This window comes from Caloramator sp. CAR-1 (assembly GCF_030546345.1).
Classification (GTDB): domain Bacteria; phylum Bacillota; class Clostridia; order Clostridiales; family Caloramatoraceae; genus Caloramator; species Caloramator australicus.
The window spans coordinates 57,672-162,582 of record NZ_JAUONW010000008.1; the positions used below are offsets into that span (position 1 = coordinate 57,672).

A 104,911-nucleotide genomic window follows, 5' to 3' on the forward strand; every position below is an offset into this window, starting at 1 on the left:
CAGAACAAGTGTAACAACAAAGAATGGGATAATAAACTATCAATATGATGAATTAAATCAGCTGATACAGGAAACCCTTCTTGATGGAACAACAATTTCCTATGAATATGATGCAGTAGGAAATAGAACAAAGAAGACAGTAACAAATGGAAGCACAACAATAACAAATTATGCCTATAACGATGGTAATGAACTTGTGTCAGTCAATGGTCAGGTATACACCTATGATGCTAATGGGAACCTCACAAGCAATGGCAATAAGACATTTATCTACGATGTAGAAAACAGGCTAATAGAGGTAAAGAATTCCTCAAATCAAACCATAGCGTCATTCACTTATGACCATGAAGGTAAGAGAACAAGTATGACCACAGCCAGTGGAACAACTTATTTCCACTACAGCAGGGACAAAGTGGTCTATGAAACAGATGAAAACAACAATATTATTGCCGAATACACCTATGATGCACAAGGCAATCCAGCAACAATTATAAAGAATGGGGTAACTTATTATTACCATGTAAACGGTCATGGAGATGTTATGGCTTTAACTGATGAAAGTGGTAATGTTGTTGCAGAGTATAATTATGATGCTTATGGAAATATTGTATCTCAATCAGGCGCAATGGCATCAGCTAACCCATTAAGATATGCAGGATACAGGTATGATGAAGCAACAGGACTTTACTACTTGATGGCAAGATACTACGATGCAAATGTTGGAAGGTTTATAACAAGGGATACTTTCCATGGGTTTGAAGATGAGCCAAAGAGTTTGAACCAATATAATTATTCTCATAGTAATCCTGTTATATATTTCGATCCTAGTGGACATGCTTCTATTTTAGTACGTCCTAATTTTAAAACAGGAACTGATATTACTACAGATTTTATAAACTATATGAAATTAAATGCTGAGTATGCAAGAAATATGGCAAAAAAATTAAGCTATGGGGAAAGATTATCATGGTTCAAAAACTTAGTAGCAAATAAACAACCATGGGATTTAAAACAAACTTTAAAAGGGCATTATAAATTTATGGGTAAAATAGTAACTGGTGCAGATTTAGGTAATATTCATTATGGTTTTGTAGGAACAGCTGTTGGTTTTAGTGAAACGGTGTTACTATTAGGAGCTGGATATGCTCAACTTAGAGCGGGGACATCTAGTTGGAAATTTGTGTTTTCAAACTTTGATGACCCATGGGATCAAAAAATGATTTCTTGTGGAATTAAACTTTATAATCCAATAATGAATCATTCTATTAAAGCCATATAAAAAAATTATTTATTGATAATGGAGGTTTCTTAATGGTAATCCACGAAATATTATTACCTTTTGCATTTGCTGAATTATTAACAAGTTATTTGAGAAATATTATTTTAGTAGATACCATAGAGATGTCAAATTACATTGAATTAATCTTGATAATTTTTGAATTTATAATGATAGTATTTGGAATATATCCTAAATTTATTAGTGTAAGATTAAATAGGCATATTGGTGCATTAATTTTTTATTTGACTATAAATATTATTTCTAATATGTTGCTAATAATTGCGTTTGGTAGTGGATTGGGAGTTTAAAAAGCAGTTTAATATTTTTTACTTTTCATTGTTATTAGGGGGTACATCAAGGCAAGAGAACAAGTATGACCACAGCCAGTGGAACAATTTATTTCCACTACAGCGGGGACAAAGTAGTCTATGAAACAGATGAAAACAACAATATTATTGCCGAATACACCTATGATGCACAAGGCAATCCAGCAACAATTATAAAGAATGGGGTAACTTATTATTACCATGTAAACGGTCATGGAGATGTTATGGCTTTAACTGATGAAAGTGGTAATGTTGTTGCAGAGTATAATTATGATGCTTATGGAAATATTGTATCTCAATCAGGCGCAATGGCATCAGCTAACCCATTAAGATATGCAGGATACAGGTATGATGAAGCAACAGGACTTTACTACTTGATGGCAAGATACTACGATGCAAATGTTGGAAGGTTTATAACAAGGGATACTTTCCATGGGTTTGAAGATGAGCCAAGAAGTTTAAATCAGTATGCTTACACAAATAACAATCCTGTAATGTTTGTAGATCCAAGTGGGCATCTTGCATGGTGGGTTGGTGCAGCTTTATGGGGAGCGGCAGGTTCACTTGTAGATTACTGGTGGACTCACAGAAATCTACCATTTAGTCAGTGGAATAAAGAAGAATTAGCTTGGTCAATGGTTAGGGGAGCTGTCATAGGAATAGGTCTTGGTTGGGCACAAAGTGCTTTTTTACCAGTAATGAGGCAATATATTTCTTATGTATTTGATTATTATAAGTTCAGTGCAAGAGTGAGCATAACTCAATTAATAAATTTAGCTAGAAAAAAGGGCATAGAACTTTCGCTGTACTATATAATTAAAAGATATAAATAAAAACTAGATACTATAGTAATAAAGAAGATTTAATATCTTCTTTATTACTTAATTTAAAGGAGAAAGTCTACTATGAATAATTTAATTAAACTTTTTATAGAAAACAAAGTATACAATGTTATTATAGGAATACTCTTTCTAGTTTTAGGTATATATACACATGAGCTTTCATTTGTATATAAAAGCATATTGCTTAGTCGTATTTTGCCAGTTATTTTCTTTTCTATTGGAATAAGCTTATTTAAGTTAGTTTTACTATCTCAAACTGACATTAATTTAACAACAATGTTTTTAAAATCATTGATTTTTGTGTGTGGAATTATTTTAATAAGCAAAATTTTAGATATAGTAAAAGTTTCTGCAAATCCATTGTTGCGTAGTATATTACTTATTAGCACTATTTTTTTGCTATCCAATATATTCAAAAATAAAAAATAGGAATTAGCAGAGTAAACGTCAAAAATTAAGTACCTAGATATCCCATGCTCCCATTGATAGAATAAAAGCAAATACTATCGATGGGAGGTAATTTATGGATAAAAGATTATACATTACTATCTAGTAATAAAAAGGCACGGTCAAAAATGACCAGGGTGGTTATTGGCTAAAATTAATATACTGTGGAAATGAATATGACCTGTTCGAATGTATTTGAACTTTTTATAAATATAAGATTAAGTAGTCATGATAATAAAGAATAAAAGTTTAGTACTTAGGTATCAAATTCACCAATGGGGTTGTAATTCATGTATTAATTTTTTTTGCTATTTAATGATGAAGAGGTATGGCTAAAAATCACTTAGGATTATTTAAAATTAAGATTTAAAATAAAAAGATGAAGGCTATTATTGAAGAGATATTAGGTAAATAATTTACAGAAGTGACTGTGTCACGAATGAAAAATCTTAAAGTTGATGAAAGGAAATTATAAGGTATATATATGGCTAAATTAGGAACAAAACAAAAACCAGCAGTTGTAAGAGTTAAAACACAAGAAAAGGCAAGTTATATTTTAGAAATTTGCAATCAAAATGGTTGGCAGGTTATTATTGGAGTTGAACCTAATAAAACTGAAGATATTTCTGATATAGAAAAATTACTAGGACATGAAACTAAAAATAATAGAACTGTTATTATAGGAGAAAAAGTTGGAAGAAATGATCTATGCCCTTGTGGTAGTGGAAAAAAGTATAAAAAGTGTTGTGGAAAATAAAAAGTCTCTTTGTCAATAGTTGGGGCGGGTATTCGATTAGAATGCCTGTCCTATTATGATTTTTTAAAAAAATTGAAGGAAAATAAACTTTAATGTAGAAATATTAAAATATTGAAAGAATTAGTTTAAGGAGGCAGGAAAATGTCAACAGCAAATGTAGGTTTTGAAGAACAGCTTTGGAAAGCGGCAGATATATTAAGAGGTAGTATGGATGCAGCAGAATATAAGCATGTAGTTTTAGGACTGTTGTTTTTAAAATATATATCTGACAGATTTGAACAGAAGTATAATCAGCTTCTTGAAGAAGGCGAAGGTTTTGAAGAGGATAGAGATGAATACGAAGCAGAAAATATATTCTGGGTTCCAAAAGAAGCAAGATGGGAAAATATAAAGAACTCAGCTAAAGATCCAAAGATAGGACAAATAATAGATGATGCTATGCTTTTAATAGAAAAGGAAAATCCAAGCTTAAAAGGTGTATTAGATAAAAGATATGCAAGACCAGAACTTGATAAAAGAAGGCTTGGAGAATTAATAGATGTTATTTCAAATATTAAGCTTTATCAAGATGGACAAAAGGATATTTTAGGAAGAGTATATGAATATTTCTTAAAGAAGTTTGCAGAAAAGGAAGGTAAAGGTGGCGGAGAATTCTATACTCCTTCTAGTGTTGTTAAAACTTTAGTTGAAATGATTGAGCCATATAAAGGGAGAATATACGATCCATGCTGTGGCAGTGGTGGTATGTTTATTCAAAGTGAAAGGTTTGTAGAAGAACATCAAGGTAAGATTGATGACATATCAATTTATGGTCAAGAGCTTAATCCTACAACATGGAAGCTTTGTAGAATGAATCTTGCCATACATGGATTAGATGGTGATTTAGGTCCATATAATGCTGATACATTCCACAATGATTTACATAAAAACCTGAAGGCTGATTATATTTTGGCAAACCCTCCATTTAACATAAGCGAGTGGGGGCAAGAAAAGCTTTTAGAAGATGCACGATGGAAATATGGTATACCTCCTGCAGGCAATGCAAACTATGGATGGCTTCAACATATTATTTATCATTTAGCACCAAATGGTGTTGCGGGAGTGGTGCTTGCTAATGGTTCATTAAGCTCAAATACTTCGAATGAAGGCGAAATAAGAAAGAATTTAATTGAAGAAGACCTTGTTGATTGTATAGTAGCACTGCCTGATAAATTATTTTATACAACAATGATTCCAGCATGCCTTTGGATATTAAACAGAAACAAAGGAAACAACCCCAAATACAGAAGCAGGAAGCATGAATTCTTGTTTATTGATGCAAGAAAGCTAGGTCAACTTGTAGATAGAAGGCATAGAGAATTTTCAGATGAAGATATAAAAAAGATAGCCCAGACATATCATAATTGGCGAAATATAAATGGCAATTATGAAGATATAAAAGGATTTTGCAAGTCTGTTAAAATAGAGGAGATACGTGAGCATGAATATATCCTAACTCCAGGAAGATATGTTGGCATAGAGGAAGCAGTAGATGATGGAGTGGACTTTGAAGAAAAGATGGAAAACCTAACAAGCGAGTTAGCAGAACTATTTGCCAAATCAAGACATCTTGAGGAAGAGATTAAGAAGAACTTGAGGGGGTTAGGGTATGAGTTGTAATAATTCTTTTCAAACCAATTATTTATTTAGTCCTATTTATTATGCTGATGATTGGAAATGTAAAATATTATATGATTTAGCAACATGGAAGAATGGGCTAGCTTTTAAAAATAAGGATTTTAGCAAGGCGGGAAGACCAATAATTAAGATTGCTGAGCTTAAAAATGGTATTACGCCACAAACAAAATATACAAATAAGTTTTTTGATGAAGCAGCTTTACTGAAAAAAGGGGATTTGCTTTTTTCTTGGTCTGGAAATCCAGATACATCAATAGATGTGTTTTGGTTTGATTTACCAGAAGGATGGTTAAATCAGCATATATTTAAAATAACAGTTGATGAAAGAATAGCTGATAAAAAATATTTTTATTATTTACTTAAATACCTAAAACCGAATTTTAAAGCTATTGCTTCAAATAAACAAACTACAGGATTAGGTCATGTGACTATAAGTGATTTAAAAAATATAATTATTAAACTCCCTCCCCTCCATGAACAAAAAGCTATAGCTAAAATCTTATCCGACCTTGATGAAAAGATAGAAATAAACAACAGAATAAACAAAGTATTAGAAGAAATAGCCCAAACTATATTTAAACGATGGTTTATAGACTTTGAATTTCCAAATGAAAACGGAGAGCCATATAAATCAAGTGGCGGAGAAATGGTTGATAGTGAATTAGGACCTATTCCAAAGGGGTGGGAGGTTGGGAGGTTAGGAGAATATATATCTTTTGTAAAAGGCAAGAAACCTAAAAATATTATTGAGAATAAAATAGATGGATATGTAGAGTATTTAACAATTGACGTTTTAAGTAATAATAGTAGGCTATTTGCGGATCCTGAAAAAATGGTTATAGTAGAGAACAAAAACAACATGATGGTAATGGATGGAGCAAGTTCTGGAACTATATATTTTGGATTTAAAGGTATAGTTGCATCTACTTTAGCTAAAATTGAAGTAATTAATAACAAACTTAATGATGACATTTTATACTTTATTCTAAAGTATTATGAAAATGATATAAAAAATCATACAACAGGATCAGCTATACCTCATGCTGATAAAGAATATATTAAAAGATTATCAATTGCTTTTCCGCAAGATAATGAGTTAATAAATCAATATTTTAGATTAAGTAAAAATATTAGAAACCAAATATATATTATAATAATGGAAAACCAAAACCTTTCCCAACTCCGTGACGCCCTTCTACCAAAGCTTATGTCAGGTGAAATAAGAGTTGACTTAAATAATGACCAAATAGTATTGAAAAATGAAGACTAAATATACAATTTCAATAAATCTAAAGGTGGGGGATTCAATGGATTTATTAATTGATTTTACAGAACAGCAGCTTGAAGAGGCTACAATAGAAATTCTAAAGGAGCTTGATTATGATTATGCTTTTGGTCCAGATATAGCACCAGATAGTGATAATCCTGAAAGAGAAGATTATAGAGAAGTAATATTAAAAAATAGAGTATTAGATGCACTAAGAAGACTTAATCCTACTTTGCCAGAGGATGCAATAGAAGAGGCATATAGAAAGATAATAACCTTCAACAGTCCAATACTTGAAGAAAACAACAGATACTTTCATAAACTTATGGTTGAAGGAATAGATGTTACATTTAAAAAACAAGGGATAATAAAAACAGAAAAGGCATATATAATTGACTTTAAAGACATAGGCAACAACGAATTCTTAGTGGTAAATCAATTTAGAATTGAAGAAATAGAAAAAAGAAGGCCAGATGTAATAATATTTGTAAATGGTATTCCACTTGTTGTAATGGAACTAAAATCATCAACAGATGAAAATGTGGGAATAGAGAATGCATACAATCAAATACAAACATATAAAAGAGATATACCCACCTTGTTTTACTACAATGCTTTTATAGTTATCACAGATGGTATAAATGCAAAAGCAGGGACAATAACAGCAAACTTTGAAAGGTTCATGAACTGGAGAAGTATAGATGGCATAAATGTAGAGCCTCTTAGTATCCCTCAATATGAAATCCTATTAAGAGGTATGTTAAGAAAGGATAGGCTTCTTGATATAGTAGAAAACTTTTTAACATACCAAGAAACAAGTGCAGCAGACTATGATTCAAAGGGAAGAAAGATTGGGGAAAAAATAAAACTAAATAAAATACTTGCTGCATACCACCAATATTTTGCTGTAAAAAAAGCAGTAGAAAAGACAGAGATGTCAATAAATTCGTCAAATAAGAATAATAAAAAGATCGGCGTTGTATGGCACACACAAGGATCAGGTAAAAGCTTTACAATGGTATTCTATGCAGCACAGCTTATAAAAAGATTCAACAACCCAACAATAGTAGTTGTAACCGATAGAAACGATCTAGATGATCAGCTTTATTCAACATTTTGTGGGGCAAAGGACATATTAAGACAAGATCCTATCCAGGCTGATGTAAGAAAACTATCAGATGAGCAAAAGGAAAATAACAAAAAAGAAAATACAAAAATTATCTATGGATTATTTGACCTTTTAAATGAAAGAGAAGCTGGAGGGATAATATTTACTACCATTCAAAAATTTAAGCCAGAAAAAGGTGAAATGCCAGCACTGACAGATAGACACAATGTAATAGTAATTGCAGATGAAGCACATAGAAGCCATTATGGTTTTGATGCAAAAACAGATATGGAAACTGGAGATGTAAGATACGGCTATGCTAAATATATAAGAGATGCACTACCTAATGCTTCGTTTATTGGCTTCACAGGGACACCTATAGGAATAGAAGGAGAAGAGGGTGAAAAGTCAACTAAGGATGTGTTTGGGGATTATATAGATATATATGACATGACAAGAGCAGTTGAAGATGGAGCAACAGTAAAAATATATTATGAAAACAGAATAATAAAGCTTGAGGCAGACGAAGAAGAACTAAAGAAAATAGATGAAGAATTTGAAGAACTTATGGAAGGGCAAGAGGACGAAATAAAGGAAAAATATAAAGGGCAATGGTCAAGATTAGAGGCAATAGTAGGCTCACCAAACAGATTAAAACAGCTTGCACAAGACATTGTAAACCACTTTGAAGAAAGATTAAAGGTTATAGATGGGAAAGCAATGATTGTATGTATGAGTAGAAAAATTTGCGCAGATCTTTATGATGAAATAATTAAGCTAAGGCCAGAATGGCATAGTGATGATTTAACTAAAGGAAAGATTAAAGTTGTAATAACTGGTGATGCATCAGATGAAGAAAAACTTCAAAAGCATCTAACAGGTGGTTCTCAAAGAAAGGAAATACTAGCAAAAAGAATGAAGGATGTAAATGATGAACTTAAAATTGCTATTGTAAGGGATATGTGGTTAACAGGATTTGATGTCCCGTCAATGCACACAATGTATATAGACAAGCCAATGAAGGGACACAACCTAATGCAGGCAATAGCAAGAGTAAACAGAGTATTTAAGGATAAGCCGGGTGGAGTAATAGTTGACTATATAGGAATATTTGAAAGCCTAAAGAAGGCACTTAAGGTTTATACAGAAAGTGATAAAAAGACAACAGGAATTGATACTTCCGTTGCAGTATCTGTAATGGTAGAAAAACTTGAAATACTTAGAGATATGTTCTATAAATTTGATTATTCAGGATATATAAAAGGAACTCAAGCGGAAAGAATAAGAGCTATAACAGCAGGAATGGATTTTGTTCTTGGAATGGATGAAAAGGACCAAAAGGAATTTAAAAATACAGTTGTAGAACTTGCTAAAGCTCATTCACTTTGTGCATCTACGCAGGAAGGAAGAGATGCAGCACTTGAGGTAAGCTACTTTAAAGCTGTAAAGGCAAGCCTCGTAAAACTTGAGAATAAGTCAACAAATAGGCTTTCAAAAAGAGAGATAGAGCATAGAATAAATCAGCTTCTTCAAAAGACAATAATATCAGAGGAAGTAATAGATGTGTTTGATACATTAGGACTTGAAAGACCTAATATATCAATATTGTCAGATGAATTTTTAGAAGAAGTAAGAACTATAAAATATAAGAACCTTGCTGTTGAAATGCTAAAGAAGCTTTTAGAAGGCAAGATAAAAGCAATAGAAAAAAGAAACATAGTAAAGTCTGAAAAGTTTTCAGAGAAGCTGGATAAGACATTAAATAAATACAAGAATCAAGCAATAACAAATGTAGAAGTAATTGAAGAACTTATAAACCTTGCAAAGGAAATACAAAAGGCAAGGGAGGAAGATATGAACCTTGGCCTTTCAGAAGATGAAATAGCCTTTTATGATGCCTTAACAGCAGATGATGCAGTAAAGTTATTTATGAGTGATGAGGTTCTAAAACAAATAGCACATGAATTAACAGAAGCTATAAGAAGCAACATAACGGTTGACTGGAGCAAAAGAACAATGGCAAGGGCAAAGATGAGGACGATTATAAAAAGGCTACTTAAAAAGTACAACTACCCACCAAAGCAGGCAGAAAAGGCAATGGATATAGTAATGAAGCAGGTTGAAAAGATGTGTGAAAATGAAGTAGATGAATTGGAGGAAGATGATTACATAACAACAGAATTAGTAGCTGAAGGTAGAGATGAGTATAAAATTTGAAGTATTTAGTTTTTAAATATAAGTTAAAAAGTGCAGGTGATAATTTTGGAGTTTAAAAGAAAAAAGCAAGATGAATTCTTAGTTATTGAGAGTTCAAGTAATAGGAAAAAGATAGGAAGAAATGATTTGTGCTATTGTGGTAGTGGTAAAAAATATAAAAATTGCTGTATGAGAAAAGATGATGAGATAGAAATACTTAGGAATCGATTTGAACAAATAGAAGAAATAACAGATAAGTATTTTAGTGTAAATGAATATATAGAGCATTCAGGATATCCAGTAAATAATATAGATTATTTTTTAATTGAAGTATTAAATATAATGGGGTCGTTATTGTATAAATTTGATATAATAAATAGTAAACAACAAAAGGAAATATTATTTGTAATGTTTAATAAGGCTAAGGAATTTATGAAAACATGTGAAACTTGCGAAAATGAATGTATAAAAAATCCTATGAAAGAAATTAGTTTTAAATGGATGATAGAAAGAGGACTCGAACTAAATAATTTGCCAAAAAGGCTACAAAAACAAACGGCACTAAACTTTTTCTACATAGAATTTACCAATTATATGGCGAATGCTATGTTTACAGAATTAAAAAATATTATAGATGAAGAAATGGCAGAATTAATATCATCATATTTCTATGGTTCATTTTTAGATTATATAAATGAAAATTGCTATGAGGAATGTAATAATGAGTGTATATGTGAAAATAATAGAAATGCTTATTGTAAATTTTGTATGTTAGGTGAAAAAAGATTACCCTGTCCTAAAAAAGAAGAAATTGAATATGAAGCAATTAAAGCAACACCAGATGATATGGAACATTAAAATATCAAGCCATAGCCTAATCGAATTAAGGTTATGGCTTTCTTATCATCCAAAACTCATAACAAAATCAGAAAACCTTTCTTTAAATAAAGATTCAACCTTAGAATACATACCTAAATGCCCATATTTTTTAATATTATCAAAAATATAAATAGAAGCATCTTCAGAAACATTGCACATGGCTTGAATCATAGCAGGGCTTAGACAATGAATATTTTTAAGTAGAGCAATTGGTGCTAAAAGCTCTGCAGCAAATGCATTAATTATATTATTGTTTATATTATCTGTTACGATGCAAATTATTTCATCTCAAAAAAGTCAAATTAATTTAACCTAAAAAACATTTAAAAATTGCTAAAAACGCAAGGATGAAATAATTTGCACCACAAAAAAACAACAAAAAAGTCAAAATATTTAATCCTGAATGGACATAAAAAATGAGGGATAACCCCTCATGGTTAAGCCGAAATATTAACCTCAGTCTGAGCTTCATAAATAACCTCACTATCAATGACCCTTGTGTGTTTGTTTGCTCCAGCAATCAAACTCATTCTTGCAATCGCATTTAACGGTCTTAAAAGGCCATTAGAGCTTGAATATAAAAGTTCCAGTGCATCATCAGTGAATATTGGCTCACTACAACCAGCAATTTTAAGCATATAGGGAATATACAGCTTTACTTCATCTAAGGTTAATCCTTTTAAAGAGTAATTAACAACGATTCTTTGTTTTAATGCTTCATGGGGCTGCCTTTGAATTTGAGATATAAATTGGGTTTGACCAGAAAGAATAAGAACAGCACAATCTTTAGAATCCATCTGAAAATTAAAAATTATCCTTAAATCATCAAGTATTGAATTTTTAAGGAATTGAGCTTCATCCAATATAATGACAGGGGTTATGCTTTTGCTGTGGTAGTATGTGTATATCGATTCTTGTATCTGCTTAAACATAGAAACCTTTTTAAATGATGGAATAATACCAAGGCCATCACAAAGGGCCCTGTAAAAATCCATAACAGTTAGAGTAGATAGAGGAATATATACACATTTAAAAAGATTAGGATTTAGAGAATTAACAAAATATCTTAAAAGAGAAGACTTTCCAGAGCCAGGCTCTCCAGTTAAAAGCCCAAAACCCTTAACATTTTTTAAAAAATCAAGTCTTGAAAGGGCTTGATTAAAGTCATTTGATTTAAAGAAAAATTTATTATCAATATCCTTTTGAAAAGGGTCGAAGGAAAGGCCATAAAAAGCAGTAAACATAATTAAACCTCCTTTGGATTTGTAGAAAAACTTGAAAAATCAATAGGTTTAATGTTTTTTTGCCTTTTAACTTTAGAATTGTCGATTTTGTTAACTGGGTAAATAGTATCCAAAATACGATTGTCATCAGAAAAAATATAGGCTTTATCTAAAGATGAAGGGTCATAACGAACATTAATTCTTTCACCAACATACTTAAAAGGAACTTCAAAGGATAAGTTGAGTATTTGGATGGTGCAGTCATTTCTAACCTTGCGAGTAACGCGATAAAGAAACATATAGTCAATTTCCTGTTTTGAAGGGATAAATTTTATCTTTTCAATATGCTTCATATATTTTTCAATAGGCTTTTGCTTTATTGATGAATGATAACTGACATTGTAGACACCTTCAACATATTCTTGCAAGGACTCATTTAATTCCTCAAGGGAAGAAAATTTAGAATAATCAATACTACTAAGCCACTGTTCCTGCAGAGTTTTAAACCACCTTTCAATCTTGCCTTTTGATTGAGGAGAATATGGTCTTGCAAAACAAAGGATAGTTCCTAAAGAAGCACAGATAAACTCCATTTGTTCAGACTTGTAAACCTTGCCGTTATCAACGAATATTTTCTTAGGAATACCTCTTTTAGATACAGCATCTTTAAAGACTGATAACAAAGATACAAAATTATCCTCAAAGAAAGCTTTGCAACTAACGACTAATCTTGAAGCATCATCTAAAAAAGCAACGATATATGTTTTGTGTTTTTTACCATCGATAGTTAAGTATGGACCAGAAGAAATATCCGATTGCCAGCAGTCGTTAGGATATTCAAATTCAAAGGCCCTTCTTTCGGAAGATTTATTTTCTAAGGGCAAAGAATTTTTGCTTAAAAATCTTTGAACGGTTGACAGAGAAATTTCACCTATAGAAAAATAGCCACGAGCAATTAATTCAAAATAAATGGACTTAGCAGAGCGAGAAGGGAATTCAGCCTTACAGGATAAGATAAATTCTTTAGCTTCATCGGATAATTTTCTGAAATTACCCTTATCCTTTCTAAACTTAGGATAAAGACCATTAATACCATACTTTCTATACAAGCGAAGCCAATCCTTAACAGTAGAAGGAGCGAATTCTTTTTTCCCAGTGGGAGTATCATACTGTTTAGCACAAATTTCTTGAAAATATTCTTTTACTGAAGATTGAGTATATGTATTGGTGATGACTGGTGCAATGAGAGAATAACGAAAAAGAGCAATCTTTTGCCTTAAGTCTTGATCCATAGTAAAACCTCCTTTTTAAGTTATACTAAAATTATGGACAAATTCTAAGGAACATATCCTTATCAAATTATGTTGGATGAATTGGATGAGAGTAAAATGGAAATACATGGGCAAAATGGAAATGAAACAATATGAAGCGGGACATAAAAGGAACAAAAAATGCTTAAATAAATTGCAAAAGGAATCAAAAAAAGCAAAAAAGGGATACTCTCCTTAATAGTATTACTCCTAACTAAGAAGAAAAGAAATATGAAGGCATTGAATCAAAGTATGAAGTATTGAAAGATATATTTTTTCTTTCATAAGAAAGTATGTATTTAATCAAAATGCCTAAATTATTTAAATCAACCTCAGGATAAATATTGGTAGAATTAGCAAAGAACGATTTGATTTCATTAAATTTAGAGATAAATCTATTATGGAATCTACTCAAAGATGAAGGATTAAGAGAACATAGGGATTTATATTTCTCAATCTTAGATAGAACTTCACTATATGAAAAACCAAGAACAAGATTAAGAAATAGAAGAAAAAGAATAGAATAAAAAGAGTATTGAAAATATGGGACAAGAAAGTGAGGTAAAAGGGCATGAGTTTTTTTACAAGATGGGCATTTAACACGTAGAACTTTGATTTTGTAAGTTCCAAAGACGGTAATGACGTTGCGATAATAGTATCCATGCCTATGGAGCTTACCCATATAGCCACAATTTTTACAGCCATATTGAGTTGGATAAAAAGAAGCTTCCCCTAAAGACAAATATGGATGAATAAAGTTAGAAAATTTGGATATAATCATAATTAAAGAACAACAAAATTTCAGATTTAGGGGAAAAGCTTATGTGAATGTAGAGGGCTTTTCCCCTATTCTTTTGTTGTTCGGTTTAATATGATTATTTGTAAAAAAATAAAAAATTATGCATCGACAAAGACGGAGAAATTTGACTTAAAAGAATGCAAGTTATTTCATCCCATAGAAATATACGAGGTTAAAATAATTTGAATTTTTGACCTGATTTTTGGATGGAATAATATGCTGTTTAACAATAGATATAAATATTTAATAGATAGTTTATTTCTATTAAATGATCCTTTTGCTAATATGTATATTCCTGGTGACAATGGAGAATTATATTCTTTACTAATTATAAATGAAAACGGTGAAAGAATTATTAATACTGAAGAGTATAATGTGCATATTAAACAATATAATATTTGCGATAGAATTACCGAAGGTGTTTGTGAAAGCAATAAAAAATCATTTAACCAAACCGACGAAAAAATTGTTTGTAGATTGGAATTTACAAACGTAACAGGTATACATTCAACAAGTATGTTATGGTATAAACCAAATAATGAATTTTATTATATTACAGAAAATGTTTTATATGCTTCTGATGATGAAAATAACAAACCAATTATACAATGGTTTTGGATTGATATAAAAGATGGTATGCCACCAGGTAAATGGAAAGTAAAGTTTTATATTGATGGGGCATTTATCTTTGAAGATTATTTTATTATAAAACCAAGAGGATATGTATTTAATAATGGAAGGGTTTCATTTAAATGATGAAATTTAAAAGTAGAAAATTTTAAGGGTATTAAAAATTAAATTTGAATTGTAATGATATAGGGATGGAAAAATTTAATTTTTAGGTTCATAAATTTTCAAACTTTGTATCAACATCATCGTCCAAAGACATATTTGAACAACATATTATAGAAGCCTTGAGAAATCAGGGCTTTTTTGTTTTGTAGTGTAAATATACTTGGAGGCGATGGGAATTGGATAAAAAAATTATCACAAAAAGAAGGGAAGTAAGTGGAAATGAAGAATAAATTAAATAAGACATAATTTTATCTCTCCTTCAGAGGTATTATGTTTTTCCTATATATAAGATAACTTAAAGTGGAGATGAAATTCCAATATCATATAACTTGACAAAACTAAATGTTATAACAGGAGGAATTACGATGTTAAGTAAAAGAATTCATACTACAATGTGGATAGCTTTAATATTAATTATTTTATTATATGTTATACCAATACCAATAAATAAGACATTTGATGCTATAGAGATAAAACTTGACGATCCTTCCTATATTGTTCCTTGTAAAATTAAAGTTTATGGAAAATATTATAAGAATTTATTTACCGATGATTTTTTCAATTTCAATGGTCATATTATTGTTTCTAATTATAAGCTTACAAATGAAAAAATGCGAAAAGTATATTTTTTAAAAGATGGTTGTCCTCTTGAATATTACTATGATACAGGACGATATGATAGTTATGGAAACAAAATTTATGAAGAATATATTCTTGGGCATTTATATTCGAAGACTTGGTTTCGTAGTATGATTATAGGTGTTTTTAGAAACAATGCATTAAATAAAGAAGTGAATGGAAAAGTTAATAGTGATTGGGGAGGATGGAGTACTATAGATGGATACTGCATTGTTACAAATGCAACTACCAGAGAAGAGGCCATAAATATATTATTGAAAAATAAAGTTATTCCGTAAATAAATTAATCATCTTAATTATCAAAAATTAAGTGAATATATAGCCGTCCTCTTTGGTAAGATTAGGGAAATAACTTGATTATTGGGTAATATTTGAAAAATACATAATGCTATATATGAGGAATGTTTAAATAAAGTTCGAATCATATAATTACCTAAAATAGTAATGCCAGTATCGTACCAACATCATCGTCCAAAGACACATTGAACAACACAATGATACAATAGATAGAAGCCTTGAGAAATCAGGGCTTTTTTTGCTTTTTTGATGCAAACATATCACATATATAGTTTGCCATATAAAAATTTTTAGAAAACAAAGTTCCAACACCAGCAGGTAAAGGGGTATGGCATCAAAGCACAGTATTAAGTATTCTTCAAAATGAAAAATATAAAGGTGATGCAGTGCTGCAAAAGAAGTTTACAGTAGATTTTCTTACAAAGAAGATAAAGAGAAATGAAGGTGAGGTTCCACAGTATTATGTCCAAAACAGCCACCCTGCGATTATTTCACCTGAAGTTTTTGATTTAGTGCAGATGGAGTTAAAAAATAGGAAAAGGAGAAAGGGGTATAAGACAGGGAAAAACTACTTTTCAGGTAAGATTATATGCGGCGACTGCGGAAGTTTCTACGGCAGAAAGGTTTGGCATTCTAATGATAAGTATAGGAAGGTTATTTGGCAGTGTAATTATAAATATAAGAATGAGAAAAAGTGCAAGACACCATTTATAAATGATGATGACCTAAAGAAGGCATTTGTTGAGGTGTTTAATGGGGTTATTAATAATAAGGAAGAAATATTAAAAGGGTATGAAGAAGTTATAAAGGAACTGATTTGTACAAAAGATTTAGATGATAAAATATGTGAGTTTGAAAAGAAAGCAAAAGAAATATTAGAAGAAATAAATAGATGCATTCGTGATAATGCAACTAAAGCACAGGACCAAGAGGAATATATGACAAGATACAATGCTTTAGTTGAAAGGTATGAGAGTGTTAGAAACGAAATTGAAAGTATTGAAAATGAGAGGTTCGAAAGGCTTGTAAAGAAGGATAGGATGGAGGAATTTATGAAGGTTTTAAGGGGTAGGGATGGGCTAGTAGATGAGTTTGACGGAGAGCTTTGGAATATGGTTATTGAGGCAGTTAAGGTTTATGCAGATGGGAAGATGGTGTATGTGTTTAAGGATGGGATGGAGGTGGAGGTAAAGTTGTTGAGGTTACTGCAGGAGAAATTTTTCATGATAAAAATTTAACGTTTATTTAAAATTATAAATAAGTATCGAGACTGTAAAAAATTTTGTGTAAATAGATTAAAAACCTCTTTCTTGGTAAGAATTAAAATATAAACTAAGAAGGAGGTTTTTAAATGTCACTATTAACAAAAGAACAACTAAGAGGATTTATTAAAGAAAACAATCTTCAAACTGTGCCTGACATTTACAACGCTCTAAAAGAACTTTTTAAAGAAACTCTTCAAGAAATGCTTGAAGCTGAGCTTTCAACTAATCTTGGTTATGAAAAGTATGAGAAAAAAGATAAAGAAACAACCAATTCAAGAAATGGATATTCTCAAAAGACAGTTAAAACTCAATTTGGCGAAATGGAGCTTAACATCCCAAGAGATAGAGAGGGAGAATTTGAACCAATAATCGTCCCAAAACACAAAAGAGATATATCAGGTATTGAAGAAAAAATAATTTCCCTTTATGCACGAGGTATGTCAACAAGAGATATACATGAACAAATAAAAGATATATATGGCATAGAAGTTTCAGCTGAAATGGTAAGCAAAATAACAGATAGAATAATCCCTGAAATTAGAGAATGGCAATCAAGGCCTTTAGAAAAAATTTATCCTTTTATCTTTATGGATGCAATACACTACAAAGTAAGAACCGAGAATCACATAATCAATAAAGCTGCCTACATAGTCCTTGGAATTACAATAGAAGGCACAAAAGACATACTAGGGATTTGGATAGGTGAAAATGAAAACTCAAGATTCTGGCTAGGAGTATTAAATGAACTAAAAAATCGAGGAGTAGAAGACGTATTGATATTCTCAGTTGATGGATTAAGTGGTTTAAAGGAAGCAATTGAAGCAACATTCCCAAAGGCTGAAATTCAAAGATGCATAATCCACCAGCTAAGAAATTGCTTTAAATATGTATCATATAAACATCTTAAAGAGTTTAGTAAAGATTTTAAAGCAGTATATCAGGCAGCAAGTGAAGAAATTGCAAGAGATAAATTTGAAGAAGTAAAGAAAAAATGGCAAAGCTCTTATCCGTTTGCGATAAAAAGTTGGGAAAACAACTGGGAAGTATTAATTCCATTTTACAAATTTCCGGAAGAAATAAGGAAGATAATGTATACAACGAACATAATAGAAGGATTTCATAGACAATTAAGGAAGGTAACAAAATCAAAGGCTATATTTCCAAATGATGAATCGCTAGAAAAGATGTTGTTTTTAGTAGCAAAGAATGTAATGAAAAAATGGACACAAAGATATAAAAACTGGGACATGGTATTAAACCAATTAATGATAATGTATCCAGAAAGAGTGGAGAAATTTATAAGATAAAACCCCCGCCGCAAAAAATTTTTAGTTTAAGCCTTAGTCGACCTAGGTCTCCCAAGGCTTAAACTAAAAAGCTCAAATTACCCCTAATAACATAGTATAACCAAAAATATTCTATCTCATGCATAAAAGATTAAAAAACGGTCAATAATATTAATGTATTAATCATTAACATAGGGCAAATTCTTACCAAGAAAGAGTGCAAATTATTCTAAATACACAAAATTATTTACACTACCGAAAAATTATTATTGACTGGATATATATATATATATATATAATTAATTATGTAAGTTTTCGTAAGTGTATGCACACATAATAAAAAATGACATTTTTATAGGTATACCAATGCCACAAACAGGACAACGAGGGTATCCTCTCAATATACGATTTTTTATACATAAAATCTTAAAGAGCAAATTGACGTTAACAATTTTTACATCGATATTCTTGATTACTTGCTTTGTCTTTACTAAAGCGATAAAGATTTTGACTATGACATCTTTAGCATAGATTTTTATTCAATGTTTTTTACATAGTTTTATGTCCCCTTCGGAGGTATTTCAGTTTGGGCTATATTTTAAGATAACTCAAAAGAGAGTTGAAATTGAAATATCATATAACTTAATAAAATTTTTAATGGGAAGGGGTTTTTTTATGAAGAAATTGTTTACAGTTTTTATTTTTATATTAACATTTATTTTTACGTCTAATGTTGCGTTTGCAATGAATGTTAATAATCAAATAAAAACAATAAAAATAACTGTGACTTGTATAAGCAAATGATTAGTAAAACTAATGAAGAGTTAAAAAATCAGGGTTTAAATGATGAGCAAATTAAAGAGTTACGAAATTTTGATTTTAACAAAATTTTTTCTGAAAGAGCAAAACTAAATAATTATGAACTTAAAAAAATGGGATACACAGATGAACAAATATTTAAGCTGAAAAATTTATATGGACAAACTGAGGATACTAAACAAGTGAAAGACAAGATTGAAATTCAAGATATTTACGCTGCTGGGATTTTTGCAGATTTAACACTTACTACGTGGCTTATTAGTGGGTCTGATACATCGATAAAGGTAGGTTTTAGTTGGCGTTGGTCTAATCTACCAGCATATTATGGAGGGAGGGATGTAATTGCAGTTATCTGGCAAGGAACAAATACTTTTGGACAACCGATAAATGTTTCTATTGACAGAACAGCATCATATCATAAAGTTCAAGAAAGTAATACTAATTCGCAATTAGATGGAAAAGTAACAAACCTTGAATTTGAAGTTGTAGATTATTATCATAGTGCAAAATCGGAATTTCAACTTGGTTATAGAATAGAGGATATGATTGGATGGTATCAAAATGGATGGGGAGCTATTAAAGTAAATGCAACTGGCAGCCATTCTATAAAAGAAGTAGCAATGAAGATTTCATATGGGCATAAATATGTATAGATAAACCCAGGCGTAAGTTTTTCACCAATATCATTTTCAATAAACTTTGATTTCAATTGTCAAAATATGGCTACCGAAAATGCAATATACTCAAAATATGGGAAACGAAAACCTTGATAATAAAAGTATTTATTGAATTTTTTAGGAGGTATAAAATGGAAAAAAATGTAACAGCTATTTTAAGTAGTGTTATTGCATTTTTTTTAGGATTAAGCATATCTGCTTTAGGAACAAAATTACATACTAATGATGTAATTATGGGAGCACTAACCTCTATAATATTTGGAATAAATCTATTAATAGCTGTTGTTGTTTCATGTACAATTTATATCATTTATGAAATAAAAAATAAGAAATAAATCATGAGTTCAAAAAAATTAGTTCTTTCTTAAAGTTAAGGGGAATTTTATTTGGATGTCTGCCATTTTACGTAATTATATAAAATCAAACTTAGCATAAAATCATTGCCCAAAAACAGATAAAAGCCTTGAGAAATCAGGGCTTTTTTGCTTTTTTCATGGCAGGAATATCACTTACTAATAAAGCACAGGACCAAGAGGAATATGTGAAAAAATATAATACATTAGTTGAAAAGTATGAAGGTATTAAAAAGTCAATTGAAGATGTTGAAAATGAGAGGTTTGAGAGACTTGTAAAGAAGGATAGAATAGAGGAGTTTATGAAGGTTTTAAAAAGTAGGGATGTATTACTTGATGAGTTTGATGGGGAGCTTTGGAATATGGTTATTGAGGCGGTTAAGGTTTATACAGGAGGGAAGATAATGTGTGTGTTTAGGGATGGGATGGAGGTGGAGGTAAAGTTGTAGAGGTTACTGCAGGAGAAATTTTTCATGATAAAAATTTAACGTTTATTTAAAATTATAAATAAGTATCTGTAAATCATTGATATTTTAGGTAAGTTTGAAAAGAAATTTATATTAAAATAATGTGCAATTAATTGTATTACTTTAAGGTGATACAGAATTATGTCGGAATAAAATGGAAATTTTCTATTGACAGAGATGGTAGAAGGGGGGGGGTAAAATGGCAATAGAAGGTAATGAATGGGGTCTTACTTAAATTTAAAATAATTATGAAGGATGGAGGAGTGAAAAAAAATAAAAATCTACATCATAAAATTGATAGAATACTAAAACTTTTGACAATACCAAAGATTATAGAGGGAGGTATTATTGTTTTTGAATATTTATAACGTTTGGTAATCAAACTTTTATTCTATAAAAAAATTTAATTTACAAAACCATTAAAAGTAGGAATGCTCTTAATCTTTCTAAAGTATTTGTATATTGTAAATTTATAAGAAGAAATTTTTAAATGCAATTTTTATCGAGTTTATGTGTTGAGAAAAGTATGATTAAGCACCTTTATCTGCAAATAAAACGCCAATTTTAAAAGATTTAGCACATTTAATTTTATGTAATTGAGATCTGAAGGATAGAAAATTTTAAAAATTGCGTGAATGGAGGTTTAAAGAATGGTAAATAAAAATGTTTGCAAAACTTTATCAATAATTACTCTAGTTATAATGTTTTTGATTATGAATATTACCTCTGTATTTGCTACAGCAAATACAGTTAAGTCTAATGAAATACTTAATTTGGAAAGAAAGCTTACAAATGCTGAAAACAAATTAGTTAAGTATCTAGAAAAGAATATAGGTAAGAAAGATACCAAATTAATAATTGAAGATTTCTTTAAATATGAATTGAATAATACTGAAAAATTGAGTAAAGATGATGTTATTAGATTAAATGAGATAGATAATCAAGATAAAGAAAATAAATTTAATTCCTATAATAATAAATTCTATTCAAATAAGATTAGAAAAACAGTACAAATAGGACAGGTAATTATAACTTTTTACAAGAATGGAACATTTTCGGTTGAAGATGTTAGTAAATATATATATACAAATAGAGTTGACTTAACAACTTCATCATTAGTAGCTTCTGTACCTTCTTCTGCAATAACTTCAACTAGTGGAACAGTTTGGGGACAGGCATATAAGGATTACTATTCATGGGTTGGAATATATGTATTTACTGTAGCTGTTGGGTCAAGTTTTGCATATAATGGACAATATGCATCATATAATGGAAGTTTTAAAGCATATTATTTAAAGGGCCCTATACCTCTATGGCAGGTCAGTGACTGGACTTCCGGACATGGACCTGCTGGAAATAAATATGAAGCATATTGCTCCGGATACTTTCATATTGGATTCGAATATCAAGGAGTTGGATGGGTTATTCAAGATTTTTATATTCAACACAGAGTAACTTGTTCACCTACAGGACAAATTACACCAAGTTATATTATAATTTAATAAAGATAAGTAAAAAATTCATAGAAAATATAAAGTTATTGATATTAATGAAGGGATCGAATTGGAAATAGTAAAGTCCTATAGGCTATAGAAAAAATGTACTAGTTCAAATTATTTTTAGGAGGGCTTTTTATGAAACGTTTTATACAATTTACGGTAATTTACTCAATAATAATATTTACCATCTTTTTAATACAATTGACAGAAATAAACTTTTACATTATTATAAAAACCCTTGTTGGAACTATTATAGTGGGAATGATCTTTGCTGGTATAACTGTATTTATAAAAACAATGTTAAGAAATTCAAAAAATAAATAGTGAGAACAAAGCTGTTAAATGCTATAGTTTTTAAGGCGAAAAAAGTTATTAGAAAAATTTTTTATCTTATTTCAAATTTTTTCTAAGTTAATTTATATTGAGATGCATTACATTAAAAGCTTATGAGAAGTAAGCATAAATTTTTGCAAAAATACTACACAATTAAGTGATATTAAATTTATTATTCCTATAAAAAACCGTTAAATTGTATCAACATCATCGTCCGAAGACATATTTGAACGATTCATTGATACGATACTTAGAAGCTCTGAGAAATCAGGGCTTTTTTCATAAATTGTAATTATGATGAAAGTCATTTCAGTATGAGTAGTGTTTTTATATAGAAAATAAGAAGATTGTTTTAAGAAAGTTTTATGTAATTAATGAATCCAAAGTTTACAATAATTCCCTTGATTTTTTAATTTTAGAGGTTTTATAATATGTTTATGAACTAAAATAAAAGGATGGTTGATTATGAAAGTAGGAAGAAATGATCCATGCCCATGTGGTAGTGGTAAAAAATATAAAAAGTGTTGTATAGATAAAATAAACCCAGAAGTGAGCTTTAATAATTTTAGAAATTTTCTTTTTGATTTTTGGTCATATAAAGAAGTAAAAGAAATGAGTAATGAAGAAATAATAGAAAAATTACAAAGCATAGGAATTATGTTTAATAAAGAAATATTTTTAAAAGATATAGAAAAATATTATTCTGCAGAGCAGATATCTGAAAATTGGTTTAATATTTTTAATGTGACAGCTAAAGGAAGAGATGAAGATTTTCCTTTTTTTGCGGCTTGGGTATTATGGGAAAGGCTTGCTCCAGAAAATGTTTTATCCATGGAGCAAATGGCAGATTTGATTGAAGAGGGGTATCAATATTTAAATGATAATAAATCAATTTTGGCATGCGATAAGTGGTTAAAAGTTTGGGAAGGGATAAAATATAGAATAAGAAAGGATTTTAACACTCTTGAATATTTGGATAAAGCGTATTGTGGAAGTTTTGATATTAGATACTTTTGTCAAGAGCTAGAGAGTGAGTTATATAATGCAGGAATTGATGATCCAAAATATTTTGAAATAAGGATTAAATATTGTAAAGAATTTCTACATTATTTTCAGAATGAAGACGAAGAATTAATTCATCAGATTAGGAGAGCAATAATTGAGTCTTTGGTTAGATTAAATAAATTAGAAGAAGCTAAAAATGAGTGTGAAAAATTAATATTAGATTTCCCTAAGAATCCTTGGAGTTATATTGCTTATGGGGATGTATATTGTTTGCATAAAAGTGAAATATATGATGCTGTTAAAGCAATAGAATTATACCAAAAAGGGCTTTCTGTAGCTACAGGGAAAGAAGAAAAAGAAATTATTAAGGAAAGATTAAAAAATTTAGGTAAATATAATTATTAATAAGAATATGAGTTAATTATTGACGATTTAGTATTAAAGCAATTTTTATGTATTTAAAATTTTAACAACTTCATATGTAGACTCTATGTAAATAGTTGGGGCGGGTATTCGATTAGAATGTCTATCCAATTTTGTTTGAGAGTGTTTTAGATATACAGGTTGGATGGGAGAGAGTATCCTATAAAAAATTTCACAACAAAAAAACCAACGGAAGTTGGATTTATAAAATGTTTCATCAAAATTGAATAACACATTGATACGATAGATAGAAGCTCTGAGAAATCAGGGCTTTTTTGTTTTGCAGTGCAAATATACTTGGAAGCGAGGGGAATTTAATATATAATTTTAGGAAAAAGAAGGAAAATAGGTGGATGTGTAGAATAAAGTAAATAATAGTAAGTAATTAATAATTCATATATAAAGAAGGAATTAACAATTAGGCAATGCGTAAGTAAATAGTAAAAAAATTAAGTTTCTGTGTCAACTATATTAACATAAGTCTCGAATTTTATTTTTAGAAAAAAGAAAAATTGCATAATTAATATGTTGTTTGGAGGTGTGAAAATGGAAGATCAATGTTATGAAATTTTATTTACATCAGAAATATATGAGAAATTTAATGATAAAATGGCTACTATTTCAGAATTAAAAAATTCTTATAAATCCATACCAAATGAAGGTGGGATATATTTTGTTATTAAACCCAAAGATTTTAAAGTAGAAATAATGGAAAAAACAACTGCAATAACTGAGTATAAAAATAAATCTATGTTATTTGATAAAAATCAATTAGTAAAAAAATTTGAGAAAAGTAATAAAATTATTTTATATATTGGAAAAGCTGACGGAAAGAAAAATACTTTGCAAAAAAGAATCAGACAATTAATAGAATATAGTTATGGCAAAGCAAAAAATCACCGAGGTGGTAGAGCTTTATGGCAAATTAAAGATAACAAAGATTTGTTATTAATTTATTTTGAAAATACAAATACCAGAAATTTAGAGAAAGAACTTCTAAAAGAATATAAAAGACGATTTGGCGAACTTCCTTTGGCTAATTGGAGAATATAGTGATTTGTTTGAAATTTATTATTATTATTACTCAGTAATGCCAATTTTAATTTCTTAAGCCTCCACTCAAATTACACCAGACCTATTAATAAAAGCATATTAACTAGATGTATTAGTTTTTACGGCTTTAAGATACGATCTTCAAAGAAGAAAAATTATTTAAGTATTAGAGATGAGCATAATTGATTAAAAAACAAAATTATTTATGTTAAATTGTTCTAACTTTTATGAAGTGAAGCTCAATTATTTTAAATTAAACTTAAATTAACACCAAAAAAGCAAAAAAAGGGTAGACTACTCCCTTGGTAAAATTGATGTTCAAAAAATTTAATTTAATTTTAATATAATTTATTTAGGCTGTTCTTCTAAATCCCGATAGGGATTTGTATTTATCAACGCAGCCAGATTTTATGGCAGCAATTGCAACAGTTAAAAGGCAAATGTGACCGATTGTATTCAAATTAGTAACAGAGTTAATATTTCTAACATAAGCTTGTTCTGTATTGAGATTTTTCCATCTAGAATTGTATCTTTCGGATTCAGTTCTTAGACTATATATTTTTTTAAAAAATATAGAATCACGATTTATAGAGGACCTATAATCAGTGCCAATAGTTATATATTTTACACAACCTCTGTATTTCTTACCATTAAAGTATTTTTCATGGTTACATGGGCATAAAGAGTCATCTTTAGAAGTTCTAAAAGGACAGCAAAACTTTTGCTTGATATATGAATCAAAATATTGTTTACCATCTTTATGCATTACTAAACCAGCATCACAAATGACATTACCAGTTGATGTTAAGTTCTTTTTCTTAGTGCCACGCTTATTTAAGGGGATGAAGGCATGACCTTTAAGGGTATTACGAATGAAATCATGATTTTGTTTTGAATCATAGCCTTTATCAGCAATAATGTAACTGCCTTCAAGAGAAAACCACTCATTTGTGGTAGCAAGGATTTCTATAAGATTAGAAACTTCATTAACATCAGCAGTAGTAGTAAATTCAGCAATAGGGAGACCAGATATAGCATCACAAATAACATGATTTTTGTAACCCCAGTAGAATTCATATTTTTTCTTTGAATTATTAGGGTTATCCTCAGAAGCTTTAACATTGATGGAGTTATTGGCAGTATGAACTCCTAACTTACAATCTTTATCAGAAGAAGGTGGATTATTTTTAGAAAATTTGTTTTTTGAAAAGGACTTAGGATTATTAAATTTAGTATTAGCCTTAACGGGAGTAGCATCAACAGAAATAAATTTGTTATCAATAAAACCTAACTCTTTAAGAATATTAACTTGATTTTTCATGATTTCTTTAAGATAAGAGTTAGACAAATTTTTAATGAATCTTTGAAAAACTGAGTAAGAAGGTAAAGGCTTAAGGATATCGAACCCACAAAGCTTAGCAATGATTAAATTATTTTCTAAGAAATCTTTAGGTTCAGTAACTTGAGCAAATTTTTCACATTTCATGACAATAAAGGCTCTGAAAAGAGCATGGCGAGAAAACCCAGTAGGGCCGTATTTAGAGGGGACCTTATCTGGTAATGGAGATAAATCAAGATTTTCGAAGAGGGTTGTATAAAAATTGATAAGTTTTTGAGAAGTAAAAAATTCAATAATGTTAAAAATTTCTTGACGTTGATACATAGAGATTTCCTCCTTTTTGTTGTTAAATTGAATGTTGTTATATTAATATAATTCGACAAAAAAGGAGGAAATCCTATGAAATATATTTGTGAGTGATAAAAAAAATTTAGCCATAGCGGGCTAGTAATTTCAAGGCTTTAAAATTATGCTCAAGGCTATTTGAAAAGTGATAGGGGGTGAAAATATGGCATACAAAATTACAGATGCTTGCATAAACTGTGGAGCATGTGCAGCTGAATGCCCTGTTTCATGCATAAGCCAAGGAGATACAATCTATGTTATCGATGCATCAGCTTGCATAGATTGTGGAAACTGCGCTAATGTTTGTCCAGTAGGAGCTCCAGTTCAAGAATAATACATAAAAAGGCTGCTGATCTTCAGCAGCCTTTTTTGTTGGCATAAAAAGGATTTCTAAAAAATTACAAAAAATTTGTGCGTCATTAAAATAATATATATAATTATAAATAACTATTATGTTAATAATAGTTAACAATTTTAAATAGGAGGATTTATTCATGGCAGTCAACCAAGCATTAATTAAAAGCAATTCTGAACTAAAAGCTGCAGCAAGAGAGCAGTTAAAGGGAAATTGGGGAGTGGCAATATTAATTTGTCTAATATCAGGACTTGTAGGAAGTATTATTGGATTTATTCCTTATGTTGGACCGCTGTTAGGTATTATAATTTCTGGACCACTTGCCCTTGGGCTTGCTATAAGTTTTTTAAAATTAGCAAGAAGAGAACCATTTAAATTTGAAAATTTATTCGACGGCTTTAAAAATTTTAAAACGGCATTTTTAACCCAACTTCTTATTGCTATATTTATTTTTTTATGGACATTGCTTTTTATAATTCCAGGAATTATCGCTGGTTTCAATTATGCTATGGCTTTTTATATAATAAGTGATAATCCTGAAATTGGCGCAATGGAGGCCATAAGGAAAAGTAAAGAAATGATGCGTGGCTTTAGATGGAAGTTGTTCTGTCTTAATCTTAGTTTCATAGGCTGGGTTCTTTTATGTGTTCTCACACTTGGTATCGGATTTTTATGGTTACAACCATATATGAATGCATCCTTTGCAAATTTTTATCAAAATTTGAAGGAAGTTTGTGCAGATCAAAAGGAAAATAAGATACTTCAAGAATAAGAAAATATGCCTACAGATGTAGAATGATGGGTAGATACAAAAGTATCTACCCTTAAATCTTTATAAGGAAAAGTATACTTTTTTATTAGCTTTAAATATGCTATAATGTATGAGAAATCGTTTGCATAAGGGGGATTATGATGAAAAAAGAGATGACAGCATTTTTATTAGTTTTTTTTATTATTTTATTAGCCTTTATTTTTCTAAGGAGTAGGTTGGGATCTAAAAGTTCAATAAAAGTATTTAAGGAAGGGAATCGGATAGTTATTAAAAAGGGAGAGGATATTAAAATAATAGAACTTTATGATGATAATATCATAAGAGTTGATTATCTTCCTAAAGGTGAAGAAAGCCAGGATACATTGGTAATTCAGGGTTTTCAGTCACAAGTTACAAAGATAGATTTTGAATTTAATTCAGGGGATATAGAATTGAATGGTTATAGGATAAAGATAAACGAGGATACAGGAATGATTAGCATATTTGATGATGAGAATAAATTGATATTAAAGGAAGATGAAAAAAATACATATAAAGACAAGGTAAAATTTATCCACAATGCAGGGGATAACTTTTATGGAATAGATAGTTTTAATGTGGATCAAAAATCAAGTTTTAAACTAATATTAAGAAACAGTGGGGGAAATGCAATTGCAGGAAAACAAGGACATGCAGGTGGGCCCTTTGTATGGTCAACTTCTGGTTATGGCATTTTAGTTGATTCTGATTCAGAAGGGGCATGGTTTGATATAAACGATGAATATGTTGAGTTTTTAGGTAATTCTAAAAGGGATTTTGAATATTTTGTTTTCCTTGGGGAGCCTAAGGATATATTTAGGGCTTTGTTTAAAATAAGCGGAAGATATCCTTTATTTCCTAAATGGTCGATGGGATTTATGAATACTGAGTGGGGAATAGATGAAAGGGAGCTTATAGAGACTATAGATACATACAGAAAAAAGGAAATTCCTATAGATGCATTTGTCCTTGATTTTGATTGGAAGGCGTGGGGAGAAGAATTAGGGGAATTTCGATGGAATCAAAATAAGTTTCCAAACGGTCAAAGTGGAAGGTTAGCGGAAATTTTAAGAAAAAAAGGAATTAAACTTGCAGGTATCTTTAAACCAAGGATTCATATTGATACAAAATCAGGTAAATTTGCTTTAGAGAAGGGATATTTTGTTGACAAGAAGCCCTATGAGGATTATTTTTCAAAGAAGTTAGTTAATGACCTTGACTTTTCTAAAGAGAAAGTTAGAAAATGGTTTTTTGAAAATACAAAGGAGGCCTTTAACTCAGGAATAATAGGCTATTGGAATGATGAGGCGGATGAGGTTAACAATACCCAGTTTTTAAATATGCAAAGGGCCCTATATGAAGGACAAAGGGATTACACTAACAAAAGGGTATGGTCTTTGAATAGAAACTTCTTTTTAGGTTCCCAAAGATATTCCTACGGAATATGGTCAGGGGATATAGATGCATCTTCTTATACTATGGCAGCTCAAAGGGAAAGGCTTTTAAGTTCAGTGAACATTGGAGCTGTAAAGTGGGGAATGGATACTGGAGGATTTAGAGGGGAGCCTTCAGAGGAGACATATATAAGATGGGTTCAGTTTAGTGCCTTTACACCTATATTTAGGGTGCATGGAGATTTAAATCAGCAAAGACAGCCATGGGTATTCGGCAAAAGAGCAGAGGATTTATGTAGAGAAGCTATAAGATTAAGGTATAAATTAATTCCGTATATATATGCCTACGAAAGAAAACTTTATGATGAAGGCTTCCCCCTTGTAAGACCTTTGGTATTTGATTATCCTAAGGATAAAAATGTAATAAACTATGTGGATGCATGGATGTTTGGGGAATATCTTTTAGTGTCTCCTGTTGTTGAGGAGGGGCAAACAGAAAAGGAAATATATCTTCCTGAGGGGGAATGGATAGATTATTTTAAAGGAACAGTATATAAAGGTGGACAAAATATTAAATATAAAGTAAATTTAGATACCCTTGAAGATATTCCTCTTTTTATAAAAAAAGGTGCCATAATTCCAACGCAGGATGTAGTAAATTATGTTGAGGAAAAGAAGATAGAGAATATTTATTTAGATATATTCCCGGATTATAAGTGGAGCTTTTTTGACTATTACGATGATGACGGAGAAACATATAACTATGAGAAGGGAGAATATTTTAAACAAAGAATAGGTGCTATAGATGCTAAAGACTATGTTGAAGTAAATATATCAGAAAAAGAAGGAAGTTTTGTGCCACATTTAAAATATTATTTGATTAGACTACACAGGAATAATTTAAATGAAGTTAAAGTAAATGATATAAGCATTACTAAATTAAATAATTTAGAAGAGCTTTTGAGCTTTGAAGGAGAAGGGTATTTTAAGACAAGGGACAAATTCGGAGAAGTATTATGCATTAAGATAAAGACAGGTCTGAATAAAAATATCATTATAAAATAAAGGGAACGCTTTAGCGTTCCCTTTATTTTTAAGGCATACAAAGAGGTGCATAAGAATAATTATTTATGAGAAAACAAATCCTTTGGAGGTCTATATGAATTATATTTATGTTTATGCTCTTTTAATACTTTTGGGAATTGTGATTTTTTTTAGGGTGTGTTTTTATAAAAAATATAATTTTAAAGTTACAAAGGTGAAACCTAAGCTAACTTTAGCGATTTTAACTAAAAATAATGAGAAGTTGTTAGATACGATTTTAAATTATGATATTAGTTTTTTTGATGAGATATACATTTTTGACATCGGTTCTATCGATAATACTTTAGTAGTAGCAAGGGAGCATTCGAAAAAGGATAAAAGGATAATAGTAAAGGATATTAAAAGGGCAAGCATGTATAATGATTATTATAGCATAATAAGAAATAGTCTAAAGAGCGATTCGGTATTACTCCTCAATCTTATCGGCATCGATAAAGAAAATCCCCATGTTTATATTCCGGATATCTTTAAACCCATTAACGAGTTTAAAAATAAAGCAAAAATAAAGTTGGATTCAAGGATCAATGGGATATTTTTGCTTGAGCATGATATGCTTGAAAGGCAAAAAAATAACTTGATTTTAAATGAGTATATTCAAAGGGCTTTAATAAATATAAAAGAAAGTTTAAAGGTGAATTCAAAATATGGTGAAAGGGATGAAGAAATATCTTATATCGATAAAGTAATCTATGAGATAGATCTTTTAATAAAGCTTATGGGGATTACCATAAAAAATGATGGGGAATTAGATGAGAACTTAGCAAAGATATTCAAGGAATACAGTGAAAAAAATAGGGTCCTAATTAATTTCAAAATAATTGGGAAAACGAGGTATTTCAATGAAACTATAAATAATTTAATATTGCAAATTGTTCAAGAACTTCTCTATGCGGTGTTTCATTTTAATTATTCTATATATCTTGATGTTTATGAAAGATATGGGAAAATTTATTTTCTTATGTTGAAGTTTGATTGGATAGGTAATTTTGAGGATTTTATAAACAATAAAAATAGCCTTAGCTATTATGTTTTGCAATCAATTAAAAACAGATTAAATTTAATTTCGGGAGACTTAAAAATAAAGAATAAGGGTAACAAGGTAAATATTTTAATTGAAATACCTGTAAAGAAAATAATAAAAGATATCTGCAATAGATAATATTAATCTTGAATAAGCACAAAGTAATTATATCCTACATAAGCTAATTTAAGAAGGAAGTTTATGGAGGCTTAAAGTTGATTGGAATTTTGTGTAATAATTCAGATATGGATTTTTTTAAAGATTTTGTTGAAAAAAATGTTAAGAATGAGGAAGTTTTGATTTTTAATATACAAGATTTAGACTATGAAAAAAACAATGTAAAAGGAATATTAATTAAAAAAGATATTATAATATATGACTATTTCAAAATACCCGATATAATCTTTAATTTTTCAATCCAGTATAATAGATTAAATATTAAAAAGCTAAGAAATTTAGTTGAAGATGAAAAAATTAAAGTGTTCAATTCTAGCAATAATGTTAATCAATACATGATTTATGAGATATTAAATTCAAATGAAGTTTTTAAGCCCTATATTAAGAGTTATATGATCAAAGATAAAAATACTATCTTATTAGAGGCGAATTTTATAAAAAATAATATAATTATTCCTATTAAAGGGACAAAGAATTTTATTTATATTGAGAAGTCTGGAGAATATTATGAGATTTATAAAGAAAACAATATTGAAGAAGTGTCAAAATTAGGTTTTAAAAATAGTCTAAATAGGGTTCTTAAAAAGAAAAGATTTTTAGTTATAGATTCACCTAAATTGATTAAGAATAATCAGCCTTTTATTATTAGAGTATACCTTCAATCAGATAAAAAACAAAGCCTAATACTTTATGAGATACCCTTGTTTGAAAAATATAACTTATCATCAAATATTACACAATTAGTTGAGGTATTAAGCATCAAGATGTTTGACTATATTAAGAAATTTTTACCAAATTTATTTTTGATTTATTTCGATTTTATATTTGATTTAGGCGAAAATCCATATTTTTTAAGAATGGGAGGAGCAGATATAAGCTTATTTAATGATAAGATAAAAAATGAAATATATAAAAATATTATTGAATTAAGCTTTGCATTAGAATAAAGGGGAGCTTATTATGTGGGTTGTTTTTGAAACTGTTAATGATGGAAGGTCGGTAATTTATCTACCCTTTGATAATCTAAAAAATTATATGCAAGTCCATTTTGGTAAGAATAGAGAGATTGCTAAGGTTATAAGAATAATGGGGAAGAACTTAAATTCTACCTACGAAAATCCTATAAAGATAAAAATAAGTTCCTCCTTAAAGGAAAAATTATTAATTAAAGAAACGTTAAAATATAGATTAATAGTTAAAGAAAATTCGATAATAATAGGGCCTGTTATAGGATTTTTGCTTGGCAGCCACAATAATTTATATAGTCCTATTCATATGGAAAAATATTCAGATAGATTTGGGATATATGATAAGGTTGGAGGATTAATATATGCCTTTTCACCTAACACTGTCGATTGGGAAAATAGAAAAATATATGGACTTTATTACAACATTAATAATTTAAAATGGGAATATGGCGTTTTTCCATTCCCTGATGTCGTATATAGAAGAAATTTTCATTCAAGTAATTTAATTATTAAAAGATTGAGATTAGAACTTAATGATAGGGTGTTTAATTCCCATAGATTTAATAAATATGAACTTTACGAGTTTTTGAGAAAGGACGATTATTTTAAAAGATATTTACCTTTAACAAAAATATCTAATGAAGAAAATGTAATTTTTATGTTGGAGGGATTTGAAAAGGTAATTTTTAAACCTATAGATCTTTCAAGAGGAAGAGGTATATTAATAGCTGAAAGGGAAGGAGATAAAGTAAAAATATATGATTATAGAAAAAAGGAAGATAGCATACTTAAAATAGAAAAAAATGTTTTTATGAACTTTTTAAAGGAAAACAAATTGTTAAGCGATAAATATTTAGTTCAACAATATATTAAGCTTAAAAAATATAAAGACTGTTTTTTTGATATTAGAATTGTAATGCAAAAGGGTGAGAACAAAGCATGGGACTGTTCCGGGATTGAATGCAGGGTAGCCAAGATAAATACCATGGTAACAAATATCTCAAAAGGAGCTACTGCCCATAGTATAGATAGCGTTTACAAAAGTTTATTTAACGATAGAGCTGAGGAGGAAAAGAGAAACTTAATCGATTTTTGCAAAAATTTATGTAGTTATTTAGATACTATGGGTGAAATTTTTGGGGAATTTGGGATAGATGTTGCTTTAGATGAAGAAGATAATTTCTGGGTTATAGAGGTTAATGTTTTCCCAAGCTTTAAAGGATTTAAGCAGATGGATTATTTGACATATTTAAATATTAGATATAATCCACTTCTTTATGCAAAATCATTAACCGAATTTGAAGGTGATTAGATGAAACTTAAAATTATTCAAAATAAGGGCTGTATTTATTTTCCTGAAGAAATTCAAGAAAAATACAATTTAAATGAAGAAATTAAAATTTGCCATGGTAAGTTAACATCAAGGGCTATTATAAAAAGCACAAAAGAAGAATTAGCTATAAGTCAAGATTTAGCAGATTTATTAAAGATAAAGGAAGTCGATTATGATTTTAAGATAATAAACAGTGAAATGATTATTTTAGGACCGGTTGTAGGAATACTTGCAAAAAGGAATTTTTCCGCATTAACTTTAAAATATTTAAGTAGGATGGAAAGATTTGCAATAAATTGCACCAAGGGTTTATTAATAGTCTTTTCCTTAGATAAAATAAAGGATTCTTTCGTTAGGGGATATTATTTTAATCCAGAAAAAAATAAATTTGAGGAGGCAGAACTTCCATTCCCTTTATCTGTTTATAGAAGGATTGGTTTAAGTTTGTTTGAAAAAAACATGTTACAATCCATTATAGGGAAAAGTTATTTTAATAGTCATTTTTTAAATAAATATGAGGTATATAAGTTATTATCGCAATTTGAAGATCTAAAAGCACACATCCCATATACAATTCTTTATAAAAATCCTAGTGATTTATTTGAAATGATAGATAAATTTAAAATAATTTATGCAAAGCCTATTTTAGGGCTTCAGGGAAGGAAGGTATATAAAATTTCAAAGGAAGAAGGATATATTAAATTAAGATTTAGAGAAGAAGGATTAAATAAAATAGCAATAATAAATATCCATCAGGCAGATGTAATCGATGAATATATTAAAAGTGGAAATTTTATTCTTCAACAGGGTATAGATTTAATTCAATATGAAGGTAGGAGTTTAGATTTAAGATGTATAATGACAAAGGATAGAAGCAATACTTGGATTTTAAATGGAATTGTAGTAAGGGTGGCTCCACAAGGCAGTATTGTAACAAATGTTTCAAGCGGTGGAGGAGCTTATATGTTTGAGGACTTTTGTATAAATAACATGGGATTTTCGGATGTTTATACTTTTTTACTCAAGGAAAAGATAGATATTTTTTGCAGGAGGATTTGTGATTGCTTGGATAATTTGGGATATAATATGGGTTATTTAGGGATAGATATTGGAGTTGATAAATATCATAATGTTTTTTTGATAGAAATAAACTCGAGGGATCCGGATGCAACCATTGCTTTAGATGCACAAAATACTCTTTTATATTATGATATAAAGGCTAATATAGTGGATTATTTGAATTATCTATCAGGTTTTGGGGATGGTTAGATGATTTATAGAATAGAATTCAATGAGGATATATATGCTTTATTACCCTTTAAAATTGACTCTATCGAAAAAAATATATATTTCGGCAGTAAAAATGTTAAAGTAAAATTAAGATGGGGTAAAGGATTAAAAAATAAAATAATTTTTCCTAAATCTTTGAAGGAGGAACTTTTAATTAAAGAAAAATTATTATATCAAATTATTATTGGAGACTCTATAAAAATAGGTCCATTGATAGGAATTTTAGTAGACAAAAGGACAGAAACATTGAAGAATAATCTAGATGATTATATTTCATATTTTTTACTTTATAGTAGATTTTATGGAGTAGTTTTTTTATTTGCTCTAGATGGAATAGATTTTAAAAGGGGGACTGTTACGGGATTTTATTTTAATCCCTTTAGTGATAATAATTTTATTTATGATACTTTGCCTCTGCCCTACTTTGTATTTAGGAGAATAGGATTAAATGAAAAACAAAGGGAATATTTATTAAATAATACTTTACTTTATAATTCATATTACTTTGATAAATGGGAATTCTATAACTTAATTAAAGATAAAGTAAATACGCCTGAGACAAAAATTTATAACAAAGAAAATTTACAATTCATGTTAAATCAGTATAAAGAAGTGTTTTTAAAAAAGCAAAACGGAAGTATGGGGATTGATATATATAAAATAATAAAATCGCAGGAAGAATATATGTTAAAGGGTAAATTTGACAGATCATATTCTTCATATAAAAGTCTAGATGATTTGATGAAGACATTAAATTTGAAAGGTTACCTTATTCAAAGAGCTGTGAAACCTATTAAGGACGAAAACAGGTGTTCAGATATAAGAGTTATAATGCAGAAGGATGATACTTTAAAATGGAAGTTAGTGTCTATGATAGTTTGCCTTGGAAAAAGAGACGGAATTTGTTCAAACTATCAAAGGTACGGATATACATTAAAATTTGAAGAATTTTTTGTTGATAAGTTGGGGTTAGGGTATGATAAAGTATTTAGAATAAAAAAGGCTATAGAAGAGGAGTGCAAAAAGGTATGCAATCTTATGGATACTATCGGAAATTTTTGCGATGTAGGGATAGACGTTATAGTAGATGAGGATTATAATATATGGATAATCGAGGCAAATAAAAGGCATGATCATAGAATGGTTTTATCTTTAAATGATAAAATAGGCTATTACCAAATAAAAGGCAACCCAATTAAATTTGGAGTTAAAAAAAGCGGGTTTGAATTATTTTAATAAAAATTAATTTTAAAAGGGAAAATAATATACAGAAGAAAATGAAGGGGTGATTATATGCATGAAATTTTTAAAAGAAGAAGCATAAGAAAATATCTTGATAAACCTGTTGCTAAAGAGGATATAGATGACCTTTTAAGGGCAGCTATGGCAGCACCGTCGGCAGGAAATGAACAGCCGTGGGAGTTTATAGTTGTTGATGATAAAAATGTTTTAAAAAGAATTGCAGATGTTCATCCATATGCTAAAATGCTCTATGAAGCTCCTGTTGCTATAGTAGTTTGTGGCGACTTAAATAAAGAAAAGTATAAGGGTTTTTGGGTTCAGGATTGTTCAGCTGCAACTCAGAATATCCTGCTTGAAGCAACGGATAAGGGGCTTGGAACTGTTTGGATTGGAGTATATCCAGATGATACAAGGGTTAAGGATATATCCAATATCTTCGGTATTCCATCAAATGTAATCCCATTATCCATAGTAGCTGTAGGATATCCTGCTCAGGAAATGCAGGAAGTTGATAGGTTTGATCCTCAAAAAATACATTATAATAAGTGGTAAAGGTCCAAATTTTTGGGCCTTTTTTATTTGAATTTAACTTTATTAAAGGATAAAATGTAAATAAAGGGGGATTATGATGAGGGCCGACTATGCTATTTTAAAATATCAAAAGAAATTTATTTTAAATAGGTTTAAAGCAGTAGAATATTCTGAGGGAGCAAAGGAACATATAGATGAACTTGAGAAAATATTTAAAAGGGATATAAATAAACCCTTTGAATATTTTTATTATTTTAAACTTAATAATAGCAAATACTGCTTTGCAAGAGCCTTTTCTAAGGAAGGAAGTAGCAACGATTATACCGTAGAATGCCTTTTATTTGACGATATAGACTTTTATCCCTTTAAACTTTTTGATTGCAAAATAGAATATTCTCAATATGCGGATATAACTTTAAATGAGTTTAATCTTGAGGCTTTGAAAACTATTTCGGAGAATAGAGGGATTTACATTTTAATTTCCAAACTGATAGATGGAGAAAAGGTTAATATAATATTTGACGATTATAAAACTTTGTTAGTAGCGTTATATCATGCTTTTCCAGTAAAATTTGCAAAGGATATATATTTTACAACAGATGAGGCTTTCCCTAAAGAGGTTGATATAAAATTTGTGAAGGGAATAAACACTTCAAATGCTATTAATTTAAACGAAGGTAAAATTTTAAAAGGCAGGGGATATGAGGTTACTAACTTGATTGAACTGGCATATACCATTAATATAAATTATCTATTTGATTTTCATAGTTTTTTAGAACAATTTGAACTTAAAAAAATTGGCCCTGATATAGATAATCTATATTGGTTATACAAGATGATAGGAATGGATGCAAAGGAAATAGATAGGGAAATTCTAATTAGAATTATAGGATTTTCCTTTAATTTACCTGATGAAAATATATTTGAAATCTTTAAGTCATTAGAAAAAAATTTTGAAGTATTAATAACAAAGCTTAATGTTTATGATTGTGATGTAATGCTAAAGTTTTTAATAAAGAATTTAGATTCTGATAATTTATTTGTAATTCAAAGAAGCCAAGAGCTAATAACATTTCTTTTAGATGAGATGATATTAAAGGATATAGACTTAAATTCTTTTATCGATAAAGTTGATGAATTGTTTAATATTATAAAGGATAAAGGACTTTATTTTATCAAATCAAACTTAAAGGAAGAAAGAATAGAATTTATCAATGCAATTTTAAATAAAATCGAAGATTCAAAAATTCACTACTTTTATTTATACATTACAATTAAATCTCTACTTGAACTTGATTATACCTTTGAAAAGGCTTTAAAAAATGAAGGGATAAGAAGTTTAATAGAAAAATCTTTAAATGTAATATTTGAGGATATAGATAAGAGCAAGTCTTTATTAAATTTGGTATCAAATAGTCCGGAGTTTTTTAGCAATTTATTTATTATTTTATTCGACAAGTCTGAGAATGAATTAAAACAAGCTGCTCTCATTGGAATTTTAATTTCAATTATAGATCAAAAGGATGAATTTATATCCTACCAGTTAAGAAGGGAAATAAAAAACAAAAATTCTGAAGTATTATATGAAGAATTTAAATTAAGGCTTGAAAATGTGGAAGACAAAGTGAAGTTTTTTGAATTTTATACTGAAAATGTTTTAGAAAAGTTCGATGATTTTTATAGAGAATATTTTGAAAAAATTTTAAAGGATTATTTGTTAGAATTAAATGATGAAAATGCATCAAGGGAAGTAATAAAAATAATAAATAGGGTAATAAATGAAAAATTACTGCTTAGCGATGATGCAACGAGGATGCTTATTGAGTTCTTTGAAAAACATTATGATTTTAAAGATATAAACGAAGTAAAGGATATTGTTAAATGGATAAAGTTAATTAAAAGAATAAGAAAAATAAACACTAGCCCAGATGTTACTTCTTTACTTGATCTTGGTATATTTTTAGAGGAAGGCAAAGATGCGAGGACAAAAATAAATGATTTGATAAAAAGTTTTGGTAGGATAAACTTTCTTACAGGAGATAAATATAAGAACTTTCTTTTATGGATATTACCTAATATTTTAAGATTAATAGAGGATGTGGAAGACCATAAGTCCATAATTTACTTTTATAACCCAGAGGATGAATTGGAGTTTTATAAGTTTTATACAAATAATATTTTTAAATTCTACGAGGAAAACAAAGAGGCTGGCTATCATGTATTGCTTACTTTTTTAGTTTATTTTTACTTTTATATTGAACCTAAATACAGGCTTTATGGTGAGGAAAATAAGGTTGAAGAATTTAATGATTTTCTAATTCTAATGTTTTCAGAATACAAGAATATTTCAATTGAAAAATTTAATCTTGATATAATAAACGAATTTGAAAGCAGTGGACTTAGTGTGCCTATAATGTGGAAGAATATTTATGAAAAACTATTAAAGAGGTAGGGTGGTTTTGTGGAAGATTTAAAATTTGCAATAGACATAGGGACAAGAACTGTTATAGGAGTTGCTTATTATGTTGAAGATGGGAAAAGGATAATAAAAGATATAGAAATAGAAGAACACAAAAAAAGGTCCATGTTTGATGGACAAGTCCACGATATTGCAGCAGTTTCTGAAGTTGTTTTAAAAGTTAAAAATAAATTAGAAGAAAGGTTGAACATAAAGATTGAAAGGGTTTCGATTGCAGCAGCAGGTAGAACCCTTAAAACATGTAAGTATAAATTGGATAAATACTTTGAAACTAATACCTTCATTGATATGCATATTATAGGCCAAATTGAGATGGAGGCCCTTCAGGGTGCCTATAATATGATGGAGAAGGATAATTCTGATGAAGAATTCTATTGCGTAGGCTATACCGTCGTGAACTATTATCTAAATGATTATATTATTATGTCTTTAGAGGGTCATAAAGCCAATAAAATTTCTGTTGAAGTCCTTGCAAGTTTTCTACCAAGGTCAGTTGTCGATGGATTATACGAAGTTATAAATAGATGTAATATGACGGTTGAGAACCTAACATTAGAACCCATTGCCGCAATGAACGCAATAATACCTAAGGATCTGAGGCTTTTAAATCTAGCCCTTGTGGATATTGGAGCTGGAACATCCGATATTGCAATTACAAAGGATGGAACCGTAGTTGGATTTGGTATGGTTCCCTTTGCAGGGGATGAGATTACGGAGGCTATATGCCATTATTTGGTGGTAGATTTTAATACGGCTGAAAAAATTAAGATGGAAATGGGGACAAGGAAAAAGGAGATAAAATATATAGATGTTTTGGGAAATAAAAAGATAATAAAGAAGGAAGAGCTGCAGGAAGCAATAAGAGATGCTCTAAAAAGGATGGGAATGTTGATTTGTGAAAAAATAATTGACTTAAATGGGAAATCCCCTAATGCTGTCTTTTTAGTAGGAGGAGGCAGTAAAATAGACGGTATATCAGAATGTATATCCCAACAATTAAATCTTCCAAAGGAAAGGGTAGTAGTTAAAGGCCTTGAAGCTGTTAAGGGAATTATTAACATGAGCACAAAAAAGCTTGGCCCTGAGGGAATAACTCCGATAGGTATTGCTTTAACTTCAACTAATGTAAATACTTTTATTGAAGTTAAAGTTAATGGCAAAGAGGTGAAACTTTATGGTGGAAGAAAAATGAAGATTTCGGATTGTTTAGCTCAGGTAGGATTAAGTTCTTTAAAATTGTTTGGAAGAAGCGGAAAAAGTTTAAGCTTTAAGTTAAATGGGGAGCAAAAGAAAATATATGGGGAAAATCCAACTCAAGGATTAATATTGTTGAATGGTGAACTATCCAACATAATGGCAGAGGTTAAAGATGGGGATGAAATTATCGTAAAAGAAGCAGTAGATGGGAAGGATGCGAAGGCTTTTATAAAAGAATTTATAAAGGATGGTCAAGTTGCCTATGTAAATTCAAAATTGGTTGATTTAAATTATGAAATAAAAGATGGAGATGAGGTAACAATAATAGATAAAGAAAACTTTATTAAAGTTAAAGTAAACGGTAAAGAAATAAAGTTAGAAAATAAAGAGGATGGTTATATATTTATAGATGTTTTTAATTACATAGATTTTGATATAAAAAGTGTAAAGAATGTTAAACTTCTTCTTAATGGAAGGCAGGCATCCTATACGGATAAAATATATGATGGGGATGAAATAGAAATACAATTTACTTAAAACTTGACCAAATAATGGAACAAAATTTAAAAAATGCTGTCTAATTTAGTGAAGAAGGAATAAAGAGGTGAAAAAAATGAGGCTCCCCATAAGATTAAGAAACTTTTTAACAATAATGATTATAATTTTGCTTTTTCCTATAGTAGTTTTTGCCAATGCAACATATAAAGATATTAAAGTAAAGCTGGCAGCTCAAAATAGTCCCTCATTGCCATCAGTAGGTAGCTATGAAAATTTTATTAAACTATTAGAGAAATCTGAAAAAATAAAACCCTTCTATAAGCTAACCTTCACGACGGATGAAAGGGCATTAAAAACAGCTGCTGCTGACTATTCTAACACAAATGTTCAAGTAGATGGCGTTGATGAGTCTGATATTGTAAAAACAGATGGTGAATACATTTATCAAGTCAACAATGAAAGATTGTTGATAGTTAAAGCTTATCCCGCTGAGGAAATGCAAGTCGTAAGTCAAATTAAGTATGACCTTGGTGCATTTTATCCTAACGATTTATATGTCTATAAAAACAATTTGGTAGTGATTGGTAGAAAATATGTTAATATAAGAAAAGAAGGAAGCCCAGTAGAAGGCGGAAAAATAATTAAAAACGTAATTAGGCCAATAGTTATTACAAAACCAGTTACAAAAGTTTTAGTTTATGATATAAGCAACAAAAAGAATATTAAGATTAAAAGAACTATAGAGGTTGATGGTGATTATCTAACATCTAGGATGATTAATTCTAAGTTTTATATGATAACAAATAAATATCTTTATGATTACAGGGCTAATCAAGATATAAAACCTATGTATAAGGATAGCGTATATAGAGCAGGTAGAGAAAATGAAATAGACTTTAAGGACATAAAATATTTCCCTGGATATGTTGAACCTAATTATATTTTGCTTTCTTCATTTGATATATTAAAGGATGATAAGGCAGACATTCAGACATATTTAGGTTCAGGTCAAAATGTCTATGCTTCATTAAATAATATTTATGTTGCAGTAAGCGAATATAGTTATCAAAATAACAACACTATAATTTACAAGTTTAATATTAAGGATGGAGTAAGGTATACAAATAGTGCAAAGATTCAAGGCATGCTTTTAAATCAATTTTCCATGGATGAATACGATGGTTATTTCAGAGTAGCTACCACTAGTTTTTCAAACGTTATAGGTGGGGATACATCTAATAATTTATATATCCTTGATGAGAATATGAATCTTGTCGGAAAGCTTGAAGGCTTAGCTGAAGGTGAAAATATTAAATCAGCAAGGTTTTTAAAAGATAAGGTATATTTGGTAACCTATAAAAATATTGATCCATTATTTGTAATTGATGCGTCTAATCCCAAAGAACCTAAAGTATTAGGATACCTTAAAATACCTGGATTCAGCACCTATCTACATCCCTATGATGAAAATCATATAATAGGCTTTGGAGTAAACACAAAGGATGTAGAGATTACGGGATATGATGGCAAGCCTTTTACTACAACTATAGAAAGTGGATTAAAATTATCTTTATTTGATATTACGGATTTTGAAAATCCGAAGGAACAGGATACAATTATAATAGGAGGAAGGGGAAGCTATTCAGAGCTTTTATATAATCATAAGGCACTACTTTTCTCAAAGGAAAAGAACATTTTTGCCTTCCCAGTTACTATATTTGAAACTGCAAATTTAGATAAACCTTTTGATTATGGAAAGTTTAGTTTTCAAGGGGTATATATATTTGGTGTAGATGTAGAAAAAGGATTAAATCTGAAGGGCAAAATTACACATATAACAAAATTTGGTGATGATAAATATATTGGATTTGATTATAATGAGGCAATTCACAGAATGATATATATAAACGACGTAATATATACCATTTCAGATAAGTATATAAAGGCAAGCGACATTAATACCTTCGAAGAAATTAATAAAATTGAATTAAAATAAGGCACTTTTAAGGTGCCTTATTTTGTTGACTTAATCCTGCAATATTGATATAAATAAATTTAGGTGATGATAATGATTTTAATCCAGTGTGCACTATATTCCGAGGCTAAGCCTTTAATTGAAAAGTTCAGGCTTTCTAAAAATATGAAGGAAAATTATTTTGAAGTTTTTGAGGGGGATAATATAAAACTTATTGTATCCGGATACGGTAAAATAAATGCAGCAGCATCTGCAGTTTATTTTATTACAAAAAACAATTTAGAATGTGAAGCCTTTGTTAACATAGGAATTGCTGGAAGTTTAAAAAGAAAAATAAGGGAGGCAGTTTTAATAAACAAGATTGAGGATAATGATACAGGAAGAAGCTTTTACCCTGATATATTAATAAAACACTCCTTTGATGAAGGAACTCTCGAGACTTTTTCTAAGATAGTTATAAAAGATATGGTGGAGGACTTATGCGATATGGAGGGTAGTGCTTTTTTCGAAGCCTTAAGTAAGTTCCTACCTCCCCATAAGCTTCAAGTTATTAAAATTGTTTCTGACAATCTTGATGGAAAAAGACTAAATCATGACTTTGTGTATGATGTTATTAAGGACAATATAGAAAAGATTGAGGATTTTATTGTAAAGCTTTATAATGCAAATAAAAGGGAAAAATTTTTGGATGACAAGGATGAGACAATTTTACAAGGGATTTCACAGAATTTGAATCTAACGGAATTTCAAAAAAACGAACTTATAAAGCAATATATTTCCTTTAAAATTAGGGGAGAGGACATTAATATTTTAGAACCTTTTTTACAAATTAAAGTAAAAACAAAAAACGAAGGGAAGAAATATTATAATGAAATCATCAGAACTTTATCTAAATAGTTTTTCTCATATATATGTTGAAAGGGATGTTTTTGAATATGAAAAAACTACTGATATTTTAAGAAAAGTTGTAAATGGGCAGGTTATAGTTATAGATAATTATAAAGATGTATTTAACAGGCCCAAGCAGGATTTTTTGCTTCAAAAGAAGAGTCAAAAGTTAATTTTAGCTAAAAAAAGAGATGAATTCTTATACAAGGGCTCTGAACTTTGTGAAAACTTTGGATATAAACATTTCTTTTATACATCAAATATTTTAAATTGCATTTATGATTGTGAGTATTGCTATTTAAGGGGACTATATAACTCATCGAATATTGTTATTTTTGTCAATATTGAAGATTTTTTTAGGGCAATTGATGAAGAAACTAAGGATAAAAAAATTTATGTAGCACTTTCCTATGATTCTGACATTTTAGCCTTTGAAGGTTTAACGGGTTTTTGTAATGATTATATTGATTATGCCAAAAAGAATAAAAATGTCCTGTTTGAGATAAGGACTAAAAGTTCAAACTTTAATTTTATAGCTAAACTTGATATACCTGAAAATGTAATTTTGGCTTGGACACTTTTGCCTGATGATGTAATCAAGTTCTATGAAAATAAAACGCCATCTTTAGATCTAAGGCTTAAGGATATAAAAGCTGCTCAATCAAAGGGGTTAAGGGTTAGACTTTCTATTGAACCTATTATAAAGGTTAGGAACTTTGAGAAGATTTATAAAGATTTTATTGAAAAAGTCTTTAAGGAACTTGATAAAAATCTCATTAGGGATATTAATGTTGGTGCCTTTAGAATGAGTAAAGAACATATAAAAAGAATAAGGAAATTAAATCCTTATTCTAAAATATTTTCCTATAAATTTGTTAACAAAGAAGGATATGTAAGTTACGATGATGAAGAAAATTTAAGGGAATTTATAATATCTGAATTAAAGAAATATATAGAAGAAGAAAAAATTTATTGAATAAATTCGAAGGTATATGCCTTTTTGATAGGTCTTTTTACAATCCAAGTGCATTTAAGCCCTTTTGGGAAAGTCACTAGGGTGTTTTCATCGATATGAACTTCTTCATAGTCTGTTTTAACGATAACTTCTCCTTCAAATATGTAGCAGGTTTCAGTTTCATCATATTCCCAATCAAATGTTGAAACATCGCAGCTCCATCTTCCCCATGTGTCAATCCCAAGTTTTTTTGCTTCTTCAAGACTCATTTTTCTTTTTATTATTTTTATCATATATAACACCTCCCTAAGTAAATTTATAATGCAAATAAAATAATTTTTCAATAGAAATAAAAAAGGCTGCCTTTGGGCAGCATTAAGCCATTTTTATAGCTCTATGTGGACATACTTGCACACATTTTCCACAACCAACACATTTGTTTGGGTCTACCTTTGGTGTTGATGCACCAAAAAAGCCTTTTACCTCTTGTGTTATTGCTCCAACTGGACAAACCCTTTTTGCAGGACAGAATGGTGATCTATCGCATATATTAGGATCAACGTAAGCTTTTTTCATAAAACACACCTCCTACAAAATTATACCCCTGGGGGGAATGCAAAAGTATTATATAATATATTTAAAGAAAATGCAATATAAAAAAGGTGGTAATTATGAAAAGAATTATTATATCATTAATTATTTTTTTGTTTTTAGGATTTGAAGATATTAAAGAAATCAATATAAATGCCATTGGCGATTGCACTCTTGGTAATTATTATGGTCAGGACTATAAGTATAGTTTTGATTATATATTTGATACAAAGAAGGATTACTCTTATTTTTTTAAAAATGTTAGAGGATTATTTAAAAAGGATGACTTGACAATTGCCAACCTTGAAGGACCCCTTACAAATTCAAAGGATTTAAAGATAAAGAATGCTTCGATTAGCTACAATTTTAAAGGCAAAAAGGAATACGCAAAAATATTAAAGGAAGGGTATGTTGATGTTGTTAATCTTTCCAATAATCATATCTATGACTATGGGAAAAAGGGATACGAGGATACATTGGCTGCTCTAAAGTCAAATGGCTTAGATTGGTATGGCAATGGAAGAATTTTAATCAAAAATGTAAAGGGAATAAAAATAGGAATATTAGGTTATAAATTGTTTGGTTTAGAAAAATTAAACGTTAAAAGTTATAAAGCTTATTTATTAAAGGAAGTTCAAAAAGTAAGAAAAAACTGCGATTATTTGATAGTTACCTTTCATTGGGGCGAAGAAAATGAATATTTTCCTAATAAAATTCAAAGGGAGATAGCCCATTTTTTAATCGATAATGGTGTTGATTTAATATTAGGACATCATCCCCATGTTCTTCAAGGAATTGAAAATTATAAAGGCAAATACATTGCTTATAGCTTAGGAAATTTTTGCTATGGAGGAAATAGAAAGCCAAGGGATTTTGATACTGTCATTTTAAATATAAAAATAAAATTTAGTTCCCAAAATAAAACTTTGGGAACTGAGATAAATATTATTCCTTGCTCTATATCGTCAACAAAAAATATAAATGATTATTGTCCAAAGATATTGAACGGGCAAGAAAAAAATAGGGTTTTAAATAAGATAAAAAGTTTGTCTAAAGATTTAGGAGAATATTAATTTCCTTAGAAACCTTTTAAATTACTACCTATTACCATTTTTGCAAAGTATTTTTATGCTGTCAAATAAAAATTATAGGGAATAATAAAATTAAAGCCATTTATTAAGGCTTAGGAGGGATAATATGTTAAAGATTGTTAAAGTTTTAAGGGATAATGAAGGCAAAATTATATCTTATGAGCTAAACAGTGGAGAGATAGTAAGTCAAAGCGAAGCTGCCCAAATGGTTAAAGAAGGAAAAATAAAAGGTGCTATTTTAGGCGTTGATGAATATGGACATCCAGCAATACATTCAGTTTTAGGCTCAAACAGGTTTGACGATGTAGAAAATTTACCTGAAGTATAAATTAAAAGAGGGGAAATCCCCTCTTTCTTATTTTTCTTCACTGAAGGTAAGTTTTAAAGCTATCTTTTTCCCATTTCTATATATTACTGCATCAACTGTATCCCCAGCTTTATATCTAGATTTTACAGCATCTACATCCTTAAGGCTTTTAATTTCTTGCCCTGCAAGCTTTATTAAAATATCGCCTGCTTGTATTCCTGCCTTATATGCACCCGTATTAGGAGTTACGCCTATAATATAGACACCCTGCGGAATATTATACATTTTTGCAATAGTTTCAGTAATTTCTCTTCCGGATATTCCTATAAATGGTCTTCCTTTTACGTATCCAAACATAACAAGCTGATCTATTATTGGTTTTGCGTCGTTAATAGGTATTGCAAAGCCTAAGCCTTCAAGGCCTGTTGAGGATATTTTTACAGTATTAATTCCAATTACTTGTCCCTTTGAGTTTACTAGCGCACCACCACTATTTCCAGGATTTATTGCGGCATCGGTTTGAATCAAGTTTAATGTTCTATCATCTATTTGGACTTTTCTGTTTACAGCGCTTATAATACCTGCTGTTACTGAACCTGCAAAATCAAGACCTAAGGGATTTCCTATTGCAACTGCAAGCTCTCCAACTTCAATGCTACTTGAATCCCCAAGTTCAGCAACAGGAAGATCACTAAGGTCTACCTTTATTACTGCAAGATCAGTTTTCCTATCTCCACCTATAAACTTACCTTTAGCCTGTCTTCCATCTGGTAAAAACACCTCTAATGTAGTATACTTACTATAAGAATTTTTAGGGTCTGCGTATTCTACAACGTGGTAGTTTGTCATTATATATCCATTCTTATCAAAAATTATTCCTGAACCTTCGGATTTATTCTGTGACATTACTTGATTTATTCTATTTGGAATTGTTATGGACATTCTAATTGCCACAATAGATGGGGAAACCTTTTTTACTATTTGAGGAATAGTAAGGCCTGTATTGGTATTTGTTATGTTTTGGGATGTTGTAAGGGTATAATTTGTGCTAATAGGTTGATAGGGTGTATAATTTTTATTAGTTTTATTGTAAAATCCAAAATAAAATATAGAACCCATAATACTTGTTGTTAATAAAGAAGAAATTAATGCAGTAGTAAATATAATCTTAAAATTTTTCCTCATGCTCCCACCTCCAAGCCTTATATTAAAATTATAAATTGAAGAAAAGGTGGAAAAAGTATTAATTTTTTGTTAATGATTTGATTTTTATGCTTCTATAATATTATTATATTTTACAAAAAAATATTTACAAGGAGGATAACTATGGAATTTAATGTTAAAACTAACAAAAGGGAGGAATTTATAAACATTACTTCCTATATAAAAGGAGCAGTTAAAGAATCTGGAGTTAAAAATGGAATAGCAATAATTTTTGTTCCCCATACTACAGCAGGGGTTACTATAAATGAAAATACAGATCCAGATGTTACAATCGATATGATAAATGGCCTTAATGAAATCGTTCCAAACCTTAAAAAATTTAGGCATATTGAGGGAAACTCTGATGCCCATATAAAAGCATCACTTATTGGTTCTTCAGTAACTGTTATAATAGAAAACGGAAACCTAAAGCTTGGCACATGGCAGGGGATATATTTTTGCGAATTTGATGGACCGCGACTTAGAAAATTTTATTTGAAAATAATAAATGAATAAAAACTACATAATTTCTCCACATATGCTTGCTACAATACCATCAAGAGGTGAAATTTATGATTTTGATATTCTTAATATTGATTGGTGTTGTAGCATTTATTCTAATAGATGAAAGGAAGTGATTAAATGTTTGGAGGATTTTGTAGAGGATTATTTGGATATGGACTTGGTGGAAGTTATCCATTTTTCATGTTTTTTATGATGATGGCCTTAGTGCTTGTTTTAATAATAGGCATTTATTTCATATTAAAAAGACCTGAATTTAAGCCTAATAAAGACGATGTGTTAGAGATACTAAATAAAAAACTTGCAAATGGTGAAATCTCAGAGGAAGAATACTTTAGGAAAAAAGAAATAATTTATAAAAAATAGCGGCGCTATGCCGCATTTTTTATGGCTTTCCAAGCCATTAGTTTGAACATCAGCCGCCGCCAAATTGATTTGGAATTACAACATCAGAAGGATTTACTGATGAAACGTCATCTACAACTTTTATCACTCCATTTAACATCCCCATCCAGCAGCTAAATACAATATCCCCTTCTTCTTGTGGGGTAAATTCAATTATGTTTTCACCCTTTGTAAGCTCCCTTTCAATTCCTAAAGAGGGTATAACTATTGCATTGTTGCAGGATGTTAATTCTTTTCCGTTGATTATAAATTTTACAGGGATCCCCTTTTGAACTATGAAAACATTAGGATTATATCCGCTATATGTGGCATCCATTCTTATTACCTGGACATCATTTTCGAACTGTGAGACTGAAGCTTTAGTGTTTGGCGCAGTATATTTTAATGGGTTTATATTAATTCCAGCAAGGGCAAAACTTCTTGATAGCATTATAAATCCTAAAACCATCACAAAAATACCGCTGTATTTAAACATTTTCTGGGAGGAGTTTTTGTTAATTAAGGAGGATATAATGCCTAAAGTTAACATAATAGGAATGGTTCCTAAGGAGAAAACAAACATTGACAGTGCACCCTTTATAAAACTTCCTGTTGAAAGGGCATAAAGCTGCATAGCTTGAAGGGGACCGCAGGGCATAAATCCATTTAATAAACCAACAATAAATGGGGTTTTGCCACCTTTGATTCCTTTAATGTGGACAGGCGATAATATCCCTCTTAAAAATTTTATCCCGAAAAAATTTAACCCCATAATTATCATGAAGATGCCAGCTAAAGCCATTATAAACGCCTTTGCATAAGGACTTAGACTAAAAATAGAACCAACAGCTCCTATTATCCCACCCAGTATTGTATATGAAATGACTCTACCTAAATTGTATAAAATTGCTGGGGTAAACCTTGAAAACTTACTATTTCCTTGGAAATTGAAGGTTTGGCTTAGCATTATTCCTCCGCACATTCCTACGCAATGGAGGGATGTAAATATTCCAATAATGAATAGGATTAAATATGTTACCTCCCCTTCAAGGGCGGAGGTTATATTAAACATATTGGAAAGCCTGTATAAAAGAACCATGATTAAGATTAATACAACAAGTTCTAAAATTTTTTCTACGTTATCGACTTCAACGCTGTAACCAGCCTTTTTGATAGCAATTTTAACCTTTTCAAGATTACATAGTGAGTCATCAAACTCGACAGTAACATCTCCCATTTTATAGCTTGCCTTAACAAAAGTGATTCCATCAAGTTTTCTTATTTCATTTTCTATCTTCCTTTCACATGAGGAACACGTCATATCGTTGACTTTGATTCTATGGATTCTTATCCCATCTTACCACCTCCAAAAACATATTAATAAATTTTTGTGTGTTTTTTATGAAGAATCTTCAACAAAAGTTCATAAAATTAGGTTAATATAAATTTAGGAGGTGGGCACATGAACAAGGTGCTTATAATTGAAGACGAATATAAAATAGTCGATGTTTTAGAGGCTTATTTAAAAAAGGAAGGATATATTGTATTTACAGAAGCTTCAGGACTTAAAGGGTTACAGGCTTACTTAGAAAAACAGCCTGATATAATAATACTTGACCTTATGCTCCCTGATCTTACAGGGGAGGAGGTTTGCAAAAGGATAAGAAAAGAATCAAAAGTTCCTATATTAATGCTTACAGCAAAGTCTATGGAAGAGGACATTTTAAAGGGATTTGATATTGGAGCAGATGATTATGTAACAAAACCCTTTAGCCCCAAGGAAGTTGTTGCAAGGGTAAAGGCACTTATTAAAAGGTCAAAGGATGAGGTTTTACCCTTAATAATTTATGAAGGTTTGGAAATAGACTGTGAAGGACGCAGAGTTAAATTAAATGGGGAGGAAATAGATTTGACACCAACAGAATTTAAGATACTAATTAATATGGCAAAAAATGCAAAAAAGGTTTTTACAAGGGAGGAGCTTATAAACAACGTGTTTGGAATGGATTATGACGGATACGATAGATCAATAGATACCCATATAAAGAATTTAAGGCACAAGTTAAAGGAGGACCCTAAATACCCCAAATATATAAAAACGATAAGAGGATTAGGTTACAAATTTGGTGGTGAATAGAATGAAAAAAAGCTTAAAAAGGCAATTAACTTTGTCTCATCTAATGCTTAGCATTTTTAGTATTCTTCTTATTATTATATTAACTAATTATATTTTGGAAAGGCAGTTTAGGGATTATATTATCAATAACATAAATAATAAAACAATAGAGATTTTGAATTCAGTTAAAGAGGAATATAAAGACGGAAAATGGGACGTAAAATCCATTGAAAGCATAGGTGTATCTGCATTAGAAAATGGTATGATACTAAAGCTTGTAGATAATCAGGGGAGAGTTATTTGGGATGCTCATCTTCACAATAGCGGGCAATGCCAAAATATACTTGACCATTATTCAAAAATTATGATGAAAAGGTATCCAAATTTTAATGGTGGATATAAGGAGGAAATAAAAAAAATCTACTCAGAGGATCAATTTATTGCAACTTTATATATAGGATATTATGGCCCCTACTATTATACAGATAATGATATAATGTTCTTAAATACCTTAAATGGGGTTTCTATTGTTGTTTCTATTTTAGCTATACTATTTGCACTTTTATTTGGTAGTTTGATTTCTAAGAGTATAGCAACTCCAATTATGAAAGTCTCAGATTCTACGAACTTACTGTCGAGGGGGGAATTTAAAAGTTTAGATTATAAATCTGAAATTTTGGAGATAGATGAATTAATCAACGCAATAAATTTACTTTCAAAAAAGCTTGATGAACAGGAAAAATTAAGAAAAAGATTAACCCAGGACATATCTCATGAACTTAGAACGCCCATAACAACCATAAAGAGCCATGTGGAGGCTATGATTGATGGGATTTGGCAGCCGACAGAGGATAGATTAAGAAGCTGTCTTGAGGAAATAGAAAGATTGAATAAGTTAATCGGGGATATTAAACTTCTTGCAGAATATGAAATCGAGGAAAGAATTGAAAAACATGAACTAAATTTAAGGGATTTGATAAAGAGCATAACCTTAAATTTCGAAAAAAGTCTTTTAGATAAAAGATTAGTTTTAGAAACTCACCTTGAAGATGTGTTTTTATATGCAGATAAAGATAAAATCACACAAGTTATTATAAATTTGTTATCAAATGCAATTAAATATTCAAGGGAAGGTGGCAAAATTTATATTGAGCTCAAAGGAACTAGTGAAGGCGTTTTTATTAGAATAAAAGATGATGGTATAGGAATTCCTAAAAAAGATTTACCATATATATTTGAAAGATTTTATAGGGTAGATCAATCAAGGAATAAAAAAACAGGGGGAGCTGGTATTGGCCTTTCTATTGTAAAAAGGATTATTAACATGCATAACGGTGAAATATCAGTAAAAAGCGAATTGAATAAGGGAACCGAGTTTATTATAAAGCTGCCCTATAAATAAATTTTTTATTTTTTGTTATAATAAGAATAATAAATACAAAAATGGGGTGACGATATGAATAGGATAGGTAAAAGAATTGAAGAGGCAAGAAATAGATCTTCAATCAGTGTAAAAGAACTTGCTAAAAAGCTTGGTGTTTCTCCAAACTATATAATGGAAATAGAAATGGGGAAAAAAATAATTAGCGAGGATATGATAAAAAGGATTGAGAAATTGCTAAATGTTAGTTTGAATGAAGATTTATATGATGAAGTTGTTGAACCAGTTGAAAATATAAAGGATTATGAAAACCTTCCAGTAAATAAAGAGATGGAGGAGGCTTTTTCAAATATATTAAAGAAAATTCCCGTGTGTGATGTTTATTTTAAAGAGATATATGAATACAAAATGCTTCCTATAATCGATAAAAAGATTGAGGGATATAATGCTGAGAAAATAATTTTCATAAAGGCTCCAGACGATTCAATGAGGGGATTTAGGATATTAAAGGGAGATAATATAATGATTTTTAAAACCTCTGAAATAGAAAATAACTCTATATGTCTAATAGAGATTGATAAAAAAAGAATGATAAGGCAGTTAAAAAGGCTTGATGCAAATAAAGTATTATTGGTAAGTCATGGCAATGATTTAAAAACTGAAACTTTAGATGTTAAATCTTTCACAGTGGTAGGTAAATGTTTAAAGTTAGAAATAGATTTATAATGTTAACTTTTTAGCATCTTTTTTAATTTTTATTAATATTATAAATTAAATATTTACTAAAAAAGTATAACAAATATTTGAAACATCGGGATTTTTAAGAGAATTATGCATACTTGACGAACATATTCTGCCCCCCTTTTGATATTTTCTGACGTTATTTTCGTAACAAAGTAGTTTAATTAATAAAATTTTACAAATTTTAAATATTGAATTATTCTGAAAAATGAAGTATTATTATTTTTAAGTTTAAAAAATAGTCAGGGGGGATGTAAATGTCCGAAAAAAGAGAAAACTGGGGAAGCAAATTAGGACTAATATTGGCAATGGCTGGTAATGCGATAGGTCTTGGAAACTTCTGGAGATATCCTTACCAGGCTGCAAAAAACGGTGGAGGAGCCTTCATGATTCCATACTTTGCAGCACTTATACTTCTTGGTATTCCTCTAATGCTTGTTGAGTGGAATCAAGGAAGGTATGGCGGTAAATATGGTCATGGAACATTAGGACCAATGGTTTACCTTCAGGCAAGGGAAGGCGCAAATCCAAAGGTTGCAAGGATTCTTGGTGGACTTGCTGGTGCCTTAGCCCTTGGAGTTACTGTTCTTCTTAACTCATATTACAATCATATAATTGGTTGGACATTAGGATATGCCTTTGAAACTGCAACAGGCGGCTATATGGATAAGGCTATAAATACTGGTGAATATTTCGTTAAGTATATCCAAAGTCCAGGAAAGGTTATGGTATTCTGGCTAATTGCCCTTGCTGTATTAGGATTTGCAGTTATGAGGGGTATCCAAAAAGGTATTGAAGCTTGGGCAAAATTCATGATGCCAACTATTTATGTGTTTGGTATTATTTTGATAATAAGAACTCTAACCCTTGGTGCCCCAGTTAAGCCCGAATGGACTCCAATTGCAGGACTTAACTATATCTGGTCACCAAGATGGCAGGATCTTAACTGGACAGCAGCCCTTGCTGCAGCAGGACAGATTTTCTTTACATTGTCCCTTGGTATGGGAATTATCCAAAACTACGCATCCTATTTAAAGCCTGAGGATGATATAGTTCTTTCAGGACTTGCAACGGTTTCATTAAATGAGCTTGCTGAGGTTATTTTGGGCGGAACAATCGCAATTCCTATAGCTTATACCTTCTTAGGACCTGAAGGATTAGGAGCGGGCGTTGGTTTGTCCTTTATAGCCCTACCAAATATATTCAGACAAATGGCGGGAGGACAAATATTTGGAACCTTCTGGTTCTTGCTACTATTCTTTGCAGGTTTTACAAGTGCTATAGCTATGTATAATTATCTAGTTGCCCTCCTTGAAGAGGAAGCTGGAGTTCCAAGAAGAGTAGGTTCGGTATTAGTATTTGTAATATACATTATATTTGGACTTCCAGTTGGACTTGAACCAATCCTTACAAAAACAGCTGACCTTGCATACCTTACAGAGCTTGACAACTGGGTTGGAAGTTATCTTCTTGTAGTTCTTGGACTTCTTGAAGTAATAGTTACTGGATGGCTTCTTGGATTAAAAGGACTTGAAGAAATGAACAAGGGAAGCTTCTGGAAGGTATCAAAGACCTTCTACAACGTGTTTATCCAATTCTTGACTCCGGTTTCAATAATAATACTTCTTGGTTTCTCAACAAGAGACTACTTTAAGGCTGGATACTTCAAGTGGATACCAAGCTTTGTTGAAAAGACACCACAACTTGTTCCATGGGTTTTAGCTGCAAGATTTGTAATGTTTGCAGTTTTAATCATTGGATTTATTCAGGCTTATAGAAATATCGGCAAGAAATATGGACAGGAAATTTATGAGGGAAGAGTCCTCGTAAGGAGGGATTAATATGTCAGGTGCGGCATTAACCTTCATGATTTTAGCTTGGGGTGTTATTATAGTAGCTGTTGGTGTTACTTTAAGTTCACTTTTAAAGCATAGCAAATAATAAAATGCCTCCCAAAAGGGAGGCATTTTTTGGAGGGATTATATGGATAAAAACTTATTAAAGCTCTTAGATGATATTAAAATAAAACTTCAAAGGAGTAATTTAAAAAATAGCGATAAATATTTAAAGGATATTGACGCTATAAAGGAAAGTTATAAAGAACTTCAAGTAAAAGAAGAAAAAAGGATAATTTATGAAAGCATCCTAAATATGGGGAAGGATTTATTAAAGGAGGATAAGGATTTTAAAAATAAATTGGAGCTTTTTATAAGATACTGTAATGCTGCAGTTTATGATTTCAACGATAACATAAGGCCTTTAAGAAGGATTACTTTGAGCTTTACTATAACCAGTATGCTCTTTATGCTATTAGCCCCGCAGTATCTTTCTTATTTACTCCCTCTTCTTATGATTTTGCCTATATTTTTAGGGTTAAAGGGAATGAGAAAAAGAAGCTTAAACGGACTTATTTTAGGGTTATCAGTTATGCCGATATCAATTTTAAATTCAGTTATTATTATAAGAAATGCCTATCTTGTTAGAAATAATTTTAATAGTTTTTTATTAGATCTTTCAAAGACCTATGGAAGATCCTTAGAATTTGTTAAGGGACTTTTTATAATCTCAACCATTTTAGGTATTATAATGCTCTTTACATCGATCTATACTATTTATCTTGGATATAAATATAAAAAGATGTTTGTGTAGGCTGATATATTAGCCTTTTTATTTGCACAAAGAGGGAAGAAGTGGTATATTATAATATAAGCTGAAAATTTAGGATGATGGTTATGGAAAGGATAGTAGAAAAGGTCAAGACAAATTATAAAGAAATAGCTTTAAGGTTGCTGTTTTTGCTTTCCATTGGAGGACTTACAAAGATTTATGTTATTTTAAATAACTATAGGGGGAAGGTATATCATCTTAAAACAGCATTAGATACTATAATCCCCTTTAATAAATATTTTGTAGTTCCCTATCTTTATTGGTATATTTATATGGCTGTTGTCTTTGTGTATTTTGCTGTAACAGACGGGAAAAAATACTTTAAGCTTCTTTCTGGAATAATAATAGGAATGGCTTTATGTTTTGTTATATATTATTTTTTTCCAACAACTGTTCCAAGGCCTCTACTTAAGGGGGACGATATATTTATAAAGGCTGTAAATTTTATATATAAAAGGGACAACCCATATAATTGTTTTCCGAGCATTCATGTTTTAGATTCCTTTTTAGCAGCAGTTTATATCAACAGAGAAGAAAATATCTCATATAAATTAAAAATTACATCTTCAGTTATATCCTTTTCCATAATTTTATCTACCCTTTTTATAAAACAACATTACGTTTACGATGCTTTATCTGCAATGGTTTTGGCATATATTATGTATTATTCTTTAAATTATGCAGCTATAGTTGAAAAAATCAGGCAAAAAACCTCTATTGAGATTAATGAATAAAGGCACCTTAATAGGTGCCTTATTCCATACTGCTTTTTATAGCTTCGTTAATGTCTTGAATTTTAATATTTTTATAGAAGTAATTTAGAATTTCTTGATATGTTTTTCCTGAATTTGCAAGATTCATTGCAGCATATTGGCTCATTCCGACACCGTGGCCATATCCACCGCCAAATATGGTTATACTTTTAATTCGTGTCTGACCATATATTCTATCTATTATAAAGAATGGTGAAGGAAGACTTTTAATATTTTTAAGTTTTAACCCAGAAATAGTTTCAATATCAAATTCCTTTGGAGTTATGATAAATTTTATATTTGAAGGACCAATTATTTTATACTGTTTATTATCGGTAATTATAATCATTTCCTGTGGAACTCCGCTTTTGCTACGCTTTGATATATAAATATCCTTAATTTTTCCTATACCTTCTTCGGATAATGTTGCCTTTTTATATATGTTAAGGAACCATTTTTCCTTAATGTTATCCGGATCCTTTAAATATCTATTATATATATTTTCGCTTACTGCTTTATTTAGTTCACTATAATCGATGGACACCTTCCACCTAAAATAAGGAGAAGAGGAATCGATAGCTTTAACGGTCCAATCCTTGAAAAATTTTGAGGCATTCTCTTCTGAGGATATTTCGCTTATATTCTGATCGGTATAATTGTTAAAATCTAAGTATGGCTTTGGATTGTAATTTTTAACCTCTTGATAGACCTCATCATAGGCTGCACCTAAACCGCAGGAGGTTGAATAATATTTAGCGTCTATGATTTTTCCATCATAAGTTAAAACTTCTCCTTTAGTTTCTTCTATGGCTTTAATACAAAGATCGTTTGTAGGTCTTTCGTTATAAACTTGGCTTTGCGTTGTATCGTCTATATTAAAACCATGTTTTGAAAATCTTCCACCAAGTATTTCAGATAGGGCATAGGTCCTTGCTGCCACCGACTGAACCTTATATCCTTCTATTCCGCCGTATCCAGGCATTTCAGATGGGACGACGTATTTTAAATAATCCTCTATATTTATTTCGTTTATAATTCTAAGGCTTTTGTCCTTTAGGAATATTTCTAAATTTCCATAATATTCGGGAGTATATCCGTTTTCTCTTTTTAAGGATGTAATAAACACAGGATTTTCAGATGAAATGAAAATCCTTTTATCGGTTATTATCATGTCCTTTCTTTTTTGATAAGAATCTTTAGGAGATTCAATAAGTATTTTTATTTTATTGCCTAATACTCTAAAGCTTGCAATTTCTTTTTTCTTAACATCTATTTCAAAGTCCTTAGAATATATCCTAAAGCCTTTTTTGGATGTAATTGTAATAAGGTTATGGTCATAGGAGGAAAAGTTATAGGTTGATAGACCAACTCGTATTTTATCTATAATAGGGAATTCGGTAAGGATAATTGCTTTAATAGTATCTTCATCCAATATAAATTGATAACTCGATTGGCCAACTATTAAAAAGCTTTTTTTGGCTAATTTATAATTATCGTTGTCTTTTATATAATAATTTATATTTTGGGATATTTTATATATAGTGTCATCGATATTTATATTATTTATATCTTTAGAATATACCTTGCCTGATATTGATTTCAAAGGCTTAAAATAGACAGTTCTAATCCCCTTTAACTTTATCTTATAAGCTGCCGCATCGATAAAATCCTTTTTCTTTATGTTTACCCATTTTATGTTTTTATCATAAATTATTTTTAATCTGTAATAATTTTTAAGTTCCTTTTTTTCTGCAACAAGACCACAATCGATGTCAACTGGGAAAAAAAATAGAAAATATGCAAGGATTGATAGCAAAATAAATGTTAATGGGATTATATATCTTAAAGGACTTTTGCTTTTCCTTTTTCTTCTCATATCATCACCTCAAACTTTTACTGTATTTATTTTACAATAATATTTTACTTTATTAAAGGGAATTTTTATTGTTGTTTATAAAAAAAAATGCTAAAATAATTTTAGCCTACATCCTTTTGGAGTGGGACTTTATAAAAAGAGGTGTTTTATATGAAAATCGGTTTTATTGGCGCTGGAAAGGTAGGTTCTGCCTTTGGACGCTATCTTTATGAAAAGGGTTTTAAAATTACAGGGTATTTTAGCAGGACAGAAGACTCAGCAAGAAAGGCTGCTGAGTTTACTAAGTCTAGTGTTCTTTCAATTCAGGAACTTGCAGAGGAATCAAACTACATATTCATAACAACACCGGATGGTGCCATATCAGAAGTTTGGGAAAATCTTAAGAAATTCAATATCAAAGGAAAGAAAATATTTCACATGAGTGGATGCCTAAGTTCTGATGTTTTTAATGGAAGCAGGGACTTAGGCGTAGATTCATATTCTCTTCATCCCTTATACCCCTTTACAGATAAAAATTGTTATGACAAATTGAATAAAGTTATATTTTCCTTAGAAGGGGAAAATATAGAGAATATAAAGGAATTTTTAGGCAAGTCAGAGATAAAATATTTTCTTTTGAACAAACAAGATAAGGCAAAGTATCATGCAGCGGCAGTTTTTGCGTCAAACTATTTAGTTGCCATATCAAAAATTGCTAAAGATTTACTTTTAGAATGTGGAATCAAGGAAGAATTTATTATAGATGCTATTTATCCCTTGATGGAGGGGGCCCTTTTAAATATAAAGGAAAAGGGGATAGAGGATGCCTTGACGGGACCTATTGTTAGAGGGGATTATAAAACGATAAATATGCATTTAAAGAGTTTAAGGGAGTATAAGGATATTTATAAAAAACTCGGACTTGTTGCCCTTGGTATTGAAAGGGAGAAATCTTGTGATGATGAAAAGGCAAAAAATCTTGATGAAATAGAATTTTTACTAAGGAGTGAAGAAATATGAAAAGGACAGTATCAAGTTTTAAAGAAGCAAAACAAAAGGGACAAAGGCTTACTATGCTTACGGCCTATGATTATTCTATGGCAAAACTTATAGATGAAGCAGGGATAGATGGGATTTTAGTTGGTGATTCATTGGGTATGGTGGCTCTTGGATATGAAAACACCTTATCAGTTACCGTCGATGATATGGTTCATCACATAAAGGCAGTTGCAAGAGGGGCGAAAAATGCCCTTATAGTTGGGGATATGCCTTTTTTATCCTATCATATATCAATTGAAGAATCTATAAAAAATGCAGGAAGGTTAATTCAAGAAGGAGGATGTCATGCTGTAAAACTAGAAGGTGGAATTGAGGTTTTAGATAAGGTAAAGGCGATAATAAAGGCTCAAATTCCGGTTATGGGCCATATTGGATTGACTCCTCAGTCGGTAAATATGCTTGGGGGATTCAAAGTTCAAGGAAAGACTAAGGAGAGTATAAAAAAGCTCATAGATGATGCAAAATACTTAGAAGACGCAGGAGTTTTTGCGATTGTTTTAGAGGCAGTTCCAGATGAGGTTGCAAAATTAATTACGGAATCCATATCAATCCCTACTATTGGAATAGGTGCAGGTAAATACTGCGACGGACAAATACTTGTTGTTAACGATATGCTGGGACTTTTCAGCGACTTTGTTCCTAAATTTGTAAAAAAATATAGAAATCTTGGCGATGAAATTAAGGGAGCAATAAAGGAATATATTGAGGAGGTTCGAAGGGGAGATTTCCCAGAGGATTCTCACTCATTTAAAATAGACAAAGACATAGTGGAAGAAATAAAAAGGCTTTATTAGGAGGTTTAAGGATGGAAATAATAAGAAGTGTAATAAAAATGCAGAATAAAGCAAAGGAGCTTTTAAAGGAAGGAAAAACTATTGGATTTGTTCCTACCATGGGATATCTTCACGATGGACATAAAAGCCTTATAGAAAGGGCACGAAGGGAAAATGATATTGTTGTAGTAAGCATTTTTGTTAATCCCACTCAATTTGGCCCTAATGAGGATTACGATAGATACCCAAGGGATGAGGAAAGGGATAAAAAAATATGTGAAGCAGCAGGATGCGATATAGTGTTTATTCCCGAGAGGGAGGATATGTATGGAGAAAACTATTCAACATACGTTGAAGTTTTAAACTTAACTGAGGGGCTTTGTGGTGCCTCAAGGCCAGGACATTTTAGAGGCGTTGCAACGGTTGTAACTAAGCTTTTTAATATTGTAAAACCAACAAGGGCATATTTTGGGCAAAAAGATGCTCAGCAGCTTGCGGTAATTAAAAGAATGGTAATGGATTTGAATATGGATGTAGTAATAGTTCCTTGCCCTATAGTTAGGGAAGAGGATGGCCTTGCTATGAGTTCAAGGAATACCTATCTTAATGAAGATGAAAGAAAACAAGCCCTTGTTCTTTATAAATCCCTAAAGCTTGCGGAGAAAATGATAATAGATGGTGAAAGGGATGTAAAAAGGATAAAGGATGAGATGGTAAATTTAATTAAAACCTCAAAGGATGCTGTAATAGATTATGTGGAATTTGTCGACAATCAAAATTTAAAGCCTGTAGATAAAGTAGAAGGAGAAGTTTTAATAGCTCTTGCAGTAAAGATTGGAAAAACAAGGTTAATAGATAATACAGTTGTTAGAGCATAAGGAGGATGACTATGCTTTTAAATATGTTAAAATCTAAGATACACAGAGCTACTGTCACTGAAGCCAATTTAAACTACGTAGGAAGTATAACCATAGATGAAGATCTTATGGATGCGGTAGGAATATTGGGAAATGAAAGGGTCCAAATAGTTAATATAAATAATGGTAAAAGGCTAGATACCTATGTAATTAAAGGTGAAAGAGGTAAAGGAGATATCTGCCTTAATGGAGCAGCCGCAAGGCTTGTTCATCCAGGGGATAAGATTATAATAATGGCCTATTGCTTTGTTGATGAAAAGGAAGCAAAAAACCTAAAGCCTAAGATTGTTCTTGTTGATGAGAATAACAAAATAGTAGAATTCTTACATGAGGAGCCTAAAAAAATAGTTTAAGCACCCCTTAGGGTGCTTTTGTTATATCTAGGTGAAAATTTTTTATCCTTTCAATTTCCTCCTCCTTAGCTCCCAAAAGATATAAAGCCTTAAAAATATATTCATCTGCCTTTTCAGAGTAAAATTCAGGTGATGTTGCGACTGTTATAAGGTCGATATTTTCAAAATAGGGAAGCTTATCAAAGGTTAATACAAAATAATCTATAGTTTGTTCACCAACCCTTGTTAAAACATCAAAGGTATAGTGGATTAGATTTTCTTCAACTACTAATGATTTTAAGAGATTTTGAGGGACAAATTTTTTGTAGACCTTCTCGTCCTTTAAATCATATGAATTATCAGGAACAACCCAGTAAATTTCATTTATAAAACCGTCCCTGATGGCATACCACATATAGTCGTCGCAGTTCATATCTAAATCCCTTAATAGGGTAAGATCCTTTTGTTTATTTCTATAAAGGTCGCTGTGGGCATCGATGTGGATTACGGTATTATTTGTAGTTCTTTTTATCCACCAATATGTGTAGGACTTTTTATGGTTTGTAAAAAATTTTTTTTCCTTTGAGTTTAGCAAACCATGGTTTTGTAGGTTGGATACAAAGTTATAAATATCATCTATAAAACAGCCTTCACCTTTATATAATCTTTTGTTGTTTTCACCTTCTTGTTTTATGGGTTTTATTAGAAAATCTAAATCTATATCAACATAAATTCCCATTTTTTCACCTCTTTAGTAGTTGATTATAATTGCGTTTTGTGTGATAATTATTTAGTAAAATATGTAAAATAAATTATCTACAAATTCCAGTTGAACCTTCTCAGTTTTGATTAAGAAAGTGTCCGCACACTCGTGACTTTAGTCATGAGTAAGGACGCTTTAATAATAACATATATTATTTGTGTATTACAACTTATATTAGTTAAAAGTTTGTTTTGTGTAACAACATATGTTACAATAACTATGAGGTGAAAGTATGGAAAAAGCTTTTAAATTTAGGCTTTATCCTAATAAACAACAAATAGAGCTCATAAATAAAACCTTTGGTTGTGTTAGGTTTGTATATAACTACTACCTTGCTAAAAGAGAAGAAGAATATAAAACTAAAGGGATAACATTTAATTATAACAAATGTTCTGCTGACTTAACTAAACTTAAACAAACTAATACATGGCTAAAAGAAGCAGATAAGTTTGCACTTCAAAATTCGCTCAAAGACTTAGACAAAGCATTTAAGAATTTTTTTGAAGGTAGAGCAAATTATCCAAAGTTTAAGTCAAAGAAATGTAAATACCAAAGCTATAGAACAACATTTACAAATAACAACATTGAAATTAAAGGAAACAAAATCAAACTACCCAAATTAGGCTGGGTAAAGTTTGTAAAATCAATGGAAGTAGAGGGTAAAATACTAAATGCAACTATAAGTAGAACTCCAACGGGGAAATATTTTGTTTCAATTTGTTGTAGTATAGAAAAAACTACAGAAAAGTCTAAAACTAACAAAGTAATCGGTATAGATTTAGGAGTAAAGCATTTTCTGATAGATAGTGAAGGCAACAAAATATCCAATCCTAAATATCTTATAAAGTTAGAAAAAAGACTTATTAAGGAACAAAGGAAGCTTTCTAAAAAACAATTAGGTAGCAATAACTTTAAGAAACAAGCTAAGAAAGTAGCCAAAATACATGAGAAGATAAGAAACCAAAGGAAAGATTTTTTGCAAAAGTTGTCCTCTAAAATTATAAACGAAAACCAAGTTATAATTTTGGAGGACTTAAAGGTTAAGAATATGTTAAGAAATAACAAACTATCAAAGTCCATATCAGATGTAGCATGGTCAAAATTTGTAAACATGCTTGAATATAAAGCATTATGGTATGGAAGAACAATAGTAAAAGTAGATATGTTTTATCCATCAAGTCAAATATGTAATGTATGTGGTTATAAAAATGAAGAAGTAAAAGACTTAAACGTAAGGGAGTGGGAATGTCCAATATGTAGGACAGTCCATGATAGAGATGTAAATGCAAGTAAAAATATATTAAAAGAAGGAAAGAGGATATTAGGTATAGCATAAGTAAAAACAGTAGGGTAGGGACTACCCGAATTAACGCCTGTGGAGATAGTAGGTTACGAGGTTGATGAAGCAGGAATCCCCCGACTTTAGTCGTGGGAGGTTCAATATAAAATAGTTTTAAACCTATGCTTTAAGGAGATGGGAATTTGAAAAAAAGGGTGTTTTTATTTTGCTTTATATTCTTTTTTCTATTTAATATAGATATTAAAGCATCATCAAATAAATATTATAACAAGTTTTATGACTCATTAAAATATTCTCTCCTGCACAAAAAAAATACCATAAAATTATCTGGCTATGATTATACAAAATTTAATATAAATGGAAATGTGAAAAAAATAATGTTGACGTATAAGAATGCAAAGTATATAGTAACGAACGTAAAAACGGTGAAGAAATCAAGGAATTTAACTTATATTTATGTTAAATATAAGGATGCAAATTATGTAGCAAACACAAGGAGAGAATTTGATGATATTTTGCTTAAAGTAATAAAATCTGGAATTACTTCAACATCTATAAAGATAAACGGATATACAAAAAACTATAATTTTGAAAGGATAATAGACTCTTTAGATTTATCAAGTTCAAGTTTCTTTTTAACTGGTTTTTCCTATAAGGTATATCAGCATGGTTTGATTCCAAATCAAGTTATAGTAGATTTTACTTTTAAATATAATGATTTATCACAGTATAGGTATCCTAGTCAAAAATATGTTTTAAAAAATAGGTCAGATTTATATAATGCTATTAAAGATGAACTTTATAATTTAAGCGACAGGATTTATCTTCAGTTTGCCGATGCTATGATATTTGAAAAACCAAGTATAGTTTTTGACTATATAACTAAGGTTTTGGAGGATTATGGTGAATTATATTATATTAAATCCTACGGATATATATCTTTTGGTTCAAATGTTGTGGTCTTAATAAATTATACCTTCCCAAGGAATAATATTAAATATATGCGTCAGCATGTAGAAATAAAGGCAAAGGATATTTTAAGCAGGATAATCAATGATAATATGTCGGAATATGAAAAGGAACTTGCCATTCATGATTATCTTGTAAGTAATACCAAATATGATTATGCAAATGTTATAAAAAATACTGTTCCAGATGAATCCCATACATCCTATGGAGCTCTCATAAAAGGTATTGCTGTCTGCGATGGATATGCTACGGCTTTTAATATACTTTTGAGAATGGCGGGAATTGAAAATAAGATAGTTTATGGCTTTGCAAATGGAGTCCCCCATGCTTGGAACTTAGTAAAGTTGGATGGGCAGTGGTATCATGTTGATGTTACTTTTGATGATCCTGTTGTTAACGGTGGCGAAATGGATATAATTTCCTATAGATATTTTAACGTCACTGATAATCAGATTTTAATTGACCATAGCTTTGACAGAACACGATATCCAAAATCATCTACAATTCCATATACACCTTTAAAATGAGGCGTTAGCCTCTTTTTTTCTTTTATTTTTTTAAAAAAAGGTGTATAATATAAATGCGAACAAATGTTCGGGTGGTGGTGATGTGAGAAGGATTTTGCATGTAGATCTTAATGCTTTTTATGCTTCTGTTGAAGAGGCGAAGGATGAAAGTTTAAAGGGGAAGGCTATTGCAGTGGCAGGAGATAAGGACAAAAGAAACGGCATTATATTAACGGCCTCTTACGAAGCCAGGAAATTTGGTATTAGAACCGGTATGACAATTCAGGAGGCTAGAAATTTATGTCCTAATATTATTTTTATTAAACCTCATTTTAAAGACTACATGGATTATTCTAATAGAGTAATGGACATTTTACGGGATTATACTCCGGATGTTGAGGTATTTAGCATTGATGAGGCTTGGCTAGATGTTACTGGGTGTGAAAGGCTATTTGGTGATGCTAAAAAAATTGCCGATACTATAAGGGAAAGGATAAAAAGGGAACTTAAGATAACAGCCAGCATAGGTGTTTCTTATTGTAAACTTATGGCTAAAATGGCTTCGGACCTTAAAAAGCCTGATGCTACAACGGTAATAGAACCGGAGGATATTAAAGAAAAAATATGGCCCCTTCCAGTTGAAGATTTGTTTGGCGTTGGAAGGAGAATGAAAAGAAAACTCAATAATATTGGTATATTTACAATAGGCGATCTTGCCAATATGCCTATGTCTGTTATAGAAGATAAGTTTGGAAAGGTTGGCAGATACCTTTGGAAATTTGCTAACGGAATAGATGACTCTAAAGTAAACCCTAATTCAAGGCAAATCAAAGGCATAGGTAATTCCATAACTACGCCGAGGAACGTTGTTAATATGGAGGAAGCATCCGAGGTTTTAATGGCTCTTTCTGAAAGTGTAGGTAAAAGGCTCAGAGAACATGGACTGGAAGGAAGTATCATTGAAATTATTATAAGATATTCAGACTTTACAACAATAATAAGACAGAGAAAACTGTGTTTTTTTACGGATATTACATATGAAATATATAAATCTTCCATGAAACTATTTAATGAAACTTGGGATGGAAGACCTTTAAGGCTTTTAGGTGTTAGAATAACAGGGCTTAAAAGGTGCGATGATTTTAAGCAGATAAGTATATTTGATGATGACAAAAAAATAAAATATGAAAAAATAGACAAATGCATAGACTTGATTAGAGAAAAATATGGATATAATTCCGTCATAAGAGCAAAGCTTTTAACCAATGAAAGCTATAGAATGATAAAAATAGTTTCTGATGAGGAGTGGATTCCTATGCAATCCTACAACAAAGGTGGTGGACAGATATGAAGATGGTTAGAGAAATTGTAGATGCAATAGTCTTGTTTGAAAAGAATAATGTAAACCCTATGTTTATATCATCAAGCAGGGGCAATATTAAGATAAACAAGGTAATTAAAGTCTTCAAGGAAAGGAGAAACTTAAGGGATTGCTATATTTATATATGCTTGGTAGAGGGGAGGCAGGACCCAATAGAGCTAAGATGGGAGGTGGAAAGCAATAAATGGTATATGGAGAAGATATGACTAAGAAATACGAATTATACAATAAATTATGTTTTATAAATTTTATACATTAACGAACTATACATAAAATCCAATAAAAAAAGTTGACTATTTTTAGTTGCCATGATATTATAGTAAATGTGATTTAGGCCATCCATATAATCCTAAGGATATGGCTTAGGAGTCTCTACCGAGGGGCCGTAAACCCTTCGACTATGGATGAGCTAGGGGGTATTGCCATCTAGCTCTCCATAGCTAGATGGCAATTTTTGTTAGGGAGGGATTGTTGTGATGACGACGGCAACAAAAAAAGGATTCTTAGAGAGGATTTTTCATTTAAGTGATGCTGGAACGGATGCTAAAACTGAAATTTTAGCAGGAATTACAACATTTATTACAATGGCCTATATTATATTTGTAAATCCTAATATACTTAAGTTTGCAGGAATGAATAGCCAAGGAGCCATCGGCGATGCAGCGGCAAGTTTTAATGCTATAAACGATCCGGTTGTAGCTTCCGTCTTTGCAGCAACGGCAATTTCAGCAGCAATAGGAACATTTATAATGGCTCTTTATGCAAATGTGCCCTTTGCACAGGCACCAGGTATGGGGCTTAATGCCTTCTTTACCTACAGTGTTTGTATAAATCTTGGTTACACATGGCAGGAAGCTTTAGCGGCAGTGTTTATTTCAGGTGTCCTTTTTATAATAATTACTGTAACATCTTTAAGGGAAAAGATTGTTGATGCTCTTCCTAAGAATCTTAAGCTTGCTATATCAGGAGGTATAGGACTTTTTATAGCTCTAATAGGCTTAAAAAACGGAAGTATAGTTGTAGACAACCCTGCCACTCTTGTTGGTTTTGGAAGTTTTACAGATAAGCATGCCCTTTTAACTTTGATTGGAATTATAATAACTTCTATATTAATGGCAAGAAGGGTAAAAGGTTCTATTTTAATAGGAATAATAGCAACTACGATAATAGGAATTCCAATGGGAATAACGAATATTTCTGGAGTTAAGATTTTAAGTATGCCTCCATCCCTTGCACCAACATTTATGAAGGCTGATTTTAGAGGACTTTTAGGGGTAGGAGGAGCAGGTCTTGTTGGTGCAATAAGCAGTGTTATAATGGTGGTTATATCCTTTAGCTTAGTTGATATGTTTGATACTATAGGAACTTTAGTAGGAACTGCACAAAAGGCTAATATGCTAGATGAGAATGGAAGAATGAAAAACATGAATAAAGCTCTCCTGGCAGATGCAGTTGCAACTTCTTGTGGTGCTCTGCTTGGAACAAGCACAGTAACCACATATGTAGAGTCAACAGCAGGCATTTCAGAGGGTGGAAAGACTGGACTTACATCCTTTACAGTTGGAGTTTTATTCTTACTTTCGCTATTCTTTGGCGGAGTAGTAGGTATTGTTCCTTCAGAGGCTACAGCTCCAGCCCTTGTTATAGTTGGAGTTCTTATGATGGGAGCAGTAAAAGATATAGATTTTAACGATTTTACAGAGGCACTGCCAGCCTTCTTTACAATTGCTATAATGCCCTTTAGCTATAGCATTGCAAACGGTATAGCAGCAGGAATCATATTCTATCCAATAGTTAAAATAGTTACAGGTAAAGGTAAAGAAGTGCATCCTATTATTTATGTCTTAGCTGTGTTGTTTATATTAAGATTCACAATGTTCCCCCATTAGATTTTTATATAAAAGTGAGGCAAAGAAAATTTCTTTGCCTCACTTTTATATTATGATTTTTACATTTTCACCGCTATGACTTACTATATTGACAAGCTCTAAACCTTTATATTTTTTAAGCTCATCAAAGGCTATACATAGAGCATCCCAATCTAAAGAATTTACATATTTTAGATCTTCTTCGTCAAGATATTTGCTTGCAACTTTTTTACCTAACTTAAGGGAGAGTTTAATAATAGATATAGGTAAAATAATTGGAATAGTAAATTTTGATTTTGGAGTTTTAATAAAAATTTTCATAATATCACCTATTCAATGGTAACCTCAACTATATCGCCCTCTGCGCTTTTTACATCCACTATTTTCCCAATCACAGAGGCATCAAGAGCTTCAATTAAGGCATTCATATCTATATTTGTGATTTGATCACCCATTGTTATTGGGAATTTCCCTGTAGCCTTTAAGATTGCTTTTGCTGCCTTTACTGGAAAGTTTACGTTTACATTGTCACCTTCATGGGATAGAACCTTAACCTTTAGAATTTTGTTGTCATAGTCATTATTGCTTTTTTCTTCCCTTTGATAAAGGGCATCGATAAGTTCTGCTGCCTTTTCCTGAGATATCTTCCCATCACTTACCATACTTAAAATCCTTAAAATTTCATCCTTCATAATATCCCCCCTCTTTAATTAATCCTTTAACATTTTAATAGCCTCATCGGGTGTTATTTCACCCTTTTCCAGCATATCAAGGACGTCCTTTTCCTTTTCAGATTTTTGTTTGATAGGGTAACCAAGGGCTAAAATTACTTCGTCGAGTTTCGAACGAACAGTTGGATAGGATATGGAAAGTTCCTTTTCAACATCTTTAATATTTCCCCTACATTTTATGAATACTTCTACAAAATCCAGCTGTTCTTTGGTTAGATATGAGAGATTAGAAAGTTCAAATTCGTTCTCAATTGTAGTTCCACATTTTTTACAGCTAAGTCTTGTGATTTTTAATTTAGAATCGCAAACAGGACAACGAGTGATTATCTTGTATCCCATATTTTCACCATCCTTGATTTTATTATAGCACTTATATTAAAAAAATCAATATATATATTAAAAAAATTAAACTAAAAATTAAAAAAATTAATATTATAATTAATTTATTGAAGAAATAAAAAAGCACAGTATATTGAATATACTGTGCTATAAACCAACATTAGGCATAAAGCTCTTCCTTTTGATCAAGGACCATTTGTGCGATATTGTTAGCATGGTCGCCTATTCTTTCGAGATTGCTTAATATATCAAGGAATACAGTTCCACTGACGGGGTTGCATATTCCCCTTGATAATCTATCGATATGATCTTCTCTAAATCTTTTTTCAAGTTCATCTATTTTCCCTTCTGTTTCGATTACATCTTCTGCCTTTATAAAGTCAGTATTCTCAAGAGCCTCAATTGATGAGTCGATAGCAAATTTAACTGTTTCATACATTTTTGTAAGCTGCGATATTGCAGACTCTGAGAATGGGAGCTTGTTATCAATCTTATATTGAGCAAGTTCAGCAAGGTTGTCTGCATGGTCTCCAACTCTTTCTATATCGTTTACGACGTGGAAAAGCCCAGATACAAGCTCCGATTGTTCTTCTGATAAAGAGGTATTTGAAAGAGCAACCATGAAGCCAGTTATTTCTCTTTCAAGGAAGTTGATGACTTCTTCTGTGTTGAACACTTGTTTTATAGCATTTTCATCTTCGTTTATAATAGCATCTATTGCAGTTGAAAGATTCTTAGATGCTAATCTACCCATTCTTATAACTTCTTTTACAAGCTGTCCCACAGCTATTGATGGAGTTTCTAAAAGTCTTCTATCAAGATGTTCTAATGTCATGACATCTTCCTTGTCTTCTTTTCCTGGTATTAACCAATTAACAAATTTAACAAGAAAAACTATGAATGGAGCTTGTATTAAAGTATTTGTTATATTGAACATAGTATGGGCATTTGCTATTTGTCTTTTAATATCCCCACCTAATACAGGGATTAGTTTTACAACAACAGGAAGTATAAGCATAAATATTATAGTTCCTATGATATTAAATGTTAAGTGTATAAGGGCTGCCCTTTTAGCGTTTTTGCTTGTTCCAATACTTGCAAGAAGAGCTGTAACACAAGTTCCTATATTATCACCAAATAGTATCGGAAGAGCAACAGCAAGAGGCATTGCATTAAGCCCTGCAAGAGCCTGTAAAATTCCGATTGTTGCACTACTGCTTTGAACAACTGCTGTCATTCCAAGTCCAACAAAAACCCCCATTATTGGATGCTGTCCGATGGTAGTTATCAAATTTTTAAACTCATCAAGTTCAGTCAGTGGCCTCATAGATTTTTCCATTATCTTCATTCCAACGAAGAGCATACCAAAACCGAGAATTATTCCACCAAGATCCTTCGTTCTTTTTCTTTTTCCAAACATAACCATTATAGTTCCAATAGCAAGCACTAATGGGGCGATGTCTGTAAGCTTGAATGCTATTAACTGAGCTGTCATTGTAGTCCCTATGTTTGCACCCATTATAACCCCCGCTGCTTGAAAAAGGTCCATAAGTCCTGCGTTCACAAATCCTACCGTCATAACGGTTGTTGCACTACTGCTTTGAATAATTGCAGTGACAAAGGCACCCACTAAAATCGCAAAAACTCTGTTTCTTGTGAGGGTTTCAAGGATCTTTTTGAGCCTATTTCCAGCAGCCTTTTGCAGGCCATCCCCCATTGTTTTCATACCAAAAATAAAAAGGCCAAGTCCTCCAAGAAGCTCAAATATGTTTTTCCAACTCATACTATACCTCCATTGTCTGTTAAAAATAAGTTAACACCAGGTTAAATTATAGTAAATTTGCAGTAAAGAAGTGTTAAATTCATGTTAAGTTTATGTTAATTATGTATTTGAAATTATTGTTAATGCCGATTAAATCCTGATATTTGGATTTAAAGGCAAAGTACTACTTCAGCAAAATAATTAAGCTGCCCACATGGGCAGCTTAATTATTTTGTTGCCATTTCTAATGCTTTTTTAACAGCTTCAATATAGCTCTTTGAACTTCCTGTTACACCAGCAACTGTTTCAACATCAGCTGAATTTTTTTCAACGAATCTTTTTGCCATTTCTTCGTTTGCAGCCTTAGCTTCTTTTAATGGGTATGTTGCATAATCTTTAAACTTGCCGTCCTTACCTACTTCTTGGAGGACAACATTTGTTATTTTATCATCCTTAATTGTAACATATGCAAGTGCATAGCCGTTTTGTGCAGATTGATCTGAAGTTGCAAGGAATGTTCCATCAAAGTATTTCTTTCCATCCTTTTCTTTGCTTGCCTTTTCAAGTGCCCTTGAAACTGCTTCCTTATACTTTTTGGAACTATTTGTTACACCAGTGTAATCATCAACATCAGCTGAATTTTTTTCAACGAATCTTTTTGCCATTTCTTCGTTTGCAGTTTTAGCTTCTTTTAATGGGTATGTTGAATAATCCTTAAGTTTTCCATATTCATTAACTTCATATAATTTAACTTCAGTTATTTTATCATCCTTTATTGTAACTTCTGCATAGGCAAAGCCACGAGATTCTGGAGTAGCATCTGAATATCCAATGTATGTGCCGTCGTTGTATTTTTTGCTTGTTGCAGTGTTGGTATTGTTATTTGTGTTGCTGTTGGTATTGTTGTCTGTTTGCTTTGAACAAGCTGCGAATAATGGAATTAATAATAACATTGATAATACTAAAGCTAAGAATTTTTTCATAAATATCCCTCCTGTTTGTTAAAAAATAAACTGCAATATACAACATCTTCCAAGAATATTTTAACATAGTTTAAAATTTATTTCAATTAATAATTTTTATTGAAATTATTTTTAAAAAGATTTAATATAATATTAACGAATTAAATACGGGGGTGATTTAATGACAAAAAAAATAGTGATCCTGGGTGCCGGGTATGGAGGTGTTAGGGCTGCAAAATTGTTAAATAAAAGACTAAAAAAACATGATGTAGAGATTAATCTCATAGATAAAAATCCATACCATACCCTTATGACTGAACTTCATGAGGTTGCTGGAGGAAGGGTTGAAGAGGATGCTGTAAAAGTGGAGCTAAAAAGATTGTTCCATAGGAGCAAGGTTAATGTTATTGTTGATCAAATAATTGATGTTGATTTTAAAAACAGGAGATTGACATCAAAGGAAGCAATTTATGAATATGATTATTTGATATTAAACATAGGAAGTGAACCTGCTTTCTTTGGAGTTAAAGGTGTTCAAGAATACGGTTTTACATTATGGTCTTTAGAGGATGCTAAAAATATTAGAAGACATATTGAAGACATGTTTGAAGAAGCTTCAAAAACCACAAGCAGCGAAGAAAGAAGAAAATTATTAACCTTTGTAGTAGCAGGTGCAGGCTTTACAGGAGTTGAAATGGCAGGGGAACTTGCAGAATTTAAAAAAGAATTGTGCTATAAATATAATATAGATGAAAAAGAAGTTAGAGTAATGATAGTTGAGGCTTTAGATACCATACTGCCTACTTTGAACGAAAAACTTATTAAAAAGGCAAGATATTATATCAACAAGTTAAACATAGAGCTAAGAACCTCATCTCCTATTGTTGAAGTTTCCGAGGATAAGGTTGTCCTTAAAAATGGAGATGTAATTAATACTAAAACCCTTATTTGGACATGCGGGGTTCAAGGTAATTCATTTGCTTCTAAGTTAGATATAACTTTGGGTAAAAGAGGAAGAATTTTAACGAATGAATATATGCAAAGCGTTGATTATGACAATGTTTATGTTATTGGCGATATAACATATTTTGAAGAAGATCAAAAACCGGTTCTTCAGGTTGTTGAAACTGCTCTTCAAACTGCGGATGTTGCAGCTGAAAATATAGTTGCAGATATCAAAGGCAGTGAAAAGAAAAGGTTCAAATCAAACTATCATGGCTTTATGGTATCTATAGGTTCTAGATACTGCGTTGCAACCTTGATGAATAAAAATGTTACAGGATTTTTTGCAATGGCAGCAAAACATCTTGTAAATATGCATTATTTATTTGGAATCGGCGGATTTTTATTGATATGGGACTATTTTAAACATCATTTTATGGACATTAAAAATAATAAATCTATGGTTGGAGGACATTTTGCTTCTAAAACGCCTACTTTCTGGCTTGTTCCTTTAAGATTATTTATAGGAATAATGTGGTTGATAGAAGGATTGGGCAAAGTAAAACAAGGCTGGCTAAGTCCAGATAAAATATTTATTGTAACAGCTTCAAGTGTTTCTGGAGCATCCCAAGCAACAGAGGCTGTTGCTTCGGCATCCCAGGCAGTAAGCCAGGCTGTTCCACTTTTAAAGCAGCCACCTGAATTTTATCAACAATTTATGCATATATTTGTTGAGCCCTTTGCTTATTATTTTCAAGTGATGGTAGTATTAGCTGAGATAGGAATAGGTTTAGCATTGATAGCAGGTCTTTTTACAGCATTAGCATCATTAGCATCGATTTTCTTGTGCTTTAACTTTATATTGTCTGCTATGGCAGGTAAGGAAATACTCTGGTATATATTTGGCGCTATAGCCCTTTTAGGAGGAGCTGGACGTTCCTTTGGACTTGATTATTATGTAGTTCCATGGTTCTATAAATGGTGGGAAAAGACTTTTAGAGGTAAATTAAACTTTAAATCTAAAAAGAGGGGAATATATGAAAAAGCATGACATATATATAATAGTTATTACACTCATAATAGCTCTTTCCATCCAAGGATTTTACATGTTTAGCAAAAAAGGAAAAGGTGAATACGTTCACATATATAAGGGAGGAAAATTATATAAAAGCTTAAAGCTAAGTGAGAATAATAAAGTTGTAATTACGGATGGGAAAGATATCAATATAATCGTAATAGAGAATGGATGCGTTTACATGAAGGAAGCAAATTGCCATGACGGGCTATGTGTAAAGATGGGTAAAATCTCAGGGGCAGGGGAAAGCATTGTTTGCCTGCCCCATAAAATTGTTGTTGAGATAGAAGGAGAAAAAAAGGATATAGATGATTCTACGTATTGAGGTGGCATCATGAAAACTAGAAGACTTGTATTTAGTTCAGTTTTAATTTCAATTGCACTTTGTCTTTATATAATTGAAATGTATATTCAATTACCATTTACCTTTCCAGGTGCAAAAATAGGTCTTGCTAATATTGTTACTGTTATCTCTTTATATATTTTAACTCCATACGAAACACTTTTAATTGTTATAATAAGAGTAGTATTGGGTTCTATTTTTAGCGGAAATTTATCTTCTTTTTTGTTTAGCGTATCTGGTGCTATCCTGAGTTTTATTATGATGCTAACTTTACTTAAAATTAGCAAAAATATATCCCCAGTTGGAATAAGTATGGTTGGAGGAATATTTCATAATGTTGGACAAGTTCTAGTTGCTATGTTTATATTAAACAATATCAATATTTTTTGGTATTTGCCATTTTTATTAGTTACAGGGCTTGTTACAGGAATATTTATAGGATATGCAGCAAACTTTTCTATTGAACATCTTAGAAGAATACAATTTAAGATAGAAAGGTGATCAAATGTCAGGATTTTGGGATAATATTGATTTTGTGAGGGATGAACTTCAGAAGGTAAATAAAATAATTAAAAGAAAAGTAAGGTGCAGCGAAAAAACGATAGAAAGTGCGTTGATAGATATATTTGACAATAACGGAAAAATGCTAAGACCTGGATTTGTTATCTTGGCTGCGTCATTTGGGGAATATGATTCCGACAAGATGACTCAAATTGCTGCAGCTGTTGAAATGTTTCATAACGCAACTTTAATTCATGATGATATACTGGATGATTCTAAGATTAGGAGAAACATGAAAACTGTTCAAGAAAAATATGGAAAAGAGGCTGCCGTTCTAATAGGGGATTTTCTCCTTTCAAGGTGTATGAGTTTATTGACGGTTTGCGATCAGGTTGATACTATAAAGGGCGTTATAAGAAGCATGGAAAGGCTAAGCGTTGGAGAGATAAATCAAATGATGACAAAGAAAAGAACGGATGTTTCTATAAATTCTTATCTAAAAAGGATTGCTGCAAAAACAGCAATATTGTTTTCCCTTAGCTTTTTTATAGGAGCTGTGGAGTCTAGGTGTTCAAAGGATATTGCTAATAGATTAAAAAAAATAGGATTTGATCTTGGAATGGCTTTTCAAATAAAGGATGATATATTGGACTTGATAGGAGATAGGACTTTTGGAAAAAGCATTGGACATGATCTAATGGAGGGAATTTATACTCTTCCAGTTATTTATGCATTAAGACATGATAAAGAGCTAGAAGAAATTTTAAGCAGCGATAAGATTGAAGACTTAAATTATTTGATCGACAGAATAATTAAGAACGGTGGAATAGAGTATTCTGAAGGACTAGCAAAAAGATATACAAGTAAAGCTTTAAAAAATATAGAGACTCTTCCTAATAATAGCTCTAAATTGGTTTTAAAAGAAATAGCATTACAACTTGCTGAAAGGAAATATTAAGATAATTAAAGGATTTTAATTTTTCTTGGCAAATAACAAACAAATAAGACTAAAATAGTAGTTTTAAGAGCTTTTAATTTTCAGAATTTGGAAGTATAATAAAAAAAAACATATAAGGGGGTTTATTTGTTTGTTATATGTTTGGATTATAATAGCACTTTTAGGAATATTGACAGATATCCTGACAAGTGCTTATCTATTTTTTGCCTTCACGATAGGGGCTATTTTTGCCATTGTAGCTTTAATTTTTAATGCCTCAAATTTAATTCAGATTATAATTTTTTCAATTGTCAGTGCTTTAACTTTAGGAATAAGCTATCCTTTTATCAAAGAGACCTTAAAAAAGACTGTAAAGAGGACCTTGAGGATGGAAGAGGAATATATAGGAATGGAACTTACGGCAGAAGAGGATATAATTGATAAGGCTCATATTAAAATTAACGGAATTTATTGGCTTGCTAAAAATACTGGGGAGATAATAAAAAGGGGAGAAAGGTTTAAGATCATAGGCATAGAAGGAAGTAAGTTTTTAATCCAAAAAAGTAAGGGGGAAAAAATATGAATATCATAGCTAATGTTTTTTTGGTGTTAATTGTATTTATAGTTTTAATTGTTGTAATTTCGTCAATTAGGATTGTTAATACTGGTTATTTATACGTGGTTGAAAGGTTCGGTCAGTTTCACAGGATATTGGAGCCTGGGTGGCACTTTATAGTTCCAATTGCTGATTTTGTTAGGGCAAAGGTTTCGACAAAGCAACAAATACTTGACATTGAACCACAATCGGTTATCACTAAAGATAATGTAAAAATTTCTATAGACAACGTAATTTTTTATAAAGTAATGGATGCAAGGGCAGCAATTTATAATATTGAAAATTACAAAGCGGGTATAATTTATTCTACAATAACTAATATGAGAAATATCGTAGGAAATATGACCCTTGATGAGGTATTATCAGGTAGGGATAAAATTAACAATGAACTTTTAAGGGTTGTTGATGAAATTACAGATGCTTACGGTATTAAAATACTTTCTGTTGAGATTAAAAACATAATTCCTCCAGCGGAAATTCAACAGGCAATGGAAAAGCAGATGAAGGCAGAAAGAGATAAAAGAGCAGCAATACTTCAAGCAGAAGGTGAAAAACAAAGCGCCATTGCAAAGGCAGAAGGGTTAAAGCAGGCTAAAATTCTAGAGGCAGAAGCAGAAAGAGAAGCAAATATAAGAAGAGCAGAAGGTCAAAGAGAAGCACAGCTTCTTGAAGCAGAAGGTAGGGCTATGGCAATAAGAAAGATCGCAGAAGCTCAGGCAGAAGCCATTAATCTTGTAAACAAGGCAATAATTGAATCGGGAACAAATGAAGTAGTTATAGCACTAAAGCAGGTTGAAGCACTACAAGAGATGGCTAAAAATCCAGCAAATAAAATCATACTTCCCAATGAAGCTATATCAAGCCTTGGCAACATTGCAGCAATTGGAGAAATGCTTAAAAAATAAAGGGATGCTCAGCATCCCTTTATATATTTTGCTTCGAATTCTTCCTTAGGCAAAGGTTTATCTATAAGATATCCCTGAATTTTTTCAACATTAAGTTCCTTTAAAATCTCAAGTTGCAATTTGTTTTCAATACCTTCAACAATTACACTTAATTTTAATGAGTTTGCCATTGAAATAATGGCCTTTATTATTTCGATATTTTTTTCATCTTTTATGTTATTTATAAGGGATCTATCTATCTTTAATATATCTATAGGGAGTCTAGCTATATAATTTAGAGAGGAATAACCTGTTCCGAAATCATCTATTGCAATTTTTACACCTAATTCCTTTAATTTATTTAATATTTCTGCTACCCTTTCTAAATCTTCTAAAGCTTCTTCTTCAGTGATTTCAAGAATTACATTCTGAGGGGAAAAAGTAAACTTTGTGATAGTGTCTTTAATGAACTCTACAAAGTTTTCATCTATAATTTGTTTAAAAGAGGTATTAATTGAAATTGAAAAATTTTCCACACCTGAATCCATCCAAATTTTACATTGTTTAATTGAATTAGTTAAGACAAAGTTATCTATCTCGGGAAGTAATCCTAATTCCCTTGCAATTGGAATAAACTGATTAGGTGGGATAATCTTATTATCTAAACTTAATCTAACTAAAGCTTCTGCACTACAAACTTTATTTTCCTTTAAACTATAAATAGGTTGATAGAATATAATAAATTCATTATTTTCTATACATTGTTTTAATTTGTTGCTTAAAGTTAAAGTGGTTAAAGCCTTTTCATTTAGTGCAGGATTGAAATATTGATATTTTAATTTTTTCTTTTTACATTCATACATGGCTATCTCAACGTTTTTTAGTAAACTTTTAAGAGTAGAACCATCCTTTGGAAATTCGGCTATTCCTATGGATGCTTCAATGTATAATTTGTCTGATTTTAAATGCAAAGGTTTGGATAATAGGTTAATAATATCATTAACTATATTTTGAATTTGAAAAGTGCCGCTCAGGTTTTCAAGGATGATTAAAAATTCGTCGCCCCCTATTCTTGCTATAAATTTATTCTTTTTTATATTATTTTGTAATTTCTTTGATAAAAACTTTAAAACTGCATCGCCTAAATCATGTCCATACATATCGTTTATATTTTTGAAATTATCTATATCAAGCAAAATAGCGTAAAAGGGTCTCTTAGCATTTATCAATTCTTCAATGTGTTTTACGGCTTTTAGCCTATTTGGAAGTTGAGTTAAACTATCATGATATGCAAGATAGTAAATATCATCAAGGCTTTCCTTTAATCGTTTTGACGTTAGTTTAAATTTATCCAGCATAGAATTAATGTCCCTTGATAAAATATCAATCTCATCATCACCGTCAATAGGTAGGCGAAGTTCAAGATTTGATGTTTTTTCAATAGTATTAATTATATCCTTAATCAGCATTATCCTGTTGAGGATGGATTTTCTTAATCTAAAAACAAATATCAAGATGGATGTAAGAACTAATAACAGAGAAGTAAGGGAAAAAAACATGATGTTTTTTATAGCTTCACGATAAAAAATCCTTTCAAATCTAATTGTAAAGGACACCGAGGGAAGATTAAAAATATTTTTAAAAGTGGTTTTAGCATAAATTAAATTATCATTGAGTTTTAAAGATCGATCAAGAAAGTTAGTTTTTTCTATAGAGTCTATATTAACTGTCAGATCATTATCTATTTCACGAATTTCTTCCTTGTTTAAATATTTACCAACTATAAAATACCCTTTTGGCGGAGATGATGCATTGCTGTCTTGAATTGTTTGAATGCTTAATAAAACTGGTGTGTTATAAAGGTTTTCTACGCCTAAAGTATCTTTACCAATTGATAATATATATTTGTTTATTAAAGGAAGTATACTTGTTTTTATCTTTTTGTTTAAAAATTCATCATCATAACTATTTTGGTTATATCTTTCATATATAATGTTCCCACTTTTATCGGTAATAAATAAAAAGTTTACGCCGTTTTTATCAAAGGAAATATCGTAGTTGAAATTTGAATTTATATATTCGGAATTTTTTGTTTCTACAAATTTATAAGTTTCATCCCACTTTGAATAATCAAGGGATAGGCTATATAACATATGAGCTTGTTTGTTTATATAGATTTCTAAGCGATTTATTTTATCATAAGCTATTTGTTTCTCAAAAGTTGTTACAGGATCAAAAATATATTTTTTAAAAATAAAAAAAGTTAAGACAAGCACTATTAAAGCCACTATACTAATATCTTTTGTCAATCGATTCTGTATCTTCATGCCTTATCCTCCAAAAGTTAGTATTAAGTAATATTATACAATAAACAAAAATTTATGAAAATATTAATTTTGTGAAAATACAGATATTGAATTTTACTAAAAATTATGATATTATTTTTTTAAGGAAACGTTTCCAAGGAGTGATTTTATGTCAGTTACAATAAAGGACGTAGCAAAAAAAGCAGGTGTAGGCCTAGGAACCGTGTCAAGAGTTTTAAACAATCATCCTTCGGTCTCTGAGGAAACAAGGAAAAAAGTTTTAGATGCTATCAAGGAGCTTGATTATAATCCAAATGCAATAGCAAGAAGCTTAAAAGTAAAATCTACAAAGTCTATTGGTGTTATGATTCCTGATATATCCAGTGCCTTTTATCCTGATATAGTAAGGGGCATAGAAGATATAGCAAATGAGTATAAATATAACATAATACTTTTAAATACAGATCTTAAAAGGGAGAAGGAAAAGGAAGCCCTTATAATGCTCAAAGAAAAAAAGGCAGATGGAATTTTGTTTATTAGTAATACAATAAGCGAAAAATTAAAAAGGGATTTTAAGAAGGTAAACATACCTATAGTTTTGATAGCCACAAAAGATGATGAAAGTGAATTTTACAGCGTTACCATAGATAACGAAAGGGCAGCCTATGAGGCTACAAAGTATTTAATTAAATTAGGCCACAAAAGGATTGCCATGATTGCAGGGAAAAAGGAAGACCCTAATGCTGGAATTCCAAGAATAAACGGATACAAAAGGGCACTTGAAGAAAGCGGCTTAAAATTAGATGAAAACATCATATTTTACGGTGATTATAAATTTAAAAGTGGATATCAAAATATGCTAAAAGTTCTAAAGCTTAAGGACAAGCCAACTGCAATTTTTTCAGCTTCAGATACCATGGCTGTTGGTGCTGCATCTTGTGCGATGCAACATGGCTTTAAAGTCCCTGATGATTTTTCAATTATAGGTTTTGACGGAGTAGAACTTGCAGAATACTTTTATCCTCCTATAACTACTGTAAAGCAGCCAAGATATGAAATGGGAGCAAAGGGGATGGAGATGCTTATAAAAATACTCCAAGGAGAAGATGTAGAAAGGGAAGTTCAACTTGATTTTGAATTAATTGAAAGAAGCTCTTGCAAAGTAAAGGGGGAAAGTTGATGAAATTTATTAAAAAGTATTATTTTGAACTTCTTTTAATTTTACCGCTGGCTTTATATATCCTTGGCTTTACTATTTTTCCTATTTTAAAAACCATTTTGTTAAGTTTTCAAGATAAAGATACAGGGGCATTAGGTTTTTCAACTTATCAGTATCTTTTTGCTAAAAAGGATTTTAATATGGCAATATTCAACACGATTGCAGTTACATTGGTAGGGCTTACATTTCAATTAGTTGTAGGTTTATTTATTGCAATGGCTCTAAAGTATGATTTCAAAGGAAAAGGATTAGTAAGGTCCCTGGTTTTACTTCCAATGGGGGTGCCAACACTTGTATCAGGTGTTACATTGCTTTATATATTTGGAACGCAAGGATATTTAAACGAATTGTTATACAGGCTCGGTATAATAACAAAGCCAATTGCGTGGACATCAGGAGGTATAAAAAATATATTCGTCATAGCCTTTGCGGATTCTTGGAAGGTATTGCCGGTTGTAGTATTACTTCTTTTAGCCGGTTTGGAATCGATTCCAAACGATGTTTATGAAGCAAGTGCAATTGATGGTGCATCAAAAACCCAAACATTTTTCTATGTTACATTGCCTCTTTTGAAACCCTCCATCACAATGACTATGATACTAAGGGCTGTAGATTCATTTAGAATATTTGAACTTCCAAAGATTTTAGCAGGTAGAGTTACTCCATTCCTTGCAACCTATGCCTATGATGAATATTCCTACAACAACCTAAATGCATCAGCAGCAGCATCGACGATATTGCTACTTATCATAATAATATTCATGGTATTATACTTTAGATTTGTGGATAGAGGGGAGGGAGTAAAAGGTGCAAAGTAAAAAAATCATTAGCAAATTTTTCTTCTACCTTGGAATAATACTTATAGTGCTGTTTATGACAGTGCCTGTTTATATACTTTTTAGAGTTTCCTTTGCTGTGCCTGAGGATGTTTTAACATCTCATCCGAAGTTTTTAATTACAAGGTTTGAGTTTAAACATTGGGAGCAGGTGTTTAAATCAGGGAATCTTTGGCCTCCCCTCTATAAGAGTTTTATAGTTGCGACACTTACTATGATTTTAGCTTTGATTATTGCTGCACCTGCTTCCTATGCAATTTCTAGATTTGATAGGAAGATAAAATATGCAATAATTCTAACTTTGTTCTTTACGAGGATGTTCCCAAATGTAGGTATAGCACTGCCAATATCTGTTACCTTTTTAAAGTGGAACCTTATGGATACAAACTTAGGACTTGTTATGGCACACCTAATAGAGCAGCTCCCGTTTATTGCGTGGATATTGGTTTCAACCTTTGAAACGATTCCGATTGATCTTGAAGAGGCAGCATCAATTGATGGTGCAGGTAGAATAAGAACTCTACTTAAAATAGTTCTTCCAGTTGCAGCACCAGGGCTTGCAGTTGCAGCTATGTTTACATGGCTTAATTCATGGAACGAGTTTACTTATGCCCTTTATTTATCTCTTACAACAAAGACATTACCGCTACAAATTTATTACTACGTTTTAAGAGGTGGTTTCTTCCAACAGGCAGCCTACTCAACGATACTTACAATACCAGTATTGATTATTACATTTGCCCTCCAAAGATATATAAGATCAGATTACCTTGGGGGAGCTATAAAGGGTTAATGACTGCCTAAGGCAGTTAATATAATCATATAAAAAGGGGGAATCTTGATGAAATTTAAAAAACTTGTAGCACTTGCTTTATCTTTATTTGTTGTTTCAGGTTTCTTTGCAGGCTGTGCTAAAAAGGAAGCTCAGCAGCCTACAACATTAAGAGTTACAATGGGTCTTGGTGAAGAAGAATGGAAGGTTATGAGGGAGGAGATTTTCCCAGCCTTCGAACAAGCAAACAATTGTAAAATTGAAGCTATTCAAGTTGAATCAGGGGACGTTGTAAAGAAATTAGAAGCAATGAAACAGGCAGGAAAGATGGAAATTGATCTTATTGCACAGGATAACATGGCTCTTGCGCCACTTGTAGAAAAGGGACTTGTTGAAGATATTTCAGAATTTAGAAGCAAAATTCCAGCTGAAATAATTCCTTCACTTGTTACAGTTGGTGAATTTGATGGAAAGCTTTATTTCTTCCCATTCAGACCAAATGTTGAAATCAATTTCTACAATGAAGCTAAGTTCAATCAATATGGATTAAAGCCACCAACAAACTGGGACGAATTATTACAAGTTGCAAAAACATTAAAGGAAAAAGAAGGCGTTGGTAAGGTAGGTATTAAGGCTGTATTTGACGGAAATACAACTGTTCAATTATTCGAATTCATAAGACAAGCTGGTGGAGACCCACTTGTTCTTAATGATGAAGGAAGCATTAAGGCTTATACATTCTTGAAGGAACTTTGGCCATACCTTTCACCAGACTCATTAAAGGCTGACTGGAACACAACAAATAGGTTTATCGCTGAAGAATCAATGTATCTTGCAGCTAACTGGCCTTTTGGTGTTAACGTAATTGTTAAGGATGGCGGAAAGAAGGAAATAAAGGCTTATGGTGGATTCTCAGGACCAGTTAAGGCTTCAAAGGTCCTTGGTGGAGACGTTCTTGGTATTCCAGTTGGATCACCAAACAAGGAACTTGCTCTTAAGTTCATCGAATACTTAATGTCAAAGGAAGTTCAAGAAAAACTTGCTTCAAAGCTCGGCTGGCCATCAGCAAGAACAGATGCTTATGGTCAAGTTGAAGATTGGCAAAAGCCATATTTTGATGCTATAAACGAAGCTATGAAGGTTGCTGAACCAAGACCAAACCTTGTTTACTGGGCAGATGTTGATAAGGCTCTTAACGATGCATTAAAGGAAATAGTTATCGACGGTAAGGATGTTAAGGCTACATTAGACAAGTATCATCAAAAGATTGAAGAAGCAAAGCAAAAAGCAGGTAAGTAATAATTTGGCATGCCCTAAGGCATGCCAAATTTTAATAGAAAGGAGATGTTGCAATGAATGAAATAAAGAACGATCTTTTAATAGATGAATGGAAAATAGTTGAGAAAAATTTTAATCTAGAGGGCAGCAAAAAAAATGAGACAATTTTCTCAATTGGCAACGGTTATATTGGAATGAGGGGAAATTTTGAAGAAGGCTTAAAGGATAAAAAATATACAGTAGAAGGCACATATTTAAACGGTTTTTATGAAACCCATGAAATAAAATATGGAGAAAAGGCCTATGCCTTCCCAGAGATAGGTCAGACTATGTTAAACGTCATAAATTCAAAGATTATAAAAATTTATGTTGATGATGAAGAATTTAATATGATGGATTCAGAAATTTTAGATTATGAAAGGGTTTTGGATCTTAAGGAAGGAGTTTTAAAAAGAAAAGCTGTATGGAGAACTAAAACAGGTAAAGAATTGGAATTAAATTTTGAAAGATTGGCAAGTTTCGATGATAAGCACCTTGCAGCAGTAAAAGTTTCAATTATACCTTTAAATTTTAGTGGAAAAATTAAATTGGTTTCGTTAATAGATGGAAACGTAAAGAATCTTACTGCTGAGGATGATCCAAGAGTAGGTTCGGGACTTTCTGGAAGATCCCTTGAAATAATAGAAAAAAATATTGAAGATGACGAAATTTCAATCCTTTCAAAAACAAAGAATTCTAACTTTAAACTTTTATGTGCAGCCAAAAATTTATTTACAACAGAACAAGATTATACAGTAAAGAGCATTGAGGATGAATATATAGTTGGAATTGAATACGAAATAAATGGGGTTGAAAAGAAAAAAATAGAATTTATTAAATATATATCCTACACAACAACAAGGGACTATGATGATGAAATTTTTAATGTGAAGGATAGGGTGCTAAAAAGGGCAGTTAAGATGGGTTATGAGAATATCAAGAAAAATCAAATAGAGTATATGAAAAGATTTTGGGAAAGTGCAGATGTTGAGATCGAAGGGGATGCTAAACTTCAGCAGGGGATAAGATTTAATATGTTCCATATTCTTCAATCAACAGGTAAGGATTCAAAAACAAATATAGGAGCAAAAGGCCTGACTGGAGAAGGATATGAAGGACATTATTTTTGGGATACAGAAATGTATATTATCCCAATGTTTATATATACAAAGCCTGAGGTAGCCAGAAAATTATTAGAATATAGATATAATACCTTGGACAAAGCGAGGGAAAGGGCGAGACAAATGTCTCATGAAAAAGGTGCTCTTTTCCCATGGAGAACAATAAACGGTGAAGAATGTTCGGCTTACTTTCCAGCTTCAACTGCACAATATCATATAAATGCTGATATAGCATATGCTATTAAGAAATATTATGAGGCAACTTTAGACGAAGAGTTTTTAATAAAGTATGGGGCAGAGATACTATTTGAAACTGCAAGGATTTTTGAGGATCTTGGTCATTATGTTGAAGGCAAGGGCTTTTGTATAGATGGAGTTACAGGTCCAGATGAATATACAGCAATCGTTAACAACAACGCATATACAAACCTAATGGCAAAGGATCATTTGAGCTTAGCAGCCTATGTAGCAGAATATATAAAGAAAAATTTTAATGATGAATACCAAAGGATAAAAGAAAAAATAGAACTTGATGAAGAGGAAATAGTAAGATGGAAAAAAGCAGCCGACAATATGTATATTCCATATGATGAAAAATTAAAGATCCATCCGCAGGATGATAGCTTCCTTAGCAAGAAAATTTGGGACTTTGAAAATACCCCAAAGGAAAATTACCCTCTACTTTTGCACTACCATCCTCTTGTAATTTACAGACATCAGGTATGCAAACAGGCTGACTGGGTTCTAGCCCTATATTTACACAGCGATAAATTTACTAAAGAACAAAAAATTAGGGATTTTGAATACTATGAGAAAGTAACAACCCATGATTCTTCATTATCACCCTGCATATTTAGTATTGTTGCCTGTGATATAGGATATATAGATAAGGCTTATGATTACTTTATGAGAACGGCAAGAATGGACCTTGATGACCACCATGGAAATACAAAGGATGGAATCCATGCAGCTAATATGGCAGGGTCATGGTTAGGTATTGTGGCTGGTTTTGGAGGATTTAGAGCCTTTGAAGATGAAATTTTATTTAGCCCAAGGATCCCACAAAATTGGAATAGATATTCATTTAAGATAAACTATAGACAAAGACTTATAAAAGTTGATGTAAATAAAGAAAAAGTAATATTACAATTAATAAAGGGAAGCCCTATTAAAGTTAAGCTGTATGATAAAGAAGTTCAGCTAGAGGATAAAATCGAAAGAGATTTAGCGAATTAAAATAGCCTTTAGACTGCTTATGACAAGAAAAATCAGGCTGATTACCCCATAAAGAGGATAAATTAGTCTTATAAGACTAGAAAAACTAATAAAAGCGAAGGGAATTGAAACTGATATTATTATAATTGCTGTCTGGCTATAATTAAGCTTAAAAAGATGTTTTAGTCTGTTTGAAAGGGAATAGATATCGCTAATTTCAGTTGAAATCATTTCAAGCCAAATAGCAATCAAAAGATTAATAGGGAGTATTTTTCCATAGAATCTTGCAATATATATATTTGGGACTTCTTTGCTAAAACTTTGAGGATAATAGCACAAAAGGGAGTAGTTTATTATAAGTGCTATAAAGGTTAATATGAAACTTCCTAATATGGAGCCTTTAATAAAGGCTCCTTTATTTTTTATTTCCTCCATCATTGGTGTAAATACTCCAACTAAAGACATAATATTGAAGGAGGCATATATAATAGAAGAAACTATCCAATTTGTTTTAAAGGGTTTGTAGATATCAATGATATGATAAAATGTGTCCTTTTCCGAGAAAAAGACTAAGATTCCAAGTATTATTATGTTGATTGTTGAAAAGGGAACAACTAAGGAGTTAAATTCAATAATACCCTTTGTTGAAAAGAGGGAGATTAAAAGCACAACTATACAAACCAATATTACAGCAAATCTTTTATCGATATGGAAATATTCATAGAGCATCGTCGCAGAACCTGAAATCATAATAACATTACTGGAAAACACAAAAAAAGTATAAATAGAATCGCTCAAGAATGAAAATTTCCCAAATACAAAATCTAAAAAATCCTTATATGATTTAAATTTATATTTATTAGATAATTCGATGATTATTATTGAAAAAAACATATATAAAAATAAACATAAAAATATTCCCCAAAAACCATCGACTCCATAAACAGTAAAAAATTGCAGTATCTCCTGACCGGAAGCAAGGCCAGCACCTATAATCGTTCCAACAAACACAAAGGCGATCTTTAATATGTTCATTTTATCACCTTAATATTATTACAAAACTATATTTATGAAAAAAACCTAATAATAATGAATCCTTTGAGGAAAAATAAATAAAAAAGGTAGGTGATGATATGAAAAGGATTATAGCGATATTTTTACTATTGTCCATATTTTTTCTAGTTGGCTGCCCCGATAAGAATGAGAAATCAGATACTAATAAAACTGAAGTTAAGAGTAATAAACTGGACAAAAAAAGTGCAGAGGAGTTTTTAAATAATTACATGTTCAACGCAATGCAAAGAGATATAAATGCGATGCTATCCTACTATAGCCCTAAGCTTAGGGAAAACTATAAGGAACTTCCTAAACAGGAAAATCCAAGACCAGTTGCTTATAAAATAGAAAAGGAAGGCTTTAATGAAGATGAGTTTACAGTCCATATATTTAGTTCTTATTCTAACTTTCCTTACTTTTCTGAGGATGTTTTCAAATATAAAATAATTACTAAGGATAGCAAACTTATGATAGATGAAATTAAAAAGGATAAATCTACTGAGTATTTTGCAAAGGGAAATATTCTTTATAAAAAAGAAGATGAAAAGTCTAAGGCTGAAGCTATTATCTCCCTTGAGGATTTACCCAATTTTACATCTGCTCAAAACATGCTAACTCCTGAACAGAAGTTTAAAGTTCCTAAAAAAAGATTTGGTCCTTGTGCATCCTCCCCCGAAGGGGACATGATTGTCATATCAAGCATTGATAAGGATTCTTTTTTGGGGATGGTAAAACTTGAGGAGGAAACCTTTAAGGTATCTCAAGGAGGTGAGCAGGGTCAACAGGAGGGGCAAGCTGCCCAGCAGGCACAACAGGAAGGACAGGAGGAGGAGGGAAAAAGGGAGGTAAAAATAAAGTCCATAGATTATTTCCTTGGTAAGGTAATAAATTTAATAGCCTTTTCACCGGATGGTAAAAAGTTTTTAGTTGAGATTGAGGATGAAAAGGGAAAAAGGGAAATTAAAGCATATAACAGTGAAGATGGTTCAAGTATCGACATGCCCCTAAATTCTCAATTTAAAGGTGATGTTTTTTCTTTAAGGGACCCCTTTTTTATATCTGAAAAGGAATTTGCCTTTAGCGTCGATGTAAAGGCTAATGCAACGGATGAGGAAAAAAGACTTAAGGGAGACTGGATTTTTGACATTGAAAATAAAAAATTCAGACAAATCAAACAATTTTGATTGGAATTTTAAAAATTTCAAAGTATAATATAAATAAAGAAAAAAATTGGGGTGGGTTTATGAATAGGGGGAATGAAGTTAAAATTATTAATTTCAAATGGCTAAGATTTAAAAAGAAGCTTAAAAATTTTTTTAGTTTTTTTGTGCCTGCAAAAAATTGTGATAAAGCAAAACAAAAGAATTCCCAAAGGATTCATAAGGTAATATAACTTTGTTTAAATTGCATATTTTATTCATATACCTTATATATTTAAGGTCCTTTTTTTGTATGCTATGATGTTATTAAAGTCTTATATTTAAGGGGGATCTTTATGGCTAAAGTTGTATTAAAGAATGTTTATAAAGTTTATCCAGGTAATGTTACTGCAGTTAAAGATTGTAATTTAGAAATTGAAGATAAGGAATTCGTAGTTCTTGTTGGACCTTCAGGATGTGGAAAATCAACAACTTTAAGAATGATTGCAGGCCTTGAAGAAATTTCATCAGGTGAGCTTTACATTGGAGACAAGCTAATGAACGATGTTGCACCAAAGGATAGAGATATTGCAATGGTTTTCCAAAACTATGCTCTTTATCCACATATGACTGTTTATGAAAACATGGCCTTTGGATTAAAGTTAAGGAAAGTTCCCAAGGATGTAATCGATAAAAAGGTTAGAGAAGCTGCAAGAATACTTGATATTGAACATCTTTTAGATAGAAAGCCAAAGGCTCTATCAGGTGGACAAAGACAAAGAGTTGCCCTTGGAAGAGCAATAGTTAGAGAGCCTAAGGTATTCTTAATGGATGAGCCTCTATCAAACCTTGATGCAAAATTAAGAGTTCAAATGAGAACAGAAATTTCAAAGCTTCATAAGAGATTAAATACTACATTTATATATGTTACCCATGACCAAACAGAAGCTATGACGATGGGAACAAAGATAGTTGTAATGAAGGATGGAGTAATTCAGCAAATTGCTGCACCACAGGACATTTATGAACATCCTGCAAACCTATTTGTTGCCGGATTTATTGGAAGCCCACAGATGAACTTTATCGATGCAAAGATTGTTAAAGAAGGAGATAATTTATTCATTGTATTTGGCAATGTAAAGCTCCCTATTCCACAGGATAAGGCAAAGGTTATTGAAGAAAAGGGCTATATTGGTAAGGAAGTAATCTTTGGTATAAGACCAGAACATATAGATGATAGCACAGATTTCATAACTGCACATAAGGAAAGCATAATTGAGGCTAAGGTAGAGGTTATTGAGCACATGGGTGCTGAAACATATCTTTATGTTGTATGCGAAGGCAAGAATATAACAGCAAGAGTTGAGCCAACAAGTAAAGCAAAGGTTGATGAAACTATAAAACTTGCTATAGATATGAACAAGATGCACGTTTTTGACAAAGAAACTGAACTTGCTATTTGCTAAGGAGGATATTTATGTCATTCTGCGATGATTTATATTTAGCCTTAGGATATGAAATTGGGTTATACGATATAAATGGCAATCTCAAAGAAGGAAAAGATATAGGGTTTAAGGACGTTGATGATATAGAAATCGGTGACTTTACCTTTATTAGGATAGGCGATAATATATTGTCAATTAAAGGTAAATTATCGCAGGATGCCTGTAACCTTGTAAAGCTTTATTTTAGTTTTTATAAAAATAAAGAGGCTGCAGATGTTCTGCAGCCTCTTGAATATATTCTAAAAAACGATGTTCCTAAAGAAAAGCTAATGGGAAAGTTTTTAAATAAAACGACGATGTATATAATGTGCCCTATTAAGTATTTTAATATAGTAGAAAGTATTTACGATGGTTACGAGGCAGAACTTGTAAAGGATGATGAGGGCATTTATATAGTAAAAGAAATTGAAAATTTTGAAGAGGAAGCAGAATCCATTCTTGAGGAGTTAAAGCAGGAAGGTGCTAATAATGTAATAATAGGCTCAGGAAGACAAGTAAAGGGTGATTATACTATAAAAAATTCAGCTATTCATGCTAAAACATCCTGTCTTCTTGCGAAAAATTTAGGATACAATGAAGGAATATTCCATATTGATAAAATGATTCTTTATGGTATAATTTCTGAGGGTGATATGTCTAAAATAGATTTTTATCTAAATGGCGGGTATGAAAATTTTTATGATGTATACAGAGATAAAGAGCTTATAAATACAGCAGAAGAGCTCTTTAGGTGCCATCTTAATATAAGTGAGGCATCGAGAAGGCTGTATCTTCATAGAAATACGCTTCTTTATAGAATTGAAAAGATTAAGGCTATAACAGGACTTGATATTAAAAAATTTGAAGAGGCTGTTGTATTTAGGACCGTTATTTCTATTTTTAAATTAAAAAGAAAGTAGGGGAAGGTAATGGTTACAATAAAGGATGTAGCAGAAAAAGCTGGAGTATCCCCATCGACGGTATCAAGAGTAATATCGGACAGTCCAAGGATAAGTGAAAAAACTAAGGAAAAGGTAAGGCTGGCGATGAAGGAATTAGGATATCATCCTAATGCTATAGCAAGAAGCCTTGTAAACAAGACGACAAAAACTATAGGAATAGTTATGCCACGTTCTGCTGAACATGTCTTTTTGAATCCCTTCTTTCCAGAGGCGCTAAGAGGCATTGCAAAGTGTGCCCATGATGAAGAATATTGCCTGCTTCTTACTACAGGCAATACAGAAAAGGAGCAGATGGAATCTTTAAATTCCATTGTTTTTGGTGGAAGAGTAGATGGGCTTATTTTGATGTATTCGAGGGTAAACGATGCTATTTTAAACAAAGTTATGGAGCTTAACCTTCCTTTTTCGATGATAGGAAGGCCCTATAATGATGAAAATATAAATTTTGTAGATAATGATAATGTTAAATCTGCCTATGAAGCAACAAACTTTTTAATAAAAAAGGGACATAGAAGGATTGGGCTCATTAACGGTTCTTTAAATCTTGTCGTTTCATTAGACCGATTTGAAGGCTACAAAAAGGCATTAATTGAGAATAAAATAGAACTTGATGAAGGTTTATTGACCTCCAGCGATTTCGTTCAGCAGGGTGGATATGATTGTATGAAGATAATTTTGTCAAGTCCTAAGCCACCTACAGCTGTTCTTGTTACAGATGATTTAATGGCCTTTGGTGCTATAAGGGCTGCAAGAGAACTTGGTTTTAAGGTTCCTCAGGATATATCTATATTGAGCTTTAACAATATACCCCTTGCAGAACATGCAACTCCGCCGTTAAGTTCTGTTGATATCAATGCATATAAGTTAGGATTCGAAGCAGCAAGGCTTGTTATCGACGAAATAATGGGAAGAAATGAAGAAAAACAGAAAATTATAGTTGAAACAAAACTAATATCAAGAAAATCAGTAACAAATTATAAGGCAAAATAATGTAACCCCTTTAAAGGGGTTTTTGCTTACTTTAAGGAGATGATAATGTGAATATCGCTTTGTTTCCTTCCGTAAACGATGTTGATAAGGAATTTTTAAGGGATAAAGATGTAATTGTAATAGACGTTTTAAGAGCTACATCGGTTATTACAACAGCTATATATAACGGTGCAACTGTTTTTCCAGTATTAGAGGTGGAGGATGCATTAAAGTTTAAGGAAGAAGGATATCTTTTAGGTGGTGAAAGAAGGGGACTTAAAATCGATGGTTTTGATTTTGGAAATTCACCCTTAGAATATAAAAGGGAATTTGTGGAGGGCAAGAATATTGTTTTTACGACCTCAAATGGAACAAGAGCAATATATAAATCCTTTAATGCTAAAAATATCTATATTGGGTGCATGCTGAATGGAAAGGCTCTTGTAAAAAAAGTATTCGAGGATAAAAGGGATATTGCCATAGTTTGTGCAGGAACTTATGGTAAGCTTTCTTTAGATGATTTTATATGTGCAGGGAAAATAATATATGAATTTTTAAAACTTGGGAATTGCAATATTGATGATATATCAACTGCTGCTTATATTGCCTATAGGGATTATAAAGGAAAAATATTAGAATATGTAAAATATGCGGGACATTATAATTATTTGATTTCTATAGGTTGTAAAGAGGATATAGAATATTGCTTTATGGAAGATATATTGGATGTGGTTCCTGTTTTTAAGGATGGAAGGATAGTAAAAATATAAGGCTGCATTGTATGCAGCCTATATTATTTGAAGTATAAGGAATTTTAAGTATAGGGTTTCACCGGAGTTCCAAAGGATTGGATGGTCCTTGGATTGGGTCCTATATTCAACTTGCCTTATAGTTTTTTTGGCATCTATTGCAGCATCCATGATAACTTGATAAAAAAGCTCTGGGGTTAAATGATGTGAACAAGAAGCTGTTACCAAAAATCCTCCGGGTTTTAAAAGCTTCATGGCTCTTAAGTTTATTTCTTTGTATCCCCTCATTGCACTTTCTACTGTATCTTTACTCTTTGTAAAGGCTGGTGGGTCAAGGATAACTACATCGAATTTTCTTCCTTCCTTTGACCATGGGTGAAGAACATCAAAGGCATTGTGGGCTTCAAATTTACATATATCCTGGAACCCATTAAGTTCAGCATTTTTTCTTGCAAATTCAACGGCATGTTCAGAAATATCTATTCCAAGAACACTTTTTGCACCATATCTTGCGGCATGCAGGGAAAATGAGCCGGTATGGCAAAAACAGTCTAAAACATCAGCATCCTTTACAATGTCCTTAATGGCAGCTCTATTTTCCTTTTGATCTAGGAAGTAACCTGTCTTTTGGCCGTTTTCTATGTCAACATAGAATTTAACGCCATTTTCTTCGGTAATTATTGTAGTATCAAAGGGTTCTGTTAAAAATCCCTTTTGTTGATTAAGCCCCTCAAGTTCCCTAACAGGAACGTCGTTCCTTTCATATATGCCCTTTGGATTGAAGATTTCCTTTAAAACTTTTACTATAATATCTTTGTATTTATCAATTCCAAGGGCAAGGGTTTGGACAACAAGATAATCGCTATATTTATCAACGATAAGGGCAGGAAGAAAATCAGCCTCACCAAACACTACTCTACAGCATGTGGTTTCTATAACCTTTTTGCGATAGTTCCAGGCCTCTAAAATTCTTCTTCTGAAGAAATCTTCGTTTATTTCTTCATCTTTGTTTCTTGTTAGTATTCTTACTGTAATCTGGGATTTAGTGTTTATGTAACCTTTGCCTATAAATTTGCCTTTAAAATTGTAAACTTCAACTATATCTCCGTTTTCAAAATCGCCTTCTATTTTATCGATTTCACCAGAAAAAATCCAAGGGTGCCCCATTTCAGCTCTTAATCCTTTTTTAGATTTTAGAAAGACCTTTGCCATGAAGATTCCTCCATTTGTTTTTTAATTATTTTTATGTTTATTTACATAATCTCTAATAATCATCATTTCCTCAGATTTTAGTGCTATAAACTCACCACCTGCAATATATTCTCCATCTTCAACTTTAGTCCAGACGATTTTTACCAATACTCTAAATGGTATATTATCCTCTATTCTAAAATAAAATGATAGAAAGCTTTCATTTGGAATAAAGAAATTTGACCTTACACATATACCAGCTTCAGAAATATCACACACATAAAGCTTAGCATTATCATCAAGAAAAGTTCTTTTTTCATTATTTAAAATTAAGGTAGGATATAGAATTTGACAGTCCATTTTGACCCTTTCAAATTTTCTACGTTCTTTATAATCCATATAACCACCCCAATCCCTATCTATATTTTTATTATACATGAGAAACAATATACATTAAATATAAAAAATTGTAAAAAATAAAATTAGAATGGAGGGATTTTATGACGAACTATTTAGGAGTTAAAACTTTTTTTATAATGCTTGCAGTAGATATACTAATTGTTCTTGTTACCTTCTTTTTGTTTTCTAAATTAATACCCGGCGAGAAAAGACATAGGATATGGGAAAAATATATAAGCTCCTTTTCAAGGTTTGTAATTTATCTTTTTTTAGTTACGGTTATAATAAACGTAATAACAGCTTTAATAGTCTACTCTTTAAGATATCAAAAATACTTAAATTATATTGCCCCAGCAGTTCAATCTGTTCTTATAGGGTTTATTGCTTCATGTGTTCCAAGGCGTGGTGTGGAGGAAAAAAAGTCTTAAGCCTATCAACCCATAAATAAAACCCATTCACCAGACAATGGTTGATCTCAATTTCAAAAAGTAACGCCTAATATATGTGGCACTTTTAGATGAAAAATCTAAAAAGTGCCCTATATTTTTTGACTTTATTGAATTTATATATCCTTCTTGGTATAATTTAAGAAAAAGAAAGGGGGAAGGTGTATGAAGGTTGTTGCCTTTAACGGAAGCCCAAAAAAGGAAGGAAATACATATCATGCTATAAAAATTGTAGCAGAGGAACTTGAAAAGGAAGGAATTGAAGTTGAAATAGTCCATGTTGGAGATAAAATTATAAGAGGCTGCATAGCCTGCGGGATGTGCTACAAAAATAAAAATGAAAGATGCATAACGGATGATGAGGTAAATGAATGGATTCAAAAGATGAAAAACGCTGATGGGATAATTTTAGGCTCACCAGTTCACTATTCCGGCATTGCTGCAACCATGAAGGCCTTTTTAGACAGAGCCTTTTATGTTGCATCAGCAAATGGAGGGCTTTTTAGGCATAAAGTAGGAGCTTCAGTAGTTGCTGTGAGACGTTCAGGTGGGGTTACAACCTTTGAACAGCTTAACAATTATCTTCTTTATTCAGAAATGCTCATTCCAACGACAAACTATTGGAATGTAATTCATGGTGCAAAACCTGGGGAAGTTTATCAGGATGAAGAGGGAGTTCAGATAATGAGACTTCTTGGCAAAAACATGGCATGGCTTTTGAAATTAAAAAAGAGTGGAGAAGGTATAGTCCTTGAGCCTGAAAAGGAGAAAAAGATTTTTACTAATTTTGTTCGCTGATACTAAATAGGCAAAAATTCCACAAAAAAACACTTGAAAAAATAAAAAAAATGTCTTATAATTTATTTTGTCGATAGCGGGGTGTGGCGCAGATGGGAGCGCGCGTGGTTTGGGACCATGAGGTCGCAGGTTCAATCCCTGTCACCCCGACCATAGGTTTAGCCTTAAGGCTAAACCTTATTTTATAATCTCATAAGGAAATTTTTACCGGGGCGTAGCGCAGGTGGTAGCGCGTGTGGTTCGGGACCATAAGGTCGCAGGTTCAAGTCCTGTCGCCCCGACCATAGAAAAGCCTGTAAAATCAATAATTTACAGGCTTTAATCTTTTTATTGCCATGACAACCATAAGCTTAATGACAACATATTGACAACATACAAAAAAGAAGGCGAAAACTATGCCTTCTTTAAAAATAAATCATTTATTTTTTCAGCCGCTTCTTTTTGCATAGTTGGGAGAACATGGCTATATATATCAAGTGTTATATCTATACTTGCATGGCCTAATCTTTCGCTAACTATCTTAGGATTAACCCCTTGGAGCAATAGCAATGTTGCATGAGTGTGCCTTAGGTCATGGAATCTAATATCAGGTAAATTCAATTTTTTTAGTAGTTTTTTAAATGTATGTGTGATATAATCAGGTTTAAGTTCATCTCCATTCTGCCAACAACACACAAGGTTATTATCTTTATATGAACCACCAAAGAGCAGCTTGTATTCGAGCTGTTTTTTTCTATGCTGTTTTAAAATAGGAATAACAAAAGAAGGTAATTCGACGATTCTCTCTCCAGCGTCAGTTTTAGTGTTCGAAATATAATTTTTACCGCCTTTTCTTATAGTTGCACTCTCTGTAATTACTAAATGACCTTTTTCTAAATTGACATTAGACCATTTTAGAGCAACTATTTCCCCACGTCTTAATCCACAAGTTAAAGCTAGTAGCAATGTAATATACATAACTTCATGTGAATTATGTGCATAATCTAAAAGTTGACTAACTTGTTCAGGTGTAAGAACTTGCATTTTCTTTTTTTCTCTTTTAGGTGGTTCAACTGCTTCACATGGATTAGAAGGTATAAGTTGCCATTTTACCGCTTGATTTAAAGCTGTTTTAAGTGTAGTGTAATAATGCTTAATTGTAGTAGAATTAATATCTTCTCTTTCATAAAGTTTTGATATAAAACTTTGAATATGAATAGGTTTAAGTTTTGATAGTTCTATAGAACCTAATCTAGGAATCAAGATGTTATTAACTATCTTCTCATAGAAAATATAAGTTGTAGGTTTAAGCAAAGGTTTTTTATTTTCAAGCCATTTTAATAAAAAGTCTTTTAAGGTTGAATTTTTATATTCAACATATTCTCCTTGTTCTATCTTTGCAATCAACTCCGCTAGGGCTTTCTCAGCTTCCTTTTTAGTTTTAAATCCTCCCTGAGCTTTCTGTTTTCTTTTATTAGTTATTGGATCTCGGCCTACATCAACAATTATTTGATATCCTGCACCACGCTTTCTTATATGTCCTCTCACTTTGTATCATCCTCCTGCTTTAAGTTTAAATCATCAGCTTGTCCATTACAGCAGGAAGTTTCTTCCCTGTTCGGTATGCAGAGAGGAAAATTATAGAAAATTTCAAAGTTCACATCAAAATATGTAACACCCAACTCTTTTAACCTTTTAAATAAACTATTTTGATGCATAATAAAACCCCCAAACCAAAAATAAACCGAACACATGTTCGATATATCTATATTATAGCATAGATTTTGAAAAATTTACCCATCAAAAAATAAAATTCTACACAAATGTTTGTTTTCCTATTTCTGTATACAGAACTTTACGACAAATAATTACAAAAAAGTAAATCTCCCTAATAATTACATATTAGGGAGATAATTATTTTTTATTTTGTTTTTGCATTTCATGCAATTGTTTAACTATTTCTAATGCTTCTCTCTCCTCTTCCTCTGTAAGTCCATTAGGCTTAATAGTCGTATCGTAAACGTATCTAATTTTTTGCCCGTCAATTTCTTTTTCAACAACTTTGCGATTAGGACCTAATGAAGCTATAAATGCATTCAGCATAGATAATTGCTCTGGTGTAAGATTTTTTGCTGTATCAAGTAGTTGCTTTAGCTCTGGTGATAGTTGGGGTTCATCCTCAGCAAAAAACTCAGATAGCGAAATACCATAAACAGAAAGGATTTTACTAAGTTTATCAATCGTAGGATTGCTTTTACCAGCTTCAATATCTGAAATATAAGATTGAGCGACTCCAGCAGCTCGAGCAAGTTTTAAAGTCGAGTAATTATATTTTAACCTTAGATTTCTGAGTTTTTCTCCTATGTTCATAGTAATCACCTTTTCATAATTAATGATAGATATATCGATATTTATATATTTATATTTTATCGATAAATTTTTGAAAAAACAAGATTAATTAAGATTTTTAAAGAAAAAAAGAGTTATTTCAATATAAATTAACGAAATACCGATAATTTAAGTTGTATAATTATCGATATATCGAATATAATAATAATCAAGGAGGTGAGCAATATGGAAAAAATCAAAGAATTAAGGTTACAAAAGGGATTATCACAAAGAGCTCTTGCAAGTAAAGCAGGGATATCTCAATCAATGCTTAGTGATATAGAAAAAGGCAAAGTCAATCCGACTGTAAAAGTGTTAATAAAAATCTCCAATGCACTTGGAGTAGACATAACGGAGCTAGTCGAAAATATAGCCTCATAGTTAGTATATGCACAAATCATAGGGGTGATGTGGGGAAAAGACTGGAGGTTTCCCCATGAAAATAAAGTTAAGGCAATTAAGAGAAAAAAGAAACATGACACAAAGGCAGTTGGCACTAAGAAGTGGTGTAGCAGTAGGTTACATCAACGAGCTGGAGCAAGGCAAATATAACAACCCTGGGGCAGAAGTTTTATGCAAATTAGCAAAAGCTTTAAGATGCACAATAGACGACTTAGTGGAGTGTGATGACGATGAGTCTACTAAAAGTTAGTGAAGCAGCAAAAATATTACGTTGTAGTGAAACAAAGATAAGAGAATTATACAGACAAAACAAAATCAAAGCAGTTTGGTTAGGTAAGGGAAAGGTTTTTATACCAGAGCAAGAGATTATAGCATTCATAGAGAGAGGGGGTGCGAGATAATGTATGACACAACGTATGACAAAGTAACGGATCAGCTCTGGAAGATGTGCAGCACATACGGGGAAGAACAGGTTTATCAATGGCTGATAGAAATTATTCAGTTTAGGCGGGGAAAAGAAGTTCTGGAAAAATTACAAAGGAGGTAAGGTTATGGAATTAAGGTTAAGCGATGTATTTCTTCCAGAGGGAGAAACTCAACAAGAAGGTTTTAAGGTTGACAGTGACTTAAAAGCAGATTGGTGTTTAGACAAAATTAGAGAAGCAAATGCAGAGTATAACAGATTTGAAATGGTGGTAAATGCAAAAATCGAACAACTGCAACAAGCCTTAAGGAAAGCTCAAGAAAAGAGAGATAGAGAAGTTGGATTCTTCGAAGCAAAGTTAAGAGAATACTTTGAAACAGTTCAGGCAAAAGAAACAAAAACTCAAAAGAGTTATACATTACCAAGCGGAAAGTTAGTTCTTAAATATCAACAACCTGAGTTTAAGAGAGATGAAGATACACTTTTAAATTGGGTTGAAAATAATAAACCTCAATATGTAAAGATTAAAAAATCAGTTGATTGGAGCAGTTTAAAGAAAACTGTAAAAGTAGTAAATGGCATGGTTATAGATAGTGAAACAGGAGAAGTTATCGAAGGAGTTACAGTAGAAGAAAGAGAACCAAAATTCATTGTGGAGGTTGAGTGATATGGAAAACAGAGTGATTGAATACCAACCAATTCAAAATCAAAACTTAGCTATAATAGATAACCTCAACATTAATCAAGTTCAAGCAACAATGCAAAAGATAACACAATTTCAGAAGGTGATACAGCAAACATTACACCAAAATCATGATTTCGGTGTAGTGCCAGGAAGTTCGAAACCGACATTATTAAAACCAGGTGCTGAGAAAATTCTAATGCTCTTAGGTTTAACAAGTGAATACGAATTAATTGAAAAAGTTCAGGATTATGAAAATGGATTCTTTGCTTTTACTGTAAGATGTAAGCTTTACAAACAAGACCAACTTATAACAGAAGGTTTAGGACATTGTAATAGTAAGGAAAGAAAATATCAAAGTGAAAAAGTTGATCCTTTTACAATAGCAAACACATGTTTAAAGATGGCAAAAAAGAGAGCACAAATAGATGCAACTTTAACAGTAGCAAGTTTAAGCGACATATTTACTCAAGACTTAGAGGACATGGATTTGGAAGGTAATTCAGTTAGTCAACAAACTAATATAAAAAAAGAGATGAAACCTGCAAGTAAAAGCCAAATTGCTTATATTCAATCAATGCAGAAAAAGCTGAATTTAAGTGATGAACAACTACAAAGTATGCTAACAAAATACAATGTAGATGCAATAGAAAAATTAAACTCAAGTGAAGCATCACAATTCATAACTGAATTACAAAACATGAAAGTAGAAGGGCAATAGAAAAAGCCCTCGGCAAAGGGCTTTCTCATGGAACCGTTTGGTGCGGGAGCCGCCACTCCCTGCACCCTCAATTGTAGCACAAAAGCTGATTGAATTAAAGGGGGTCTAAAAATTGTTACGAAAGAAGCTGCTTTTTATAGCTGTGATAGTCGCATTTTCCACCATTACTATTATATCCATTAACTTTAGAACTTATTCATCAAAAAATCAAGAAATTTACATTAAATATACAGTTAAAACAGGAGATACTCTTTGGAGCATTGCAAAGAAATACACAGATGGAGATCCAAGAAGGCTTATATATGAAATCAGAAAACACAATGATATATCACCAATTATAAGACCAGGACAGGTTATTGAAGTACCTATTTTGAACAAATGATGGGAGGGTTCAAAATGAATTATATAGTTCCAATTGAATACAAAGACCAAAGAGTGATGACAACTAAGGTTTTAGCAGAACAATTTGGGACGGAAGAAAAAAATATACAAATGAATTTTCTAAACAATCAAGGCAGATTTATTTTAGGTAAACATTACTACAAGTTAGAAGGTAATGAATTAAAAAATTTCAAAGAGAGCCTACCCAATGATATTAGAGAGCCTTTGAAATATGTATCACAACTTATTTTATGGACTGACCGAGGAGCAGCAAGACATGCAAAGATACTTGATACGGATGAAGCATGGGAAGTTTATGAGAGATTAGAAGAAACATATTTCAAAGTAAGAGAACAAAATATTATGATAAGTCAGTTAAGTCCAGAACTACAAATGTTTAAACATATATTTGACACACTTGCAAAAGCAGAGTTAAAGCAAAAGGAAATAGAGCAAAAACAACAGATTTTAGAACATAGATTAAACAATTTAGATGCAACAAACATAGAAGGGACACCAAGACAAAGACTTAATCAAATGATAAGAAAATTTGCATTTGATAAAGGAATACCACATAACAAGGCATGGCAAGAATTTAGAAGTAATTTTAACAGAGCTTATGGAATGAACATAGAGCAAAGAAGAACAAATTACATGGTTAAAAATGGGATAAAAGAAATAACATATCCAGAGTTTTTAGAAAGAATTGGACTTATAGAAGATGCGTTAAGAGTGGCCGACAAGATGTTAAATGGTTAATCGGAGCAGGCTTAATTCCTGCTCCGGATAAAGGAGTGATTAAATGTCACAACAAGGATGGATTAGTCTATACAGAAAAATACAGGATAGTTGGTTATGGGAAGACAAACCATTTAGTAAAGGTCAAGCTTGGATTGACTTAATATTGTTAGCTAGTCATGAAGAGAAAAAGGTTTTGGTAGGCAATGAACTAATTAAATTAGAAAGAGGAAGTTTGATTACATCAGAGACAAAATTAGCTGAGAGGTGGGGATGGTCAAGAAAAAAAGTGCATGATTTCTTAAAATTGCTTGAATGTGAGCAAACGATAACACTTGAAACGAACAACAAAAGAACCGCTATAAACATAGTAAATTACAGCGTTTATCAAGATTTAAGGAACAGCAAAAGAACAGCAAAAGAGCAGCAAAAAAGCAGCGAAGGAACAGCAAAAGAGCAGCAAAAGAACACAAACAATAATGTAAATAATGATAACAATGATAATAAAAAAATAAATAATTATATAAATAATACATGTGTGCATGATGACTCCCCGGCTGAGAAGTCACCAGAAGTTGGTGATGGAGCGCAGGATGATGAAGCGAAAGCTGGTAGTCCTGGCAAAGGAGAAACATACACACAGGAGTTTGAAACATTTTGGAGCCATTACCCAAGGCATAAGGAGAAGAAAAAAGCCTATAGGGTATGGCAAACAAGGCTTAAAGAAAAATATAAGCCTGAGGATATTATTAAGGCTGCTATTAATTATGCTGAATACTGCAAACTTAATAATCTTGAAGAAAGGTATATAAAGCTGGCTGCAACTTTTCTTGGCCCAGATAAACCCTTCGAGGAGTTTATAAACTGGCAAAATAGCGGTTCTGGAGCGGTAGCAAAAGTAAATGCACCACGAAACTATTTCAACAGCTATGGCGGGCAGAGAAAGTATGACATCAAGGAGCTTGAAAAGATGCTCCTTTCAAGGAGGGGGTGATTTAATGTTTTCTCAAAGACTTAAAGAATTAAGAAAAGAGAAAATGATAACACAGGCAAAATTAGCTGAAGAAATAGGTGTAACCCCTCAAAATATTTCATATTTTGAAAAAGGTCGAGAACCAAGTTACGATATTTTAATTAAATTGGCTGATTATTTTAAAGTTACAACTGATTATTTGATAGGTCGTAGTCCTTATAAAACAAATATAGATGATGAAATAGAAACAAAGAAACAAGAGTTTGAAGAATTACAAGAAAAGATAAATCAAGTAAAAAAGCATTTAAAAGCTATTGAGGAGGTGCTTAGGTGAACGACAGATATTTTATTTTAAGCCTTGCAAAGCTTGAGATAGAGAAGAAACTTAAAAAAGCAAAAGATGATGTGGTGAAAAAGAGCAAAAAATTGATGCAATGAAAAGGTAGCTACGCAAGGATACGCAATGCAAGGATAGCATTTGAAAAGGCTTGCGAGGAAAGGGACAGATGGGAGAAAAGGCTTGAAGAAACTGAAAAGTGGATGGAGGAGATAAGAAATGTATTGTTGTGATTGTATATGGTATGATGGAGCATACTGCACATTGCAACATGAAAAAGTTGAATTTTACCATAGTTGTATAATGCACAATCCGTATATGATGCCTTATGAAAACGAAAGGAAGGTGAATAAAAATGAGAGAGATTAAGTTTAGAGCATGGAATAGAGCTTTTGATGAAATGTATTATTTTGATTTTGCTCATAACATAGAAGTTGTAAATGGTGACCTTTGGGTAAGACATAGCAACGGAAGAACCTGTATAGCAAATAACCCTCGCATTGTATTAATGCAATATACTGGCTTGAAAGATGACAACGGAACAGAAATTTACGAAGGAGATATTGTAGAGATACACGATACTTCGGAAACTAAAAATCCTTATATATCTCAAGTTTATATTACATATGATGGAGTATTAGTAGACCCACACCCTGTTCATAAAATTTTAGGACATGATTACAGCAGACGTTTAAGCTGGTTTTGTGATTATGGAGTTGGATACGAATATTTTGTGAAATGTAAAGTAATCGGCAACATATACGAAAATCCAGAGTTATTGGAGGAGATAAATCATGAATAAATGGTTTGGCATAGGCAGGCTAACAGCGGATCCAGAGTTGAAATATACACCTAATACTGGAACACCAGTTGCAAGGTTTACAGTAGCAATAGACAGGGACTACAAAAAAGAAGATGGAACGAGGGAAGCTGATTTTATCAAATGTGTAGTATTCGGGAAACTTGCAGAAACAGTTGCAGACAACTTAACTAAAGGAAGACTGGTAGCAGTTGAAGGTAGGATACAAACAAGTTCATATAAAGCAAGTGATGGGACAAAGAAATATATAACCGAAGCTGTAGCTGACAAAATAAAATTTCTTGATTGGCCTAAAATAGACAATAATCAGATAGAAAACCGACAAGAAGCAGACGAATTTATGCCAGTTAATGATAACGAGGAAATACCTTTTGGCGATGAGGATACTCCATTTTAATGAAATTGGTTACAAGGTGATTTTGCAATGAGAGGTGGATATAGGGTAGGAAATAGAATTAAACAAGACATGATGGACATAAAAGAAACTTTGATGATAATAGAGGACTTAATAACAGATAAAAGGGCAAAGACAAGAATAATCACTGCAAAGAAGATATTGGATAAATACATAGAGGGGAAGGGTAAGAATGAAAAATGAGGAATCAAGGGAACTAAGAAAGCAAGTCATAGCACTTGCAACAGCATTGGCATTGCAGGAAACAGAAAGAACAGGGGAGGATTACACGAGAGCTATAAATAAAGCATTAGACGAGGCTTGCATTAGGTTGGGTGTTAATCACAAGGATTTTATAAAAATGTTCATTTAGGGGGGAGTGTTTATATGGGTAAACCCATATTGGATGTATGTTGTGGAAGCAAAATGTTTTGGTTTGACAAAAACAATCCAAACGTAGTTTTTATGGATATAAGAGAAACAGAAGAAGTATTATGCGACGGAAGGAAATTGATTATAAAACCTGACATTATAGGAGATTTTAGGAACATTCCGTTTCCAGATAATACCTTTCGTTTAGTAGTATTTGATCCACCGCATTTAATAAAAATAGGTGAAAATTCATGGATGGCCAAAAAATATGGAAAATTATCAGAAGACTGGGAAAAAGATATTAAACAAGGATTCAATGAATGCATGAGGGTATTAGAACAATACGGTGTGCTAATTTTCAAGTGGAATGAAGAGCAGATAAAGTTAAAACAAATATTAGAGATAATTGATTACAAACCGCTTTTTGGCAACAAACGAGCTAAAACACATTGGTTAGTTTTTATGAAACTTTAAGGAGGCATAAAGATGGAACTACTAATTTTAAAAAAGGATGACACTTATGTTTCAATACTCAACAAAGCTAAAGAAGAAGTAGATGAGCTATGGGAGGAGCTTTTTAAATATGAAATAGACAATATAGACAACAAAGAAGAAATTGCAGCCGAAACTCTTGACGTCATACAAGTTTGCATTGGATTGTTGGACAAGCTTGAAACAGAGGGTATGAACATCAGAAAAGCAGTAGAAAAGCATAATTTGAAATTGCTGAATAGGGGCTGGAAATACAAGAAGGTTATACATATAGACATTGAATAGGGGGACAAACATATGAAAGAATGCGAAGTTAAAGAGAACTGTATAAGTTTCACACAAGGCAAATGTTGGATA

The 104,911-nt window shown here is 31.3% G+C and carries 110 protein-coding genes, 2 tRNA genes, 3 pseudogenes and 1 riboswitch (1 of these 116 running past the window's edge); of the genes and pseudogenes, 92 read left to right on the forward strand and 23 right to left on the reverse strand.

What is annotated here, in order from left to right; all coding sequences use genetic code 11:
- The 8 genes from Q3V94_RS02110 to Q3V94_RS02145 form a co-directional block, all read left to right on the forward strand.
- On the forward strand, positions 1-1,279 hold the final stretch of the coding sequence (locus Q3V94_RS02110) for a DNRLRE domain-containing protein (RefSeq protein WP_303524868.1). 4,421 nt of this gene lie to the left of the window's left edge; 1,279 of the gene's 5,700 nt are visible here — the last part of the coding sequence; the start codon falls outside the window, past its left edge; the stop codon is at positions 1,277-1,279.
- A 32-nt stretch (positions 1,280-1,311) separates the two neighbouring features.
- Positions 1,312-1,587 carry a hypothetical protein gene (locus Q3V94_RS02115; RefSeq protein WP_035382060.1) on the forward strand — a complete coding sequence of 92 codons (276 nt, stop codon included), beginning with the start codon at positions 1,312-1,314 and terminating at the stop codon, positions 1,585-1,587.
- Positions 1,588-1,652: 65 nt separating this feature from the next.
- Positions 1,653-2,438 carry an RHS repeat-associated core domain-containing protein gene (locus Q3V94_RS02120; RefSeq protein ID WP_303524870.1) on the forward strand — a complete coding sequence of 262 codons (786 nt, stop codon included), beginning with the start codon at positions 1,653-1,655 and terminating at the stop codon, positions 2,436-2,438.
- Between the two features lie 940 nt (positions 2,439-3,378).
- Positions 3,379-3,651, forward strand: coding sequence for a PBPRA1643 family SWIM/SEC-C metal-binding motif protein (locus Q3V94_RS02125; RefSeq protein WP_035381970.1), 273 nt, complete (start codon positions 3,379-3,381; stop codon positions 3,649-3,651).
- 141 nt (positions 3,652-3,792) lie between these two features.
- Positions 3,793-5,310: a class I SAM-dependent DNA methyltransferase gene (locus Q3V94_RS02130; protein WP_303524872.1), complete on the forward strand. Its 1,518-nt coding sequence runs from the start codon at positions 3,793-3,795 to the stop codon at positions 5,308-5,310.
- Entirely contained in the window at positions 5,300-6,598 is a 1,299-nt protein-coding gene (locus Q3V94_RS02135) for a restriction endonuclease subunit S (protein WP_303524873.1), read from the forward strand. The genes Q3V94_RS02130 and Q3V94_RS02135 overlap by 11 nt, the downstream gene beginning before the upstream one ends.
- Before the next feature lie 37 nt (positions 6,599-6,635).
- Positions 6,636-9,920: a type I restriction endonuclease subunit R gene (locus Q3V94_RS02140; RefSeq protein ID WP_303524874.1), complete on the forward strand. Its 3,285-nt coding sequence runs from the start codon at positions 6,636-6,638 to the stop codon at positions 9,918-9,920.
- A 45-nt stretch (positions 9,921-9,965) separates the two neighbouring features.
- Entirely contained in the window at positions 9,966-10,757 is a 792-nt protein-coding gene (locus tag Q3V94_RS02145; protein ID WP_073249900.1) for a YecA family protein, read from the forward strand.
- 45 nt (positions 10,758-10,802) lie between these two features.
- On the opposite strand, the gene Q3V94_RS02150 is transcribed toward Q3V94_RS02145, so the two are convergent.
- From Q3V94_RS02150 to Q3V94_RS02160, 3 genes are all read right to left on the reverse strand, one after another.
- The gene (locus tag Q3V94_RS02150; protein WP_303524877.1) at positions 10,803-10,949 is read right to left on the reverse strand and encodes a hypothetical protein; all 147 of its coding nucleotides are present in this window, start codon (positions 10,947-10,949) and stop codon (positions 10,803-10,805) included.
- 266 nt (positions 10,950-11,215) lie between these two features.
- The gene (locus tag Q3V94_RS02155; protein WP_303524878.1) at positions 11,216-12,022 is read right to left on the reverse strand and encodes an ExeA family protein; all 807 of its coding nucleotides are present in this window, start codon (positions 12,020-12,022) and stop codon (positions 11,216-11,218) included.
- Between the two features lie 2 nt (positions 12,023-12,024).
- A complete protein-coding gene (locus Q3V94_RS02160) occupies positions 12,025-13,293 on the reverse strand; it encodes a DDE-type integrase/transposase/recombinase (protein ID WP_303524879.1) in 1,269 nt (422 codons plus the stop codon).
- Between the two features lie 362 nt (positions 13,294-13,655).
- On the opposite strand from Q3V94_RS02160, the gene Q3V94_RS02165 reads away from it, so the two are divergent.
- Positions 13,656-13,838 carry a hypothetical protein gene (locus Q3V94_RS02165; RefSeq protein ID WP_303524982.1) on the forward strand — a complete coding sequence of 61 codons (183 nt, stop codon included), beginning with the start codon at positions 13,656-13,658 and terminating at the stop codon, positions 13,836-13,838.
- A 50-nt stretch (positions 13,839-13,888) separates the two neighbouring features.
- On the opposite strand, the pseudogene Q3V94_RS13645 reads toward Q3V94_RS02165, so the two are convergent.
- Positions 13,889-14,092: pseudogene (locus Q3V94_RS13645) on the reverse strand (hypothetical protein); the annotation flags it as partial.
- Positions 14,093-14,326: 234 nt separating this feature from the next.
- Here Q3V94_RS13645 and Q3V94_RS02175 point away from each other — a divergent pair.
- The 13 genes and pseudogenes from Q3V94_RS02175 to Q3V94_RS02235 all read left to right on the forward strand — a co-directional run bounded on the left by Q3V94_RS02175 (position 14,327) and on the right by Q3V94_RS02235 (position 25,021).
- The gene (locus Q3V94_RS02175) at positions 14,327-14,866 is read left to right on the forward strand and encodes a hypothetical protein (protein ID WP_303524880.1); all 540 of its coding nucleotides are present in this window, start codon (positions 14,327-14,329) and stop codon (positions 14,864-14,866) included.
- A 368-nt stretch (positions 14,867-15,234) separates the two neighbouring features.
- Positions 15,235-15,822 carry a hypothetical protein gene (locus Q3V94_RS02180; protein WP_303524882.1) on the forward strand — a complete coding sequence of 196 codons (588 nt, stop codon included), beginning with the start codon at positions 15,235-15,237 and terminating at the stop codon, positions 15,820-15,822.
- Positions 15,823-16,146: 324 nt separating this feature from the next.
- Positions 16,147-16,365 (forward strand): annotated as a pseudogene (locus Q3V94_RS02185) (recombinase family protein); the annotation flags it as partial.
- Positions 16,360-17,079, forward strand: coding sequence for a zinc ribbon domain-containing protein (locus Q3V94_RS02190; protein ID WP_303524981.1), 720 nt, complete (start codon positions 16,360-16,362; stop codon positions 17,077-17,079). The pseudogene Q3V94_RS02185 and the gene Q3V94_RS02190, both read left to right, overlap by 6 nt.
- Before the next feature lie 113 nt (positions 17,080-17,192).
- Positions 17,193-18,413, forward strand: coding sequence for an IS256 family transposase (locus tag Q3V94_RS02195; protein WP_303524884.1), 1,221 nt, complete (start codon positions 17,193-17,195; stop codon positions 18,411-18,413).
- A 654-nt stretch (positions 18,414-19,067) separates the two neighbouring features.
- Positions 19,068-19,196: a hypothetical protein gene (locus tag Q3V94_RS02200; RefSeq protein ID WP_303524886.1), complete on the forward strand. Its 129-nt coding sequence runs from the start codon at positions 19,068-19,070 to the stop codon at positions 19,194-19,196.
- Positions 19,193-19,864: a hypothetical protein gene (locus Q3V94_RS02205; protein WP_303524887.1), complete on the forward strand. Its 672-nt coding sequence runs from the start codon at positions 19,193-19,195 to the stop codon at positions 19,862-19,864. The genes Q3V94_RS02200 and Q3V94_RS02205 overlap by 4 nt, the downstream gene beginning before the upstream one ends.
- A 155-nt stretch (positions 19,865-20,019) precedes the next feature.
- On the forward strand, positions 20,020-20,223 hold the full coding sequence (locus Q3V94_RS02210; RefSeq protein ID WP_303524888.1) for a hypothetical protein: 204 nt from the start codon (positions 20,020-20,022) through the stop codon (positions 20,221-20,223).
- Positions 20,224-20,381: 158 nt separating this feature from the next.
- Positions 20,382-20,690 carry a hypothetical protein gene (locus Q3V94_RS02215; protein WP_303524889.1) on the forward strand — a complete coding sequence of 103 codons (309 nt, stop codon included), beginning with the start codon at positions 20,382-20,384 and terminating at the stop codon, positions 20,688-20,690.
- Between the two features lie 731 nt (positions 20,691-21,421).
- Positions 21,422-22,210 carry a hypothetical protein gene (locus Q3V94_RS02220; RefSeq protein WP_303524890.1) on the forward strand — a complete coding sequence of 263 codons (789 nt, stop codon included), beginning with the start codon at positions 21,422-21,424 and terminating at the stop codon, positions 22,208-22,210.
- A gap of 132 nt (positions 22,211-22,342) precedes the next feature.
- Entirely contained in the window at positions 22,343-22,531 is a 189-nt protein-coding gene (locus Q3V94_RS02225) for a hypothetical protein (RefSeq protein WP_008909002.1), read from the forward strand.
- Between the two features lie 477 nt (positions 22,532-23,008).
- A pseudogene (locus tag Q3V94_RS13650) lies at positions 23,009-23,077 on the forward strand (SEC-C metal-binding domain-containing protein); the annotation flags it as partial.
- Positions 23,078-24,514: 1,437 nt separating this feature from the next.
- On the forward strand, positions 24,515-25,021 hold the full coding sequence (locus Q3V94_RS02235) for a hypothetical protein (protein WP_008909004.1): 507 nt from the start codon (positions 24,515-24,517) through the stop codon (positions 25,019-25,021).
- Between the two features lie 352 nt (positions 25,022-25,373).
- On the opposite strand, the gene Q3V94_RS02240 is transcribed toward Q3V94_RS02235, so the two are convergent.
- Complete coding sequence (locus Q3V94_RS02240; protein ID WP_303524896.1) at positions 25,374-26,684, reverse strand: transposase; 1,311 nt, start codon at positions 26,682-26,684, stop codon at positions 25,374-25,376.
- Between the two features lie 184 nt (positions 26,685-26,868).
- Between Q3V94_RS02240 and Q3V94_RS02245 the strand changes: the two genes are divergently transcribed.
- The 14 genes from Q3V94_RS02245 to Q3V94_RS02310 all read left to right on the forward strand — a co-directional run bounded on the left by Q3V94_RS02245 (position 26,869) and on the right by Q3V94_RS02310 (position 44,923).
- Positions 26,869-27,039 (forward strand): DUF362 domain-containing protein, encoded by a 171-nt coding sequence (locus tag Q3V94_RS02245; RefSeq protein ID WP_008908280.1) that lies wholly within the window; start codon positions 26,869-26,871, stop codon positions 27,037-27,039.
- A gap of 160 nt (positions 27,040-27,199) precedes the next feature.
- Entirely contained in the window at positions 27,200-27,832 is a 633-nt protein-coding gene (locus Q3V94_RS02250) for a DUF975 family protein (protein WP_303524897.1), read from the forward strand.
- A 140-nt stretch (positions 27,833-27,972) separates the two neighbouring features.
- The gene (locus Q3V94_RS02255; RefSeq protein ID WP_303524898.1) at positions 27,973-30,309 is read left to right on the forward strand and encodes a TIM-barrel domain-containing protein; all 2,337 of its coding nucleotides are present in this window, start codon (positions 27,973-27,975) and stop codon (positions 30,307-30,309) included.
- A gap of 94 nt (positions 30,310-30,403) precedes the next feature.
- A complete protein-coding gene (locus tag Q3V94_RS02260) occupies positions 30,404-31,507 on the forward strand; it encodes a hypothetical protein (protein WP_303524900.1) in 1,104 nt (367 codons plus the stop codon).
- A 77-nt stretch (positions 31,508-31,584) separates the two neighbouring features.
- Complete coding sequence (locus tag Q3V94_RS02265; RefSeq protein WP_303524902.1) at positions 31,585-32,493, forward strand: hypothetical protein; 909 nt, start codon at positions 31,585-31,587, stop codon at positions 32,491-32,493.
- 13 nt (positions 32,494-32,506) lie between these two features.
- Positions 32,507-33,826, forward strand: a complete 1,320-nt coding sequence (locus Q3V94_RS02270; protein ID WP_303524904.1) for a YheC/YheD family protein — start codon at positions 32,507-32,509, stop codon at positions 33,824-33,826.
- Positions 33,827-35,116 carry a YheC/YheD family protein gene (locus Q3V94_RS02275; protein WP_303524905.1) on the forward strand — a complete coding sequence of 430 codons (1,290 nt, stop codon included), beginning with the start codon at positions 33,827-33,829 and terminating at the stop codon, positions 35,114-35,116.
- Positions 35,117-36,373: a YheC/YheD family protein gene (locus Q3V94_RS02280; protein WP_303524906.1), complete on the forward strand. Its 1,257-nt coding sequence runs from the start codon at positions 35,117-35,119 to the stop codon at positions 36,371-36,373.
- Between the two features lie 57 nt (positions 36,374-36,430).
- Positions 36,431-36,931, forward strand: a complete 501-nt coding sequence (locus tag Q3V94_RS02285; protein ID WP_303524908.1) for a nitroreductase family protein — start codon at positions 36,431-36,433, stop codon at positions 36,929-36,931.
- Between the two features lie 76 nt (positions 36,932-37,007).
- Positions 37,008-39,362 (forward strand): hypothetical protein, encoded by a 2,355-nt coding sequence (locus Q3V94_RS02290; protein ID WP_303524910.1) that lies wholly within the window; start codon positions 37,008-37,010, stop codon positions 39,360-39,362.
- Between the two features lie 9 nt (positions 39,363-39,371).
- Positions 39,372-41,123 (forward strand): cell division FtsA domain-containing protein, encoded by a 1,752-nt coding sequence (locus tag Q3V94_RS02295; protein ID WP_008908290.1) that lies wholly within the window; start codon positions 39,372-39,374, stop codon positions 41,121-41,123.
- Positions 41,124-41,199: 76 nt separating this feature from the next.
- Positions 41,200-43,080, forward strand: coding sequence for a beta-propeller domain-containing protein (locus Q3V94_RS02300; protein ID WP_303524911.1), 1,881 nt, complete (start codon positions 41,200-41,202; stop codon positions 43,078-43,080).
- Positions 43,081-43,152: 72 nt separating this feature from the next.
- The gene (locus tag Q3V94_RS02305) at positions 43,153-43,956 is read left to right on the forward strand and encodes a membrane protein (protein ID WP_008908292.1); all 804 of its coding nucleotides are present in this window, start codon (positions 43,153-43,155) and stop codon (positions 43,954-43,956) included.
- Complete coding sequence (locus Q3V94_RS02310; protein ID WP_008908293.1) at positions 43,928-44,923, forward strand: spore photoproduct lyase family protein; 996 nt, start codon at positions 43,928-43,930, stop codon at positions 44,921-44,923. The genes Q3V94_RS02305 and Q3V94_RS02310 overlap by 29 nt, the downstream gene beginning before the upstream one ends.
- On the opposite strand, the gene Q3V94_RS02315 is transcribed toward Q3V94_RS02310, so the two are convergent.
- Positions 44,917-45,195: a cupin domain-containing protein gene (locus tag Q3V94_RS02315; protein ID WP_008908294.1), complete on the reverse strand. Its 279-nt coding sequence runs from the start codon at positions 45,193-45,195 to the stop codon at positions 44,917-44,919. The two genes, Q3V94_RS02310 and Q3V94_RS02315, sit on opposite strands and share 7 nt — an antisense overlap.
- A gap of 82 nt (positions 45,196-45,277) precedes the next feature.
- Positions 45,278-45,478 (reverse strand): 4Fe-4S binding protein, encoded by a 201-nt coding sequence (locus Q3V94_RS02320; RefSeq protein WP_008908295.1) that lies wholly within the window; start codon positions 45,476-45,478, stop codon positions 45,278-45,280.
- A 95-nt stretch (positions 45,479-45,573) separates the two neighbouring features.
- Here Q3V94_RS02320 and Q3V94_RS02325 point away from each other — a divergent pair, with 95 nt between their 5' ends.
- Together Q3V94_RS02325 and Q3V94_RS02330 are read left to right on the forward strand one after the other, a co-directional pair.
- Entirely contained in the window at positions 45,574-46,566 is a 993-nt protein-coding gene (locus tag Q3V94_RS02325; RefSeq protein ID WP_303524915.1) for a CapA family protein, read from the forward strand.
- Between the two features lie 124 nt (positions 46,567-46,690).
- On the forward strand, positions 46,691-46,912 hold the full coding sequence (locus Q3V94_RS02330; RefSeq protein ID WP_008908297.1) for a DUF3892 domain-containing protein: 222 nt from the start codon (positions 46,691-46,693) through the stop codon (positions 46,910-46,912).
- 27 nt (positions 46,913-46,939) lie between these two features.
- Here the strand turns inward: Q3V94_RS02330 and Q3V94_RS02335 are convergent, their stop codons facing one another.
- Positions 46,940-48,076, reverse strand: a complete 1,137-nt coding sequence (locus Q3V94_RS02335; RefSeq protein WP_008908298.1) for a S1C family serine protease — start codon at positions 48,074-48,076, stop codon at positions 46,940-46,942.
- A gap of 141 nt (positions 48,077-48,217) precedes the next feature.
- On the opposite strand from Q3V94_RS02335, the gene Q3V94_RS02340 reads away from it, so the two are divergent.
- Positions 48,218-48,610 carry a secondary thiamine-phosphate synthase enzyme YjbQ gene (locus Q3V94_RS02340; RefSeq protein ID WP_008908299.1) on the forward strand — a complete coding sequence of 131 codons (393 nt, stop codon included), beginning with the start codon at positions 48,218-48,220 and terminating at the stop codon, positions 48,608-48,610.
- A gap of 126 nt (positions 48,611-48,736) precedes the next feature.
- Positions 48,737-48,982, forward strand: coding sequence for an SHOCT domain-containing protein (locus tag Q3V94_RS02345; RefSeq protein WP_303524916.1), 246 nt, complete (start codon positions 48,737-48,739; stop codon positions 48,980-48,982).
- A 49-nt stretch (positions 48,983-49,031) separates the two neighbouring features.
- On the opposite strand, the gene Q3V94_RS02350 is transcribed toward Q3V94_RS02345, so the two are convergent.
- Positions 49,032-50,351: a sulfite exporter TauE/SafE family protein gene (locus tag Q3V94_RS02350; RefSeq protein WP_341350034.1), complete on the reverse strand. Its 1,320-nt coding sequence runs from the start codon at positions 50,349-50,351 to the stop codon at positions 49,032-49,034.
- Between the two features lie 111 nt (positions 50,352-50,462).
- On the opposite strand from Q3V94_RS02350, the gene Q3V94_RS02355 reads away from it, so the two are divergent.
- The 6 genes from Q3V94_RS02355 (at position 50,463) to Q3V94_RS02380 (ending at position 56,639) form a co-directional block, all read left to right on the forward strand.
- Complete coding sequence (locus Q3V94_RS02355; protein WP_008908302.1) at positions 50,463-51,137, forward strand: response regulator transcription factor; 675 nt, start codon at positions 50,463-50,465, stop codon at positions 51,135-51,137.
- Position 51,138: 1 nt separating this feature from the next.
- Entirely contained in the window at positions 51,139-52,518 is a 1,380-nt protein-coding gene (locus tag Q3V94_RS02360) for a cell wall metabolism sensor histidine kinase WalK (protein WP_008908303.1), read from the forward strand.
- A 54-nt stretch (positions 52,519-52,572) separates the two neighbouring features.
- Positions 52,573-53,223 (forward strand): XRE family transcriptional regulator, encoded by a 651-nt coding sequence (locus tag Q3V94_RS02365; protein WP_008908304.1) that lies wholly within the window; start codon positions 52,573-52,575, stop codon positions 53,221-53,223.
- Between the two features lie 272 nt (positions 53,224-53,495).
- A complete protein-coding gene (locus Q3V94_RS02370) occupies positions 53,496-55,079 on the forward strand; it encodes a sodium-dependent transporter (protein WP_303524918.1) in 1,584 nt (527 codons plus the stop codon).
- Between the two features lie 142 nt (positions 55,080-55,221).
- The gene (locus Q3V94_RS02375; RefSeq protein ID WP_008908306.1) at positions 55,222-55,887 is read left to right on the forward strand and encodes a hypothetical protein; all 666 of its coding nucleotides are present in this window, start codon (positions 55,222-55,224) and stop codon (positions 55,885-55,887) included.
- An 83-nt stretch (positions 55,888-55,970) separates the two neighbouring features.
- On the forward strand, positions 55,971-56,639 hold the full coding sequence (locus Q3V94_RS02380; protein WP_008908307.1) for a phosphatase PAP2 family protein: 669 nt from the start codon (positions 55,971-55,973) through the stop codon (positions 56,637-56,639).
- 19 nt (positions 56,640-56,658) lie between these two features.
- Here the strand turns inward: Q3V94_RS02380 and Q3V94_RS02385 are convergent, their stop codons facing one another.
- Complete coding sequence (locus Q3V94_RS02385) at positions 56,659-58,533, reverse strand: SpoIID/LytB domain-containing protein (RefSeq protein WP_303524919.1); 1,875 nt, start codon at positions 58,531-58,533, stop codon at positions 56,659-56,661.
- A gap of 150 nt (positions 58,534-58,683) precedes the next feature.
- Here Q3V94_RS02385 and Q3V94_RS02390 point away from each other — a divergent pair, with 150 nt between their 5' ends.
- Genes Q3V94_RS02390 through panD form a run of 4 tightly spaced genes read left to right on the forward strand, consistent with a single transcriptional unit; the run spans position 58,684 to position 61,614 of the window.
- Positions 58,684-59,532, forward strand: a complete 849-nt coding sequence (locus Q3V94_RS02390; RefSeq protein WP_008908309.1) for a Rossmann-like and DUF2520 domain-containing protein — start codon at positions 58,684-58,686, stop codon at positions 59,530-59,532.
- Positions 59,529-60,365: a 3-methyl-2-oxobutanoate hydroxymethyltransferase gene (gene panB / locus Q3V94_RS02395; RefSeq protein WP_008908310.1), complete on the forward strand. Its 837-nt coding sequence runs from the start codon at positions 59,529-59,531 to the stop codon at positions 60,363-60,365. Before Q3V94_RS02390 ends, panB begins: the two co-directional genes overlap by 4 nt.
- Before the next feature lie 11 nt (positions 60,366-60,376).
- Entirely contained in the window at positions 60,377-61,222 is an 846-nt protein-coding gene (gene panC, locus Q3V94_RS02400) for a pantoate--beta-alanine ligase (RefSeq protein WP_008908311.1), read from the forward strand.
- An 11-nt stretch (positions 61,223-61,233) separates the two neighbouring features.
- Complete coding sequence (gene panD / locus Q3V94_RS02405) at positions 61,234-61,614, forward strand: aspartate 1-decarboxylase (protein WP_303524921.1); 381 nt, start codon at positions 61,234-61,236, stop codon at positions 61,612-61,614.
- Positions 61,615-61,621: 7 nt separating this feature from the next.
- Here panD and Q3V94_RS02410 read toward each other — a convergent pair whose 3' ends face one another.
- Complete coding sequence (locus Q3V94_RS02410) at positions 61,622-62,332, reverse strand: hypothetical protein (RefSeq protein ID WP_008908313.1); 711 nt, start codon at positions 62,330-62,332, stop codon at positions 61,622-61,624.
- A 256-nt stretch (positions 62,333-62,588) separates the two neighbouring features.
- Between Q3V94_RS02410 and tnpB the strand changes: the two genes are divergently transcribed.
- The 5 genes from tnpB to Q3V94_RS02435 all read left to right on the forward strand — a co-directional run bounded on the left by tnpB (position 62,589) and on the right by Q3V94_RS02435 (position 68,401).
- A complete protein-coding gene (gene tnpB, locus Q3V94_RS02415) occupies positions 62,589-63,692 on the forward strand; it encodes an IS200/IS605 family element RNA-guided endonuclease TnpB (RefSeq protein WP_303524922.1) in 1,104 nt (367 codons plus the stop codon).
- A 146-nt stretch (positions 63,693-63,838) separates the two neighbouring features.
- Positions 63,839-65,152 carry a transglutaminase domain-containing protein gene (locus Q3V94_RS02420; RefSeq protein ID WP_051004432.1) on the forward strand — a complete coding sequence of 438 codons (1,314 nt, stop codon included), beginning with the start codon at positions 63,839-63,841 and terminating at the stop codon, positions 65,150-65,152.
- Between the two features lie 82 nt (positions 65,153-65,234).
- Positions 65,235-66,482 (forward strand): DNA polymerase IV, encoded by a 1,248-nt coding sequence (locus Q3V94_RS02425; protein WP_008909986.1) that lies wholly within the window; start codon positions 65,235-65,237, stop codon positions 66,480-66,482.
- On the forward strand, positions 66,479-66,718 hold the full coding sequence (locus tag Q3V94_RS02430; protein ID WP_008909985.1) for a hypothetical protein: 240 nt from the start codon (positions 66,479-66,481) through the stop codon (positions 66,716-66,718). Before Q3V94_RS02425 ends, Q3V94_RS02430 begins: the two co-directional genes overlap by 4 nt.
- Positions 66,719-66,831: 113 nt before the next feature.
- A riboswitch (purine riboswitch) is annotated at positions 66,832-66,933 on the forward strand.
- 55 nt (positions 66,934-66,988) lie between these two features.
- Positions 66,989-68,401 carry an NCS2 family permease gene (locus Q3V94_RS02435; protein WP_008909984.1) on the forward strand — a complete coding sequence of 471 codons (1,413 nt, stop codon included), beginning with the start codon at positions 66,989-66,991 and terminating at the stop codon, positions 68,399-68,401.
- Between the two features lie 45 nt (positions 68,402-68,446).
- Here the strand turns inward: Q3V94_RS02435 and Q3V94_RS02440 are convergent, their stop codons facing one another.
- From Q3V94_RS02440 to Q3V94_RS02460, 5 genes are all read right to left on the reverse strand, one after another.
- Complete coding sequence (locus Q3V94_RS02440; protein WP_008909983.1) at positions 68,447-68,701, reverse strand: hypothetical protein; 255 nt, start codon at positions 68,699-68,701, stop codon at positions 68,447-68,449.
- 8 nt (positions 68,702-68,709) lie between these two features.
- Positions 68,710-69,072, reverse strand: a complete 363-nt coding sequence (locus tag Q3V94_RS02445; RefSeq protein WP_008909982.1) for a hypothetical protein — start codon at positions 69,070-69,072, stop codon at positions 68,710-68,712.
- Between the two features lie 18 nt (positions 69,073-69,090).
- Positions 69,091-69,450 carry a DUF2089 domain-containing protein gene (locus Q3V94_RS02450; protein ID WP_008909981.1) on the reverse strand — a complete coding sequence of 120 codons (360 nt, stop codon included), beginning with the start codon at positions 69,448-69,450 and terminating at the stop codon, positions 69,091-69,093.
- Positions 69,451-69,610: 160 nt separating this feature from the next.
- A complete protein-coding gene (locus tag Q3V94_RS02455; RefSeq protein WP_303524927.1) occupies positions 69,611-71,233 on the reverse strand; it encodes a Na/Pi cotransporter family protein in 1,623 nt (540 codons plus the stop codon).
- A 206-nt stretch (positions 71,234-71,439) separates the two neighbouring features.
- Positions 71,440-72,195, reverse strand: coding sequence for an FMN-binding protein (locus Q3V94_RS02460; RefSeq protein WP_008909978.1), 756 nt, complete (start codon positions 72,193-72,195; stop codon positions 71,440-71,442).
- A 160-nt stretch (positions 72,196-72,355) separates the two neighbouring features.
- Here Q3V94_RS02460 and Q3V94_RS02465 point away from each other — a divergent pair, with 160 nt between their 5' ends.
- From Q3V94_RS02465 to Q3V94_RS02490, 6 genes are all read left to right on the forward strand, one after another.
- Positions 72,356-74,167 (forward strand): FAD-dependent oxidoreductase, encoded by a 1,812-nt coding sequence (locus Q3V94_RS02465; protein ID WP_303524930.1) that lies wholly within the window; start codon positions 72,356-72,358, stop codon positions 74,165-74,167.
- A complete protein-coding gene (locus Q3V94_RS02470; RefSeq protein ID WP_040306532.1) occupies positions 74,154-74,516 on the forward strand; it encodes a NusG domain II-containing protein in 363 nt (120 codons plus the stop codon). Before Q3V94_RS02465 ends, Q3V94_RS02470 begins: the two co-directional genes overlap by 14 nt.
- A 9-nt stretch (positions 74,517-74,525) precedes the next feature.
- Positions 74,526-75,035 carry a Gx transporter family protein gene (locus Q3V94_RS02475; RefSeq protein ID WP_008909426.1) on the forward strand — a complete coding sequence of 170 codons (510 nt, stop codon included), beginning with the start codon at positions 74,526-74,528 and terminating at the stop codon, positions 75,033-75,035.
- Positions 75,036-75,039: 4 nt separating this feature from the next.
- Positions 75,040-75,993 carry a polyprenyl synthetase family protein gene (locus Q3V94_RS02480; RefSeq protein ID WP_008909425.1) on the forward strand — a complete coding sequence of 318 codons (954 nt, stop codon included), beginning with the start codon at positions 75,040-75,042 and terminating at the stop codon, positions 75,991-75,993.
- A gap of 130 nt (positions 75,994-76,123) precedes the next feature.
- A complete protein-coding gene (locus Q3V94_RS02485; protein WP_008909424.1) occupies positions 76,124-76,555 on the forward strand; it encodes an NfeD family protein in 432 nt (143 codons plus the stop codon).
- Complete coding sequence (locus tag Q3V94_RS02490; RefSeq protein WP_008909423.1) at positions 76,552-77,493, forward strand: SPFH domain-containing protein; 942 nt, start codon at positions 76,552-76,554, stop codon at positions 77,491-77,493. The genes Q3V94_RS02485 and Q3V94_RS02490 overlap by 4 nt, the downstream gene beginning before the upstream one ends.
- A gap of 8 nt (positions 77,494-77,501) precedes the next feature.
- Here Q3V94_RS02490 and Q3V94_RS02495 read toward each other — a convergent pair whose 3' ends face one another.
- Positions 77,502-79,799, reverse strand: coding sequence for an EAL domain-containing protein (locus tag Q3V94_RS02495; protein WP_051004414.1), 2,298 nt, complete (start codon positions 79,797-79,799; stop codon positions 77,502-77,504).
- Between the two features lie 148 nt (positions 79,800-79,947).
- Between Q3V94_RS02495 and Q3V94_RS02500 the strand changes: the two genes are divergently transcribed.
- From Q3V94_RS02500 to Q3V94_RS02520, 5 genes are read left to right on the forward strand one after another with little or no spacing between them, the layout of a single operon-like run.
- Complete coding sequence (locus Q3V94_RS02500; protein ID WP_008909421.1) at positions 79,948-80,958, forward strand: LacI family DNA-binding transcriptional regulator; 1,011 nt, start codon at positions 79,948-79,950, stop codon at positions 80,956-80,958.
- Entirely contained in the window at positions 80,958-81,815 is an 858-nt protein-coding gene (locus Q3V94_RS02505; protein ID WP_008909420.1) for a carbohydrate ABC transporter permease, read from the forward strand. The genes Q3V94_RS02500 and Q3V94_RS02505 overlap by 1 nt, the downstream gene beginning before the upstream one ends.
- Positions 81,805-82,626: a carbohydrate ABC transporter permease gene (locus Q3V94_RS02510; protein ID WP_008909419.1), complete on the forward strand. Its 822-nt coding sequence runs from the start codon at positions 81,805-81,807 to the stop codon at positions 82,624-82,626. Before Q3V94_RS02505 ends, Q3V94_RS02510 begins: the two co-directional genes overlap by 11 nt.
- A 48-nt stretch (positions 82,627-82,674) precedes the next feature.
- A complete protein-coding gene (locus tag Q3V94_RS02515) occupies positions 82,675-83,904 on the forward strand; it encodes an extracellular solute-binding protein (protein ID WP_008909418.1) in 1,230 nt (409 codons plus the stop codon).
- Between the two features lie 53 nt (positions 83,905-83,957).
- Entirely contained in the window at positions 83,958-86,279 is a 2,322-nt protein-coding gene (locus Q3V94_RS02520; RefSeq protein ID WP_303524941.1) for a glycoside hydrolase family 65 protein, read from the forward strand.
- Here the strand turns inward: Q3V94_RS02520 and Q3V94_RS02525 are convergent.
- Entirely contained in the window at positions 86,268-87,293 is a 1,026-nt protein-coding gene (locus Q3V94_RS02525; RefSeq protein ID WP_303524942.1) for a transporter, read from the reverse strand. The two genes, Q3V94_RS02520 and Q3V94_RS02525, sit on opposite strands and share 12 nt — an antisense overlap.
- Positions 87,294-87,391: 98 nt before the next feature.
- On the opposite strand from Q3V94_RS02525, the gene Q3V94_RS02530 reads away from it, so the two are divergent.
- The 6 genes from Q3V94_RS02530 to Q3V94_RS02555 all read left to right on the forward strand — a co-directional run bounded on the left by Q3V94_RS02530 (position 87,392) and on the right by Q3V94_RS02555 (position 92,638).
- Positions 87,392-88,498, forward strand: a complete 1,107-nt coding sequence (locus Q3V94_RS02530) for a hypothetical protein (RefSeq protein ID WP_303524943.1) — start codon at positions 87,392-87,394, stop codon at positions 88,496-88,498.
- 59 nt (positions 88,499-88,557) lie between these two features.
- Complete coding sequence (locus Q3V94_RS02535) at positions 88,558-88,707, forward strand: hypothetical protein (RefSeq protein WP_303524944.1); 150 nt, start codon at positions 88,558-88,560, stop codon at positions 88,705-88,707.
- Positions 88,708-88,809: 102 nt separating this feature from the next.
- Positions 88,810-89,919, forward strand: a complete 1,110-nt coding sequence (locus tag Q3V94_RS02540; protein WP_008909412.1) for an ABC transporter ATP-binding protein — start codon at positions 88,810-88,812, stop codon at positions 89,917-89,919.
- Positions 89,920-89,930: 11 nt separating this feature from the next.
- Positions 89,931-90,857: a CdaR family transcriptional regulator gene (locus Q3V94_RS02545; protein WP_303524947.1), complete on the forward strand. Its 927-nt coding sequence runs from the start codon at positions 89,931-89,933 to the stop codon at positions 90,855-90,857.
- 9 nt (positions 90,858-90,866) lie between these two features.
- Positions 90,867-91,889, forward strand: coding sequence for a LacI family DNA-binding transcriptional regulator (locus tag Q3V94_RS02550; RefSeq protein WP_303524948.1), 1,023 nt, complete (start codon positions 90,867-90,869; stop codon positions 91,887-91,889).
- Between the two features lie 47 nt (positions 91,890-91,936).
- Positions 91,937-92,638 (forward strand): 2-phosphosulfolactate phosphatase, encoded by a 702-nt coding sequence (locus Q3V94_RS02555; RefSeq protein ID WP_303524950.1) that lies wholly within the window; start codon positions 91,937-91,939, stop codon positions 92,636-92,638.
- 18 nt (positions 92,639-92,656) lie between these two features.
- Here Q3V94_RS02555 and Q3V94_RS02560 read toward each other — a convergent pair whose 3' ends face one another.
- Positions 92,657-93,829 (reverse strand): class I SAM-dependent rRNA methyltransferase, encoded by a 1,173-nt coding sequence (locus Q3V94_RS02560; RefSeq protein WP_303524951.1) that lies wholly within the window; start codon positions 93,827-93,829, stop codon positions 92,657-92,659.
- 21 nt (positions 93,830-93,850) lie between these two features.
- Positions 93,851-94,246 carry a PilZ domain-containing protein gene (locus tag Q3V94_RS02565; protein WP_368506504.1) on the reverse strand — a complete coding sequence of 132 codons (396 nt, stop codon included), beginning with the start codon at positions 94,244-94,246 and terminating at the stop codon, positions 93,851-93,853.
- A gap of 62 nt (positions 94,247-94,308) precedes the next feature.
- On the opposite strand from Q3V94_RS02565, the gene Q3V94_RS02570 reads away from it, so the two are divergent.
- The 4 genes from Q3V94_RS02570 to Q3V94_RS02585 all read left to right on the forward strand — a co-directional run bounded on the left by Q3V94_RS02570 (position 94,309) and on the right by Q3V94_RS02585 (position 95,735).
- Entirely contained in the window at positions 94,309-94,635 is a 327-nt protein-coding gene (locus Q3V94_RS02570) for a hypothetical protein (protein ID WP_303524953.1), read from the forward strand.
- A gap of 183 nt (positions 94,636-94,818) precedes the next feature.
- Positions 94,819-95,451 carry a flavodoxin family protein gene (locus Q3V94_RS02575; protein WP_303524954.1) on the forward strand — a complete coding sequence of 211 codons (633 nt, stop codon included), beginning with the start codon at positions 94,819-94,821 and terminating at the stop codon, positions 95,449-95,451.
- Between the two features lie 77 nt (positions 95,452-95,528).
- A tRNA-Pro gene (locus Q3V94_RS02580) sits at positions 95,529-95,604 on the forward strand.
- A 55-nt stretch (positions 95,605-95,659) separates the two neighbouring features.
- Positions 95,660-95,735 (forward strand) — tRNA-Pro (locus Q3V94_RS02585).
- 109 nt (positions 95,736-95,844) lie between these two features.
- Here Q3V94_RS02585 and Q3V94_RS02590 read toward each other — a convergent pair.
- The 3 genes from Q3V94_RS02590 to Q3V94_RS02600 form a co-directional block, all read right to left on the reverse strand.
- Positions 95,845-96,978 carry a site-specific integrase gene (locus tag Q3V94_RS02590; RefSeq protein ID WP_303524955.1) on the reverse strand — a complete coding sequence of 378 codons (1,134 nt, stop codon included), beginning with the start codon at positions 96,976-96,978 and terminating at the stop codon, positions 95,845-95,847.
- Positions 96,975-97,148 (reverse strand): hypothetical protein, encoded by a 174-nt coding sequence (locus Q3V94_RS02595; protein WP_303524956.1) that lies wholly within the window; start codon positions 97,146-97,148, stop codon positions 96,975-96,977. Before Q3V94_RS02595 ends, Q3V94_RS02590 begins: the two co-directional genes overlap by 4 nt.
- A gap of 196 nt (positions 97,149-97,344) precedes the next feature.
- Positions 97,345-97,800 (reverse strand): helix-turn-helix domain-containing protein, encoded by a 456-nt coding sequence (locus Q3V94_RS02600; protein ID WP_303524957.1) that lies wholly within the window; start codon positions 97,798-97,800, stop codon positions 97,345-97,347.
- 204 nt (positions 97,801-98,004) lie between these two features.
- Between Q3V94_RS02600 and Q3V94_RS02605 the strand changes: the two genes are divergently transcribed.
- From Q3V94_RS02605 to Q3V94_RS02680, 16 genes are all read left to right on the forward strand, one after another.
- Positions 98,005-98,199, forward strand: a complete 195-nt coding sequence (locus Q3V94_RS02605; protein WP_303524958.1) for a helix-turn-helix domain-containing protein — start codon at positions 98,005-98,007, stop codon at positions 98,197-98,199.
- Positions 98,200-98,254: 55 nt separating this feature from the next.
- Positions 98,255-98,470, forward strand: a complete 216-nt coding sequence (locus Q3V94_RS02610) for a helix-turn-helix domain-containing protein (protein WP_303524959.1) — start codon at positions 98,255-98,257, stop codon at positions 98,468-98,470.
- Entirely contained in the window at positions 98,451-98,621 is a 171-nt protein-coding gene (locus tag Q3V94_RS02615; protein WP_303524960.1) for a helix-turn-helix domain-containing protein, read from the forward strand. Before Q3V94_RS02610 ends, Q3V94_RS02615 begins: the two co-directional genes overlap by 20 nt.
- Entirely contained in the window at positions 98,621-98,767 is a 147-nt protein-coding gene (locus tag Q3V94_RS02620) for a hypothetical protein (protein ID WP_303524961.1), read from the forward strand. The genes Q3V94_RS02615 and Q3V94_RS02620 overlap by 1 nt, the downstream gene beginning before the upstream one ends.
- Positions 98,768-98,771: 4 nt before the next feature.
- On the forward strand, positions 98,772-99,311 hold the full coding sequence (locus tag Q3V94_RS02625) for a host-nuclease inhibitor Gam family protein (RefSeq protein ID WP_303524962.1): 540 nt from the start codon (positions 98,772-98,774) through the stop codon (positions 99,309-99,311).
- Complete coding sequence (locus Q3V94_RS02630) at positions 99,295-100,047, forward strand: hypothetical protein (protein ID WP_303524964.1); 753 nt, start codon at positions 99,295-99,297, stop codon at positions 100,045-100,047. The genes Q3V94_RS02625 and Q3V94_RS02630 overlap by 17 nt, the downstream gene beginning before the upstream one ends.
- 112 nt (positions 100,048-100,159) lie before the next feature.
- Complete coding sequence (locus Q3V94_RS02635) at positions 100,160-100,429, forward strand: LysM peptidoglycan-binding domain-containing protein (RefSeq protein ID WP_303524966.1); 270 nt, start codon at positions 100,160-100,162, stop codon at positions 100,427-100,429.
- Positions 100,430-100,443: 14 nt separating this feature from the next.
- Positions 100,444-101,187, forward strand: coding sequence for an ORF6N domain-containing protein (locus Q3V94_RS02640; RefSeq protein WP_303524968.1), 744 nt, complete (start codon positions 100,444-100,446; stop codon positions 101,185-101,187).
- Between the two features lie 43 nt (positions 101,188-101,230).
- Complete coding sequence (locus Q3V94_RS02645; RefSeq protein WP_303524969.1) at positions 101,231-102,160, forward strand: hypothetical protein; 930 nt, start codon at positions 101,231-101,233, stop codon at positions 102,158-102,160.
- A 4-nt stretch (positions 102,161-102,164) separates the two neighbouring features.
- Positions 102,165-102,473, forward strand: coding sequence for a helix-turn-helix domain-containing protein (locus Q3V94_RS02650; protein WP_303524970.1), 309 nt, complete (start codon positions 102,165-102,167; stop codon positions 102,471-102,473).
- Positions 102,474-102,831: 358 nt separating this feature from the next.
- Entirely contained in the window at positions 102,832-103,278 is a 447-nt protein-coding gene (locus Q3V94_RS02655) for a YopX family protein (protein WP_303524972.1), read from the forward strand.
- Complete coding sequence (locus tag Q3V94_RS02660; protein ID WP_303524974.1) at positions 103,271-103,693, forward strand: single-stranded DNA-binding protein; 423 nt, start codon at positions 103,271-103,273, stop codon at positions 103,691-103,693. Before Q3V94_RS02655 ends, Q3V94_RS02660 begins: the two co-directional genes overlap by 8 nt.
- Positions 103,694-103,720: 27 nt before the next feature.
- Positions 103,721-103,894 carry a hypothetical protein gene (locus tag Q3V94_RS02665; RefSeq protein ID WP_303524975.1) on the forward strand — a complete coding sequence of 58 codons (174 nt, stop codon included), beginning with the start codon at positions 103,721-103,723 and terminating at the stop codon, positions 103,892-103,894.
- Positions 103,884-104,063, forward strand: coding sequence for a hypothetical protein (locus Q3V94_RS02670; RefSeq protein WP_303524977.1), 180 nt, complete (start codon positions 103,884-103,886; stop codon positions 104,061-104,063). Before Q3V94_RS02665 ends, Q3V94_RS02670 begins: the two co-directional genes overlap by 11 nt.
- Before the next feature lie 14 nt (positions 104,064-104,077).
- Positions 104,078-104,536 (forward strand): SAM-dependent methyltransferase, encoded by a 459-nt coding sequence (locus Q3V94_RS02675; protein ID WP_303524551.1) that lies wholly within the window; start codon positions 104,078-104,080, stop codon positions 104,534-104,536.
- 12 nt (positions 104,537-104,548) lie between these two features.
- Positions 104,549-104,839, forward strand: coding sequence for a hypothetical protein (locus Q3V94_RS02680; RefSeq protein ID WP_303524549.1), 291 nt, complete (start codon positions 104,549-104,551; stop codon positions 104,837-104,839).
- Positions 104,840-104,911: the final 72 nt, after the last annotated feature.

What these genes read in the sequence shown, in the direction of transcription:
- Q3V94_RS02115 (WP_035382060.1), top strand. Translation starts at nt 1,312, where the DNA reads ATGGTAATCCACGAAATATTATTACCTTTTGCATTTGCTGAATTATTA.
- Q3V94_RS02120 (WP_303524870.1), top strand. Translation starts at nt 1,653, where the DNA reads ATGACCACAGCCAGTGGAACAATTTATTTCCACTACAGCGGGGACAAA.
- Q3V94_RS02125 (WP_035381970.1), top strand. Translation starts at nt 3,379, where the DNA reads ATGGCTAAATTAGGAACAAAACAAAAACCAGCAGTTGTAAGAGTTAAA.
- Q3V94_RS02130 (WP_303524872.1), top strand. Translation starts at nt 3,793, where the DNA reads ATGTCAACAGCAAATGTAGGTTTTGAAGAACAGCTTTGGAAAGCGGCA.
- Q3V94_RS02135 (WP_303524873.1), top strand. Translation starts at nt 5,300, where the DNA reads ATGAGTTGTAATAATTCTTTTCAAACCAATTATTTATTTAGTCCTATT.
- Q3V94_RS02140 (WP_303524874.1), top strand. Translation starts at nt 6,636, where the DNA reads ATGGATTTATTAATTGATTTTACAGAACAGCAGCTTGAAGAGGCTACA.
- Q3V94_RS02150 (WP_303524877.1), bottom strand. Translation starts at nt 10,949, where the DNA reads ATGATTCAAGCCATGTGCAATGTTTCTGAAGATGCTTCTATTTATATT.
- Q3V94_RS02155 (WP_303524878.1), bottom strand. Translation starts at nt 12,022, where the DNA reads ATGTTTACTGCTTTTTATGGCCTTTCCTTCGACCCTTTTCAAAAGGAT.
- Q3V94_RS02160 (WP_303524879.1), bottom strand. Translation starts at nt 13,293, where the DNA reads ATGGATCAAGACTTAAGGCAAAAGATTGCTCTTTTTCGTTATTCTCTC.
- Q3V94_RS02175 (WP_303524880.1), top strand. Translation starts at nt 14,327, where the DNA reads ATGCTGTTTAACAATAGATATAAATATTTAATAGATAGTTTATTTCTA.
- Q3V94_RS02190 (WP_303524981.1), top strand. Translation starts at nt 16,360, where the DNA reads ATGGAGTTAAAAAATAGGAAAAGGAGAAAGGGGTATAAGACAGGGAAA.
- Q3V94_RS02195 (WP_303524884.1), top strand. Translation starts at nt 17,193, where the DNA reads ATGTCACTATTAACAAAAGAACAACTAAGAGGATTTATTAAAGAAAAC.
- Q3V94_RS02200 (WP_303524886.1), top strand. Translation starts at nt 19,068, where the DNA reads ATGAAGAAATTGTTTACAGTTTTTATTTTTATATTAACATTTATTTTT.
- Q3V94_RS02205 (WP_303524887.1), top strand. Translation starts at nt 19,193, where the DNA reads ATGATTAGTAAAACTAATGAAGAGTTAAAAAATCAGGGTTTAAATGAT.
- Q3V94_RS02210 (WP_303524888.1), top strand. Translation starts at nt 20,020, where the DNA reads ATGGAAAAAAATGTAACAGCTATTTTAAGTAGTGTTATTGCATTTTTT.
- Q3V94_RS02215 (WP_303524889.1), top strand. Translation starts at nt 20,382, where the DNA reads ATGGCAGGAATATCACTTACTAATAAAGCACAGGACCAAGAGGAATAT.
- Q3V94_RS02220 (WP_303524890.1), top strand. Translation starts at nt 21,422, where the DNA reads ATGAATATTACCTCTGTATTTGCTACAGCAAATACAGTTAAGTCTAAT.
- Q3V94_RS02225 (WP_008909002.1), top strand. Translation starts at nt 22,343, where the DNA reads ATGAAACGTTTTATACAATTTACGGTAATTTACTCAATAATAATATTT.
- Q3V94_RS02235 (WP_008909004.1), top strand. Translation starts at nt 24,515, where the DNA reads ATGGAAGATCAATGTTATGAAATTTTATTTACATCAGAAATATATGAG.
- Q3V94_RS02240 (WP_303524896.1), bottom strand. Translation starts at nt 26,684, where the DNA reads ATGTATCAACGTCAAGAAATTTTTAACATTATTGAATTTTTTACTTCT.
- Q3V94_RS02245 (WP_008908280.1), top strand. Translation starts at nt 26,869, where the DNA reads ATGGCATACAAAATTACAGATGCTTGCATAAACTGTGGAGCATGTGCA.
- Q3V94_RS02250 (WP_303524897.1), top strand. Translation starts at nt 27,200, where the DNA reads ATGGCAGTCAACCAAGCATTAATTAAAAGCAATTCTGAACTAAAAGCT.
- Q3V94_RS02255 (WP_303524898.1), top strand. Translation starts at nt 27,973, where the DNA reads ATGAAAAAAGAGATGACAGCATTTTTATTAGTTTTTTTTATTATTTTA.
- Q3V94_RS02260 (WP_303524900.1), top strand. Translation starts at nt 30,404, where the DNA reads ATGAATTATATTTATGTTTATGCTCTTTTAATACTTTTGGGAATTGTG.
- Q3V94_RS02270 (WP_303524904.1), top strand. Translation starts at nt 32,507, where the DNA reads ATGTGGGTTGTTTTTGAAACTGTTAATGATGGAAGGTCGGTAATTTAT.
- Q3V94_RS02275 (WP_303524905.1), top strand. Translation starts at nt 33,827, where the DNA reads ATGAAACTTAAAATTATTCAAAATAAGGGCTGTATTTATTTTCCTGAA.
- Q3V94_RS02280 (WP_303524906.1), top strand. Translation starts at nt 35,117, where the DNA reads ATGATTTATAGAATAGAATTCAATGAGGATATATATGCTTTATTACCC.
- Q3V94_RS02285 (WP_303524908.1), top strand. Translation starts at nt 36,431, where the DNA reads ATGCATGAAATTTTTAAAAGAAGAAGCATAAGAAAATATCTTGATAAA.
- Q3V94_RS02290 (WP_303524910.1), top strand. Translation starts at nt 37,008, where the DNA reads ATGAGGGCCGACTATGCTATTTTAAAATATCAAAAGAAATTTATTTTA.
- Q3V94_RS02300 (WP_303524911.1), top strand. Translation starts at nt 41,200, where the DNA reads ATGAGGCTCCCCATAAGATTAAGAAACTTTTTAACAATAATGATTATA.
- Q3V94_RS02305 (WP_008908292.1), top strand. Translation starts at nt 43,153, where the DNA reads ATGATTTTAATCCAGTGTGCACTATATTCCGAGGCTAAGCCTTTAATT.
- Q3V94_RS02310 (WP_008908293.1), top strand. Translation starts at nt 43,928, where the DNA reads ATGAAATCATCAGAACTTTATCTAAATAGTTTTTCTCATATATATGTT.
- Q3V94_RS02315 (WP_008908294.1), bottom strand. Translation starts at nt 45,195, where the DNA reads ATGATAAAAATAATAAAAAGAAAAATGAGTCTTGAAGAAGCAAAAAAA.
- Q3V94_RS02320 (WP_008908295.1), bottom strand. Translation starts at nt 45,478, where the DNA reads ATGAAAAAAGCTTACGTTGATCCTAATATATGCGATAGATCACCATTC.
- Q3V94_RS02325 (WP_303524915.1), top strand. Translation starts at nt 45,574, where the DNA reads ATGAAAAGAATTATTATATCATTAATTATTTTTTTGTTTTTAGGATTT.
- Q3V94_RS02330 (WP_008908297.1), top strand. Translation starts at nt 46,691, where the DNA reads ATGTTAAAGATTGTTAAAGTTTTAAGGGATAATGAAGGCAAAATTATA.
- Q3V94_RS02335 (WP_008908298.1), bottom strand. Translation starts at nt 48,076, where the DNA reads ATGAGGAAAAATTTTAAGATTATATTTACTACTGCATTAATTTCTTCT.
- Q3V94_RS02340 (WP_008908299.1), top strand. Translation starts at nt 48,218, where the DNA reads ATGGAATTTAATGTTAAAACTAACAAAAGGGAGGAATTTATAAACATT.
- Q3V94_RS02345 (WP_303524916.1), top strand. Translation starts at nt 48,737, where the DNA reads ATGTTTGGAGGATTTTGTAGAGGATTATTTGGATATGGACTTGGTGGA.
- Q3V94_RS02355 (WP_008908302.1), top strand. Translation starts at nt 50,463, where the DNA reads ATGAACAAGGTGCTTATAATTGAAGACGAATATAAAATAGTCGATGTT.
- Q3V94_RS02360 (WP_008908303.1), top strand. Translation starts at nt 51,139, where the DNA reads ATGAAAAAAAGCTTAAAAAGGCAATTAACTTTGTCTCATCTAATGCTT.
- Q3V94_RS02365 (WP_008908304.1), top strand. Translation starts at nt 52,573, where the DNA reads ATGAATAGGATAGGTAAAAGAATTGAAGAGGCAAGAAATAGATCTTCA.
- Q3V94_RS02370 (WP_303524918.1), top strand. Translation starts at nt 53,496, where the DNA reads ATGTCCGAAAAAAGAGAAAACTGGGGAAGCAAATTAGGACTAATATTG.
- Q3V94_RS02375 (WP_008908306.1), top strand. Translation starts at nt 55,222, where the DNA reads ATGGATAAAAACTTATTAAAGCTCTTAGATGATATTAAAATAAAACTT.
- Q3V94_RS02380 (WP_008908307.1), top strand. Translation starts at nt 55,971, where the DNA reads ATGGAAAGGATAGTAGAAAAGGTCAAGACAAATTATAAAGAAATAGCT.
- Q3V94_RS02385 (WP_303524919.1), bottom strand. Translation starts at nt 58,533, where the DNA reads ATGAGAAGAAAAAGGAAAAGCAAAAGTCCTTTAAGATATATAATCCCA.
- Q3V94_RS02390 (WP_008908309.1), top strand. Translation starts at nt 58,684, where the DNA reads ATGAAAATCGGTTTTATTGGCGCTGGAAAGGTAGGTTCTGCCTTTGGA.
- panB (WP_008908310.1), top strand. Translation starts at nt 59,529, where the DNA reads ATGAAAAGGACAGTATCAAGTTTTAAAGAAGCAAAACAAAAGGGACAA.
- panC (WP_008908311.1), top strand. Translation starts at nt 60,377, where the DNA reads ATGGAAATAATAAGAAGTGTAATAAAAATGCAGAATAAAGCAAAGGAG.
- panD (WP_303524921.1), top strand. Translation starts at nt 61,234, where the DNA reads ATGCTTTTAAATATGTTAAAATCTAAGATACACAGAGCTACTGTCACT.
- Q3V94_RS02410 (WP_008908313.1), bottom strand. Translation starts at nt 62,332, where the DNA reads ATGGGAATTTATGTTGATATAGATTTAGATTTTCTAATAAAACCCATA.
- tnpB (WP_303524922.1), top strand. Translation starts at nt 62,589, where the DNA reads ATGGAAAAAGCTTTTAAATTTAGGCTTTATCCTAATAAACAACAAATA.
- Q3V94_RS02430 (WP_008909985.1), top strand. Translation starts at nt 66,479, where the DNA reads ATGAAGATGGTTAGAGAAATTGTAGATGCAATAGTCTTGTTTGAAAAG.
- Q3V94_RS02435 (WP_008909984.1), top strand. Translation starts at nt 66,989, where the DNA reads ATGACGACGGCAACAAAAAAAGGATTCTTAGAGAGGATTTTTCATTTA.
- Q3V94_RS02440 (WP_008909983.1), bottom strand. Translation starts at nt 68,701, where the DNA reads ATGAAAATTTTTATTAAAACTCCAAAATCAAAATTTACTATTCCAATT.
- Q3V94_RS02445 (WP_008909982.1), bottom strand. Translation starts at nt 69,072, where the DNA reads ATGAAGGATGAAATTTTAAGGATTTTAAGTATGGTAAGTGATGGGAAG.
- Q3V94_RS02450 (WP_008909981.1), bottom strand. Translation starts at nt 69,450, where the DNA reads ATGGGATACAAGATAATCACTCGTTGTCCTGTTTGCGATTCTAAATTA.
- Q3V94_RS02455 (WP_303524927.1), bottom strand. Translation starts at nt 71,233, where the DNA reads ATGAGTTGGAAAAACATATTTGAGCTTCTTGGAGGACTTGGCCTTTTT.
- Q3V94_RS02460 (WP_008909978.1), bottom strand. Translation starts at nt 72,195, where the DNA reads ATGAAAAAATTCTTAGCTTTAGTATTATCAATGTTATTATTAATTCCA.
- Q3V94_RS02465 (WP_303524930.1), top strand. Translation starts at nt 72,356, where the DNA reads ATGACAAAAAAAATAGTGATCCTGGGTGCCGGGTATGGAGGTGTTAGG.
- Q3V94_RS02470 (WP_040306532.1), top strand. Translation starts at nt 74,154, where the DNA reads ATGAAAAAGCATGACATATATATAATAGTTATTACACTCATAATAGCT.
- Q3V94_RS02475 (WP_008909426.1), top strand. Translation starts at nt 74,526, where the DNA reads ATGAAAACTAGAAGACTTGTATTTAGTTCAGTTTTAATTTCAATTGCA.
- Q3V94_RS02480 (WP_008909425.1), top strand. Translation starts at nt 75,040, where the DNA reads ATGTCAGGATTTTGGGATAATATTGATTTTGTGAGGGATGAACTTCAG.
- Q3V94_RS02490 (WP_008909423.1), top strand. Translation starts at nt 76,552, where the DNA reads ATGAATATCATAGCTAATGTTTTTTTGGTGTTAATTGTATTTATAGTT.
- Q3V94_RS02495 (WP_051004414.1), bottom strand. Translation starts at nt 79,799, where the DNA reads ATGAAGATACAGAATCGATTGACAAAAGATATTAGTATAGTGGCTTTA.
- Q3V94_RS02500 (WP_008909421.1), top strand. Translation starts at nt 79,948, where the DNA reads ATGTCAGTTACAATAAAGGACGTAGCAAAAAAAGCAGGTGTAGGCCTA.
- Q3V94_RS02505 (WP_008909420.1), top strand. Translation starts at nt 80,958, where the DNA reads ATGAAATTTATTAAAAAGTATTATTTTGAACTTCTTTTAATTTTACCG.
- Q3V94_RS02515 (WP_008909418.1), top strand. Translation starts at nt 82,675, where the DNA reads ATGAAATTTAAAAAACTTGTAGCACTTGCTTTATCTTTATTTGTTGTT.
- Q3V94_RS02520 (WP_303524941.1), top strand. Translation starts at nt 83,958, where the DNA reads ATGAATGAAATAAAGAACGATCTTTTAATAGATGAATGGAAAATAGTT.
- Q3V94_RS02525 (WP_303524942.1), bottom strand. Translation starts at nt 87,293, where the DNA reads ATGAACATATTAAAGATCGCCTTTGTGTTTGTTGGAACGATTATAGGT.
- Q3V94_RS02530 (WP_303524943.1), top strand. Translation starts at nt 87,392, where the DNA reads ATGAAAAGGATTATAGCGATATTTTTACTATTGTCCATATTTTTTCTA.
- Q3V94_RS02535 (WP_303524944.1), top strand. Translation starts at nt 88,558, where the DNA reads ATGAATAGGGGGAATGAAGTTAAAATTATTAATTTCAAATGGCTAAGA.
- Q3V94_RS02540 (WP_008909412.1), top strand. Translation starts at nt 88,810, where the DNA reads ATGGCTAAAGTTGTATTAAAGAATGTTTATAAAGTTTATCCAGGTAAT.
- Q3V94_RS02545 (WP_303524947.1), top strand. Translation starts at nt 89,931, where the DNA reads ATGTCATTCTGCGATGATTTATATTTAGCCTTAGGATATGAAATTGGG.
- Q3V94_RS02550 (WP_303524948.1), top strand. Translation starts at nt 90,867, where the DNA reads ATGGTTACAATAAAGGATGTAGCAGAAAAAGCTGGAGTATCCCCATCG.
- Q3V94_RS02560 (WP_303524951.1), bottom strand. Translation starts at nt 93,829, where the DNA reads ATGGCAAAGGTCTTTCTAAAATCTAAAAAAGGATTAAGAGCTGAAATG.
- Q3V94_RS02565 (WP_368506504.1), bottom strand. Translation starts at nt 94,246, where the DNA reads ATGTATAATAAAAATATAGATAGGGATTGGGGTGGTTATATGGATTAT.
- Q3V94_RS02570 (WP_303524953.1), top strand. Translation starts at nt 94,309, where the DNA reads ATGACGAACTATTTAGGAGTTAAAACTTTTTTTATAATGCTTGCAGTA.
- Q3V94_RS02575 (WP_303524954.1), top strand. Translation starts at nt 94,819, where the DNA reads ATGAAGGTTGTTGCCTTTAACGGAAGCCCAAAAAAGGAAGGAAATACA.
- Q3V94_RS02595 (WP_303524956.1), bottom strand. Translation starts at nt 97,148, where the DNA reads ATGCATCAAAATAGTTTATTTAAAAGGTTAAAAGAGTTGGGTGTTACA.
- Q3V94_RS02600 (WP_303524957.1), bottom strand. Translation starts at nt 97,800, where the DNA reads ATGAACATAGGAGAAAAACTCAGAAATCTAAGGTTAAAATATAATTAC.
- Q3V94_RS02605 (WP_303524958.1), top strand. Translation starts at nt 98,005, where the DNA reads ATGGAAAAAATCAAAGAATTAAGGTTACAAAAGGGATTATCACAAAGA.
- Q3V94_RS02610 (WP_303524959.1), top strand. Translation starts at nt 98,255, where the DNA reads ATGAAAATAAAGTTAAGGCAATTAAGAGAAAAAAGAAACATGACACAA.
- Q3V94_RS02615 (WP_303524960.1), top strand. Translation starts at nt 98,451, where the DNA reads ATGAGTCTACTAAAAGTTAGTGAAGCAGCAAAAATATTACGTTGTAGT.
- Q3V94_RS02620 (WP_303524961.1), top strand. Translation starts at nt 98,621, where the DNA reads ATGTATGACACAACGTATGACAAAGTAACGGATCAGCTCTGGAAGATG.
- Q3V94_RS02625 (WP_303524962.1), top strand. Translation starts at nt 98,772, where the DNA reads ATGGAATTAAGGTTAAGCGATGTATTTCTTCCAGAGGGAGAAACTCAA.
- Q3V94_RS02640 (WP_303524968.1), top strand. Translation starts at nt 100,444, where the DNA reads ATGAATTATATAGTTCCAATTGAATACAAAGACCAAAGAGTGATGACA.
- Q3V94_RS02645 (WP_303524969.1), top strand. Translation starts at nt 101,231, where the DNA reads ATGTCACAACAAGGATGGATTAGTCTATACAGAAAAATACAGGATAGT.
- Q3V94_RS02650 (WP_303524970.1), top strand. Translation starts at nt 102,165, where the DNA reads ATGTTTTCTCAAAGACTTAAAGAATTAAGAAAAGAGAAAATGATAACA.
- Q3V94_RS02655 (WP_303524972.1), top strand. Translation starts at nt 102,832, where the DNA reads ATGAGAGAGATTAAGTTTAGAGCATGGAATAGAGCTTTTGATGAAATG.
- Q3V94_RS02660 (WP_303524974.1), top strand. Translation starts at nt 103,271, where the DNA reads ATGAATAAATGGTTTGGCATAGGCAGGCTAACAGCGGATCCAGAGTTG.
- Q3V94_RS02665 (WP_303524975.1), top strand. Translation starts at nt 103,721, where the DNA reads ATGAGAGGTGGATATAGGGTAGGAAATAGAATTAAACAAGACATGATG.
- Q3V94_RS02670 (WP_303524977.1), top strand. Translation starts at nt 103,884, where the DNA reads ATGAAAAATGAGGAATCAAGGGAACTAAGAAAGCAAGTCATAGCACTT.
- Q3V94_RS02675 (WP_303524551.1), top strand. Translation starts at nt 104,078, where the DNA reads ATGGGTAAACCCATATTGGATGTATGTTGTGGAAGCAAAATGTTTTGG.
- Q3V94_RS02680 (WP_303524549.1), top strand. Translation starts at nt 104,549, where the DNA reads ATGGAACTACTAATTTTAAAAAAGGATGACACTTATGTTTCAATACTC.